This is a genomic window from Moraxella sp. CTOTU48841, from assembly GCF_032061225.1.
Taxonomy (GTDB): Bacteria; Pseudomonadota; Gammaproteobacteria; order Pseudomonadales; family Moraxellaceae; genus Faucicola; species Faucicola cinerea.
Genome location: NZ_DAMBFQ010000004.1, coordinates 115,343 through 230,685, shown reverse-complemented (window position 1 = coordinate 230,685; position 115,343 = coordinate 115,343). Strand labels below are relative to the sequence as shown.

Sequence of the window (115,343 nt, the reverse complement as noted above, 5' to 3'; positions counted from 1 at the left end):
GGCTGATTATCGATAAAAATACCGGCATTTTCCGCAAGTTTAGGCTGATATAACCCTGTGATGAGCTTGGCAAGTGTAGATTTTCCGCTACCATTGGCGCCAATTAAGAACACCACTTCGCCCCGTTTTAACGTAAAGTTGATATGCTTTAAGCCAAAATTTGCGCTATTGTCATAGTGATAATTTATATTTTTAAAAGTAATGACTTGCCAATTTGGGGTGAAAATTTGGGTATCAAAATTTGGGCTATAGTCAGCAAGCTGTAATGATTGTATTTTTTCCAAGGCAACTTTAGCCGTTTGCACGGTGGGAAATGCCCCAATCGCCATCAGTAGAGGCGACTGGATAAATAATACTGTGAGGGCAAACGTAGTGGCGGTGGCAGTATCTACCCAATGATAAATATTTGCTAGGGCATAAATCACCCCAATTACGGCAAACATCATAATATTTGACCAGCTTACAGCTGACAGATGAAAAGTATCGGCTTTGACAATATGGTTGAAATAGTCGCTTGCGTGGCGTTGATAATCATGGGTAAATAGGCGGTTGGCACGTTCACGATTTAAGGCAAGTTCTTTTCGTCCATCAATCACCGCTTGATAATCTTGATACAGTGCATCATTGATTTCTCGTAATGTGGCTAAATGGGCATACACATGACCAACGAGTTTACTGCTGATAAAAATGGTCAGCGTAATACACCCCATGACCACAAGCAGCATTGGCACGGATAAAAACCCCAAATAAACCGCAGTCGCTGTGCAGATAATCACCCCTTGCACCAGCTCAGGCAAGCGTACAAACGCTACAGTAATCGACTGCACATCGGTAGTTAAGCTGGCTAACAGTTTGGCACTACCGATTTTTTCAACTTGGGCGATTGAAGTATCTAAGATACGTTTTATCAGTTGCGAACGTAATTCAAACACAAAGCGATGCCCTAACTTGGTCAAGGCAAGCTGTGAAGTAAACGTTGTCGCTAATAAACCCATAATCGCTAGCAAAAATACCGCTAATATCTGCCAACTGCCTAAGAGGGGATTATCAGCGCCGACTGCTGCGATTAAAAAACGGTTAATAAAGGCGATAATAGCGACATTCACCAAGGCATTAAGCAGATTAAGCAAGATGACTTTGATAAAGGCAATACGGTGCTGTTGCCAGATGAGGGTCATAAGGGGCATGGTAGTAGGGAACATGTATTTCCTGTTTAGCTTTTATTTTTTAGGCAGTCTCAAATAAAAATCGGACAAAGCAAGCTTCATCCGATGGCAAACGTTAACAATGTGTCAAATTAAAAATCAAAGGTCGCTGACAGCTTCAATGTGCGTGGCTCACCTAAGGTAAGATAGCCTGCACCGTTGTCACCTGCGGTATTTTCATAACCGCCCACCGATGACCAGTAGTCTTTATCGGTGACGTTAGCAATCACCCCTTTGAGCGTGACTGCTTTACCCGCAAGTTGGGTTTTATATCTTGCGCCCAAATCCACAGTGGTATAGCCATCGACTGTTAGGGTGTTGGCATCATTGGCGTAACGTTTGCCGGTATGGATGACATCGCCCGTTAGGGTTAAGCCGTCTAGTTGTGGTAAGTCATATTCTAGCCCTAGGTTCAACAGGTGTTTTGCTGCACCGATAACTTGCTTCCCTTCAGTGGCATCGCTACCGGTGTCTTTTTGTTGGGTATCAAGGAAGGTCACGCCGCCTAGCACTCGCATATTGGTGGTGGGTTGTCCATATACATTGAGCTCAATGCCTTTATGTTGGTTTTTGCCGTGCGCTTCAAAGGTAGTATCAACGGTAGTATAACGCGGCTTGTTGGTTTGAAAAGCGGTGAGACCTGCGCCGATAACGCCGCGGTCGTATTTCACGCCGATTTCGCTTTGTTTGGTGACGTACGGTGACATGGCTTGACCTGCATTGGTCAGCTCAGTTGCTACGCCATCGATGGTGGTGGTGAGAGGGGCAGTTTCGCCTTTGCTGAGGCTTTGCATATAGTTAGCAAAGACTGACCATTCATTGCTAGGGCGATATAATAGGGCAAACGCAGGCGTGGTTTTACTTTCTTTATATTTGCCATTACTGGCTTGGGTGGTGGGGTCAAAACTTTCATCTTCAATGGTTTGGTGTCTTGCCCCCAAGGTCACTTGAAGTTTATCATCCATGAAGGCTAGGGTGTCTGCCAATGCCACACTGGTGAGCGTGGTTTCGCCTGTCTTGGTAGGATGGTCGATATCGCCGCCTGCCAACGCCGCCGCTGACCAGCTGGGTTTGGCGTACGAGGTTGGGTGATATAAATTGGTCGTCAGCGTGTTTTGCCAATCAAATTGATAAGGTGCTTTTATCTGTGCTTTATAGATATTGCCAGACACTACCCAGTTATGGTTGATTTTGCCTGAGGTCAGTTTGCCACGGATACCGATTTCGCCTGTGTTGATGTCGTCTTCACGGGCATTGTCAAAGCGGTAGGTGGTGCCATCGCCATTTAAATTGGTGACCGTCAAGTTAGCGAGCGAGTTCTCTTCTTCGCTATGACGGAAGCCATACGCGCCATACGCAGTCAAATTTGGGCTAAGGTCATATTCAGCCCGTAATGTGCCAAACACATCTTTTTCATTTGAATAACTCCACGGTTGCGACCAGTTGCTTTTGGCATCAGCGGCCTTGGGTACACGGGTCAAACCTGACAAGGTGACATTGGTGCGCGTTTTTTGCAGTTCGTTATTTTGATAGCCCAAATCTGCCGATAACCGCATGTTATCTTGGCGATAATCTAAGCCCAAACCGACCAAACCCAATTTGGCTTTTTCATCATCGACTGCTGTACCGCCGTCTTGATAGGCGACATTGGCACGCACACCGTACGCTTGATTTGCGCCAAACCGTTGTCCCACGTCTAGGGCAATTTTACCGTTTTCGGCATTTTCGCTGCTGATAGTGACTTTACGAATCGGCGTTTGAGTGGCACGCTTTGGCAGCAAATTGACTGTGCCTCCTTTATTACTACCCCCGGGTGCCATGCCATTTAGGAAGGTGCTAGCGCCACGTTGTACTTCGACCCGCTCAAATAGCTCACTTGCGATAAATTGACGAGGCATAATGCCGTATAAGCCGTTCATCATGGTATCGTCAGAGTTGGTGACAAATCCGCGAATCAGATAAGCTTCTTGAAAATTACCAAAGCCACGAGCCACACGCACTGTTGAATCTTTTTTTAGGATATCCCCAACAGAATCTGCTTGTTTATTTAAAATAAAGTCATTGGTATAGGCCGTGGTCGAAAAAGGCGTTTCCATGGTCGACTTATTACCCAAAATACCGATACGGCTACCTGTAGCGACTTGCCCACCTTGATAGGCTGGCGACAAACCAGTTTTTGACGCATCCGCACTGGCAGTCACCACGATTTCATCGAGTAAGGTTTCTGTGGCAGCATCCGTGGTATTTGCTTCTTCTGCCATCGCCGCGGTCGATAATAAGCCAATCGTACTCGCTGCCAAAGACGAACGCACGGCTAAAGATAATAGGGATAAACGCATATTCAATCACTCAAAAGACAATAGATAAAACATTTTGCGAATGATAACAATTATTATTTTTATTTACAATAAGTAATGATAGAGTAACCAAAGAAGTTATGTTTTTAATTTTTCATACCTTTCATCAACCATAAAAAATATAAACCGCCTACGATGGAAGCAATTGTGCCCGCAGGTATTTCATAGGGAAAAATTGCATAACGTCCCACCCAATCAGCAATCAACATCAATCCTGCGCCCAGTAGCGCTGATAAGGCTAATTGGTGAGGTAACTGCACTGCCCCGAGTGTCTTGGCTAAATGCGGCGTCATCAATCCAATAAAACTTAGCGGTCCAACTGCCAGTGTCGAAACAGTGCTTAACACCGCTACAAGGCTAAAAATCAGTATTTCGCTACGTTTTACTGATACGCCCAAACTGCGAGCGATAGTTTCATCTAGGCTAATCACCCTAAGTGGCTTTAGTACCAAAAAACTGAGTAAAAATAACCCTGTACCAATGACCATTAATGCCCACGCCGTCACAGGATAAGCATGATATGTGGTACCCGATAGCCAATTGAGCATCGCTTGTAAGCGAGGGTCACCTGACAGTTTGATTAAAGTTAACATACCACCCATCAATGCAGAAATCGCCACACCCACGAGTAACAAATAGCTTGAGGATAGCCGACGAGCAAGCCACAAAACTAACAGTAACACCAAACCCGCACCTAACAGCCCACCCAATAAAGGCAATCCCAATGCCCAAACAGAATCGGTTGCCAGTCCCAGTGTGCCTAGTATCACTGGACTGAGCACGAACACCAATACCACCCCCAATGCCGCACCTGAACTGATGCCCATGACTTCAGGACTTGCCATCGGATTTCGAGTCAAGTTTTGTAATAGTACCCCTGCGGTAGCCAGCATTAGACCTGTTGCCATTGCCGATAAGGTACGCGGCAGACGAAAATTCTCGATAAAACTTGCCTCGGTATGCCACCCAAAACTGCCCATCGCATCTGGGGAAATATGTAATACACCTACCGTCACAAGCAGCAACAACCCGACCGCAACCGCCCAAAAACCGCCACCAAAATATCGGCGTTTGCCGACCAACAGGCTAGGGCTTTGTTCGGCAATCATGGGCTGTTTAATTTGTCGAATGACCAACCAAATAATCAACCCGGCACCTAATATCCCTGTGACCGACCCCACAGGCAGCGTTATGTTAAGTAATGGTTTGAACCAGGGTGACAGCAGCATCACAATGTTATTAGTGAGCCATAACAACATCGCCCCAAAGGCAAATCCTGCCATTAAGCGTTGCCCAATCGGACGAATCGTTACTACATTAACGACACTTGCCGCAGCCAAGCCCACAAAACTTAAAACGCCCACGCGGCTTACCACGCTTGCCGTGACTACTGCAACAAGGGTTACTACCACCATACGCACAGCAACCACAGGCACGCCCAAGGCTTTGGCTTGGCGTTCATCAAGGCTCATGATGGTTAAAGGTTTGACCAAAAACAACAAGATAATGGGCAAGATTAAGCTTATTAGCACAAAAAACTGGCTATTTTGCCAACTGGTTTGGGTTAAGTTGCCGCTTTCCCATGCCATAACGCCCATAACCCTTTCTGAGAAAAAAATCATCAACAGTGAGGAAATAGCAGAAAACAAAATATTGACCACCAAACCACCCAAAATGAGCACCACAGGATTCATACGACTGTTGGCAGCAATCGCAAACACCAAGCCCATACTCAGCAATGCCCCAACAAATGCCACCCAAAAGCTACCATACAAGCCAAAACTGGGAAAAAACAGCGTCACAATTAATAAAGCCAATTGTGCCCCTGTTCCTACCGCAAGGGTACTATCTGAAGCAAGGGTATTTTTGACCAATTGTTGTAGCAAGACACTGACTACGCCCAGTAATCCCCCGGCAAATATCGCCACTAGCATAGTCGGCAAAATTTGTAACTGCGCCACCATTTGCGCTAAGGTTAGCGACTGTGAACGGGCAAATAATAACCCTAAGGCATCATGCCAAGTGGTTTTAACAACCAAAGCCGTGGTCATTAAAACCAGCGACAATAAGCCACTAAAAAGCCAAAGGGCAGGGGCATTAAAGGGTTTGGTAATTCGCTGATTATCTCGCTGGTTATGTTGTAGCCTAGTTTTATTACCCATGCGCCTTACCCCCTAACCAATGAGCCTGATTTAATCGCTCGCCAAATACCACCATAGAAGACACACCGCCATACAGCCAAATCGGCGGTAAGACTGCCATGCAGCGACTATTGTTAGCCCTTGCGCCATAGCCTAGCCGCTGCCACAGCAAATTCTTGGCTAATTCTTGACGTAGCATAGGACTAAACGGCTCAACCACTACCAAACAGGTATCATCATCAAGTTTTGCCAAATCACTCAATGCCAGCGAATTAAATCCCCAAAGATTGCCTTTACCCATCTGATCTTCAAGGGTAATCAAATTTAACCCCATCACCTCAAATGTCGGTCGAAACAAGCTATTGTTGGTATAAATCCGCAAATTATTGCTATCGGCAAACTGCACTACCGCAATTTTTTTGATGTGGGGATACTTTTGGCGAAATGTCGCACCAAGCTCGCCAAGCTGTTTTTTTGACTGGGTTAAAAATTGCTGGGCGCGCTGCGGCTGATGAATAATTTCACCTAGATGAAGTGTCGGTTCAGCATAGTCCTGCCAAGTCGCTACCGCGTTTTTTGACATAAAACTCACCGACTTATGGGGTGTGTTGCCGTAAGCAGGTCTTAGATGGGCATAAAAATCATTATCAATAATCACGATATTGTTAGAAAGTGAGGTGAGTTGGGCAAGCCGTTCAAAGTTTGGGGTGAATCGTTCCCCAATATCGATAATATCGCTTGGCAGCGAGGGCGTGCCCACCCATTCACGATAGCTTTTGGTATCGCCTGTGGCAATCGGTGGATAGCCTAGGGCGGTGAGTGTCGAAGCCACCGCCCAATCAGGGGTGATGACTTTGACGCTGTGAGCATCTGCGGGCGGTGCTTCAAGCTTTAAATCCCGCTGAGGCTGGCACGCTGTCAAAAAAAACAAAACAATCAACAAGCAACAAGCCCTCATCACACCACCGCCACTTTATTACCGGTGACTGGGTGACTTAATAAATGCAAATTGATACCAAAAATCTGGTCAAGCACTTGCGGTTGCATGGTACTGGCGATATCACCCACATGACAAAGCTTGCCGTTTTTTAACGCAATAAACTCATCACAAAACTGTGCCGCAAGATTAATATCGTGAATAATAATCACAATCGCCTTGTTTTTCTGCCGTGCCAAATCACGAATGAGACGCAGTATTTCAACTTGATAGACGATATCGAGCGGGGCAAGTGGTTCATCAAGTAGCAAATAAGGCGTATCTTGGGCGATACACATGGCAAGCCACGCCCTAGCGCGCTCCCCTCCGGATAGCGTTGCCACTGATTGCTCGGCAAACGGCGTGACTTGGGTGACCGCCATTGCTTCACGCACCCTAGTATGGTCTTGTGGCGTAGGCTTTTGTAGCCATTTTTGATAAGGGTATCGCCCTAACATCACCAGTTCGGCAACGGTAAATTGACTGGCATCAGGCAATTTTTGCGGTAAATAGGCGACTTGTTGGGCGAGGGTTTTTGGCGGTAAATCAAAGATTGATTTGTCAGTAAAATCCGGTAATAAAATCTGTCCGCTAGTGGGGGTGGTTTCCCCTGCCAAAGCTTTAATCAATGTCGATTTGCCCGAACCGTTATGCCCAATTAAGGCATAGATTTTTCCCTTCTCAATGGTGACATTGATGTTGTGTAAAAGGGTTTTTTGTTGGCGCATGACGGTAAGCGATTGGGTGGTTAGCATGAGTTGACCCGGGTCAAAGTTTTAAAATAGCAAATCATAGCATTGATGATAATAATTATCATTAATTTTTATAAATAAGAATTAATATCATTTAAGATATTGATAACGATTATCATTCACACTATAATACAGCGATTTTAAGACTTTTCCTAAACATACAGCGCTATAACTATGTCTATCCAACGTCACGCTAACTTTAGTCAAGCCCATTTCTCAAACGATATTAGCGCCATAGTCGATAAAAAGTCGGGCACGTTGGCACTGATTGGCGTATTGAGCTTACATGGTATCGTAGCGATTAGCTTGGCAAATATGGCAACGCCTGATATCAAACCGCCCAAAGTCACGCCACCGTTAGAAATTAGCTTTATCGCGCCACCACCTGCGCTAACCAAGCCTGAAGAGATGACGGTAACAGCCGAGCAACAACCGATAAAACAACTACCTAAGCCCGTCGAAAAGCCAACAGAAAAGTCCATAGAAAAAATAGCAGAAAAACCAGAAGAAAAGCCGATAGAAAAACCCATCAGCAAGCCTATTGAGAAAACAGTCGAAAAACCGATTGCTAAGAAACCTGTAGAACAACCGATTAAACCGTTACCCGAACCGTCGAAACCAGCAGAAAGACCGATCGTCAAGCCGCCACAAGTTGACCAAGACATTGTCATGGCAAGGCAACTAGCCCTCGCCAATGAGCGAGCCGAACAAGCGCAAAAACAACAACTTGAACACCAGCAAGCACTCGCCAGACAGCAAGACTTAAAACAACAACAAGAATTGGAGCGGCAACAAGAATTGGAACGGCAACAAGCGCTTGCACGGCAAAAAGCGTTGGACAACCAATTAATTGAACAACAAGAGCGTGAGCGCAAACAAGCAGAAATGGATCGTCAAAAAGCGTTAGCTGATGCCAAAGCCAGACAAGCAGATGAAGCTAGGGCGAAAGCCGAAAAGGCAAAACAACAACAAGCCGACAAGGATAAAGAAGCCCAACAAGCGCAAAATAATTCACCTGTGAGCTTTTCGGCAGGGCAAGCAAGTTGGCGGCGGCAACCTAGTTTTAGCTGTCATAGTGAAGACCTGGAAAACGGCGCATTAACAGCGATTATTCGCTATACGGTGGACAAGCAAGGCAATCCAACCAGCGTCACTTTAGCCAAATCGACCGGCAATGTCAGAGTCGATAGACAACTGTCTATGCAGGCTAAGAGCGGCAAATTTAACCCCTTTACCAAAAATGGCATACCGGTGGTAGGTATTGTCAATCTACCGGTTCGCTGTCAATAAAGATGATTGTTAAAAAAATCCGTACTTCATAAAACCTATCTCGTACAAATCGCTTTAACCAACATCACTTGCCCAGTGTAGATATAAAAAACCCTCTAAATAAGCTATTTAGCGGGTTTTTCTTAGAGGTTTTTGATAGCTGACGAATTAATTGTATTCAATCACAAAATCTTCAGTGGCTACGCGTACTTTTGCCATAGGCGCAATCCAATCACGTGCTGGATCTGAAACACCCACGTACATGATTACGATACTTTTTAGCCCCAATTTCTCTAAACCTAATACCTCGTCGATCAGCTTAGGATCAAAGCCTTCGGCAGGGCAACTATCTACTTTAAGCTCTGCTGCTTGAGCCAACGCAAGTCCTAAGCCAATGTAAGCTTGGCGAGCGATATGTTCAAAATTTTCGTCTGCGGTTTTTTTGGCCACACTTGCTTTGAGCATGGAAGTATAGCTATCAAAACGCCCTCTAGGTAAGCCACGCTCATCTGTGGTCATGTCATACACGGTATCAATTTTTTCGGCGCTATAATCCTGCCAACCTGCAAAAACAAGCACGTGAGAACATTCTTTCATGCAGTCAGGATTGAGCGCACCGGCTACTAGCTGCGCCTTGATGGCTTGGTTTTTTACCACGATAACTTTAAAGGGCTGCAATCCCGATGAGGTGGGCGCCAGTCGGGCGGCTTCGATGATTTTGTCGATATTTTCTTGACTCACGCTTTGGTTTGGATCAAAGGCTTTGACGGCATGGCGCCATTGTAAATTTTCAATCAGTGACATGAAATATTCCTAATCTAGTGATAAAACTATAACGATAATAGTAGAGCGATAAAAGTTATTGTCCGAGCATTTAAACAAAGCTAAAGAAAGCTCGTTGTTACCAATTTTGTCATTGGCTGTTAGAACGCTTGAAAGGCTTTCAACTTGCTCAACAAAACGGTGAATGTGCCCAAATTGGTCTTTGACAGTTGAGCACGCTGCTTGCAATGGAAATTATGTTAAATTGATTATGCCACTACTTGGGTATGCAGGCGTACGTCAACATTGCCACGCACAGCATTGGAATACGGGCAGACCTTATCCGTCGTTTCAACCAAGGCTTGGGCTTGCTCTTCGCTGACGCCGCTAAGTTCAATATACAAATCGATGTCAAGCGCGTAACCGCCTTGGGTATTCATGCCAAGTCCAACTACTGCTGAAGTTTTTGAGCTGACGCCTTCTAGCTTCATACGCTGTGCCACATGAGTCAACGCATTGTCAAAACACGCGGCATAGCCCATGGCAAATAATTTTTCTGGGTTGACGCCTGTGCTATTTTGCTCAGGGGATTGTAAATCAAAGCCCAGTGAACCATCTTCTAGTGCAACGTGACCTGAGCGGCCACCGGTTGAGATCGCAGTTGGGGTTTTATAAAAAATTTTCATAAGAGTACCTTATTTTGAATTGTTAAATTGCGTGAATGAATGAAAAAAAATCGGCGATAGGCGTTACAACATTCGCCCCAGTATTTAGGTTTTGATATTTAAGTTTTAAAAAATTATATTTTACACAATATAATTTTCAGTGCCTAGACAAGGTAATAAAATTCTCACACGCTGCATACAAACTAATAACAAATGACTAAAAATGCTAAATTTAACGATACCATGAAAAGACGCATGATAATAGATAAGACGTAGGCAGATAGCGCTTAATGCTAAAAATTTGTTTAAGGATTTTTGGGTGATAGAGTGTGGGTACACACCTCTGTATGAGTCTGGCAGAGTTTCTGCGCCACTTGTTGTAGCAGCTCTATTGCTTCGTCATCTAACTGCATGGCAGCTAACATCGCATTAGGAATGGTAGCGGCTTGGATTTTTAGCGCATCCCCTTTGGCAGTGAGCGATATTTGTACCACCCGTTCGTCTTGCGTGGCACGCTCACGGTGCACAAAGCCTTTGGCTTCAAGTCTTTTAAGTAAAGGGGTCAGGGTGCCGGTATCAAGGTCTAAAAAATCGCCCAATGTGCCGACAGTTTGTGGACTTTTTTCCCATAGCACCAGCATGACAAGGTACTGTGGATAGGTCAAATCCAAGGCTTTTAGCAGGGGACGATAGTGGTTAGTGATACTTTTTGACAGTGAATAAATGGGAAAACATAACTGGTTACTCAGTTTGAGGGCATCAAGGCTCATCGTATTTTTTGGGACTCTAGAGATGAAAGGGTCATTGACCACTATAGGAAAAAACGCATCTTTGTGCAATCATTAACCACAATTAGCGGTCTGTGCGGTCAAGCAGTTGATAGCCGATAGTGCATAATATGACAGAGATGGTGGGTTAAATGACGGCATTTGTTTTTAAATTCATAATCTTGCATAATGGGTTTGGTATACTAAAAATCAAGGTGGGGATATGCTAATTGAGCCTTGGCACTGGCTAATTTTAGGGTTAGTGCTGATTATTCTTGAACTATTCTTAACCAGTTTTGTGAGTTTATCGATTGGTGTGGCAGCGATTGTGGTGGCAGCTTTGTCATGGTTATTACCGTTTAGCTGGTTTTTTTGGCTGATGGTATGGCTGATGCTGTCGGTGATTTTTACTATCATTGGTTTTAAATTTATCAAGCCGTATATGCAAAATCGTACCACAGCAGGATTGGGTTCGGGGGTTATCATTGGGGAAACAGGCATGATTGTTCAAAGTCCGCAAGCAGATAAATTGGGCAAGATTCGTTTTAGTGTGCCAATTTTTGGGGCGGATGAATGGGTGTGTCGTAGCTACCAAAGCGCACCGCTGGCAGTTGGCGATAGAGCCATTGTGGTGGATGTCATTGGAAATGAGTTGCTTGTAGAATCCACCAAGCATCAATAAGCATCAATAAGCATCAATAAGCATCAATAAGCATCAATAAGCATTAATAAAGGAATTGTCATGGAAGCGTTGAGCGGTATTGGTATTTTTTTGGTCGCCTTTGTGCTATTTACCCTTTATAAAGGGGTGAAAATCGTACCACAAGGGTTTAAATGGATTGTACAGCGTTTGGGTAAGTACCATCAGACCTTAGAGCCTGGGTTGAATTTTATCATTCCTTATGTTGATAACGTGGCATATAAAGTGACTACCAAAGACATAGTGCTAGATATTCCCTCGCAAGAGGTAATCACCCGTGATAACGTCGTGATTATCGCCAATGCGGTGGCGTATATCAATATCGTGCATCCAGAGCGCGCCGTATATGGTATTGAGAATTATGAGCAAGGTATTCGTAATTTGGTACAAACCTCACTGCGTTCTATCATTGGTGACATGGATTTTGACAGTGCGTTATCATCGCGTGACCAAATCAAAGCCGCGCTAAAAATGTCAATTTCTGATGATATTGCCGATTGGGGAATTACCCTAAAAACCGTGGAAATCCAAGATATTAGCCCATCAACCACCATGCAAATGGCGATGGAAGAACAGGCGGCTGCGGAGCGTCAACGCCGTGCTACAGTGACCAAAGCGGATGGGCAACGCCAAGCGGCGATTGCAGAAGCTGATGGACGTCTTGAGGCGTCACGGCGTGATGCCGAAGCGCAAGTGGTGCTGGCGCGAGGCAGTGAGCAATCAATTCGCTTGATTAGTGAAGCGGTGGGCGAGCGCGAAATTCCGCTGCTATATCTACTAGGTGAGCAGTACATCAAAGCCATGACTGATATGTCAAAATCACCCAATGCCAAAACCGTGGTACTGCCTGCCGATATCTTAAATACCGTGCGCGGTATGATGGGGGAAGTGGGCGATAAAATCCACCGTCCTTAACATTTGGCGTGACTCACTTGCTGATTAAAACGCTGACTGAAACCGCATCACCTTGCGGTTTTTTATTCGCCAAAATTGGGTAATCATGACATTTTAGGATGTACAGTATGCGTGAAATGAAAAATTTACTATTGGTATTACATACTCCATCAGATAATACGCAGCGATTAGCAGAAGTTGCAAAATCCGCCACACAGCTAGCGGATATTGATAACGTCACTGTGATTGTTAAAACACCGTTACAAACGCAAGTGGAAGATGTGTTAAAAGCGGATGCCATTATCATTGGCACAACCGAAAATTTTGGTTATATGGCGGGGCTGACCAAGGATTTTTTTGAGCGAATTTATTACCCGGTGCTTGAGCAAAAACAAGGACTGCCTGTGGCATGTTATATCCGTGCGGGGCTCGACGGTACAGGTAGCAAACGTGCGGTAGAGAGTATCATTACGGGGTTGCGTTGGCGCTGGATACAACCGCCTTTAGTATTAAAAGGTGAATGGTCAAGCACATTTGATGAGCAAGTCGCTGAGCTGACCATGGCAGTCTGTGCGGGTTTATCGTTGAATATTTTATAACCGCTTTAGCATGATTTCCGAGTAAATTACTCAAGTTTTTTTCCGCGTGATTATCAAATTTGTTATAATATCAACAATTTCACATTGTATGACACGCTGTAAGGATAGTTATGACCCGTAAGCCTGAACTTTTATGCCCTGCTGGCACTTTTCGTAATATGCAATATGCGTTTGCCTATGGCGCAGATGCCGTATATGCGGGACAAGCACGCTATAGCTTGCGGGTGCGCAATAATGATTTTGATGAGGAAAATCTTGCCAAAGGGATTGCCTACGCCCATTCACTGGGCAAGCAATTTTATGTCGTGGTCAATATCCAAGCGCATAATGCCAAGCTTAAAACCTTTATCGAAGACATCCGCCCTGTGATTGAGATGAAACCCGATGCGCTGATTATGTCAGATGCTGGGATGATTATGATGGTGCGTGAAGCCTTTCCAGAGCAGGTAATTCACCTATCGGTGCAGGCGAACGCGGTGAACTGGGCAACGGTAAAGTTTTGGAAGCAAATGGGCGTCAGCCGCGTGATTTTGAGTCGCGAGTTGTCACTCAAAGAAATCGAACAAATCATCGCTGAAGTGCCCGATATGGAAATTGAGGTATTTGTGCATGGGGCACTTTGTATGGCGTATTCGGGTCGTTGCTTGCTCTCTGGCTATATCAATAAACGCGATGCCAACCAAGGCACTTGTACCAATGCCTGTCGCTGGTCATACAACACCTATAAAGCAGAAGAAAACGAAACGGGCGATATCGTGCCTACACAATCTACTACCCAACCTATCAATACCCCCGAAGTTTTTGTTCCTACTCAAGCCACGCAAGAAGATGCCATTCAAACTATCAATCTAAATGGTGATGTGGTGATGGGCGATGACTATGTACAGCAGCCATCGGATGAAGTAGTACTGATTGAAGAACAAGGTCGCCCAGGCGAATTGATGGCGATGTTTGAAGATGAACATGGCACTTATATTATGAATTCTAAAGACTTACGTGCCGTTGAGCTAGTGCCTGAGCTAACCCATATGGGCGTACACTCACTCAAAATCGAAGGCCGTACCAAGTCGCATTATTATGTGGCGCGCACCGCACAAGTGTACCGTCAAGCGATTGATGATGCCGCCGCTGGTAAGCCATTTGATACAGGCTTAATCACCGCGCTCGATGGGCTCGCCAATCGCGGCTATACCGAAGGCTTTTTACGTCGCCACGTGCATAGTGATTACCAAAACTATGAATATGGGTCATCAAAAACCGACCATCAGCAGTTTGTTGCCGAGATTAGCGACATTACTCCAACGCGCTTAACCTTGGTAATTAAGAATAAATTGATGGTGGGTGATACCATCGAAATCATGACGCCACAGGGTAATTTGAGCTACCCACTTAAAGAAATGTGGAATAAACAAGGTGAGCCGATTGATGGCGCTTTAGGCTCTGGCTGGGTGTGTCAAATCGCCAATCCGTTTAAAGAGATGCAAGATGACGTATTGCAATTTGCATTAATCATGAAAAGCGTCAGTGAGCCAATTTTTACCTAAGGTAGCGTTGTCGCAGTATCAGGCGGGATTTTAAAGCCATTGAGACGACTTTGGCGGGAATTTAGCGGACAATTTTCGGTTTGTTAACGGAAAAGCAATCCACACTCGCGACAGCTGGCATGAGATTTTACACGGCTTATGGCAATCTCGAGACTGGCAGTCTCAACCGCTATTGCCTGACCGTGTTCGCTATCACTTTTTCTCACTCACCGAATGTATGATCACTTTGTATTATAAGCATGAAGCGACGGCAAATGTTATGCAGGAGTTGTGGATGCAAGATGACAGTATATGGTATATGAGGTATGGCGCCTAAGTGCGGTGTTAATCGTTAATCGCTAAAGGTGTTAATTGCTAAAGGTAAAAACAGACTACAAGACATGGCACTAAAAATCACTTCCGACTGTATCAATTGCGACATTTGTGAGCCTGAATGCCCAAATGAAGCCATTAGCTATGACAATAAAGTACAAAAAACTTACGTCATCAATCCTGACTTGTGCACCGAATGCATCGGGTTCTATGATGAGCCAACCTGCGACAAAGTCTGTCCGATTGACTGCATCATCAAAGACGATGAGCGCCCTGAATCGCCCGAACAGCTGCTTGCAAAATATAAGCAAATTTGGCAAAAATAATACTAACAAAAAGTTGCGGTAAATGTTGCCAAAACATTTTACTATAAGTTAATCAATTTTTTTTGAAGTGATTACTGGCATTTTTTATCAAAAAACAACAATCTAAGTGACATTCATGTTTAAAAAAAATAACAAAGCGACTGACCAAAAAGCACAACAATCGAAGCGCTCACCACAGCCTCGCAAACAAAAAAACAAAGCTAAAAAGCGTCACGTTGTCGCGAAACTCATTGGCGTCGGTGTGACAGCCACAGCAGCAACGGGCGTAACTGCTGTCCTAGGCAGTTATGGTGCATGGCAATATGCTAAGCAGCAATATAAAGCGCGCCGTTTATATACCCCTGCCTTTAGTGGGGTTGTCACCAATCAGCATTTTAAAGGTAAGGTGCACAAGGTCGGTGAGTATTTAACCTTTGTCACCGATGGCGCTACCTATGCGCTCAATGACCCATTACTGCGTATCCAATCACTGTATCAGTCCAACAAAACGCCTACTGACAATCAAGCCAGTCATCAAACCAAGCTTATGGATCGGGTACATTGTGATGACGTCACTATTGTTGCAGAACTCAGTGAAAAAGGACATTATGGCTATTTAGGGCATTTGGACTATCAGTTAACTGTGGTCGACACCGCGGACGACGTAATGAATTTTTAATGGCGTTGTTTAATAGAGTATAGTATAGCATTCGTGACATACGAATGATCGTAACCCCCAAGTTGAACCATCATCAAAGGAGCTGAAGATGACAACAAAATTTATCCCAAAACCTTATCGTATCGAGCGCAATGACTGCCAAGCCATGCTGATTGATATACAAGAAAAACTTGCGCCCCATATTGCCGAACATCGAAAATTACTCAAGAAAACAGCGATTTTGATTCAAGGTCTACAAGCGCTCAATATTCCCATTATGGTTAATGAGCAATATCCCAAAGGATTGGGGTCTACCTTGCCAGAGTTGACGCAGTTACTATCTGAAAAAAATACGCCAGTGTTTGAAAAAACAACCTTTAGCGCATGTGATACGCCAACTTCTTGGCATCATATCGCCCAGCAAAATCGCAACAATGTGATTTTATTTGGCACAGAAACTCATGTTTGTGTCATGCAGACGGCGTTAGATTTACTCGATAACGGTATGCAGCCCATCATTATCACCGATGCCGTAGGCTCGCGAGACCTGTACGACCGTAAAATTGCGATTCGTCGTATGCGCCGTGCCGGTGCGGTCGTCACTACCACCGAAGCGATTTTATTTGAGCTGTGTCGTAGCTCAGAAGATCCCGCGTTTAAAACGATTTCAGCGCTAGTCAAGTGAACACGACTCAGACCATCCATGATTAAGAGGTATTTGATGCAACCGCTTATTGATTATCTGTTGGCATTGGATGCCTTAAAATCAGTCAACCGCCGCAACTATACCACCCAACTGTCTAAAGACACGCCACGACGTCTTGAAAATTCAGCTGAGCATTCATGGCATTTGGCGATGGCGTGTTGGGCAGTCGCGCAGCATTTCAACCTAGAGGTCAATCATGAAAAACTGCTCAAACTGGCACTGGTTCATGATTTGGGCGAAATTGAGGCGGGTGACACATTCTTATACGCTGATAAACGCTCGCAGGCGCATGTTGATGAGCGCATTGGTGTAGAAAAACTGGCAGCGATGATGGGCAACCCCGTTTCAGAATTGTTAACGCTGTGGGATGAGCAAGAAACAGGTCATAGTGCTGAAAGCAAACTGCTTAAAGCAGTGGATAGGCTATTGCCCTTTATGCTCAATATGGTGACAGACGGTGGGGCATGGACAGACCATCAAGTCAAACACTCCCAAGTCCAAGCCGCCCAAGCATTTATCAGACAGGATTTTCCCATCATTCACGACTGGATAACCGAGCAAATTGCCATTGCGGTACAACAGGGTTGGTTGATTGAAGATTAAATGCTACAGGTGGTCATATGATTAAAAAATTAGCGATTGCTTTAGGATTGGTTTTAGGTCTTATGGGTATTACCCATGCAGAAGTTTACAAGCTAGACCCAAAATCAACCCAATGCTATCTTTTTAGCCACGATAAATTACAGCAAAAACTCGCTTGCAATATGACAGCCACCGCTGCGACGGGCAAAGTTTGGTGGACAAAGCGAAATTTTAAGCTAGCCAATGGCAAAACTATCAAAACATTTGCCAAAGACACCCAGCGTAAATACCTATCAAAAATGGATAAAATTTTGATGCCTTTTACTTCAGAGCTAGACAGGGGTGATGACCAAATTAGCATTGCCACCATTAACAATCAACCTGCAATTCGTCAAAACCGCTGGCTAAAAAATTACCGTGTGATGAGTTCGGAAGAATTTTGGGGCAATCATACTGAATTATTGCCTAATCAAATGACAGACAGGTTGGCGTGTTTACAATTAGAGAATAAGTCCTTCGAGATTTGCACGCCTTACAACCACAATGATTTTCGTACCGACTAATCCAAATAAAAAACTAAGCCAAATAAAAAACGTGCGACATAGGCACGTTTTTTAACTCAAGCATTATCAAACAATCTCTGGCGATTGGTTATTATCAATCACTGCCTCATTGACTGTGACGGTTTTACCGGGTGTCATCGAAGGCAGTTCATACATGGTATCGAGCAAAGCGTTTTCAACAATGGAGCGTAGACCGCGCGCGCCGGTACGACGCTTTAGCGCTTGTTTGGCAATCGCCACTAGTGCATCATCGGTGAACGATAACTTCGCATTTTCCATCTCAAACAAGTATTCGTATTGTTTGACTAGCGCATTTTTTGGCTCGGTTAAGATTTGTACCAATGCTTCTTCATCCAGTTCTTCCAGTGTCGCGACCACAGGCAGACGACCAATTAACTCTGGAATCAGACCAAATTTAATCAAATCTTCTGGCTCGACTTGCTTGAACAATTCACCGGTTTTTTTGCCGCTGTCTTTGGCTTTTACCTCAGCGTTAAAGCCGATACCGGTTTTTTCGGTACGCTGTTGAATGACATTGTCTAGACCGGCAAACGCACCGCCACAAATCACCAAGATATTACTGGTATCGACCTGAATCATCTCTTGGTTTGGGTGCTTACGACCACCTTGCGGTGGAATATTAGCAACTGTACCTTCAATCAGTTTCAACAGCGCTTGCTGTACGCCTTCACCCGACACATCACGGGTAATTGAAGGGTTTTCGCTTTTACGGCTGATTTTATCAATTTCATCGATATAGATAATGCCTTTTTGCGCTCTCTCGACATCGAATTCTGCCGCTTGTAACAGTTTTTGTACGATGTTTTCCACGTCTTCACCGACATAACCTGCTTCGGTCAAGGTAGTGGCATCGGCGAGCGCAAATGGGACATCAAGGAGGCGGGCCAGGGTCTGCGCCAATAAGGTTTTACCAGAGCCCGTTGGACCAATTAGCAAAATATTGCTTTTTGATAGCTCAACCATGGCATCATCGGCGCCAAGTGTCGTCAACGCTTTATCTTTACTCAGCTTTTCACTCACCTTTAAGCGTTTATAGTGGTTATAAACCGCTACTGCCAAAGTTTTTTTGGCTTTATCTTGACCGATGACATACTCATCTAAGTGGCTGCGGATTTCTTTGGGCGTTGGCAATTTGCGCGCTGCCCAGTTTTCACGCTCATTGGTATCGCTACCGTCGCTGCCTGATGACTTTGATTCGGCGATTAAATCATCGCACAGTTCAATACACTCATTACAGATATTGGCGTCTTGACCTGCAATTAGCTTTTTGACTTCGTGTTTGGCTTTACCACAAAACGAGCAGTGTGGCTCAATGTCATTTTTTGACATAAAAAAACGCTCCTAAAATTATGCTTGTCTTAATTACTTCGTGATTGTTTAACCTATTAAGCAATGCTTGGACGTTTTTCTAATACTTCATCAATTAGACCGTATTCTTTGGCTTCTTGGGCATCTAGCCAATAGTCACGTTCGACATCACGGGCGATTTTCTCAAGTGGCTGTCCGGTACGTTCTGCCAAGATTTTATTTAAGCGTTCACGGATTTTGAGGATTTCACGCGCATTGATTTCAATATCGGTCGCTTGACCTTGTGCACCGCCTGACGGTTGGTGAATCATCACACGGGCATTGGCTAAGGCGTAGCGTTTACCTTTTTCACCCGCTGCCAGTAGGAATGAACCCATGCTATAAGCACCGCCCATACAAATCGTTGACACTTGTGGCTGGATAAAGTTCATGGTGTCAAACACCGCAAGACCTGCACTCACAGAGCCACCTGGTGAATTGATGTACAAGTTAATGTCTTTTTCTGGATTTTCCGCTTCTAGGAACAACAACTGGGCGACAATTAAATTCGCCATGTGGTCTTCAACTTGACCGGCTAAGAACACCACACGCTCACGCAATAGGCGTGAATAGATGTCAAATGAGCGCTCACCGCGAGCCGATTGCTCGACCACCATAGGTACTAAAGCACTTTGTGGTGACAACACGTCACGGGTTACGGTATTTTGGATTTGACTCGTCGCGAAAGGCGAGTCCAAGAATTTTTCTAACATGTTATTGTCCTTTTTAAATATGCAAAAGCCCTTATCGTTTATAAGGGCAATTGGCATAAAAACAAGTTACTAAGCTGACTAAAAATACATTCTTAAATGCTTAAGCTTAAATGCCTAAGAATGGATTAAGCCAATTATTACATCATCGCTTGTTGTTGGCTAGCTAGTAAGTCTTGGTAAGATACTTCAGTATCAGTCACTTTACCTTGAGACAAGATATGATCGACCACTTGATCTTCTAACACCACCGCTTCGATGTTGGCACGTTCTTGCGCATTGTTGGTGTAATAGTCAATAACTTCGTTTGGATCTTCGTAGTTTTCTGCCATTTCGTTGATGTATGTGGTCACACGTTCTTGGTCAACTTCAAGTTTATTTGACTCAATGAGGCTCGAAACGATGATGCCAAGACGGGCAGCGCGCAGGGCTTGCTCTTCAAATAATTCGTTTGGTAGCATATCTTTGTTAAAAGTTTTAGGATCTGCGCCAAATTGTTGGGCAAAACGGTTTAACATCATGCTGCGTTGGCGATCGATTTCTTGCTCAAGCATCGATGCAGGTACGTCGATTTCATTTTTTTCAAGTAGGGCGTTAAATGCCGCTTCTTTTACTTGGTTACGGGCAGCGCTTTTTACTTCGCGCTCCATGTTTTTACGCACGTCTGCTTTAAGTTTGTCTAAGCCGCCTTCTGTTACCCCAAATGCTTCAAGGAACTCATCGTTTAATTCTGGTAATTGTGATTGCTCAACTGATTTGACGTTGATTTTAAACTGTGCTTGTTTGCCTTGTAGGTTTTCAGCTTGGTAATCTTCTGGGAATGTCACGTCGATGGTTTTTTCTTCGCCTGCTTTCATGCCTTTGATACCATCTTCAAAGCCTGGAATCATACGACCACTGCCTAATACTAGGCTAAAGTCTTGCGCGCTACCACCTTCAAATTTTTCACCATCGATTGAACCTTCAAAGTCAAACTTGACTTGGTCTCCTTCGGCTGCGGCATCATCTTTGGCAACGTAAGTTTGGCGTTGTTTTTGTAGGTTTTCAATCATAGTGTCAACATCTGCATCGCCCACGTTGGCAACTTGACGCTCAACTTCAATGTCTGATAACCCTTGAACTTCTACTTCTGGGAATACTTCAACCGTTGCTTGATAAACCAAAAAGTCGTTTTCAAGTTTCACGTCATCAATGTTTGGCATACCCACAGCGCGGATGTTTTCTTGACGAATCGCATCAAATACGGTATCGCGAATCACATCATTGATCACTTCCTGTTGGATACCTGCGCCATATTGGGCGCGAATGTGTGATACAGGCACTTTACCTTTACGAAAACCATCGATTTTAGCGGTTTTTGCCACTTGGTTGATGCGTTTTTCCACACGACCTTGAATGGTTGACACAGGTACTTTAACCGTGAGTTGGGTTTCAAGGTTTGATTTTTTGTTGGTAGTTACTTCTAAGTTAGTAACTGTTGACTCTGACACATTTGAATTTGACATAACAAAACCTTCCATAAAATATCAAAAAAGAGCAGCGTGGGTGCCACTCATAAGGGTAAATAGCGATAAGTTATCAGGCTTTTAAGGGGATTGAAAAAAGCCTATAAAATACGCAATCCAAAATCTGTTGGTTAACGCATGCTAAAAGGCAAAAATTAACCGAAAGTGGTATAGTATAAATTAATCATCTAGTAAAGTAAAAAAATTGTTGCTGTAAAATCTCTGTATCGAATACCTTAGCAGTCACACCTTGTCTATTTGCTTGCAAGTGATAGGCATGAGTTGAAAACCTTACTTCATCAATTGCGCTTTTACTTCATCAATTGCATTAGCAGTTGCTGCATCGCTTGCCCACGATGACTGATGCGGTTTTTATCGGTCTTTTGCATCTCGGCAGCGCTTTTTTGTACGCTTGGCACCCAAAATAGCGGGTCATAACCAAAACCAAGTTCACCTTGCGGGGCGGGCAAGATTTCACCTTGCCAAATCCCTTGTGCAATGATGGGTAGCTGGTCATCGGCATGGCGCACGAGTGCCAACACGCAAACAAACTGCCCGATAATCGGCTCATTTGTATGTCTGTGGGGTTCAAGCAGTCGTAATAATTTTTGGTTGTTGGCTAAGTCTTTATGCTCGCTAAAGCTGGCTTCATCTTGGGCAAAACGCGCAGAATAAATTCCGGGTTGACCGCCTAGTATGGGTACACATAAACCCGAATCATCAGCAATCGCAGGCAGTCCGCTAATACGGCTGGCATGACGGGCTTTAATGAGCGCGTTTTCAATAAAACTAAGTCCATCTTCAATCGCATCCTCGATGCCCAATTGCCCTTGTGGAATGACTGTTATCTCAAGATTGGCTTGTTCAAATAATTGCTTGAATTCCGCGAGTTTACCTTGGTTATTACTGGCGAGGACTAATTGGCTGGTAGGAAATATTTGATTAGGGATAGAAACTGACATATAGACCCACTGTGTGTATTTTGCATAAAAAACTTGACCTTATCATAGCATAGTTAACAGTGGCTCGCGCTGCAAATACTCACGTTGCAAAAGCCTTATACCAAACCACTACAGTTTTTTTTGAGTAATTTGCTATCATCAAATAGCAAGTAACGGGTTAAAAATCAGCTTATTAGCATGCACTCATTGATTTTTACCCCACAAGATAATAAATCCCTACTATAGAAACGGTTAAATTCTGCCAATTTTTATGGCAAAATAACCCATGTGTTATGAGGATATTATCAAGGCTAATGATAGGAAGGTTAATAAACAAAGCTAACGATAGTAAAGCTAGTGAGCGTTTTTAACCCTTGATAAAGCTTGATGAAGCATAGATAAATAACATAAACTAAATAACATAAACCCAGCCAACTTGCCATTTTGGATATGGTTTTGATATTTGCGCTTTTAATACAAAGCTTTTATCACACAAATGGCATGTGGTTACTTTTATCATAAAGTCATCACAACAATAGCAAAGGAAAAAGGAAAATAAGATGTCACACATTACATTACCAGATTTACCATACGCCAAAAACGCGCTTGAGCCACATATCAGTGCAGAAACCCTAGAATTTCACCATGACAAACACCATGCAGCGTATGTGAACAAACTAAATGAGCTACTACCAGGTTCAGGGCTTGAAGGTAAAGAGCTAGATGAAATCATCAAAGCCACAGCAGGTGATAACAGCAAAGCCACCATCTTTAACCAAGCGGCACAAGTTTGGAACCATACTTTCTACTGGAACTGCCTAACTGCCAATGGTGGCGGTGAACCAACGGGCGATCTAAAAGCCAAAATCGAAGAAGCGTTTGGTTCGTATGCAAAATTCCGTGAAGAATTCAAAAACGCGGCCGTAAGCCAATTTGGTTCAGGTTGGGCATGGTTAGTGGCTGATAGCGTTGGTGGTAAATTATCAATCACCAAAACTGCAAACGCAGATACCCCATTAGCGCATAACCAAGTTGCGGTATTGACATGTGACGTGTGGGAACATGCCTACTACATCGACTATCGTAATCGTCGTCCAGACTACGTTGACACTTTCCTTGACAAACTGGTTAACTGGGATTACGCAAACGCCAAATACAAAGGTCAAGAAGCTGGCGTAGAAAAATAATCGCCTATTTTTTCTTCTTTAACCCCTTTAATTTTTTAAAAAAGCCGAATCAACTTCGGCTTTTTTTTATTAACAGACACTAAAAGTAAAATGTTATTAATACTATAGCAAGACTTCCATTATCTGCCACATTGGTGCTATCTGACCTATCGCAAACAAACTATAAACGTGCAATTTACGGTTGACCAGCCCATTCATTTACGCATCAGCCAAACACATTGTTTAAATAAAAAATATAGACAAAAAAAGGCGAGTATTCAATGACTCGCCTAATTTATTTGCACATTTGTGGTGACGATAAAGCTGTGTTAAGAGACTTGCACAGGAATCACGTTGGCAGTGTCTTTAACAATATTACCTTCATCAAGGTAAACCAAGCGTGGATGATGGTTGTCGGCTTCTTTCTCATCCATTTGCGCATAAGCAGCGATAATCACCACATCGCCCAAATCCGCCATGTGAGCGGCTGCTCCGTTGAGCGAAATCATTTTTGAGCCTGCTTCTGCACGAATCGCATAGGTGCGAAAGCGTTTACCATTGTTGACATTGTAAATGTCGATTGATTCGTTCTCACGGATGCCCGCCAAGTCGAGTAACTCGCTATCAATGCCACATGAGCCTTCGTAGTGAAGCTCACAATGGGTCACACGCGCGCGGTGAAGTTTGGCTTTTAATAGGGTTAATAACATGATCGTTCCTTACCTTGTCAGGTTAACGCGATGCGCGTCATTGTGGTAAAAGTGAGCAGGCTAGTCATGAGAGGCTATTAACCAACTCGATAAAATTTAAACATGATTGAAATATCAGGTGAGAAATTCATCCATATTGCAATCAATATATGGAAGGAAAATAAAAGTTCAAGGATAGACCCTAAGATTTATCAATCTTGTCCTTTGGTTAACGTTAGGTATTGGGTAATTTAAAACTATTGATGGCTTGCTGGGCTTTGGCTAAGTCACCTGTTACCAAATCGGGCAGGGTACGCATGGCAGCATCTAGCATACTGTCAAATGCGATTTGCTCATCAGCGGTCGGTTTGCCAAGCACATAACCCGATACTTTGGACTTATGTCCTGGATGACCAATACCCAAACGTAAACGGTGAAAATCTGCACCGATATGCGGCACGATATCACGCAGTCCATTATGACCGCCATGACCACCGCCTGTTTTTAAGCGCATACGACCCACATCAAGGTCAAGCTCATCATGAACAATCAGCAGTTCGTCATAGTGGATGCCATAAAAATTCACCATCGGCACCACCGCTTCCCCTGATTTATTCATAAAAGTATGCGGTAACAATAAGCGTATATCCATGCCATACACTACGCCACGTCCAACCAAACCATGAAATTTTTTATCCAACGTCATGGTGATGTTAAACGTCTCGCTTATACGCTCCACAAACCAAAAGCCAGCATTATGCCGTGTTTGGGCATACTGCTGACCTGGGTTGCCAAGTCCGACAATCAGTTTCAGTTTTGACACGCTGATTATTCCAACTTAAGCGGCAAATGACAAATGATTATTCATCATCAGATTTTGGAGCATCATGGGTGTCATCTTGTGCTTGAAGCTTGCGTGCTTCTTCGTCACCTTCAGGATCACGAGTACCGGCAGCTTCTTCATTTGCTTCTGGCTCGACTGGCTCTTCAACTTCCACCGTTGGCGCTTGCATAGTAGCCACAGTACGGTTAAACGGTTCAGTCACTTCAAGCTCACGAATGACCACGCCTTCAGGTAACTGGATATCTAATAAGTGAATCGAATCACCGACGTTCATGCCAGATACATCTACTGTCAAGTATTCTGGGATTTTTGAAGGAATGGCAGTGATTTCAAGTTCAGTGGCATTTGATACAAAGATACCGCCTGCTTTATGACCTGGTGCATCTTCAGCGCCTACATAGTGTACAGGAACAGTGATGTGCATCGCTTGACCACGGACGATACGTTGGAAGTCAGCGTGCATTGGGGTGTTTTTAGCTGGATGACGTTGTAGTGCTTTAATCACCACTTCTTCCGTACCTTGACCTTCTACGTTGATGGTCAAAATGTGAGAGAAGAAACTTTCTGTTTCAAGTGATTTAATCAATTCATTGTAACGAATAGCAATAGAGGCTGGCTCTTTGTCTGCACCGTATACGATTGCTGGTACTAGGTTTTGTTTACGAAGGCGGCGGCTCGCACCTTTACCTTGTAACTCGTCGCCACGTACGACAGCGTTTAATTCAAAAGTTGGGTTACTCATGGGAGTTTCCTTGGGTTAGGCTAGTCATGGGTGCCTTGTCAGTATAACTTGGCTGTTTGAATTTACTTACAAAGCTCTACTTACAAAGCCTTACTTAAAAAGATTGGTAAGTGACTAGCGAGTGAAAAAAAGCATAAATTTGCGACCAATTTATGCGTTATGCGCCACTTTTTTAAAAAATGGCAAAACTTATATAATATCAAACATCGCACTCAATGATTCTTCATTGTTGATACGACGTAGCGCTTCAGCCAGCATAGGCGCAATGGTCACTTGGCGAATTTTGCCCGTGTTTTTTGCGGCATCTGACAGTGGGATAGTATCGGTTACGACAAGTTCATCAAGCACTGACGCTGCAATTGTTTGGATTGCTTTACCTGACAATACGGGGTGAGTGATATAACCCACCACACGGCGCGCACCACGTTCTTTTAATGCGGCAGCGGCTTTACACAGGGTACCTGCGGTATCCACCATATCATCAATAATCACGCAATCGCGGTCTTTAACATCACCGATAATATGCATTACTTCTGATTCGTTGGCTTTGGCGCGGCGTTTATCGATAATTGCCATGTCGGCATCGCCCAACTGTTTTGCCATCGCACGGGCACGCACCACACCGCCCACGTCAGGGGATACCACCATCAAGTTATCGTATTTTTGCTCACGTAAATCTTTAAATAAAACCGGCGTACCGTAAATATTGTCTACAGGGATATCAAAAAAACCTTGAATCTGGTCTGAGTGCAAGTCCACGGTAACGACACGGTCAATGCTCACGATATTGAGCATATCAGCGACCACTTTTGCTGAGATAGGGACACGCGCTGAGCGAGGACGACGGTCTTGACGCGCATAACCAAAATAGGGCATCACTGCCGTAATACGACCTGCACTGGCACGGCGCAAGGCATCTGCCATTACCATGATTTCCATCAAATTGTCATTGGTCGGTGAGCAAGTTGATTGTAGGATAAAGACGTCTTTACCACGTACATTCTCTTGGATTTCAACCGCGACTTCACCATCCGAAAAGCGCGTCACATCGGCACGTCCTAACGGAATATGTAAGTGATTGGTGACATTTTTTGCCAATTCTGGATGGGCATTTCCGGTAAAAATCGCCAAATAAGGCATATGCGAGTCCTATTTTTCTAGACCAACGACGGTTTCATCAAACAAAAAAAACTCATCAACTAACTTTTACAATTAGGATGAGAAAAACGTCATTACGTCAACTACTAAAAATGGGTTAGTAAAGAAAATGGCAGGGGTAGCTGGACTCGAACCAACGAATGCCAGGATCAAAACCTGGTGCCTTACCAACTTGGCGATACCCCTATATTGGAAGCGATATTTTAACCAAAAAACATAAAATTGCAAGCTTTTTTTGGGCATAAACATCAAAATTTTTGCAATTGTTGATTTTCCAAAATTTTGTTACAGCGTATGCACCCAATAAGCGTGAAAAGGTGAGGATTGTAGCCAGTGTTTGATGCTATTTTTATCAAAATCGCTAGGTACTGGCAAAAACACACAGCTCCCTGAGCCCGTCATGCGCGGTGTGGTGTGGGTGTTGGCGGCAAGCGTCATTAAAACATTCATCGCGGTGTTGACGTCTGCGGATAAGGCACATACCACAGGTTCAAAAACATTGGTAAAGGCATCGGTTAGCTCATTGGTAAAGGCATGACAATGGCTTTGCAAATAGCCATGAGAAAGGCTTGCGCAATCCCGTTTTAGCAGCGGATGGGCGAAAAGTTCAGCCGTGCTGATATGGGCATCGGGTTTTAACAATAAAAATTGCTGCGCAGGCAAGTCAATCGGTGTTAAAATCTCACCAATGCCTTCAGCAATGGCGTCTTTGCCAAAAATAAATATCGGTACATCCGCGCCCAGTTTTGCGCCAATGAGGCGTAGCTGCTCATTGCTCAATCCTATTTTCCATAAGGTATTGAGCGTCATTAGGGCTGTCGCACAATTAGACGAACCTCCGCCCAAACCCGCCCCCATCGGAATGTGTTTATCGAGGTGAATGTCAACAATCGGTAATTGGGCGATTTGCGAGTCACTCAAAATTTGATGTTTTTTGGCAAAGGCTAATAAGGCAATGGCAGCTTTAACAATCAGATTGTCGGCAGGGTTGTCGGTGACGTGCTCGGCATTGGTCAGGGTGACGGGCAAGTTGTCACCAATGGCTTTATCCGTATGACTAAAAGTGAGCGTATCGTACAAATCTATCAGCCGAAATACGGTTTGTAGATTGTGATAGCCGTCGGGGCGTTTACCGGTAATATGTAAAAATAAATTGATTTTGGCAGGGGATTGTTGGCTAAGGGTCGGCATAAATTTTAGTCAAAATAGTAATGAACATTAGGCAGATGGCTTTGAATAACATTTAAAATATTGTTTTGGATAAATGCTTCATCCATCCCATTATGGAAAATCTCAACATAGTCACTATGCTCGATTCTATCAAATTGAAACAAATAAGAAATTGCTACGTTGCTTTTTTCGTTCACTTTCTTCATTCGGGCGTCGTATAAACTGCCATTGTTGTGGGTCAAAGTCGATATAACTGGCATAAAAGTTTTCAAATTCACATTGGGCAATCTTTTTAAAATCAGTTGCCTGTATCAATAGTGTCATTGCTTTCTCTCAAATTTTAATATGATATTTTGCGATTGTTGCCGTTGCCCAGAAATTCGATGATATGTTTGTCTCTTAAGATTTGTAATTGTTGGCGAATTTTAGCATGAATATGTTGATTGCTTGGGAATTGTTTGGCAAGTATTGACGCGTAGGCATAAATATCTTTGAGTGTAAAATTGGGATTAGGCAGCTTTTCAACACATTGCATAATTGCTAACAGCCAACCCTTTTGCTTGGCAGTGGTTTGACGTAAAAATAAATGTTGTTGCCATTGCTCAATGACTGTGTCTTTGGCAACGATATTGCCATTGGTCACTAAAAAAATCTTACCACTTGTAGGCAGTTGGCTGATATCCATTGAGCACATGATGTAGTTGGGTCGAGCCGGCAAGCCTTTGGCACGTGGCATAATAATGTTTGGTGTAAAAAAATGCTTAGGGATAACGATGAGATGCTGTACCGCCAAATCCGTTTTACGATAGCACAAGAAGAAAAAACTGGGATTGTTCTTAGCAGCAATTCGCTCAAGCATTGTATGATATGCGCCATCAGCGACTTTATTGCCTATACTTGTGCCTTGTTTGCTTTTTAATTCGTATTCTTCATGGCATTGTGAGCAGAAGAAATCGGCAACAAGTTGATTATTTTGAAATGATTCAATAGCTTCATTGCCGCAAGATTTTTATCCAAGAATAGGTGCATAATTTATTTAAAAAACTTTTAATTTAATTTTAGGAAGTGCTATGCAAACTTTTTATATTGAAGTCAAAGAGACGTTAAGTCAATTGGTAGAAGTGACCGCAAATAGCGAAGATGAGGCATTGTTGAGTGTCAAACAACGTTATCAAGACGAAGAAATCATCTTAGATGCTGACAGCCATATCGCAACTGATTTTAGCGTATGGCATCACTCATAGCATTAAGTATTGGCTTTCATCATTTTTGGCTCTTGAATCGGCAGATTGAGCACAGCAGCCAAGGCAGCCAAAGCCATATCGGCATACCACATATACTGATAATTACCAAATTTATCGACCACAATTCCCCCCAAGTAGGCGCCCAAAAACCCACCAACTTGGTGACTAAATAACACCAATCCAAACAAGGTCGCCAAATATTTGATCCCATACAACTTGCCGACGGTTGCCGCAGTCGGGGGTACGGTGGCAAGCCAAGTTAGACCTAAGCTAACCGCAAATATAAAAAAAGTCGTTGCCGTCTTAGGTGCCATCAAGAAAATCGCAATCAAGATAGTACGGCTCAAATACATCCAAAACAAAATATATTTGCTGCGAAAATGCCCCACACACCAGCCGACAAACAAACTGCCCACCACATTTGATAAGCCAATCAATGCGAGCGACCAAGAGGCAACATTGCTACCAAGACCCGCCAACGTCACTTCCATCGGCAAATGAGTGACCAAAAACGCAATATGAAAACCACAGGTAAAAAAGCCGATATGCAGCAGCCAGTAGTTACGATCGCTAAGCGCGCGTCGAATGCATTGTGATAGCGTTTCGTGGGCTTGGTTATTGGCAACCGCCGACGAAGCGGCAGGCGCATGTTTACCTACATTGTTACCCTGCGTGAGATAATAGGCCAACGGCAAACACAGCAAACTTGTCCCTGCCATAAAATACATTGCCCCTGTCCAACCTACCACTGGCAGGGCAATTAACCCTTGTAAAATCGGCGCAAATAAAAATTGCCCAAACGAGCTACCTGCATTAATAATACCCGATGCAGTGCCGCGCATATGGGGTGGGGTCTGATTCGCTACTTGCCCCATCAGCACTGAAAAACTACCCGCACCTGTCCCAAATGCGACCAAAATCCCAAGCGTGACCACCAAACCACCGGCACTGACAAAATAGGGTACACTAAAACAGCCAATCGCCAGTAGCAAGGTGCCGAACAATAGTACCCGCCATGCGCCAAACTTATCCGCTAGCGCCCCTGTCACAGGCTGTGACACGCCCCACATCAGCTGTGTCACCGCTAAGGCAAAACTGATTGGCACAATGCCAATATGCGCGCTAGCATCAATCGGTTTGATAAATAACCCAAGTGATAGCCGAATCCCAGACGTAATCAATAAAATAACCGCAGCGGCGGCAACTAACAGCCAAAGCTGATTTTTTGACGGTAGGGCAGGGTTTGGCATAGGGCATATCCAAAAAAAGGTAGCAAAAACTGGGGTGGCAACTACTTGGCTAACGCGCTAGTATCTGACGCATAAAACTGTTCAAAAAAATCCATGAATGCGCGATTTCATACAATCAATGTGCGCCGAGCAATCTTGATTAATTTAACCCATAAAAACAAAAAACCCTAGTAAATACTAGGGTCTCAGGGATTTTAATGGTTAGGTTAACACTTAACCAAACATTCGTTGTATTAAATTTACTTGCTTTGGAACCAAGAATCCGCACGGCTACGTGCAGTGGCAATATCTTGTGATGACAAGTTTAATGCCAATTGACCGATTTTGCTTTGCGCGCGGGTGCGTACTTGGTCTGATAGCATGCCGTCACGAGCGGCTAGGTCATACCATTTGTAGGCATCGACCAATTTCTTTTCTTTTTCATCCAGCATGGCTAGGGTATAGCTGGCACGGTTATCACCCAGTTTTGCCGCTTTTTCTAACCAATAACGCGCTTGCCCAGCATTAGGCTGCACGCCTTCGCCACGGATATACATCATGGCAAGATTTAATTGTGCAGGTGCAATGTCTTGTTTGGCGGCGGTGGTGTACCACTGGATGGCTTGTTGGAAGTTTTGCTGAATGCCGAGACCTTTTTGGTAGCGTTTGGCTAGGAAGAATTGGGCTTGTTGGTTGCCAGATTTAGCTTGGCTTAGTAATGCCATCGGTTCCATGCTGTCATAGCGTGAGCCATTGAGTGGAATATTGGCAACCAATTCAGCGCTTGCAACGCCAGATAAGCCTAAAAATGCAGTTAACACGGTGACTTTCAATAATTTCATAATCAACTCCGAGTATCAAGCTGCAGCCATCGCAAGCTTGCCTAGGTTTAGATAAAATAAACTTAATAAATAGGTAAACGAATTAACAGAAAATCTTAAATTTTACAATGATTTAGCCATTCGTTATGTTTTAATAGGATAACGCAATCTTTTGATTGTTTTAGGTTAACACTGTTTGCTTTGCGTTTCAAATATTTAAGGGAAAATGTAAACAGTTGTTACAATATTTCACAGAGGAAACAAAGACTTGCGACAATTAGTGTCGTGTAGGGCTTTACTTTTGTGAAATATTGTCATACTTGAAGGTAATTTATCCGCTTACCAAATTTTCATAGGCATAGAATCAGCGATAAAACAGCTTAGTTTTTGGAAACACGATAATTAATTTTTGGTAACCCGATAGATTGCCACATCGGCAAGTAAGTTTGGGTTTTTACGGATAATTTGTGCAAGTAGCCAAGGGTAGGGCTTTTCACTTTCTTGTACCGCAAAACGATTGATGATACGGATGTCATTGTCATCACACAGCTTTTCAAAGTCTTTAAAGGTACACAAGTGAATATTGGGCGTGTTGTACCAAGCAAACGGCAGGGCTTCAGACATTGGCATCATACCTTTGATACCCAAGTGAATACGGTTTTGCCAATGCGCAAAATTAGGGAAAGTGACAATCACTTCTTTGCCAACACGTACCATGTCGAGGAGGAGTTGGTCGGGCTCTTTGACCGCTTGTAGGGCGCGCGCCATCACCACCGTGTCAAAGCTTGCGTCGGCAAACCGCGCTAACCCATCATTTAAGTCTTGCTCAATGACGTTAACGCCTTTGGTAACACAGTCATTGATTTTAGTTTGGTCGATTTCGATACCATAGCCAAACACGCCCAATTTGTTTTGCAAATGCGCGAGTAAATCACCGTTACCACAGCCTAAATCCAAGACTTTGGCATTGGGTTTGATCCAGCGTTCAGCAAGTTGATGGTCGATTTTCATTCAATTCTCGTTAAATCTAAAGTTAAATCCAAAATTAAATCTAAATTAAGCGGTTAAAAAATTAAATACCGATTGACGATAGGTCGGGATATCAAACAAAAACGAATCATGCCCATAGGCGGCATCTATATTGATATAGCTTACGGGTTTACCATTGGCAATTAGCGCATCGACAATTTCTTGCGAGCGCTCTGGGCTAAACCGCCAATCGGTGGTAAAGGATATAATTAAAAACTTACATTGGGTGTTTGCCAATGCCAACCGTAGCGCATCGGTATCACTCAAGCTATCATTGATACTGTCATCCTCAATCGCGCCGCGCGCCGGGTCAAAATAATCCAAGGCTTTGGTCATCAGCAAATAAGTATTGGCATCAAAACGTTCACTAAACTGCTCACCTTGATAGCGTAAATAACTTTCCACTTGAAACTCTACATCGTAGTTGAACATCAGCTTGCCGGCTTTCAAATCGCGTCCAAATTTTACCCGCATCGCTTCATCGGTGAGATAAGTGATATGACCGACCATACGCGCCAAAATCAAGCCGCGTTTGGGGATTTTGCCTTGCTCGATATAGCGTCCTTCACAAAAATCAGGATCGGATAAAATCGATTGGCGTGCCACCTCGTTAAAGGCAATATTTTGCGCAGATAGCTTGGGCGTGCTGGCAATAATCACGCATTTTTTCAGCCGACTCGGATAGTCAATTGACCACTGCATGGCTTGCATGCCGCCCATTGAGCCACCAACAATCGCATGCCAGATGTCAATGCCCAGATAGTCAGAGAGCATGACTTGGGTTTTTACCCAGTCTTTGATGGTGACCAAGGGAAAATCTGGACCATAGGGCTTGCCCGTTTCTGGGTTGGTACTGGTTGGACCCGTCGAGCCGTAGCAGCTGCCAATGTTGTTAAGACACACCACAAAAAAACGCGTGGTATCAATCGCTTTGCCAGGGCCGATAAAAGTATCCCACCAGCCTGCCTTTTTATCATCGCTACTATGATAGCCAGCCGCATGATGACTGCCCGATAGCGCATGACAAATCAATATCGCATTGGATTTATCGGCGTTGAGCTCGCCATAAGTTTCCACCATTAAATCAAAAAATGGCAGCGTACGATTGCATTCTAACGTCAGTGGGGTATCAAAATGAATTTTTTGCGGTGTGACGATACCCACAGATTTGCCACCAGATTTGGCAAAACTAATAGGATGATCGTCGTCAAAATTTTTGGGGACAGTCAATTCAGCTTCAGGTAAAATCTTGGTATGTGGTTTGTGTTGCTGTGTACTCACCCGCTTTCTCACTAATTTTTGATTGATAACGCATTAAAAGTATAGCTATTGTAAGGGTTTATATGGGTTATCACAACTTGGAATTCAAATGCCAAATTTAGCATCATCACCCCACCATACACTCCTATCGCTTACGGGATTGGCGCTCACGGGATTTTTGGCATTGACGTATTTGGCGTTTCATCAGCCAACATCGGTTTCGGCTGCCAATGCTAGTATAGTTACAAGCGACACGATGGTGAGCCATCATCAAAGCCATCACCTCGTCAGCCATCCAAACAGCTACCAAAGCCAACAGCCCAAACAGCATAACCACCAAGCAGACGGTGAATCAGCTAGCAGCCCCTCACAAAACGCAATCTTTAAAAGTAAAAGTCCTGCTAAAAGCCCCGTATCATCTGAACAAAATTCTCGCCTAGTGGATGCCCTACTGGTGATGGGTGGGATAGGTTGTCATTGATTCAAATATAGCTTAAAAAATGCAATAATTGAGCAATTTCAGGTGATTATCCAGTACGCGTACCCTAGTAAATATGCTAATCTTAACCACACTTTTTTTATGATTTTTTGGATTAAAGACAAATTATGAAGCCAAGCAATCCACCTGAAATTGCCGTTGTCCTTGTGAATTTGGGAACACCCGATGCACCAACTGAAGCAGCGGTGCGTCGCTATCTCAAACAATTTTTGTCCGATCCGCGCGTGATTGAAATTCCGCAGTTTATCTGGCAAATCATCTTAAACTTGTTTGTGCTACGCAGTCGCCCCAAACGGGTTGCCCACGCCTATGCTAGCGTGTGGGACGGTGATTCCCCACTGCGTAAAATCACGCTTGCCCAAGTGGACTTGTTGCAGCAGCGATTTGACCAACATCAACTGCCTTGCAAAGTGAGCGTCCATGCTGCCATGACCTATGGCAAACCTGCGTTAACGGATGTGTTATCGGCATTAACTGCCAAAAAAGTAGAGCAAATCGTGATATTGCCAGCTTATCCGCAGTTTTCCGGTTCCACCACTGGCGCGGTGTTTGATGTCGTCGCCAAATGGGGTCTTAAGCAGCGTAATTTACCCAGCATTAGCTTTGTTAAAGATTATTTTGCCCATCCGCAATACATCCAAGCCTTGGCTGAAAGCGTCAAACGCTTTCAAGCTGAACATGGCAAACCTGAAAAATTGCTATTGAGTTTTCACGGGATTCCAGAGCCATATGAGCAAAAAGGCGATCCGTATGCCAGGCGTTGTCGCTGTACGGCAGCGCATTTGGCGCAAGTGCTGGGGCTTGAGCGTCATGAGTGGGAATGTAGTTTTCAATCACGTTTTGGCAAGCAAGAATGGGTCAAACCTTATACGGATGTCACCCTAACCGAGTGGGGTAAGCAGGGTGTCAAGTCAGTGCAAGTGCTGAGTCCAGCATTTTCGGCAGATTGCTTAGAGACGCTAGAAGAGTTGGCAGTCGAAAATCGACAGACATTCCAGTCCAATGGCGGTGGGGACTATCATTATATCCCTGCCCTCAATGTGGATGCTGCGCATATTGATTTATTTGAATCATTGGCATTGCCACATGTGCAAGCGTGGCAACAAAATCTGCAAGGATGGTATTAATACTTATTGTTAAAGCTTGGGCTTAAAACGGATTATTAAGCGCATTAATAGCGAGCCTTATTAATTGCAAGCCAATAAAAAAGGTTGGTAACTTACCAACCTTTTTGGCGTTTCTTTTTGACATTTAAATACAAAAAATTTCAGTACAGAAAATCAGTCTTTATAACTTTCATCTGCGGCATCAGGGTCAGCGATATCACCAATAGTCGGATAGTCGTCTTCGCTAAAGCTATCTTCAACCAGTAATTCATCAATCCGCTGCTCATCAATATTTTGGCGATGAATCGCGGTCAAACCACTTTCACCCGCTTCAATATGGCTTGATGACAAGGATTCATCATCCAATTGCACAGTAAAACTATCCGCATCAATATCGCTCAAATTGCTAGATGTTGGCTTGGTTTTCATTTTTGTTCCTTCATTTTCATTTATTGTTTATTATCAGTGTTATGTCGCTATCATAGCCAGTAATCAGCATGACATCTATGTTGCCAATGTGATATTTGTGTTATGTTATCGAAAACAGTTTTTCGCACAGACAGCGTTTTTAACAATTTTTATGGATAAAACAGGAAGTGACTATGTTCAAAAATCTTGCCTCAGATGCATTGGGTTTGAGTGACATCGGTAAAATCATTCCACCGAGTCAGTTTAACCAAACTGATATTGATGACTATATTTTTCATGAAGATAACGAGCGGATTTATTTTGTGATTAAGTCAAAAATGGACGAATGTTGCTTTACCAATGTCGCCTTTATCCACCTTGATGGGCAGTCGGCGACCAGTAAAAAACGCCTGCTAAAACGCTATCCATACCGCAATTTTCAGCCCGCCAATATCATGATTGAGACGGCAGGCACGATGGATATGGATGCTGAGCTAAAATTTAGCTTGGGCGGTATGGCGTTTTCGATTGATATCGACAAAAATCAAATTGAGCAAATCCGTGATATCTATAAGGCGCTGACTGCGATTAGCGAGGAGTGCAAACGCATTGCCCATGAAGAAACGGTGCTAGAAAAATCCTTTAATACCGTCACCAATATGTTTAGCTTACGCGAACTGTCAGAAAACGTGGTACTTAACTTGCCGGATGTCATCAACCAAACTGTGGCACAAGTAGAAAATGCCTATGGCGAGCGTTTAAAGACCATTCGTAATTATGACTTTGGCGCGATTTTTGAGCATTATCTGCGTCAATAATTGCTAAAACTTATGCAAACTGTACTTACCGCCTACGCTGAGCAAGGTATCAAACTTGCGATTGAAAGCAAACGGGTCAAACATATCAACTTTCGTATCAAATCGATTGATGAAGCACCGTTTACCAGCTTGCTCAGCGTGTCTTATCCCATGCGTATGCCACAACACCTGCTGATGCAATCGCTTGAACATCGCCTTGCATGGGCAATCGACTGTCAACAAAAACAACGAAAACTTAAACAACTTAAACCCAAAAAACCTGCTTATATCAATGATGTCAAAGACTTGGCAAATTTGACCCTTAAAAGCAATATTTACTTTGAAGGGCAAAAAATGACAGTGCTAGCTTTATTTGAACGCCACTTTGACAACTCGGATTTTTCAAAAATGGATATTCCACGCACCTTAACGAGTCTTTATAAAGCTTGGCTTGGTCAATTTATCCAAAATCGCCAAGCGTTTTGGCAAGACAAAGTAGGCAAATCCGCCAGCAGAATCACGCCCTACACCATGAAAACCCGCTGGGGCAGTTGTAGCACCCAAGCCAAAACCATTCGCTTGTCCGTTTGGCTGGCGCAATTCCCGCCAGACTGCGCGGATTATGTGTTGGTGCATGAGCTTTGTCATCTGATTGAGCCCAATCATTCGGCACGATTTTGGGCGCAGGTGGCACGAGTCATGCCAGATTATCAACTGTGGCATCAGCAATTAAAATTTGGCGAGCTGTAATTATCAAAGTCACAAAAAAAGCCATCTCGCTATGAGATAGCTTTTTGGTAGCCGTAAAAGTTGCAAATTCCTAAAATCAATCTGCTAAAATGTAACCCTGTTTCAATGTTTAAATATAATCACTAAAAAAGCTGATAAAAAATGTCCCAAATTCATTACCAATTCGATTTTAAAAAATTTCGTGAACACCTTGTCGATGTCACATTGACCTTTACCGCCGACAATGACGACCCAATCGTTTGGCTACCTGCTTGGATTGCGGGCAGTTACATGATTCGAGAATTTAGCAAACACATTACGGCAGTCACCGCCACCATTCATGATTCAGATGCCAATAACAATCAACGCCTTAAAAAACTTGATAAAAACCACTGGCAAATCCACGCCAAACAAGGCGACCGCATTAGCGTCACTTATGAAGTCTATGCTTATGACTTATCCGTGCGTGGGGCATATGTCGATGAAACTCGCCTATACGGCAACTTCACCTCCCTAGCATTAGCGGTACAAGGGCAAGAAAACCAAGCGATTAAAGCCGAACTCATTTGCCCGCAAGACTTTTATGAGGTAAACGGTGTGGAAGTCAGCCTAGCCACCGCCTTACCGGAAAAAATGCACCAACAAGCCAAACAAACCATCTATCAGCTAACTGCCAACAACTACGAGCAACTCACTGACAGCCCGTTTGAAATTGCTGAGCAAGACGAATTTTGGTTCGATGTAAAAAGTGGTGAAAACACCATTGCACACCGATTTGTGATTTCTGGAGTACAGCAAAGCGACCTTGAACGGCTAGAAACTGACCTTAGCAAAATTTGTCAAAGCTATGTTGATTGGCTGGGTGACACGCCGTTTGATGATTATTTGTTTATGACCATGGCAACTTCAAGCGACTATGGCGGGCTTGAGCACCTTGCCAGTACCAGCTTGATTACCCCACGAGATGACCTACCAACATTTTTTGAACAAGCTGGGCCAAGCGAGAGTTATCAACGCTTTTTGGGCTTGTGTAGCCATGAATATTTCCATGCCTGGTGGGTTAAAACCGTGCGTCCCGAAGTATTTTTAACCGCTAACTTTAACCAAGAGACGTACACCACCTTGCTATGGGTGTTTGAAGGCTTTACCAGTTATGTGGATGATTTTATGCTACAAAAAAGCGGGGTTATTTCGCAACATAGCTATCTTAAACTGCTTGCTGAACAAATCAATCGCTACTATCAAACCCACGGACGCGCCTTGCAAAGCGTGGCAGAATCAAGCTTTGATGCGTGGATAAAGCTATATCGTAGCGATGAGAACACCGCCAATGCCGGGATTAGTTACTACAACAAAGGCGCGCTGGTGGCGCTATGTTTAGACTTGACTTTGATAAACCATGGCAAACGTATTTTTGATGTGATAAAAGTTTTTTATGACAAAGCCAAAGCCCAAGATAATCGCCGTTTTGGTATGACGGACGCCAATCTAGATGACGTCATGAATGAATGTTTACCCAAAGACGTTTGGCAAGATTTTAGAGCCAATTATATCGACGGCACGACAGAATTACCGCTATTTGAACTGTTGTCAGAACAGGGTGTGAGTATTGAACAAAAAGACGATGATATTACTTGGGGCATGAAATATATGAGCGAGCCTACTGGGTTAAAAGTGCAACGTGTTGTGCGAAATAGCCAAGCCGCCGCTGCAGGGATTTCTGCTAATGACGTCATCGTGGCAATTGATGGGTTAAAGGCGAGCGAAAAATGGCTCAAAGCCACTGCTAAAACCCAAACAATTAGTGAAGACCCTGCCGTGTGTCATGTATTTCGCCGTGATGAGTTGCTCGTGCTTGAAGTGCCACCCGTGAGCGACGCGCATGTTAAACAACCGCAAATATGGACGCTGTTAGCGGGTAAAAATACAAGGTTCACAAAATGGCTGCAGTGGAAATAACTTGCAAAAATAAAGCAAATCTAGTAAAATTCGGCTTCCAATTTTATCAATCCATCCTGTGTTGGCTTTAATCGGTTGGGTGTTTGGGTGAATTTTTAGCAAAATAAACATTCACGCCACGCATACTAACTGCAGACCAAAGGGCAGGATAATGACTAGAGACCTAACCATGCGCGCAGATATCCATCCAGCTTATCAAGAAGTTTTATTCCACGACACCAACGCTGACGTTTACTTTTTAACTCGCTCGACTATCAAATCAAAAGTAACTCGCGAATACGAAGGTAAAGAATACCCATACGTCGCACTCGATATTTCAAGTGCCTCACACCCATTCTATACCGGCGAACAACGTAAAACCCAAAACGAAGGTCGTGTGGCAAGCTTCAACAAACGTTTCGGCGCATTTGCAGGTCGTAACAAAAAATAAGTTTAATCGCTTATTGTCAAAAACCCTTTGCGATTGCGAAGGGTTTTTTATTGGCTGGAATGGGGCAGTACTGGATAATCCCTAACAATACGCCAAAAAAAGCTCACCGAAGTGAGCTTTTTTTGGGTTTATTTGTTTAGGTTTAATAGGAATGAATTTTTACGTTTTTGGGTAGTAACAATTCTTTTTTGAGTGGCAACTGCGGTGATAACTCAAACAAGGCGCGGCGATATACATTACGTTTAAATGCCACCACCTGGTTAAGTGGATACCAGTAACTGACCCATTCCCAGCGGTCAAATTCAGGTTTTGCCGTATCAAAACGGATATGTTCTACATTGTTCTCATCTAGCTGGAGCAAAAACCATTTTTGTTTTTGTCCAATACACAAAGGATATTGTCCTTGTCGTACAAAACGTTTTGGCAACCGATAACGAAGCCAATTTTGGGTTTGTGACAACACTTTGACATGCTGAGGATACAGTCCGACTTCTTCCCACAATTCCCGATACATCGCATCAAGCGGCGTCTCACCAAAATCAATGCCGCCTTGTGGAAACTGCCAAGCATCGTGACCCACGCGTTTTGCCCACAGTACTTGTCCGTGTGTATTTGCCAAGATGATACCTACGTTGGCTCGAAAGCCGTCTGCATCAATCATGACGATTACCTTCAATTTAATGGTTAAAATCGGCAGGCAATCACATTATCAAGTTTTTTGGGTCGCAAGGTTTACACACATCCTTGCAGACCATTATTAAAGTTTTGGTCAATCAAATCATCGGGCATAAACCCATCTCTACCAACAGACGCTTATTTTATTATTATTGCTAAAAAACATGGACAATGTAATCACTGCCTTTATTACCCACTATTAAACCAGTTTTTATGTCAAAAGTGTAATGTTTATTTGCTATAAATTGTTTCACGGACATAAAAAGCGCATAATATTGCTTGATTTTATACAAAACATTTTTTTGAAAATTATAAGCATCTGGGGATAGTATGAAAGCAACAGTAAATTGGTTAAAAAACGAAGACATTAATTTTGAAGCCGTGACTGAAAATGGCAATAAAATTATCATGGATTCAACGGAAAAATTGGGTGCCAAACCCATGGAAATGGTTTTGATGGGGCTTGGCGGCTGTGCCAGTTATGATGTGGTCAGTATCCTGCAAAAAGCCCGTCAGGCGGTGAGCGATGTTGAGTGTCAGCTATCGGCTAAGCGTGCCAACACGATTCCTGCGGTATTTACTGATATTCATTTGCATTTTGTGGTCAAAGGTAGCGCCATCAAAGAAGCGCAGGTTAAAAAAGCTATCGAATTATCGGCAGAAAAATACTGCTCAGCCAGTCGTATGCTAGAAAATGGCGGTGTCAAAATCACCCATGACTATGAAATCATTGATGATACCTCTAGTGAAATGACTGATAAAACGGTTAAAGGGTAGGGAATAACGGCATGTTTTCCTATTTAACTGCTGTCCCTGCCACCAATAGTAGCGTGGTATTGGCAATGATGGTTGCCAGTTTATTGCCCTTGGTGTTTGCGATATTGGCAAAGGTCTTTGGGGGATTTAAAAGCAAAGACAATGCCAATCCGCGCGAGTTTTTGGGTAAACAAACGGGCGCGGCAGCGCGTGCCAATGCCGCCCAGCAAAATAGCTATGAAACCTTGCCGGTATTCTTGGCAGCGGTGATTGTGGCGTTGCTATTTTTTGTACCGCTGTCAGTGGTGACCCAGTTGGCGTGGTTGTATGTGATATTACGGATTATTTATGGGTTGGCATATATTGCCAATTGGGCAACCTTTCGCTCAATTATTTGGTCGCTTAGTCTCGCCTGTCCGCTGATGTTGTTTTATTTAGCGATACGGTTGAGCTAATTTGCTATGAGTAATCACCAGCTTGGGATTGTGCTTGCAACATCGCAACAATGGTCTCAAGCTGTTTTTGTCTCTTTACGTTTTGCCAAAGCTCGCTGGCCTCTTCATAGCCTTGGGTCAACATGCCAAGCCATTGTTTGTAACGTCCCACCAGCATATTGTCGCTACGGGTATGTCCTTGCAAAAACGCAAGTTGTAGCTTAAGTAGCGCGTGCCAAGCCATATTTTCTGCCCTGTCACCTTTATCCCTCGCTTTGATTTGATTGACCAAATCAGGTCGAGTGACCGCACCACGTCCGAGCATGATATGTGGGGTGTTCGCTTGTTTGCGGCAACGCATGGCTTGTTCAGTCTGCCAAATTTCGCCATTGGCAATAATCGGTAAGCTTAACCGCTGTGTTAGGGGCGCGATTAACTCCCAATAAGCAGGGGGTTTATAGCCTTGGGTTTTGGTACGGGCATGGATAGTCAGCCAACTGGCATTGGCTGATTGCACCGCATCGCCGATTTCTTCGGTTAGTGAGGTATCTTCATAGCCGAGTCGGATTTTTGCTGATACAGGCGTATCCGATGGCACGGCTTGGCGTACTGCATGGATGATTTGATACAAGGTTTCAGGTTCGGTGAGCAACACCGAGCCACCGCGGTGACTATTGACAGTTTTAGCAGGGCAACCAAAGTTAATATCAATGGCTAACGCACCAAGCTCGACCGCTTTGACGGCATTACCTGCCATCAAGTCGGGCTCACTGCCCAGTAACTGCACATGTACTGGCGTGCCGTGAATAGTTTTGCCTTTTAAATTATCCTCATGCAAAAGTTCGGGTACAAATTTATAAAACACATGCGCGGGTAGGACGTGCTGGGTGACGCGAATAAACTCACTCACCGTCCAGTCGTAATGCCCGATACTGGTTAAAATATCCCGCATCAATGGGTCGGTCAGTCCTTCCATCGGCGCAAGGACAATTTGCGGCTTATCAAAATTTGGGTAATATAACATATAATATTTCAATTAAATAAATCAGGTATTATAAAGCATTAATAAATAAAATAATGGTAGTTATTTTGGGCGAGGTTTAAGTGAATTTTGGATTTCTTATAGATAAGTCAGAAGTGAAATGTCAAAGTTTTAGTATTATACCTAATGAAAATTTTGACGAATATATTTCATGGTTCTACCATAATATGGAAGTTAGTAATGGCTGGATTTATCCACCGTTTAAAGCTTTAAAGCACAATGATGAAGAATTTAAAAAATTTAAAAAATCTGCTCCCTTAGTAAGAAGTAGTTTTTATACTTTACCTTCCACCCATATTCTACAAACTCAGAACTTTACTGATGAACACAAACGTTTTCTTGTTCTCGGATACGGTCTATTGCAAGGACTTTATTTAAACCCACAAAACTATATGTACCTTGGCAAGACTCCCTATACTCCTTCAACTTTAAATGGTCTTGTGTTAGGAAGAGATGATAGAGTAAAAGGCTTGGAAGCTATTAATAAATTTTATATTAATGCAAATAATGTTCAAGAAATAAATCAAATGCAAGCCTGTATTCATTGGTTTTTAATTGCTCAAACTTTAGATTTTGAATGGGAAATATTTGATGCTCATTATAAGGTTTTAGATGGGTTATATAGATTATTGGTACATAAAATTGGTAAAGATAAAGTGGAAAATCTTAACAATGATAAGTATGTGAAACATGCTCAAAGATTTATAGTTTTAGCAAAATACTTTAATCTGGAAATTCCAAACTGGGCAGATAATACAAAAACTGGCAATGATAATATTGCTTTTATTCGAAATGAACTTGTGCATGAAGCAAAATATGCAGGTCAGCCTATTGGCTATAACTATCCTAATGAAAACTTTAAACTACAGTTCAAGGCATTCAACCTTAAATTAATTTGCGCTTTTTTAGGAATTAATACCCCATATTTACAAGCACCTGCAAACAATAGAATGTTATGGCGTTGGAATATTCAATAATATTTATTACCCATAAATCACCTTTTTATCTTTGAGTCCGTGAATCAAATCTTGAATATTAAAAATATCCAAATTTACCTTGGCGCGAGTACAGGCGACATACAGCAGTCGCAACTCTTCGGGGGAGATTTTTACCGCTTGAGAAGTCACATCATAATAAAAATCATTGTCAATCTGCACCCGTGACCATTCCAACCCTTTGGCTTTATGCGCGGTAGAGATGATGTAGTCGGCCTTATCCAGTGTGGTCAAACTATTGATTGCCTGGTTTAGCGTTTCGGTGCCATGTTCATCGACCAGTTTGACGAGGGTTTTTAAATCGCTGCCTTCGCTCGTCTCGCTATAATCCTGCACGTCGCGCCAATTATTAAAGTAGGCAAGCTCAGGCACACCATACGCCGCTTGTCCTTTTTTTAGCCGTTCGGCAGATTGGCTAAATTTGAGCAAACGCTCTGTATCGGCTTGTAGCGCAACTTTATGTCCCATTTTAAGCCCAGATAACAGATTGACCATCGCACTGGCATTGGTACGGCAAAGAATGGCATCTTTTTGACCATGCACCATACTTTTGCCTAAGGTAGACGCCATCGCAGGATTGCCGCGCAGTGGTACCTCTTCTTGTAGCGCTTTTAAAAACCCATTCGCCACATCAGCAATTTGGTCGCCAAATCGAAACGATTGGGTGAGCAAGGTTTGTGGTAGCGGCAGGCGCTTCATGGCATTGACAGCGCCGCGCCATTCATAAATTTGCTGATGCGCGTCACCCACATAGATAACTTGGTTGGGCTGATTGGACAAAATCCCCATCATCAAGGGGTCGGCATCTTGCGCTTCATCAAATAAGATAAAATCCGCAGGAATTACCGGTTTGGATAGCGCCCAAAGTTTAAGGTAAATATCATGCCCAATCCCCGCAGGGTGGCGCGGGTCAATCGACTGTTGCCAGCGGCGCTCTACATACGGGTATAAGGTGTCGCGCAGCTGCTCAGCTTCACTGGCAACCAACCAGTCAGGAAACTGCAAATGGCGCGGCGCAGGGTAACTGGCATGGGTACTACAAAACGTGCTCACCGCATCGGACACAAATCGCGCTTGTCGCTCTGGCGTTAAGGTCACAAACTGGCTTTTGCCTTCAATTTGGCGTTTGACTTGTACAGGGGTCAACCCCAAATCTGAGGCAAGGCGACTGGGAGAAAAACGCGGTAGTTGCAGCTTTGCAGTGATATCGCGAGCGGTATGACGAAATGCCAATGAGTGAAAAGTGCGACAGTCGACATGGTGGGGGAATTTACGTTGGGCTTCTGAAGCAATTGCTTTGTTAAATGCCAAATAAATCCCGCGACCACGTAGCTGATTGCCAATCAGGTTAAGCGTGGTGGTTTTGCCAGCGCCGGCATACGCTACCACCTTAAACGACTGGCGCGTGAGTGCCATATCGACAGCCTGCTGCTGCTCACCCGTTGGGCGTTGGGTCGGGCTGTTGACAAGGGGTTGGGTGGGGATAACGCTGGGGTTTGACATAAGGCCATTGCTAACAGAAAAGTGAGCTATTTTAGCAAAATTTGGCAAGTTTTGCTCAGTTTCCTTTATTTACTCAACCTATATTTACTAGCCTTTATTTACTAAGTGGGGATGAATGAGAGGTTGACTAGGCTTTAGCGTTATCCAGCCAGATTAGCTGTTGTTCTGTAATAACGCTTTCTCTTTAACCAGTACCCGCGCCATAACTAGACCGAGTTCAAACAATAACCACATCGGGATAGCCAGCATCACCATCGATAAGCCATCTGGCGGTGTCACCAATGCCGCAATAGCAAAACAACCCACGATGATGTAACGGCGTTTTTGCGCCAAGCTATCCACCGTCACCACCCCAGCCAACACCAGTAGCAGCGTCAACACAGGAATCTCAAAGGTTGCCCCAAACACCAAAAACAGCTTGAGTACAAAATTTAGATAGCTTTCGATATCGGTCATCGGTAGCACATTGTCGGGGGAGAATTTGATAAAAAAAGCCAGCACGCTTTTGAGCACGACATAATAGGCAAACGCAATCCCCAAATAAAACAATATCACCGATGACAACAGCACGGGTAGGGCGATACGTTTTTCATGCTTATACAGCCCTGGTGCGATAAACGACCAAATCTGGTACAAAATATACGGCATCGCCAAGATAACAGCCAGATACAGCGTCAATTTAATCGGTGCCAAAAATGATGAGGTGATATCCGTTGCAATCATAGAAGAATTGACTGGCAACAATGCTGTTAACGGCGCTGAAAAAATATCGTAGATTTCTCGCGAAAAGCCCGCCAATGCCAAAAAAATCACCAACACCGCCGCAAAACCGTGAATCAAATGACGGCGCAGTTCAATCAAATGCTCAGTGATGGGCATATCTACCAAAGTATCGTTTTGCGATGGTTTATCATCTTTAGCTTGTTCAATAGCTAATTGTTCAGGCGTTTTTTTGGTTTTGATAAGTTTGATCACTGGGCAACTCCACCCAAACTTGGCAATTGGTGCAGTAGCGGATCGGCTTGATAATTGGGTAAAAACGGTGGATTGGGAAGACGTCTGACACGGTCATAATCACTGAGCAAAAACCAACGATAATACATTGGCTCAGTGGCAGCGAATAGGGCTTCATGTAAGTCTTTAGCCACTGCATCGGCTTCGACATCAGCCTCTAGACTCAGCAAATAATCGTCTGCTTTGGTTTCTGTCAGATAAGATTCGTCAGATGGTTTGTCTAGTGAATTATCTAGTGGCTTGTTTGGTAACAGCGCGGTGCTATCCGTTGTTGGCTCAGCTAAATGATTGGGTGCTTCACGACTGGGTGGTTCATGGCTGAGTGGCTCAGTGGGTAGGCTAACTGCGTTAGTATCATGACCAAGATTAGGGGTTGTATCAGCCGACTGGGTATTGTGAGCTTGCATCGAAGGCACTTTGCCATGTTGCTGTAGTTCGCTCACACTGCTGCGAAGGGCTTCCATCTCACGCTTCATATCTACTTCAGCTTGGCGGATTTTTTCCAGCTCAAGCTGCATTTGCTTGCGCGTTTCGGCAAGGTCAAGCTCAGCTTCAATTTCTGACTGCAGCGTTGCAACCGTACGGCGGAATTTGGCATACCACTGACCTGCAGTACGCGCCGCTTGGGGGAGTTTTTCAGGGCCCAGCACAATCAGTGCAATCGCCCCAAATAACAGTAGTTCGGAGAAACCTATATCAAACATAACAACCGTGGCAGTTAGGGATTAAAAAACCAAAGAAAAAGTAACGACTAGGGTTTAAACGTTATGTTTATCTTGTTGGGTCTGCGTGGTATGGAGTTCAGCTTTTTCGTGTTCAAGGACACGGTTTTTGTTCAGATGCTGTTCGTTTTCATCTTTGACCGCATCTTTAAAGCCTTTAACGGCACCACCCAAATCTTTACCGGCATTTTTCAGTTTTGAAGTGCCAAAAATGACCACAACAACAACCAGTAAAATTAACCAATGTGTGATTGAGAAACTACCCATGAGAATATCCTTTGATTAACCTTGACAATAGGGGTGAGGACAATATGAATTTGCAGTGTAACACATAACCATTGCGTTGGCATAACAGTGCAAAAAACGGTGTGAAACACGGCGAATTTTTTGCACTGTTAGCGAGCAATACTCAGGACTTATCGACTGTTTAGTGGCGTTTACTTAGTAGCGCTCACTTAAGGGCTATTACTTAAGAGATTTGACGTGCGGCTTTTTCGTCGATACCCGATAAGCCAAAACGTCTTGCCAATTCATTGGTGACAGCCCAAGACGGTATATTAAACCATGCCAATGTGACCATTGTATGAAACCAAACATCAGCAATTTCATACACCAAATCTTTCACCGCGGTATCATCGGCGACGGCTTCATAGGGAGTATCGTTGGCAATGTTGATATCTTTGGCAGCGATAATGGCTTCAGTGGCTTCTTCACCGACTTTTTCTAAGATTTTGTTGATACCTTTATGGTACAAGCTTGCCACGTATGAGCTATCAGGATTGGCATCTTTACGCCCAATCAATACTTCATCTAACGCGGTTAAAATATCCGCTGACGTCGTAGGCGTTTGTGTCGCATTGCTTGTTTGGGTTGGATTGCTTGTTTGTGTCGAATTGCTTGCAAGCGGCGAGCGTTCATGAGTCGGTTTGGCGTTGTCACCATAAATCGCATCAGGGTCTTTGATAACCGCATCAGTAGTTTGCCATTGTAGCTGTCCGCGGTCATCGGCAAGCAGACGATAAAAACAGGACTGCCGACCCGTGTGGCAAGCAATCCCCCCCACTTGGGTGACTGACAACACAATCACATCAGCATCGCAGTCTAGGCGGATTTCATGGACTTGCTGAAAATGCCCAGAGCTTTCGCCTTTGTGCCATAATTTACCGCGAGAGCGTGACCAATACACTGCTTGCATTTTTTCAGCAGTCAGGCGTAATGACTCGCGATTCATCCATGCCATCATCAAAATGCGCCCTGTATGAAAATCTTGAGCGATTGCAGGCATGAGCCCATTGTCATCAAATTTTAGTGTATCTAACCAATCCATATTCACGCCCTGTATCATACTATGCAAGCCCTAACCAAAAAAAGCACCCATCAAGCGATGCGGGCATTTATCATAATTCATCAAGCCCTAAATCTCAAAGGGTTTCACATCTAAGGCTTCTTTGATGGTAGCTGATAACGGGATTTCTTGGCTTTGACGATAGTCATACGCCACAAAGCCCATTTTGGCATACGCCACCAAGGAGTCATCAAACATCCGCGAGACTTTAAACACAAAATCCCCACCCAAATCGGTTAAATGCTGCACGCCGACTTCAAATAACAGTTCTTCACGCGCTCGTACCCGATCAAGTATTTGGGTCTCGATATGATTAATGACCAAGCCTTGGTACTCAGTATTAACCTCTTTAATGCCTTTTGAATATAAAAAACGAAAACGGGCTTCGGTAAGCAATGCCACCAAATTTTCAACCGTTAAATGTTGTGCTAATCCAATTTCGGTATTGCGCACGCGCATGACGGTCTCAAACACGAAATGGGCAACTTCAATATTTGTGCTTAACGTTGACAAGAATTCTAACCTCATGATGTTGATGTTGATGTTGATAAGAGAGTATTACACATTAAACTTTTCAGAAGCTTAAGAGCCCGATAAATACCTTAAGGTCAAACAAACTAACGTAAACTGTGTCCAAAATAGGGCTCACTTATCACTTTTAGCCAATTTAACCGCAGTTTTCATAAACTCAGTTGTTAACTTAATTAATGTAATTCCGTGATAGATTTACCAAGTCTTTATGTTAAGTAATTGATATCATTGATTTTTTAAAAATTCTACAAACAGCCCTTAATAATAATTTATCTATTATAGTAGAGAAATATTAATGTAACATCAATAAAATGGATGTCAAAGAAAAATTAGTGATAACAATAGCGTGCATTCACGAATGATTTTTGATAAAATATCGCCTCCCACCTCAAGGCAAAAAATCCAGTGTGATGAGGATTTTTTGACAAACAGGTTAACTTCACTTGATAAAGATGTTTAATCTTTGTCAAAAACGAACAAGAGGCTATCATGAAATTAAAAACTCGCCGTGGTGCTGCCAAGCGTTTTAAAAAAACTGGTAACGGTATCAAACGCAAACAAGCATTCAAACGCCACATTTTGACCAAAAAATCTCCTAAGCGTATCCGTCAATTACGTGGATGCAAATTGGTACACGTGTCTGATGAGAAACGTGTTTACCGTATGTGTCCTTACCTATAATTTATAGGTATTCAATCAACTGATATTACAAAACTTTAGGAGTAAATTATGGCTCGTGTAAAACGTGGTGTACAGGCAAATCGCCGTCATAAAAAAGTATTGGCTCGTGCAAAAGGTTATTACGGTGCGCGTTCTCGTGTTTTCCGTGTTGCTGTACAAGCAGTTACCAAAGCAGGTCAATATGCGTATCGTGACCGTCGTAACAAAAAACGTTCATTCCGTCGTTTATGGATTGCACGTATCAACGCGGGTGCGCGCTTAAATGGCTTAAGCTACAGCCGTATGATCAACGGTCTGAAAAAAGCCAGCATCGAAATCGACCGCCGTGTATTAGCAGACATCGCTATGCATGATGCGCAAGGTTTTACGGCGTTGGCAGAAAAAGCAAAACAAGCACTGGCTGCTTAATTTGTTTTAAAGCGATTTTTCAAAAAGCCATTAAGTGCAAGCTTAATGGCTTTTTTTATCGCCATATTTTAGTTAAAATGCCTATCACTATTGATAACCAAGATTGCAACGCTCATGACAGAAATAACGACTGACAAACTTATCCAATATTCTGAAAATTTAACCGATATCACCCAAGACCAATTCACCCAATTTGTTCAAGATGCCAAAGCCTTAATCAGCACCGCACAAAACCCCCAAGACCTACAAAACATCCGCGTGACTTTAACCGGCAAAAAAAGCCATTTGACTACCTGGTCAAAACAGCTGGGCGGACTTGATGCCGACGGCAAAAAGACCATCGGCGGTATGCTGCATCAAGTACGTACCCAAATCAATGACAGCCTACAACAAGCGCAAAGCGATTTAGAAGCCAAAGCCTTGGCTGCCAAGCTTGCCAGTGAATCCATTGACATCACCCTGCCAGCACGTGGACAACAAGCGGGTAATTTGCACCCTGTCACCATGACCGCTGAGCGTATGCAAGGGTTTTTCCGTCAAGCAGGCTTTGAAGTCGCAACAGGCCCTGAAGTTGAGAGCGACTACTACAATTTCGAGGCGCTAAATATTCCAAGCCATCACCCAGCGCGCGCCATGCACGATACCTTTTATTTTAATGCCAATTATGTGCTACGTACCCATACCAGTTCGGTGCAAATTCGCACGATGGAAAAAGGCAACCTGCCGATTCGTATCATCTGTCCAGGACGTGTGTATCGCAACGACAGCGACCAAACCCACTCACCGATGTTTCATCAGCTTGAAGGTTTGTATGTTAGCGAATCGACCAATTTTGCTGAGTTAAAAGGCTTGATTCATGAGTTTTTGCAGGCGTTTTTTGGTCGCAAACTTACGGTGCGTTTTCGCCCGTCGTATTTTCCATTTACTGAGCCGTCTGCAGAAGTGGATATCCTTGCCGATACTTATGCAGGTGGGGGCAAATGGCTAGAAGTGATGGGCTGTGGTATGGTGCATCCAAAAGTGTTGTCCGATAGCGGTATTGACCCGACCAAGTACCAAGGTTTTGCATTTGGGATGGGGATTGAGCGCTTTGCCATGTTGTATTATGGGGTGAATGATTTGCGCTTGTTCTATCAAAATGATGTGCGTTTTTTAAAACAATTTGCATAACATAGCATGAGTTTTTCAATAGAAACATTTACTGAAGCTTACCATGCTATTGATATTGGCATGCTCAATGACTCTGCTAATCGTTTTTTTCGACGGCTGTTAAATTTAGATAATGACATAGATTTAAAGTTGAAATTTAGAAAAGGTTATCAAGAACAAGCTTTTGAAACACTCATACCCAATGAAGACCTATTTTTTATAGAGTCAGAATTTCTAGATGTTTATTTAATGCTTCATTTTGAGCAAGATAGTGGCTATGAGTTAATGGGCTTTGATAAAACAAATTATATTTTTCACATTACTGGATTAAAAGTAGATATCGAGCGGATTGAAATTGTATTAGCTTTAAGCATTCTATTCGCTGTTGCAAGTTATTTTGGGAACGATTTTATTAATGCTGATAATATTTTCCCAAATGTGATGAAATTGGATACAGCGGGTAATGTTATTTATTACATTAATGATATTTTGCACAGTGTTAAAGAAAATAATTTAAAACCCTTTAGTCAGCAGTCAATATTGGAATTCAATCGAAAGGCATTTCAAACTTTGTAAAAAGTTAAAACGAATATAATTGATAGTTTGTTAAATTTTAGAGAAATTTTAAGATGAAAATTAGCGAAAACTGGTTACGCCAATGGGCAAACCCAAACTTAAGCGCAGAGCAAATTGGCGAACAACTGACGATGGCAGGCTTAGAGCTTGATAGCTTGGATAAAGTCGCCAAAGACTTTAGTGGGGTAGTTGTCGGTGAAGTGATTGACGTCACCCAACACCCCGATGCTGATAAACTGCGCGTTGCCAAAGTGAATGTCGGTGAGCATAGCGAAGCACCGCTACAAATCGTTTGCGGTGCACCCAATGTGGCCGCTGGCGTGCGTGTACCTGTGGCACTGGTGGGCGCCAAACTGCCACCTGCACAAGGGGATGAACCCTTTAACATTAAAAAAGGCAAACTGCGCGGCGTAGAATCGCATGGTATGCTGTGTGGTGGTAGTGAGATTGACTGTGATGATGGTGTTGATGGCTTGTTAATTTTGCCAAATGATGCGCCCATTGGCATGGATATTCGAGCGTATCTTGGCTTAGACAATCATGTGCTAGATATTTCAATCACCCCAAACCGTGGCGACTGTTTTAGTGTGCGCGGTATCGCCCGTGAGCTTGCCGTGCTCAATGATTTAACATTTCAGCTACCCTTTGACCATATCACCGCAGCTGTGACCGACAACGATAGCCAAGCGGTTAGCGTAGAAACCACCGACTGCCCACGTTATTACGCGCAACTGGTCAGTGGACTGACAGGCACCACGCCATCACCTGATTGGATGAAACAAGCCCTGAATGCCTCAGGCGTCAAGCCACGTAATTTACTGGTGGATGTCACCAATTATGTACTACTTGAGCTCGGTCAGCCGCTGCATGCGTTTGATGCCGATAAGTTGGTGGGCGCAATTATTGTGCGCCATGCCCAACAAGGCGAAACCCTTGAGCTATTAAATGAGCAAACCATTACCTTACAAGGTGATGAGCTGGTGATTGCCGATGAACAAGGTGTCATTGCGTTAGCGGGAATCATGGGTGGACTTCGCACCGCAGTGACCGATAGCACGACCCGAGTGGTAATCGAGAGCGCATTTTTCAAACAGTTAGCGATTGCAGGTAAAGCACGCCGTTTCGGTTTGCATACCGATGCGTCACAGCGTTTTGAGCGGGGTGTCGATTTTGAATTGCCAAAATTGGCACTCGACCGCGCGGTCAATCTATTGGCGACATTTGGCAATGGCTCAAGTGAGGTTAGGGTCGGTCAAATCACGCTAGTTGAAAACACCGATGAACTGCCAAAACGTACGCCAGTGACGCTACCGATTGTCAGTATCAATAAATTGTTAGGCGCGGATATCGCCACCGACAAAGCCATAGAGATTTTAAATAGTTTACAAATCAGCACCGAGTTACAAGGCGAAAATCTGGTTGCCACGCCGCCGAGCCATCGTTTTGATATCGCCTTACCCGAAGATTTGATTGAAGAAATCGCCCGCATTTATGGCTATAACAATATTGCCAACAAACTGCCGGCGTTTACCAGTAACTTGTTTGACAATAAACGCCAAAATGATTTGCATAACTTAAAAATGAGCTTGGTCAATCAAGGTTATTTTGAAGCGGTGAGTTTTAGTTTTAGTGATGCCAAAGTCGAAGCTTTGTTTGATGGGGCGCATTTTGCTGCACCACTCGCGCTTGCCAATCCAATCTCAAGTGACTTAGCGGTCATGCGTCGTACCCTGCTGTCTAGTTTGTTGCCTTGTGTGCAATATAACTTAAACCGTCAACAAAACCGCGTGCGTCTGTTTGAGACGGGTCTACGTTTTGATGGCAGTGATATCGCAAGCTTAAACCAAGTGGACACCTTGGCGATGGTGGCAGTCGGCAGTACCCATCCAGAGCAGCATCATGACAGCCGTGTGATGGATTTTTACGACCTAAAAAATGACGTCGAATCGGTTTTTCCACGGTTTGCCCAGTCCGCTATCAGTTATCAACGTAGCGAGCAGCCGTTTTTACACCCCGGTCAAAGTGCCGATGTACACTATCAAGGCAAAGTGGTTGGCTGGTTAGGTCAGTTGCACCCACAGATTGCCAAAGCCTTGGATTTGCCGACCACTTGGGTGGCGCAGCTGAATTTACAGATGGTCATTGACATGCATCAACAAGCATTGACCATCATGACGCCAAGTAAATTCCCACAAGTACGCCGCGATATCGCCGTGGTGGTAGACCAGTCGATTGCTATGCAATCAATGAAGGATACTATCAAACAAGTCGGGGGCGAGCTATTAAAAGATGTGTGGTTGTTTGATGTATATGCTGGCAACAACTTGCCTGAAAATCAACAATCGCTTGCTTTTGCACTGGTATGGCAAGACCTCGATGCCACGCTTTCTGACGAGCGTATCAATGCACAAATGGAAGCTGTCATCGCTGCGCTACATGAGCAGTATCACGCAACGCTACGTATGTAATCTTGTACTAGCAAATTATGCCAGTCGATACAATGTTTTTCTTTGATTTTAAAGTAAAAATAACTATCGACTGCCTTTGCTAGAATCGCTAGAATAGGAACATTTAGTAGGGTGGGTATGATAATGAATATGCAAGTTGAAGGAAAAACCTTAACCAAATTAGAAATGATCAATCATTTGATGGAAAATTTGGGCATGACGCGCCAAGACAGCCGCGCATTTGTGGAGAATTTTTTTTCAGAGTTGTCAGAGACGTTGACCAAAGGTCACCAAGTCAAGCTATCGGGTTTTGGTAACTTTGAAATCAAGGATAAAAGCCAACGTCCAGGTCGCAACCCAAAGACTGGCGAGATGGTTCATGTCACAGCGCGCCGCGTTGTTACCTTTAAAGCGGGGCAAAAAATGCGTCGCAGTATTGAAGATAAACTGTTCACAGAATAACGCGCTTTATTATTTTTAGATTATTTCCAGTTAATTGAGGCGTTTTAAAATCACTTAACAAGTTTTGACCGTAAAACATTCTGTCCATAAAATTTAATCATAAAAAAAAGAAGCTGAAAGCTTCTTTTTTTTATGCCAATTATGCCATTATTTGGCAGTAGAGGCAGTAGCACTGGCAGCGGCTGGTGTCGCAGGGTTTTCACCCCAGATAGCTGGGTATTTATAACCTGGGAAAGTTTTGTGGGCGTATTGTTTAAATTCTTCTGAATTATACGCATTGGTCACGTCTTTTACCCATTGTGTGTCTTTGTCTTTGGTGCGAATCGCTGACCAGTTGACATACGCATAGCTGGGTTCTTGGAACAGCGCTTCAGTCAATTTGATACCTGAGCTGGTCGCATAGTTACCATTGATGACTGCAAAGTCAACATCTGAACGCGCACGTGGTAATTGTGCAGCTTCTAGCTCTACCAATTTGATATTTTTTGGGTTTTCTGCGATATCATTTTTTGATGCAGTGAGTGGGTCGATATTGGCTTTAAGTTTTACCCAGCCCAGTTCGTTGAGCATTACTAGCGCACGCGCAAAGTTGCTTGGATCGTTCGGTGCAGCCACGGTGGTACCGTCTTTGACTTGTTTTAGGTCATTTAATTTACCTGGATAGATGCCAAGCGGTGCGGTAGGCACTTGGAAGGCTTCAACGATATCTAGGTTGTTGTCTTTTTTGAAGGTATCGAGATAAGGTTTGTGTTGGAACACGTTGATATCAATATCGCCATCGGCTAAGGCTTTATTTGGGCGCACATAGTCAGAGAATTCAACCAATCTGACTTTATAGCCTTGTTTTTCTAACTGCGGTTTGACAGAGTTTTTGACCATGTCACCAAAGTCGCCCACAGTAGTACCAATCACAATTTCAGATTTGTTCGGGTCGATACCTGTGCTTGCCGCTGCTGTGGTCGTGGTTGAGCTTGCGGTAGTCGTGGTTGTAGTTGTGGTGGTGCTGGCTTGTGCTGTGGTTTCGGTTTTGCTTTCTGGTTTGCTACAACCGACTAGGGCAATCCCTGCCACCCCTACAGTTGCTAGCAGCTGCGCGATGTGGCTTGATAAATGCGTTAATTTCATACCTTCCTCCAAAAATGAAAAAATAAACGGACAAAACAATCAGCTTACCTTAACATATTCATAAAAAAAATGTTATTGAGAGTTAACCTATGGATATGAAATTTTTTCATAATTCCTAGAAAAACCATCAATAACAATTTTTTAAACAGCCATCAGCTAAAATTAACGTTTATCCAGACGGTGCGCCAAAATATTACCAACCGATTGGATGATAATCACCATCACCACCAATAAAATCACCATAAAAATCATCACATCATTTTGGTAGCGGTTATAACCATAACGAATCGCCAAATCACCGAGACCGCCACCCCCAATCATACCCGCTGCCGCACTGTAAGAGAGTAAACTAATCATCAAGGTAGTAATACTCAAAATCAAACTTGAGCGTGACTCGACCAATAACACGTTGCGAATAATCGTCCCTGTACTTGCACCCATTGATAACGCCGCTTCGATGATACCTTTTGGCACATCACGCAGATTTTGCTCAACGAGCCTAGCAAAGTAGAAAATACCGGCGACACTCAAAGCAAGCGATGCCGCGATTGGACCAATGGTGGTACCGACAATGAGGCGAGTGACAGGAATAATCACAATCATCAAAATCACAAACGGAAAAGCACGCATAATGTTGGTAAAGTTGCCAAGTCCTGCATACAGCGATTTGTTGTCGGCGAGCTGATTTTTACTGGTCAAAAATAGCGCAACGCCGAGCAATGTACCAAAGATGACTGACGCAACCGTTGAGATACCCACCATAATCAGCGTTTCCCAAAACGCTTGCCAAATTTCTGCCTTCATCCCCAAGAGATTATCAACCGCGCTTTGCCAAGTTAATGTATTTGCCATGAAATTACCCAACGATTCAATTTAAAACTTAAAAGATTATCCAGCCATCGACGATGTTTGTGCGCCGTTAATCATCACTAATCAGCAGTTGCCCAATCGGCGTGTTGGCATGAATTTGCCCCGAATGTACGTCAGCGACTTCCAGCAATCTGCCCTTATCAAGCAGGGCGACGCGGTTACACAGCTTGCGAATCACGGACATTTCATGGGTCACAATCACGATAGTGACGTTAAACTTGTCATTAATATCTTTGAGACAGGCTAACACCGATTTGGTGGTCGCAGGGTCGAGCGCAGAGGTGGGCTCATCGGCGAGCATTACATGAGGCTTGGGTGCTAACGCCCGTGCGATACCTGCCCGCTGTTTTTGACCGCCAGAGAGCTGGGCGGGATAGTGGTTGGCGCGATTGACCAAATCGACAATTTCAAGACATTCCATCACCCGCGGCTTGATGGCCGTTTTTTCCCAACCGGCAATCTCTAGGGCAAAGGCAATGTTTTGTGCCACCGTGCGATTTGCCATCAGATTAAACTGCTGAAAAATCATCCCGATATTTTGACGGGCATGGCGCAAATCGTGGGTGGACAGCGAGGTCAGCTCCTTGCCATCGATGGTGACAGTGCCGCTATCTGGGCGTTCAAGTAAATTAATCAAGCGTAGCAAAGTAGATTTGCCTGCGCCCGAATAACCCATCAAGCCAAAAATCTCGCCTTGTTGGATTGAGAGCGATGTCGGTTCTACCGCGGTAAACCAGTTGCCATCTTGGGTTTGGAAGCGTTTGGTAACGTTATCAATGGTAATCATGATAATAAAAAATTTTGCAGTGGTTAAAAGAAGGTAATTTTAGCACAGCTCGTCGTCAGCGTTTAGTCGCTTTAACGAATAAATAAATGCCGAATGGTATGTTTAATTAAATAATAGAGGAGAAAACCGAAAAAAATTTGTGACAAAACTATAGGCAGAGATAAAATCGGTTACGATTGGGTAATAGGTAATGTGACCAAAAAGCGGGTATGACCATGCACTGTGTCGGTGATAATACTACCGCCATGGGCTTTGACAATCTGCGCGACCAAAGATAGCCCGAGCCCTGAGCCTTTTTTCTCTTGTTGTAGCCGTACAAATGGACTGAAAATATCGGTGCGTTTGTCTTCAGGAATGCCTGTACCTTGGTCGATAACCGCAATACGCACCTGATGAAATTCTGGTAAGTGCACAATGTCAGATTTTTTACGTGAAAAAATAGACGATTTATTTTTTGGTTTGTTAGCCAGTTTGCTCGAAGTTGCCTCGCTATCTGCTGTGACCGTTGCTGTGTTGGTTGCGGCAGGTCTAGTTGTCGCTGACATCGTAGTATCAAAGGTGATGTCATCGCCGTTTGTAGGGTCACTGGTGTTATCTTTTATAGAGGCGGACAAAGCCACCTTATCTCTTTCAGCATCGGTATGTTTTTGAGTATCGGTATCTTTTGTACTCTCTTGGATGGTAGGTAGGGCATCAATTGCCAGTTGATTACCCACATCATCAATGGCATACAGCTGTACGCTCACAGGTGGGACGCCATGAAGATGGGCATTGTCGAGCAAATTACGCACAAGGTGAGTGAGAAGTTTGGCTTGCCCTTGGATGATAACGTGACCACCCGCAAATGTAGCTTGTGGGTAGTGCTGAATCTCGTTTTTAATTAACTCATATAAATCGACGTCTTCTACTTTTTCTATCGCATGACCGGCATCCATACGACTGACGAGTAAAATACTTTCCACCAAATCATTAAGACCCGTCAAATCACGGTTGATGGCATCGGCACGTTTTTGTACTTTATCTTGTATGGTTTTGTCAAACTGACTTGCCAGCATCGTCATCATTTCAACTTGTAGACGAATACGGGTAATCGGTGTGCGAATCTCATGTGAGGCATGCGCTAACAGCAATTTATTGGCATTCATCAAGGTTTCGATGCGTTCGGCGGTTTGGTTAAAACCACGTGCCAAAATAGTAATTTCATCGTTGCCTACAGGCGTGACACGGGCAGAGAAATCGCCATCACCCAATTGGGTAATTTGCCGACTTAGCTGATTGATACGCCATGTCATGGTGCGCGCAATCATCCATAACATGCCCGACATAATGAGCAGCAGTAGCAAAGTGCCTGTCAGTAAATTAATCGCTGGTGAAATCGCACGGCGGTTACTAAGTTTTGATTGGTATAACAGCACATAACCTGATTGGCTATTGACTTGAATTTCGGTCGGATGCTTTGGATCATCTCTAGGAAACAAGGATAAAAAAAATGGCGGGTTTGGCGGTAAGGTGGCAGGCAGCCCACGCATTATCATAATCGCTTCGCCACTTTTGCCATCGTATAGACCAAATTTGGCGTTCAGTGAATCGCTATAGATATTAAAACTACGACGTACTAGGGCAAGTAAATAACGGGTTTCGAGGTTCTTTTTTTGGTCTTGAGCGGTACGCAGCTCAACTAGTAGCGGGTCTAGCTGCTGGGTGACTTGGCTGGCAATAACTTGGTGGCGAGTATTGGCAGAGGTATCATGCACCAAATGGCTTAAAACTACCATTGCCCCAGCAAAAATGACCAATGCCAGCATAACGCTGGCAAATAACTTGCTAAATACACTATTAAATTTTATGCCGCTCAATCGCACACAGAATCCAGAAATCGTGGGTCATCACAGGCTATTATAATAGCTTTGCTAGCATAAATAACCAAGGATAATGACCTTTTGCGTGTTAAATTTGTCAAGCAATCTTACACTCTTACACTTGGTCAGTGGCAAACTGATAGCCGACACCACGCACTGTGATGATGCGTTTTGGCTGGCGAGGATTGTCTTCAATCAGCGCGCGCAGACGTGAAATATGCACATCAATGGCACGGTCGATGTTATCACTACTGTCATCGTTTGGCATCGCATGCCACAGCTGTTCACGGCTCAGTACTTTACCTGAGTGGGTAGCAAAGTAATGCAATAACTGAAACTGATGAGTAGTCAAACGCACCGGCTCATCATCAATCGTCACTTCATGGCTGTCTGGATAAACCTTTAAGCGACCAAATACTAAGTTATCTTCTTTTTGCTGGTGAAGCGGCAGGTCGTGACGGCGCATGACTGCACGGATACGCGCCAATAGTTCACGCGGTTCAAATGGTTTTGAGACATAATCATCCGCGCCCATCTCAAGACCCAACACACGGTCAGTGGTGTCACCCTTAGCAGTGAGCATGATAATCGCCGTTTGCGCCAGACGGCTATCTTTGTGCTGACGAATACGTTGACACACTTGCATGCCATCCATATCCGGCAACATCAAATCTAAAATCACCAAATCAATGGATTTGGCAGGGTTAAATAGCGTCTCTAACCCTTCTGTTGCGGTTGGGGCATGCTGAACCTCATAATAGTTCATGCCCAAATATTCGCTAATCAACTCGGCTAAATCTGGATCATCCTCAATCAATAGTACGGTTTTAGTACCACTATTATTATCTTCCATCACCAACTCCAAAAATTCTCTAAAATAAATCAGTTATTATTATTGCTTTTGCTCATCAAAGCCAGACTTCTATCATCAATCAAGAGATTATTATCATAAGCAAGAGATTATTATCATAAAGCAAGATACTATCAATATGATAGTGTCTTACACAGATTTATAAAACTTCTTAGCTGCCAATCATACAGCTATCAATCACACAGCTTAATTAATCCAATTAATGCATAGCCCAATTTAAAATTGTACTGGGCTACTCATTCTTAAGTTTCTTTACACTGTATAAAATTGTAATGAATTATTGCTTAAAGTGAGTCTTGGCGCTCTATTGCAAGGGTTTTCGCTTTCTTTTTAGCAAAAAAGCTAAAAAACCGCTGTTTGCCATCATCTAAATAGGTATAAATCACAGGCACCACAATCAAGGTCAATAAGGTTGAAGTAATCACCCCGCCAATAATGGCGTGTGCCATCGGTGCTTGCTGCTCCGACCCTTCACCAATGCCAAGTGCCAGCGGTATCATCCCCATCACCATGGCAGCGGTAGTCATCAAAATGGGGCGCAGGCGCGTTTGCCCTGCCAGCATAATAGCTTCATTACGGCTCAAACCGTTTGATAAAGATTCTTTAATAAAATCAATGAGCAAAATTGCATTTTTACACACCAATCCCATCAGCATGATAATGCCGATGATAGAAAATATATTAAGACTAGAGCCAAATAAAAATAACGCAAAGAACACCCCAATTAGCGATAACGGCAGCGATGCCATAATCGCCACAGGGTATAAAAAGCTATTAAACTGTGACCCTAACAACATATAAATAAACACGATTGCCAGTCCAAGTGCGGTTGTTGCGTAGCCAATGGATTCGGCCATGTCTTTATTAGAGCCTTGTACCGCAAAGCTGTAACCGGGTGGCAGTTTCATTTCGTTTTGGATTTTTGTGATATCCGCGCCGATATCACCTGCTGGTCTGCCGTCTGTGTTGGCTTGGACTACCACCTCACGAAACAGCGAACGGCGGTTGATTTGCGGTGCACCCAAGGTTTCACTAAAATTCGCCACTTGCGATAGCGGCACTAGTATCGGCTGACCATTTTGATCCATACGGCTTGATGACAAGTACATAGATTGTAGTTGCGAGATAGTCTGGCGGTTGTCGTCATTTAAGCGCACGTTGACATCGATATTGTTGCCGTTGTCATCTTTAAAGGTGCTCACATTATCACCGGCCAGCAGCGGTCGTAATGCTTGTCCGATTTGACCAATCGAAAGACCGGCATCATTTGCTGCTTCTCGGTTAATGGTGACATTGACCATTGATTTGGGCTGTTTAAGGGTGCTTTCCAAATCTACCAAGCCATTGACGTTTGAGAGTTTTTGCATAAACTCATTGGATAAGCGTTGCAGCTCATTTAAATCATTGCCTTTGATGGATATCATAATTGGCTTAAGACCACCGCTGACCGCCATGGCAGCGGCTGCCACTGAGGTAACTTTAATACCGCCTACCTGCTGCAATTGCTCACGCATGGCACGGTTTAAGGCATCTAATCCGCGCGTGCGCTCATCTTTAGGTACTAATGATACATTCACTTGTACCCGATTGTTACCGCTATAGGACATGGCATTAACCGTGGCATAAGTATTGGTAACTTCAGGAAAACTTTGTAATACCGCGTTGACTTGTGCTGCTTTTTGCTGGGTATAGTCAATATTGGCATTGACAGGCGTTTCAAATTTGACTTTGATTTCATTCATATCCGCTTGCGGAACAAACTCTTTGCCCACCAACCCCACGGCAAAAAACGCGGCAACCAGTGAGCCAATTGCAATCAGCACTGTTATCAAACGATGGCGTAGACTCCATGCAAGAATATGGCTGTATAGATTGGTCAACCGATCTAACAGGCGCTGAAAACCCGCTAATAGCCAAGCAATCGGTCGCTTGCGAAACGATACACGCTCATTGTGTCGGTCATGTTGGTGCGCGGCATCTGGGTCTGGCCAAATCGAAGACAACATCGGGTCAAGCGTGAAACTAACAAATAACGACAGCAACACAGCGGTGGAAACGGTCACACCAAACTGATAAAAAAAGCGTCCAATAATCCCGCCCATAAAAGCCACGGGTAAAAATACCGCCACAATCACCAGCGTCGTCGCTAGCACGGCAAGCCCGATTTCTTGGGTGCCATCAAGCGCCGCTTGGCGGTGATGTTTGCCCATACCCACATGGCGCACGATATTTTCCCGCACCACAATCGCATCATCAATCAATAGTCCGATACATAATGCCAGCGCCAGTAGGGTCATCATGTTGATGGAAAAACCAAACGTCCAAATCGCCGCTAAAGTACCGAGCAGTGAAATGGGCAGCGTCAATCCTGTAATAATGGTCGAGCGCCACGACCCTAAGAACAACCAAACAATAAACACCGCCAATATCGCCCCTTCAATCAAGGTGCGTACCACATTATTTAACGAGCCACGAATACTTTTTGAGCTATCAGCGACCACCGTCATGGTGACACCTGGGGGTAGGGTCGCTTGGATTTCTGCCAGACGCTGTTGGGTTTTATCAACCACATCAATCACATTGGCATCCGACATTTTTATAATGTCCATTGCCACCGCAGGTTGACCATTTTGTAGCGACGCTGACTCAGCCTCGGCTTGTCCATCAACGACTTGGGCAACTTGCGATAGGTACACAGGCACGATAGCACCCGTGCTTGAACGATTTTGGGCGACAATGATTTGGTTAAACTCATTGGGTGTTTTGACCAACCCGTTGACTTGAATCACCATTTCTTGGTTTTGATTATTGATAGTACCGACAGGTAATTCGACGTTCTCTGAGCGTAGCGCATTGCTAATTTGATTGACTGAGACTTTATAAGCATTCATTTGGGTGGGATTGAGTAGCACACGGATTTGACGCTGACGCCCCCCCAAAATATCGACCCGACCCACCCCTGTAACCGTTTGCAGCTGTTTTTTGACCGTGTTGTCTAAGTAAGTGGATAGTTCCCGAAGCGACATTTTTTCAGAGCGAAACGTGACGGACACCACAGGCGCATCGGCAGGATTGTACTGCGCAACGATAGGCGTGGTAACTTCATCCCGAAAGGTGGGGGTCACCAGTGCCAATTTATCACGCACGTTTTGCGCGGCAACATCGGACGAGATATTTAAATCAAACTGCACGATGACTTGTGACAAGCCTTGTTGGGTGACGGAGGTCACTTCTTTGACACCGGCGATGGTATTGACTTGGTCTTCAATTTTTTTGGTAATGTCGGTCTCGATGACTTCAGGCGAAGCACCACTATAAACGGTATTGACCACCACAAAAGGGAATTCAATATTAGGAAATTCCTCAACTTTCATGCGAAATGTTGCTAGTAGTCCAATGACCATCAGCGCGAGCATGATCATGGCGGCAAACACAGGATTGTTGATACTGACGCGGGTGAGCCACATAGCAAATTCCTAATACCAAAATTTTTAACAGTGAAATTTTTAACAATATAAAATGATTGAATGAAACACTATCAGTAAGCTATTTGAGCACGACTTTTTTACCCACATCATTGGCATTGAGATTTGCCACAATCACCGTGGTGTTAGCCTCGATGCCAGCAATCAAGTACTGACTGGTATCGTCAAGGTGTTTGAGTACCTTAATAGGCTGTTTGGTAATCACATTGTCTTTACTGACCACTAAAATCGTGCCTGTTTCTAAGGTTGGACTTGTGGCAGATGGGTCACTGGATTTATTGGCTGCGCCTTTTGATCCAGATTCGAGGGCTGTAGATTCTGGAGCTTTAGACTCCAGCATTACTGCTGACATCGGCACCAATACCCCAACTTGTGCAACCCCATAATTAAGCTTGCCTGTGGCATACATACCCGGTCGAAGTCCACGATTACGCTGAGAAGGCTTAACCGCGATATAAATCGTCAGCTGGCGAGTGGCGGCATCGACTTGGGGCGAAATGCGGCTAATTTGTCCGATGTACTGATTGGTTTGATTACTAATAGTAAAAGGCACTTGTTGACCAAGTTGTAGCTGTGTTTGTGCTTCGCTAGGGACATTGGCGGCAAACTCAAGTTTATTGGGGTCAATGATTTCCATCAAGGCTTGGTTTTGCGTGACTACCTGTCCGACATTGACGCTGCGGCTGCTGACAATCCCAGTGGTAGGCGCATAAATCGTGGTATCACCAAACATTTTTTGTGCACTACTTAATTGGGCTTGTTTGGCTTTGATGGATTCACGCTGCGCAATGCTGTCTGCCACACTACGCTCATACTCTATTTGTGAGACAAAGCCTTGCTCGAGCAAAATTTTGTTGCGCTCAGCAAGTTTATTGGCGACGATGGCTTGTGCTTGGGCAGCGGCAACATCGGCTTGCGCTTGAGCGAGTTGGTTTTTACTATCACTGATATCAAGTCGCACCAGTGGCTCACCTTTTGCTACCGTTTTACCCACATCGGCCAGTACTTGCTGCACTTGTGCATTCACGGTTGATTGTACCACTGTGTGGTCTGAAGGCTGCAGTGTCCCTGTCACGGTGACGCTCGGTTCAAATCGGTCTGCTTTGGCGGTGATGACATCGGCGGCTAATAGCTGAATCTCGTTATTGGCGATTTGCGTGGTGGCTGACGCGGTGGTAACTTGAGTGTTTTGGGTTGACAGCGGGCTTTTGCTATCGTTTTGCTGTTTTTGGCAACCGCTCAAACTAATAACAGCGCTAGCCACGGCTAGGCTTAATGGTAGAACTTTGGTGATAAACTTCGATGTTATCATGAATGAGACGTCCTCAGCGCAAACAATCAACTTAAAAAAATATAAAACGATGTAGAAATAGCCAGTGCAATAAACTTTTCTAAGCTTATCTCAAGATGTGTCACTATCTCATGGAATCCGTGTATATTAACATGGGTGTATGGGCAATCTACAAAACAGTCAATAGATCGAACCTGAATCATCATAGGATGTTAAAAATGAACGGTAAGTGCATCGATTTAAGCATACTTTGCAGCAAAAAAGTATGGTAGTATTTTAAAAATATCACCATATAGTTTGTTTGTAACTATACTGTATGAAATATTTGTTATATCTTATAAAAAATTATTTAGAATAGCTTTGTTTAATTGTCAAAAATTGTACCAGTTGCTTTTGAGGGTTGAGGCATCATTTGATAGTTGCCCCAACGCCTATAACTTAAAGTTTTGAGCAATCGCTATAGGACAATGGGTAGCAAAATCATAGCGAAACAACCATTAGGAAAATATTATGGATGCAAATTTTGAAGGCCTAAAAGTCATGATTATTGACGATTCAAAAACCATTCGTCGTACCGCAGAGACGTTACTTGCCAAAGCAGGCTGTGAAGTGACTACTGCCGTTGATGGCTTTGATGCGTTGGCAAAAATTGCGGATACCAACCCAGATTTGATTTTTGTCGATATCATGATGCCACGCCTCGACGGTTATCAGACTTGTTCACTAATCAAAAACAACGCAGATTTTGCTGCCACGCCCGTGATTATGCTGTCATCAAAAGATGGCTTGTTTGATAAAGCGCGGGGTCGTATCGTCGGCTCAGATGAGTACTTGACCAAACCATTTAGTAAAGAAGAGCTATTTGACGCCATTGAACGTCATCGTCCTGCGTCTTAATGCGCTGTGCTTCTTCATGCGCTAGGTTGAAGCTAAACAACATGCCATTGCTTGCAACTGTTGTTAACCCCTAAAGTCTGCAATCACTCGATATGACTGAAATATAAGCCCAGATTGCAACCTAGCTAGACGTAGATTTGGGATGCGTGTTTAGTTTAACCGTTGTGCTGTTGGGTTTTTATTCCCACCGAATACAAAACAGTAAAATATTAATGCAATCAATAATTAGGTAAAAGGGTAAGTGTATGGCCAAAATCTTAGTAGTTGATGATTCACCATCAGAAATGGCAAAATTTCGAGATATTTTGACTCGTCATCAGCACGAAGTCATTGAAGCGCATACAGGCGAGGATGGAATTCAAAAAGCCAATGAGTTTTTCCCAGATGTGATTTTGATGGATGTGGTCATGCCAGAGATGAACGGCTTCCAAGCAACCCGCAAACTTACCCGTGACCCAAAAACCAGTCATATCCCTGTCATCATCATCAGTACTAAAAATCAAGAAGCTGACCGCGTCTGGGGCAAGCGCCAAGGCGCACGGGATTATCTCAGTAAGCCGATTACAGAAGAAGCCTTAATCACTGTAATCTGCGCCGTGATGGAGTAGTTTTCGTGTCCTCAAACGGCTTTATCGAGCTTTTACGACTCGCTAACCGCGGTATCAAACGACAAAAAGGTACCCACTTTGACCAAAGAAATCAGTGGCTAGGGGTCGCGTTTTCGTTAGGTGGCCACCACTTGGTAGCCCCACTCGGTGATGTGGCTGAGGTACTATCTTTGCCTGCCTATACCTCAGTGCCTTTGTCAAAACCTTGGCTGCTAGGGATTGCCAATGTTCGGGGACGGTTATTACCGATTACCAATTTGTCGAACTTCTTAGGTTTACATCCATCAGGCTCAAATTACCAATCAGGCAATCAAAAGATTTTGGTGATTGATCAACCCAAGCTGTTTAGTGGCTTACAAGTTGATGAGGTATTGGGTATCCAAACCTTTAGTCGTGGGCAATATCAGCCTATCGAGATGCCGAACGATTCGCCGCTCGCGCAGTATACGCATGGTCGTTTTAGACAAAACGAGCAGATTTGGTATGTGTTTATGCCAAGCTTATTGGCGCAAGACACGCGTTATTTAGAAGCAGCGTTATAACCTAATTTTCTAACTCATTAAAACAATTGAGGGTTTACCATATCATGGATACTAAAACTTCGACCCTAAGTACCAATACCAACTCCCCTGTCGCGGTCGGGCCTGGCAAGAGTAATTATCGTTTGAATAGAGGGGACTCAATCAACTGGATTATTTGGGCAAGTATTTGTGGTGGTGTGGCTAGTTTGGCATTTATTTATCGACTCTACCAATTGATGATTTTGGTACGTCAACAGAATAGTGTTGCCCATAATTTTTTGACGATTTGGTTGCCCTCTATTTTGATTGTATTAGGCGTCATTGGGGCAATTTACTTTTTGACCCGCCAGATTAATGCTAAAACCTCTCGAGAGAAGGCAGAAGGTGAGCGTGAAACGCTGCGTCAGCGTCATGAGATGGAGGTTGAATCTGAACGTGCCCGCAGAATCCAAGAAGAAAACGAACGTAACCAAATGGCGATTTTGCGTTTGCTTGATGAGTTAGGTGACTTGGCGGAAGGTGACTTGACCGTGAACGCAACGGTATCAGAAGACTTTACAGGTGCGATTGCAGACTCGGTCAACTTTGCGATTGACCAATTGCGTCAACTGGTTTCTGCGATTAATGTCACCGCAGAGCGAGTCGCTCGCGCCTCTGACCAAACCCAGGCAACGGCAGTTGAACTAGCCCAAGCCTCTGAAAGCCAAGCGCAAGAGATTGCGGGAGCCTCTGCAGCGATTAATGAGATGGCGGTGTCTATTGACCAAGTATCTTCAAATGCCGCCGAATCTGCTGCGGTTGCGGACCGTTCGGTTGCGATTGCCTATAACGGGGCAGAAGTGGTACAACGTACCATCGATGGTATGAATACCATTCGTGACCAGATTCAAGAAACCTCAAAACGTATTAAGCGCCTCGGTGAATCATCGCAAGAGATTGGCGATATCGTTGGACTGATTAATGATATTGCCGACCAAACCAACATCCTGGCGTTGAATGCAGCGATTCAGGCATCGATGGCGGGTGAAGCAGGTCGTGGTTTTGCGGTTGTTGCTGACGAGGTACAGCGCCTAGCAGAACGTTCAGCCACAGCGACCAAACAGATTGAAACACTGGTTAAAACCATTCAGGCAGATACGAACGAAGCCGTGATGTCGATGGAATCAACCACGGCAGAAGTTGTACGCGGTGCGAAACTTGCAAAAGATGCGGGTGAGGCGCTTGAAGAAGTACAAACTGTATCGAACAACTTGGCATCATTGATTCAGAATATCTCAAATGCGGCGCGTCTGCAGGCAGCCTCAGCGGGTCATATTTCAAATACCATGAACATCATTCAAGATATTACCTCGCAAACCACATCAGGTACCATGGCAACCGCTCGTTCAATCGGTCAGCTTAATGAAATGGCGGTAGCGCTGCAAGAATCAGTATCGGGCTTTAAATTGCCAGATGATGCTTTAGCAAGCGCTTAATGGCTAATGTTTAATAGCCAATTAGGCTTAGTAATCAACATTTAGCTAAAAGTAAAGGGTGGTTTTAACCACCTTTCTTTTTATGCGTGTTAGCTCTTATGTGTGTTAGATCAGGCGTTGCACGCTGTGGTTTTAATCACTACCTTAAAGACGTTGGCAGGGATAAATTTTCGCTAATACCAACAATAAAATCGCAATGGCAGTTTTTTAGCAAAAATTTGGTAGATGCGCAGCAACCGATGCCTTTAGAGGCAGGTCAATACCAACTGGTTGCCCGCAACAATGTGTTAATTGATTTTCGGCAATTTGAGTAGCGCGATATCGTGCGTTATTTGATTGCAAAACGGTTGTCCTAGATTGGCTCAAAGCAGTGGCAAATATCGCAGCGCGTATGGGTGAACATTATAACTTATAAAAGGTATCAACCTGAGTTGACGCCAGACAGCGGGTAAGTTATTTTAAGTGATATAAGAAATTAATAAACGACTGCGTTACAGCTACCTTAAAATCGATAAAAATCGTCATCGTTTTTGACAGTCGTTGTCCTAGGAATATGGTATGAGTAAACAACGTAATTTGATCGCCTTAGACTGGTTGATGCCTGTTTTAAAAGACGTATTTGGTGAGCTTAACCAGTTGCTACAACGACATGACGCGCAGCCAGCGTGGCAGTTAATCGGTCAACATTTGCACCAAATCACCGGTGCGCTCGCGCTTGCCAACCAGCCCGCCTTATCAAAACTGGCGAAAACGCTTGATAAAACCACTATCGCCATTCAGCAAGAAACTTTATCCCCGCAGTATTTTAGTCAAATTAGCCATGCGGTGAGATTACTGCAATTTGACATTGAACAAGTACAAGCTAAACAGCAGATTCATACCGATTGGGTCAATGACCGAATCGCTTATTTTGAGCAGCTGCTTGGCATAGCATCAACTTATGAGCCCATCCAAGATGCTGCAAACAATACTTTATTATTTTTAAGCCAATTACCTACGCCAGACATCAAACACCCATGGGACAGTGCCCAAGCCGAAGAGTTACTCAAAGTCTGGCGTTATACCAGTTTGCAACTACTACAAAACGAGACCAACGATAGCAAACATTTAGATGCGCTGAGCAAAGTTGCTGGCTATTTATCCCAGGCTTCCATCAATCCTGCTTGGCGTCAATTTTGGCAGTTGGTAGCGGTGTGGTGCAATAACTTAACCATCAATGAGCAGCCTGCGCCAACCGCTTATGCTTCGCTGTTAAACAGTCTGTCATTGCTGCTGACGCATGATTTGACTCTCACCCCTGATATTACCGTGTCGCGTCTGGCAGTTGATGTGTTGTTAGCGCTCAATGCGTTAACCCATAAATCACATGACGCTAAAGCCCTGCTATCAAGCTTGGATATCAATAGTAGTGACACGCTTGATAATCTATTTAGTCAAGTATTAGAAAAACTTGAAAAAATTATTTATCAAGTGCATGAGCCGCTCACCATTTTGCCGATGCTTGAATCGGTCAAAAACAGTTTGGCAAATCGCGGTTGGGTATTTTATGAAAACCAAATGGCGCAAATTATCGATGACGTGCGCTTGATGACGCAAGATACTTTTATGGCGTCATCACTCAGTTGGCAGGTAGAACGCCAGCTGCAAGATGTTCATAGCCAGTTGTTGTCAACGGTTGAAATCCTTGATAGCCAAATTGGCTTAAAGCATTTTGCCTATGCCAGCAATCCGCAAAATGAAGCGGTGCGCCAAACGCGCGTGCATGTTGAACATATCAAACAGTCGTTTAATCAATATATCCAAACCCGTGATTTAAATAAATTAACTGTCAATGACGAATTGATTGCCACTATTCAAGTTTTTGGGGCATTAGGATTAACACGTCCCAAAGAATTGGTCGAGCAAATTCGCTTATTATTTAGCCGTATGCATAAAAATTCGGTACAGGTATTAAGCGCGGAAGCCAGTGATGCCATCGCCGACATGCTTGCCCGCTTTGAGCTATTTTTGGATTATTTATCCAATCAGTCTGTTAATGAAGAATTTTTGGATCAAACCCAAACTCAGCTCAACCGCGCTAATTTATTGCTTAATCGCTTAATCGAAACACCACTAACCGCCGCTGAAGTGGTAGCACCCACCAAGCACTTTAGCAAAGATACGGTGATTTACGATGATGAAGGCGAACGTATTGCCAGTGATATTGAATCACTATCACAAGGGGTAGCTACTGCTGGAGAAGCGTCTATCACACAAATGGCTGTCACGCAAACGCCTATGACGCAAACGACTGGCGTGCAAGAATCGCAAGCGCTGGCGGCTGCGAGGCAAGCCCTCAAAGCTGATGATTACAGTATGGATGAAGATATCCGAGATATTTTCATTGAAGAGGCGCAAGAAGTCCTTGCTGAGTTGGGTGAGCAAATTCCCGTATGGGAAGTGGACACTCGTGAATTAGTCGCGCTCAAAGATATCCGCCGAGGTTTTCATACTTTAAAAGGCTCAGGTCGTATGGTGGGCGCTCATCAAATTGGTGAGATGTGCTGGGCAGTAGAAAACATGCTCAACCGTGTGCTAGATGGTACTTTAGCGGTTAGTGATGCATTAGTGGGCTTTATCAAAGATACCCATCGCAAACTGCCGATATTGGTTGAAGATTTTCAGCAGCAGCGGGCGCCAAGTATCGACCCTGCGGTTACCGTGTTGCAAGCGACTAATCTATTACAGCAGCAGCCGATTAACACAGGTCTGCCAGAAACCAATGGCTTAGATAGCCTTGTACCAGTCAGTACTAATCTAGCTGAAGACAGTGATAATATTAATATGGCTCAAGGCAATGAAGTTGCCAGCGACACTGCGCCACCAACCACAGGGGATATTCATGCCTTACCTGAGGTGGTGGCTCGCGAATATGAGCAGCTAACGACGGTCACAGATGCGGTCAGCGATGCCGATATTCAAGAAATTTATATCGAAGAAGCTAATGAAGTGATTGAGACGATTGCCCCGCTTAACGCAGCTTGGCAAGCCAAGCCCGATGATTTTGATACCTTAAAAGAAATCCGCCGAGGGTTTCATACCTTAAAAGGCTCAGGTCGCATGGTTGGCGCCAATCAGCTAGGGGAGCTTGCTTGGTCGATTGAAAACATGCTCAATCGCGTGCTTGATCATACCATAGCGGTTGATGAGGGGGTTTCACACCTAGTTGCTGATGTCATTGACGCATTTGCTGGACTCATCACGATTTTTGCCCAAAATCGTACAGACTATCCCGCAGTGATTCAATTGTGGCAAGCTGTCGCTAATAGCTATGCCAAAAAACATGGCGACAGCTTTAGCTACCCTCAAGTCTTGTCCGCCTTTATGGGGCAGGGGGCCGCCTCGCCGAGTGCGTCACACACAGATGCGGCACTCTCGTCTGGTCACGCCACCGCACAAACGCAAGCGCTACAGGATGTCAGTGGCATTAGTGACATCAGTAGTGAAATGGATGTCGCTGATGACGTATTTATTGAAGAAGCAGACGAGTTATTGGTCAATATTGATAACTTTATCACCCACCATTTGGGTGAGCCTGCAACGCATGTGCCTGATGCCATATTACGCGCATTCCATACCTTGCGTGGTGGGGCAGCCCTGATTGAACTTAACAATGTCTATCACTTAAGCGCAGCGGTAGAAAAAGTATTGGGCGACTTATTACATAATGAAATGCCGCTCACGGCTAGCCAGTTATTGACCCTGCAAGAGGCCAAAGATCTGCTACAAACCTACATTGATGACCATAAAATCCATCATGATTTGACGGTGGTAGAAGATAACACTGACATTGTTGCTGACTTGATTGAGCGTCTAACAGATGCCAATGCCGAATCTTATGAAAGCACAAAACTGACTGTCAAAGACTTGATAGCGCTTGGGATTGATGACTTACTCGATGCTGATCAGCAAGCACAGGCTAGGTTTGCTGGTGAGAGCGAACAAGTTATTGCCTATGCCGAGCAGCTTGAACAGCAAGCGTCAAGGCTTGCGCAAGCGACTGAAGGTTTGAGCTATTTTATCATTCCAAGTACCTTACAGTTTGCCTATAAAAAACTCGCTGATTATCCGCAATTTGCCAAAAACGAAGACATTTATGATGGCTTAATGGGCTTACACAATCAGCTCATCAATATGTTTGACGCCATTGCAGCAGGACTGCGCGTCAATATCAATGAAGAGGCGATTGAAACTTTAAGAAAATTATTGGCAAAAAGTCAGTACCAAGCCGAGATGGATGCTATCGAGTACCAGACAGTTGCTACAGACGATGAACTGTTGCAGATTTTCTTAGATGAAGTGCAAACCATTCAGCCCGATGTGCAAAATTACTACAACCAATGGCTCAATAACCTTAGCAATTTAGAGGTGGTCAAAGAACTAGCTAATTATATGCACATCTTAAAAGGGGGTGCAGAGCTAATCGGGGTATCGAGTATCGTCGAGATGGCGCTACGTGGTGAGCAAGTGTATGACGCCATTGACAAAGGTATTTTACCTAGTGATACCGATACTGCTTCATTGCTACAAAAACTGCATGAAACCATTGCCTCACAGCTCAAGCAAGTTCGACAATTTAGTCGCTCTTTTGAAGCCACAGACTTTGCCCAGCAAATTGATGAGGTCATCGCCGGCACAGTACAAAGTCGAGACTTGGTATTTGCGGTGCCACTGATTGTTGAAGCCAATCCTGAAGAGTCGATAGAGCAAAAACAACCTGCCAAAGAGGGTGATAGCGCACTTGCGAAAAATGACCCACTCTACATCGAAGAAATTATTAATAACTTTGAAGAGCGTCGTTTAGAGACTTGGAAAGGTCAAGAGCCTGATGAAGATATCTTAAAAGTGTATCTTGAAGAAGCCAAAGAGCTGATTGATAGCAGCAGCCAGCATTTACAAGAGTTCCGTAGTAATAACAGTGATCTTGCAGCATTACAAGCCTTGCAACGTGAATTGCACACCATCAAAGGTGGCGCAAGAATGGTCGGTGCAGAAGGGATTGCTACATTAGCGCACGAAATGGAAACCATCTACGAAGAGCTAGGCAGCCGCCGCAAACCTGCGACTCGGATGATTGGTAACCTATTGGCGGTGTGTCATGACTGGTTAGCAAGTGCGATTTATGTCTTAGAAAATAAATTTAACCCACAAACGCCGGCAGCGTTGGTTGCAGCACTGCAACAATTCTCGCGAAAACCTGATAGCTTAAAAGAAATCCCCAATGCTAACCTCGCCAGCCAAATTGAACAGATTGATATCTATCGCAGTAGTCTGGGGCAAGACACGTTAGAAGTCAAACAGCGCGACCTAAGCGTCATGCCGCTGATGACGGGTAACTTTGAATCTGAGCAAGATCAATCGAACCTTCATGCTGAGATGCTTAGGATTTCTGCAAGTACCATGGAGCGCATGATCAACCTATCGGGTGAGTCCGCGATCAACCGCTCACGAATCGAGATGGGTATATCGAGTCTATCGAACAATATCGAAGAGATGGGTGCAACCGTCCAGCGTCTAGCAGATCAGCTACGCCGTATGGAAACCGAGCTTGAGATTCAAATCTTGTCACAAATTGGTGATGAACATGCGTTAGAAAGTGACTTTGACCCGTTAGAGATGGACCAATATTCAGCGCTCAACCAACTGTCAAAATCGCTCTCGGAGTCGGCATCGGACTTGTTAGACATCAAAACTACCATGCTCGATAAAACCCGTGAAACCGAAAACTTGCTACTGCAATTATCACGTACTCAGACTGATTTGCAAGAAGGGTTGATGGACTCACGTACTGTGCCATTCTCGCGTATCACGCCACGTCTGCAACGGGTCGTCCGCCAAACAGCCACTGAGCTTGGCAAATCTGTTGAACTACGAATTCTAAATGATGAAGGTGAAATTGACCGTAATATCCTTGAGCGTATTACCTCACCGCTTGAGCATATGCTACGTAACGCCGTTGACCATGGTATCGAAAAATCGCAAGAACGTATTGAAAGTGGTAAATCAAGAACAGGCTTAATCACGCTTGAAGTGCTGCTTGAAGGTGGTGAAATCGTTATCAACTTAATCGATGATGGGCGCGGTATTAATGTGAATGCGGTACGCCAAAAAGCGATTGAGCAAGGCTTGATTTCTGCCAAAGATACCAGTCTAAAAACACTTGATATCATGCAATATATCTTTACTGCGGGTCTGTCCACCGCCAAATCCGTATCACAAATTTCAGGCCGTGGTGTCGGTATGGATGTGGTACAAAGTGAGGTCAAACAGCTGGGTGGTGTAGTCACCGTCGATTCTGAAAGTGGCAGAGGCTCACGCTTTACCATGCGTTTACCATTGACGGTTGCGGTGTCTGATGCCTTGATGGTTAGGGCAGGCGATAAATACTTTGCTGTACCATTGGTGCAAATTGAACGTGTGATGCGGGTCAATATCGATGCAATTGCTAATTTTTATACCAGGAATGCTGATAGTATCAATATCGATGGACAAGCCTATCGTCTGCGCTATCTCAATCAGATTTTGTACGGCAGCGACCCAGTGGATGCACTAGCGCACCAGTCAAGCAGTGTGCCGGTGATTATTATTCGTACTGACTTAGGTCAGCGTATGGCGCTGCAAGTGGATATGATTGCAGGCTCTCGTATCGAAGTGGTCGTTAAACCGCTTGGTCGTCAGCTCTCGCATATTGATGGCATTTCGGCTGCTACCATCATGGGTGATGGTTCGGTCATGCTGATTCTTGACTTGGTGGCATTGATGCGTAATGTCAGCAACATTACCAAAGTCGAGCTGCAAAAAGCCAATAAAGCGGCCAAACGAGCGCACAAACCGCTGGTATTAATTGTGGATGACTCAGTAACCGTGCGCAAAGTCACCTCGCGCTTACTAGAACGTCACGGCTATGATGCCCAAGTGGCAACAGATGGTATTGATGCACTAGAAAAACTGCAAGAAATGCTACCTGAAGTCATTGTATTGGATATTGAGATGCCACGTATGGACGGCTTTGAAGTCGCCAACCATATTCGCCATAATTCACGGCTCCAGCATATTCCTATTGTCATGATTACATCGCGTACCGGTGAAAAACACCGTGAACGCGCGTTTGATATCGGGGTGAATGAATACATGGGTAAACCATTCCAAGAACAAATGCTGTTAGACACGTTAGCGCGCTTTACCCAACAAGCAAAAACTGACTAAGCCGACTGGCCAGGTAAAGGATACAATCATTCATGCTGTCAAAGTACCCACCGCTGCGATTTTTTATCGTTGCTGAGGAAAATCAGCAACGGCTCGCCTTTAGCGATACCATTCGTTCTTGGGGATTTGAAATCGTGGAATGCTTGGCAGCGTCACAGTTGTTCGAAAAACATTTTCAGCAAAAAGTTGATGTGTGGCTAATCGATACCCCAGACGATTACGCAGTCATTCAAAATGTTGAAAAACAACAGAATGTCAATTTGACTAAGATTGTGCTACTGGGCTTTGTCACTGCGCCTTATATCAATGAAAGTCTGTTATATGCCAAATGGCAACGCCAACTCAAGCGAAAAATTGCCAACATGCTAGAACGTAGCGATTTGTTAGAGCCCTATGATGCTGCCAAGAGCGAAATCAAACCGTGGAAATATGTGGTGTTGCTCGCAGCCTCGATGGGCGGACCACTGGCGATTAAGGAATTTTTAGATAATTTGCCCGAAGATTTGCCAGTGGCGCTGTTACTAGCGCAGCACTTTAACCAAAATACGCTAAACACCTTGCCAAGAATTTTAAATCGTCACAATGAGTGGCGCTGTGACATAGTGACCAATACCCAGCAATTATTGACAGGACGTTGTTTGATTTTACCGATTGAACACAGCGTGGTGTGTGATTCCAATGGACGGGTGATTTTGCAGCGTAAACCTTGGCAAGGCAGTTACAAACCGCCAATCAGTGACGTCATGCGTAACTGCAGTGAAGCGTTTGGCAATAATTTAATCACTATTGTGTTCTCTGGTATGGGCAATGATGGCAGTGATGTGGCAGCGACGGTCAAAAAAAATGGCAGCATTATTTGGGCGCAATCCCCTGACAGTAGCACCTGCGCGAGCCAGCCACAAAGCATGATTGAAAGCAACCAAGTCACTTTTGTTGGCACCCCTAAGCAGTTAGCTCAGCAGCTAATCGCCTTGTGTGGTTAATACGGCAGGCTAGCAGCGACCCCTAAATTTCTTATTAATCAGTAAATGAGCAGGCTATGGCAAACGATTTAAACCGTTATTTTAAGCAAGATGAGGATGTAGGCGTCCTAAGTATCACCACAGGTCAATTAACCATTGCTCGAATTCCTTCTAGCAGTTCGCCTGACTGGATTGTGCCGCAAGCTTTGATTTTGAGCATTGATAACTATGATGAGCGCATTTGGAATTATATTTGGCGCGGTCAAGAAGTGTCAGTGTATCACTTGTTGGCAAAAGATGATAAGCCCACCCACTTAGTGGTGTTAGAAAGCGTCACCGATATCCATCGGATTGCCTTGCAGATTCATGGCGAAGTGACTTTTCATTCTGTGCGTATTGCCGATCTCAAAGACGCTGATGACGCCACTTACCAAGCTGGATTAGCGACTCACTACCCTGACTTATTAGCCGCCTTAAACGCGCCAAATGATGAGGTCGTCGAGCGCTCGCGCGCACCGAATTTGGCAGACTACAGCTTACAGCAGGACTATATTTTTCAGCCAGTCATGTTGGCAGGTGAGCTATGTGTGGTGCCAGATTTGGACAAGCTCTCGCATTTCTTGGTGGATTTAGATAGTTAGACACATTCCGCCTTTGTGCTATTTTGCCAACAGTCTGTTACTTTTATTTTGCCCAAAGATTGCTAGAATAACCCAAAACAAATCATGATAAGGTAAAATTCATTATGGCATTATTTCCTGCAAATGAAGCGCCACAGCCGATTGCCCCACACGGTATCAATAAATGGTCGCTATCGTCACGTATTTTCCATTGGATTAGTGTGGTATTGTTGATTGCGACTTGGGCAATGATTGAGCTTAATGAAGATGCAACTGACTTTACCTATTTTGATTTGCATAAAGCGTTTGGACTCAGTGTGTTATTTTGGACAGTAGGTCGTATTATCAACCGTTTTGTCACCAAAGCCCCCGCCGATGTGCCGATGCCAAAATGGCAAAATAAACTATCGCATTTAACCCATTTGGCACTGTACTTGATTTTGCTTGCCATGCCTTTGGCGGGCTGGTTTTCTGTTATGTTTGATGGGGAAGGGGTGAGTATGTTTGGGCTATTTGATATCCCAGCCTTTGTCAGTGAAAACAGTGATTGGTCAGGCACGTTAGAAAAAATTCATAAAAATCTGTTGTGGACCTTGTTGCTGGTGTTCACAGCCTTGCATATCATCGGCGCGCTGTATCACCAATTTATCCAAAAAGACCATTTAATTCGCCGTATGCGCTAAGTTAGCCCATAGTATAAAAAAGCCCATGTCATCATGGGCTTTTTAGTCAAAATTTTTTAAATGCAACCTAGATTACTTAAATTAAAAGTAATTTAAATTAAACGTAACCTAGATTAAGCGCAACATGAATTATTGGCGTGTACTATCAGGCAAGCTGATATTCATCTCCAACACTTCCATATTCGCTTCATTGTGATGCTGAATATTGACGTCATCAATGTTAACACCTGACACGTAGGTATTGACCACTGCCAAAATCTCACGTTTCATTTTTTCGATACGCTCTGGGGTTAACCGATTGTGCAAGCGGTTTTCGCTAGCAACGATGACCTTTAGGCGCTCTGCGGCAGTATTGGCACTGTTTGACTTTTGCTCACCGCCAAATAAATTACTCCAAAATCCCATAGCCTAACCTCCAAACCAGCGTTGTAGGAAGCTTTTCTTCTTCACCTCGATATGGCGATAGGGACGTTCTTCCCCCAAGAAACGAGCGACCATGTCATCATAAGTTTGACCGGCTTTTGAAGTTTGATCTAGCACCACAGGCACACCTTGGTTTGATGCCTCAAGTACGCTATTGCTTTCAGGAATCACGCCAAGTAGCGGCACTTTTAGGATATCATTAGAGATGCTGTTGATATCCATCATCTCGCCGCGCTCTGCACGTTCAGCGTTGTAACGGTTGATGACCAGGTGCTCACGTACGACGCCTGTACCTTCTTCAACTTTTTTAGTACGGCTTTGCAAAATACCGATGATACGGTCTGAGTCACGCACCGATGAGATTTCTGGGTTGGTCACGATGATGGCTTCATCGGCATGGTACATAGCTAGCTGGGCACCGCGCTCGATACCAGCGGGCGAGTCACACACGATGTAGTCAAATTGTTTGGCTAACTCATTAATGACTTCGGCGACTCCTTCATCTGTCAAGGCGTCTTTGTCGCGGGTTTGGCTGGCAGGTAAGATAAACAAATTATTGAGCTGTTTGTCTTTTACCAAAGCTTGTGACAGGCGCGCGTTCCCTGAGATAACATCAACAAAGTCATACACGATGCGGTTTTCGCAGCCCATAATGAGGTCAAGATTTCTAAGACCCACGTCAAAGTCAATCACCACAGTTTTAAAGCCGCGAAGGGCTAGACCTGTAGCGAAAGAGGCGCTAGTGGTGGTTTTGCCTACCCCGCCTTTTCCTGAAGTTACAACAACGATTTTTGCCACTTTGGCATACTCCTATTCATAGCACGGTGTCAGTGAGGCTGTATTGGTTAATCATCAAGCCATACACACATTCACGCTAAACTGGTTTGAAAAATATGGATATAAATTAACGTAAATCGTTAAAAGTTAAGGCTTAAATTTTAGTTAGCCCAAATTTGGTTAATTGGACTAGTTTAGCATAAAAAACTTTTCGAAGTTAATCGAGAGATTGGCGATTTTTGCATAGATTATGGTATAGGGTTGTTTGGGTGATTATCATTCCATCAATTCAAACACCAAGCCTTGTCCATCCAAGTAGCTGACTTGTACCGCTTTATCCAAATACTCAATGGGAATATTTTCTTTTAGGCAATAAGTGCCCGCAACTGACACCAGTGACGGGTTAAAACGTAAACAGAATATTTTGGCGTTGGTGTCGCCCGTCGCCCCTGCGACCAATCGCCCTTCGGCTTTGCCATACACGTGTAAGCTATAATCGGTAATCGCTTCCGCGCCTGCATTGATGCCTTTGGTCAAAATCACGTCACCGCCTACATGGTTGATACTTTGACCGGAGCGCAGCATTTGAGTATGCACCAAATCGCCTTCAGGCTGCGATTGGTGATGCGGTGAGGCGACAAATTTTTCAGGTGCAGCTGCGGTCTCATTGGCTGCGATATCATTAGCGGTTTGATTTTGTCGTTTGGTCGCTTGACTGTCGGATGCGGGTGATTGGGTAGGGGGCTGCGCCACGTGTTGAGACGATGGGGTATTGACTGTGCTGTTTGATTTTCGCTCACCACCCATCGCCAAATTTTTTGGCGATTTGCCGTCAATGCGCTGCCCATCTGCTGGAAAAATGGCAATGCGAAGCTCATTGGCTTGGGCGTCATTGGCGCCTGTGACCAACCCAATCGGCTGTAACCCTAGTGCCCATAAGCCGCCCCAAAGCTGCGCTAAATTTAACGGGTGATGACAGCTGACAATCACCGGTAAGTTGGACTGGCGTTGACGACCTAGCTTTTGTGCAATCTTTGTCAAAATTACTTTGATATCATTGCCTTCAATATTTAGGCGGGTAAAGTTGAGGAGTCTGCCCGTAAGTTTCACGCTAGTGGCTACAGGGTCGGTGGGTAATGGGTTGGCTAGCTGCTGACTTTGCGGTGCATCCTGCTCGGATACGTTAAGGCTTTGTAAGTTTTGTGATGAACTATCTTGGGTCAAGTCAAGGGCAGCGGGCTGTGTCATGAAAAACCTTTTTATAATAACTTTTTATACATCAAAATCGATTCATACCGCATATTAGCAAGTATTATTTAAAACAACAACCATTCACCGCGCTATTTATTGTTTGGCAACCAAAGCCGTAATAGGGCGATAAAAAAAGGATTGCACAGCCGTTAGCTGCCAGCCAAATTGGTGGATTGAATCAGCGTATTTGGTGCTTCCATTGTTGAATGCGAACTTGGTTAGCAAGTGACGTCAAACTATCATCAATAATTTCGCTAACTAATTTTTCTAGCGCAGGGCTAGTGACGTCAATTTGTACCAAGCTTTTGGCGATTTCTTCATACATCAGCGTGAGCGTTTGCGGTTTGGTAAGGTTGGTAGTCAAGCTTAATGTCAGATTTTCCCCAATGTGTTGCCCGATGCTGTGCATTTGGTTTTCTATCAGACTACCGGCAATCGGTATCAATCGTAAGATGCGATGCAGCTCGGGCGTATCGGTCAGCGCTTGCTGAATGGCGATGCCTACTTGTTCTGCCAAAGGTTTGGCAAAGATGGCAGGGTGGGCGGGCGTGGATTGTAATAACGGTGTGACTTCTTGCTGCAGCACTTCGACAATGACCTTTTGTATGTCATCCCGATGCTTGTCGATGATGTTTTTGACCAAATGCCCATCGGTGTTGCTTATTTCGGTGCGGATATTGTCAATCGCGGTTAAAATCACCCGATCAGAAATCTCTTCCATAATCATTTGGTAATAAAATTTGATTGTCGCAAGCCAACTGGCGGGCAAAACTTTGTAGCCCAGTTCATGCAGACGATAACCAATCACGCCAACGCGCAGCAGTCGTAATGCGCGCAGCTGCGGTGCACAGCCCAACACCTCATACCAATGCACGAATGGAAAGAAAAACCAGCGGTAATAGCGTTTTTGGGCGATGGCAATCAACCAGCGAACCAAAAGCTCGGCTATCAAAAAGATGGTAAATAGACCCCCTGTCACTTTGAGCGGCTCGTGCCATCCTTGCTGATAACTGATGATACTGTCAAAAAACCCTAGCCAATTTGCTATTTTTACCATAAAGCTACTTAGCATCAAAGCGTCAAACCCCATCAGCAGCAAGTCCAACACGATGGCAACCATCATGATGGTATCGTAGGCTAACTGCCAACGACTGGGTTTGGCAGGGTGGGCAGCGAGCGGTTGGCTAATATTCGAGCTTGGCATTGGATTGGGCTTTGGGTCTAAATTAGCAGTTGGCATAAAAAAGTGCTCAAAATGGGGTCAATACCGCAAAAAATGTGAATTAGGACAAATTAGGTAAGTCATACCTTGCATGACTCGCCTTAGATTTTAATTAGCAATATAACTAGTGAGATCGCTAGGGATGACGGATAAAATCATCGAGCATGGCTTGGATACGTTGGTCTTTTTGCTGCCACAAACCATCAAGCCAACGGTACATATCTATTTTGGTTTGTTCATCCTGCTGGTATTTGCCATCCATGAGGCGCTGTAGCAAATCATCTGGTAATGCAATTTTTTGAATATCCACCCCGATGCGTTTGATATTACCTTTCCATAAATCCTGATAGGTAGGAACACCGTCAGGATACACAATCGTCATGTCGAGCACCGCGTCTAGATCATCACCCAACGCACCCAATGCAAGTGCAATGCCGCCCGCTTTGGGTTTTAGCAAATGTTGATACGGCGATTGTTGAAAGTCATGTTTTTTTTGGGTAAACCGCGTGCCTTCGATAAAGTTAAGTAGGGTAAAAGGTTTGTCGAGTAAGTTTTGACAAGCGCGTTTGGCTTCGATGATATCGCGGTCTTCTAGCGCTGGATTTTTAGCAATCGCTGTTTTCGAGTAGCGTTTCATCATCGGAAAGTCTAAAAAATAAAAGGCTTGTCCCACAATGGGGATATACAGTAGCTCGTATTTGGCAAAAAACCGCGTTAATGGCAGTCGGTTTTCACTGATATATTGAATGACAGTGGTGTCGACCCACGATTGGTGATTGCTCAGCAAAATATATTTGCCATTGACCGACAAGTCATCAGGCAGGTTGACGCGAAAATCAATATCGGGCAGGATATTTTCAATCAAGCGATTGTTGGTATTGATCCAGTGATTGGCTATTTTTAACACGGATTTATCGGCCAATGTATGACCCGTCAATGTTTTTACCGCGCCCATCGCCCAAAGCGGTAGACTAAACAGCACTGAATTGCCGGTAATAGTGCCTGCCGCCACCGCTAAGCTGGCGTTTTGCGCCAAGGGTGGTGACTTTTTACGCAGTTTGTTTAAGGTATTTTTGAGCAATGAGGGTCTATGATTATTTGTCATATCTGGCTTCCACAACGCTTGTTTGGATGAAATATAAGAAAAAAATACTTAGCTTCATTCACTTAGTTTCATTCACTTAGCTTCATTAATTGTAAAAATAAGTGTTAGTTTAGCAAACGTCAAAAATGTTCACTAATAAATTTTTTATACCTTAGCACGCACAAATCTTGTGGGGTTTTTGATTGTATGCCACCCAGCCTGCGAAGTTGACTGACAAAAATTTTTGTTAAAAATTAATGGGTTATTTAATAAACTTTGAGTCAAAGATTAGTTATCTATCATGGGTTTGAAAAATCACAGGCTATTTAATATATAAAAATAAATAATATAAATAATGGAATAGTTGAAAATACTTTGTAACAAATTATGCCATCCTACAACATCCTTAAGACAAATCATTACATATAAAGAAAAAGTTTATTGCATAATGAGCTCAATCACAAAGCAACTGAGTGTTGTCAGGTTTATCTGGCAAATGAGATAAAAACAACAAGTTGGTGCGTGACAATTATAACTAAGTAATTATAACTAAGTAATTATAACTAGAGGAATTCAAAGGAGATTACTCATGCGTACTAAATTATTAGCAGCTACTTTAGCATCAGGTGTTATCTTAACAGGTTGTGCAACAACGCCAACTGGTACGACAACAACAGGCATTACCGACAATAAAGCGCTTATTGGTGGTCTATTAGGGGCAGCCGCAGGTGCGGGTGTCTCAAAGGCAACGGGCGGTGAAAGAACCGGTCGTGATGCGGCAATCGGTGGCGTACTAGGTGCGGGCGTGGGTTACTACATGCAGCAACAAGAAGCTAAACTTCGTGCAGAAACCGCAGGTTCTGGCGTGACGGTAACGCGTGACCCAGTGACTAATAACATTAACTTGTCTATCCCAGAAGCGATAACTTTCCGCGTTGGTGATTCTACTATTCTACCTAACTTCTATAATACGTTAGACAAAGTAGCTACCACACTACGTGACTATAACCAAACTAACATTCAAGTAAATGGTTATGCCTCAGTGGAAGGTGATGCAAATAGAAACCAAGCGTTATCACAACGCCGTGCATCAGCAGTCGCTAATTACTTAGTCAATCGTGGCATCTCTGGTAACCGTATCAGCGCTATTGGTCGCGGTGCGACAACACAATTTGGCTCAAGCTATGAACCAAACCGCCGTGTAGAGATGACTATTCTTGCACCCCAGTCAGTTAACTAATCAGTCGGTTAACTAATTAAGTCAAGCTAGATGATATGTTCATCAGTGAATTGATAAAAAAAGCACCTTTTATAAGGTGCTTTTTTGGTTCAAAAAATGAAAAAAGGACTATATCGACGTTATAAAATACTCACCACAATATTATTGCCATGGTCTAAGGCGTCATTATAAAACGCCAATAACTCATTATATGAAGCCAGCAATTCTTTATCCAAGTGTTCCTTTTTGTCTTGCCAAATATTGGGTGGAAAAATAGCCTGCTCACGTAGTGACTTCATCGAGACTTTTTCTAAGCGTTTTTTAAAGTTAATTTGTTCTAGTGCATCGACGATTTCGACAATATGTGCCCACGGGGTAAAAGCAATGAAATCGGCGTCTTCACTGTCACTAAAGGTTTCCACACCCACCACAAACTCACTAACAGGCTCATCAGGTACAGGTTGGGTGGCACTGTGTTTAGTTAACACAAAATGGATAATGTCCCACAGTTTGCCCAAATCTACCAATTGCGCTTGAGGCTGCTCACTCATACTTTCAAGTAACGCCGTTCGCGCTGTATCAGTGGCATTTTGCAGTTGCTCGAGCAGGGCGTTATCGACCATCAAATATTGTGCGATCATACAATTTCCTAGTTATAAAGTAGCGAGATATTAGCGTAGTGGGATATGACAGTCCTATCACTTTATGTTAAAACGAGGATAGTATACCTCATACAGCAAGCGATTTTGACGATGTATTCACTTGAATTGACCGACTCATTTAGCTGACTTATTGGACTGATTTATTTAGCAGACTTATTTAACCGATTAGACCCGCTGACATATTGATTAATGAGGCTAAAATTGCGGTATTAAAGAAAAATGATAACACACAATGGATGGTACCGATGATCCGACTTTGCTGGGTGTTGAAGGCGACATCCGCTGTTTGACCAGATGTACCAATGATGTAGGAAAAATATAAAAAATCCCAGTAGGCAGGGTCATCATCGTTAGGAAAATCTAGCATTTCTGCGTTTTTTTCTTCTTTAAGCAAGAAATACTCGTGGGTGTAATGAATAGCAAACATGGTATGAATAAACAGCCAGGCCGTCAAAATCGTCATGGCGGTGAGCGCGATATGAAACAGCATCAAAGCGCCTTTGGCGTCCTTGCTCGCGCCCAACTCTACGACAATCGCTAGCATACTGACAATGGCTGTGACAAAAACCAAAATCAGCATTAACATCGTGCCTTCGTCTTCAGCATGGGCTTTATCCAAAATTGCATTTTGATCGGCTTTATACATCATCCGAAAAATAGCCAGTAAATACACCCAAAGTCCGATATTCCAAGCCAGCAAAAATTGCGTCACAAACTTCAATTTATCATAGGCTACCGCCAACGTCCAATCTTTGGGCAATAGGCCAACCAGCGTCGATAACCCAAAATACACCACCACCATGGTGGCAAACCCTAACAGTAGACGAGGGCGGCTTTGAAAAAAACGATAGATGTAACCGATCATGGCTGTTTTCTCATAGCGGTTTCCTTACGGTTGTCTGCTCACGGCTGTTCACTCAGGGCTGTCTGTGTCGGCTTGTTGGGTGCTTTGATTGTGGCGATTTAGGCGTTAACAGGCGAGGTTTTTTGCGCGATTGTGGCTTTGTGGTTGCTGCGGATAAAGGTTGGACACCCAGTCGCTTTAAATCGGCAGGTGATAAATGTATTTGTGTGGATGCGCCAACCTCTAAATTTCCCAAACTAAAGCCACTTGATGCCATGCGAATCAGCCGAAGACAAGGCAGTCCCACATGGGCCGCCATGCGACGTACTTGACGATTTTTACCTTCAAAAATAGTAATGGCGAGCCACGTGGTGACTTTGCGTTTGGCAATCTTGTCCGGCGCTTGCCAAATATGCTCGGCAATTTGTGTTTCGCTTAGCCGTACAACTTCGGCAGGTAAGGTGATACCGTCTTTGAGTGGCACCCCTGTTTGTAGTTGTTGTAACTGGGCATCGCTTGCATCGCCTTCCACCTGTATCCAGTAGGTTTTGCCTTGTTGTTTGCCTGCATTGGCTTTGGGTGGATGGGTCAAGGCTTTATTGACTTGTCCATCAGCGGTTAGCAGTAGCAATCCTTCGGAAGTGGCATCTAATCGCCCCGCCACGCGTAGGCTTTTGTCGCTAAAATAATCGCTGAGCGTCGCAAAGTTGTTATTATCATCGCTGCGAAATTGGCTGAGTACGCCATAAGGTTTGTTAAATAAAATCAGTGTCGGCATGGTAGAGGGTGACAAGTGAGTGAAAAAAAGCTTAAACCGCATCAAGCAGTTGGCTGCTAAGTTGTTCAGTGTAAACGCTAATCTTGGCTATTGCAATTTGGTTATTGCAACAAAGTCACCGTTATAAACCACACCGCCCAACGCCATACATATTTTGCAAAATTGTGTCAAATTGTGCAAAAGGATAAGCCCGTATTTTTGGCTAAAAACAAGGTATAATAATCCGTTCATACAACTACAATAATACTAACATATGTCCTATCACTATCAATTTACCACTAAGTTTGACTGGCACTTACAGACACAGTGGCAGACGCCTGATACGCCCTTTATGCACTTTGATTTTTGGCAAGCGCTGATAGATGCAAAGCTGATTGGTGAGCGCAGCGATTGGTGGGTGCAGTATGTGCAGATTGTAGATGACAGTGCTCAACTGATTGCTGTGATGCCTGTGTTTATCAAAAAGCATCATCAAGGTGAATATGTGTTTGATTTTAGCTGGGCAGAAGCCTTTGAGCGCTATGGTAGAAATTATTATCCAAGATTGGTGACAAGCGTGCCTTTTACACCCGTCACCGGCGAGCGAATTTGGGTGGCACAAGGTAAGTCATTAACCGCGCCACTGTATCAGACCTTACTACAAGCGATTGATGAATTGGCGAGCCGCTATCAAGCATCCACTTGGCACGGGCTTTTTGTCTCCCCAAAAGATGTCCAAGCGTTGCAAAATGTGCCCAATCTTTGCGAGCGGCTAAGCTGTCAGTTTTTATGGCAAAATCGCAATCTACAGGATAAAAAATGCGCCAATTTTGATGAGTTTTTGGCAACATTAACTGCCAAAAAACGCAAGTCAATTAAGGTGGAACGCCAAAAGGTACTCAAACAAAATCTAAGTTGTCAGGTTAAACTCGGTGACGATATCACCGAGGCGGATTGGGCAGTTTTTTATCAATGCTATGCCATGACCTATCTGGTCAGAGGGCGGCAGCCGTATTTAAATTTAGCATTTTTTAAGCAGCTTGGGCAGACTATGGCAGACAAGCTGATGCTCGCTCAAGCGTATAACGCGCACGGTGATATCGTGGCTTGTAGTTTGTTTTTTTTCGATGACGATGCCGCTACCAGCACGTTATATGGTCGCTATTGGGGCTGCCTAGAAGACTATGATTGTTTACATTTTGAACTGTGTTATTACCAAGGCATTGAATTTGCTATCAAGCAAGGCTTACGTTACTTTGACCCTGGTACCCAAGGGGAGCACAAGTTGATTCGCGGCTTTTATCCAGTGTTGACCCATTCGCTACACCGTGTCTACGACAAGGTGTTTGCCCCTGCCATTGCCCAGTTTTGCCAAGACGAACAGCACGCTATATTGACGTACCAAGCCGATGCGATGACTGCATTACCTTTTAATGACACCTATAAAAGCCAATTTTTTGGCGACGTTGCCGCGCAAGGCACAATACCCGATAATGAGTTTTTGAAAAAATAATGATAAATGTTGGTCTAAACCTAAACCTGGCTGGCGCGTATTTGAGCGCAGCACACAAACAGCAGATACCGCCGAAACTTATCCCTTGGCTGACGTCAACAGGGTCGCTCACCGCCAAATTTGAAGCCTTATCTCAGCATAAACTCATCGTACAGCCAACGTTTGAAGGGCGGCAAACCTTGTCCTTGAGCGAAAAGCGCCAACTGCAGTTACCGCTTGGGGTGAGCCAATCGGCGTGGGTGCGCGAAGCCTTATTATTTGGCAAGCCTAATCAAGATGCGTGGGTGGCGGCGCGGTCCGTATTTCCGTTTGCTAGCCTCATTGGTAATGCGCGAAAACTGGCGAATCTGGGCACAACACCGATTGGCTATATACTGTTTCGTCGGCATGGCGCCACGATGACCAACCGCTGGATTGATGTGACAGCGCAAGGCTGGCGACGCACCACCCTTTACCGATGGCAAGGCAGGCATTTTTTGATTAGTGAGACCTTTTTGCCTGCGTTTGAAAATAGCCTTATGGGTGAAGAAGAAAACGGCATGATTCATGTCAGCACTGACAAAGGGGAAGGATAAGTACAAAAACCACTGGTTGCTGTGCGCTAGTATTTAAATAGTTAGCCAAAAAAAGACAGTTAGGGTAACTGTCTTTTTTTATGAAAATTTTTTGGATGGCGCGTTGTATTAATGAGTTTTTCAAACCAATATCAGTCAGGTCAGTAGCCGAAGACAAGTAATAGGACAAATTCAGTCAAATGGCTGGATTATTCACTAAAAAAAACCAAACCATGCTAAACTAAGCCATATTTTCGGTTTTATCCGCCCATTTTTTGACTCACTTAAAAGGAAATTGCCATGTTTAAAAATGTCACTATTCACCAGTTTGACGCTGAACTTGCCCAAGCGATGGACAATGAAGCCAAACGTCAAGAAGACCATATTGAACTGATTGCTTCAGAAAACTACTGTTCACCAGCGGTGATGGAAGCGCAAGGTAGCCAATTGACCAATAAATATGCCGAAGGTTATCCAGGCAAACGTTATTACGGTGGCTGTGAGTATGTTGACGTGGTTGAGCAATTAGCGATTGACCGTGCCAAAGAATTGTTTGGCGCAGACTATGCCAACGTTCAGCCACACGCGGGTAGCCAAGCCAACAGCGCGGTATTTTTAGCCTTATTAAAAGCGGGTGACACGGTACTTGGCATGAGCCTTGCCGATGGCGGTCACTTGACGCATGGCGCGCATGTGAACTTTTCTGGTATCAACTATAAAGCCGTACAATATGGCTTAAACAAAGAAACGGGCATCATCGACTATGATGAAGTCGAACGCCTAGCCAAAGAGCACCAACCCAAAATGATTATCGCGGGTTTTTCTGCTTATAGCCAAGTGGTTGATTGGCAAAAATTCCGTGACATCGCAGACAGCGTTGGCGCATACTTGATGGTCGATATGGCACACGTAGCCGGCCTGGTTGCCGCAGGTGTTTATCCAAGCCCTGTGCAAATCGCTGACGTTACTACTACCACTACCCACAAAACCCTACGCGGTCCACGTTCAGGCTTAATCCTGGCAAAAGCCAACCCAGAGATTGAGAAAAAACTCAACTCTGCTGTGTTCCCTGGCAACCAAGGTGGTCCATTAATGCACGCGATTGCGGGTAAAGCTGTGTGTTTTAAAGAAGCGTTAAGTGATGATTTCAAAACTTACCAACAACAAGTGGTTAAAAACGCTAAAGCCATGGCGGACGTCATCATGTCACGTGGTTATGACATCGTCTCGGGTGGCACGGAAAACCACTTAATGCTGATTAGCTTAATCAAACAAGAAATCACCGGTAAAGAAGCGGATAAATGGTTGGGCGATGCCCACATCACTGTCAACAAAAACGCGGTACCAAATGACCCTAAATCACCGTTTGTGACGTCAGGGGTGCGTATTGGTACGCCCGCAGTCACTACCCGTGGATTTGGTGAAGCGGAAGTAAGAGAATTGGCTGGCTGGATTTGTGATGTGCTCGATAGCCGCGGTGATGAAAAAGTTATCGGCGAAGTGCGTGAAAAAGTCCAAGCAATTTGCGCCAAACACCCAGTGTACGAGCAAACAGCTTAATCATCGGCTACTAAAAATCGCTCAAAAAACCGCCTAAGTAGTGACTCTAGGCGGTTTTTTTATGGCTAACATTCATTGATTGAGACGGCTCAAATGCGACGCTTTGAACCTGTTATCTTAGGCACTAGATTTTAAGCTAGGCAAAGCGTGATTTACCAATACCAAAGCGTGATAAGAATTTTTTGACTTTATTACCAAAACTACGCGTTTCAACTTCAGTGACGACATCAACGACATGTCGCGCTTGTAATTTTGGTTGATTGACTAACGTTTGGTGATAATCATAAGCGCGCTGAATACTAATTTCTAATAATGATAAATTACTGGGACGCGGCAGGTAGCGATAGACTTGCCCTTTATTGATCAAGTCGATTAAGGTGTGGCTATCGTTGAGTGAGGTGAGTACCAATACCGCTAAGTCTGGAAAGCTTTGTTTTAACGCGTAGATTACGGGTGAAATGTTCTCGCCACCCAACGACACATCGGTGATTGCCACACCAAAACGGTCATTTTCTAGTAGCTCAATCGCTTTTTCTAATGAATTTGCCCAGTGCGTTTCAAACTGGGTGAATTTTTGCTGCATCTGTAAATATACCATCTCGCTGTCATCGATCACCAACACTTTGCGTTTGGCGATGGTTGGCTGAGCGACCTGCAGATTTTCTTTGAACACATCTTTGGTTTGCAGCGCGATTTGGGTGGCTTGATTGACGATACTTTTAAGTTCATCCGTCTGCCAAGGTTTGGTGATATAGCGAAAAATCTCCCCTTCGTTGATGGAATCAATTACCGCAGTTAAGTCTGCATAGCCGGTCAACAAGATGCGGATAGTATGGGGTGATACGTCTTTGACCTCTTTTAGTACTTCGACACCCAGTTTTTTTGGCATGCGTTGGTCGCTAATCACCACTTGAACCTCGTTATTTTGTACATAGCTTAGTAGCTCATCGGACTCGGTGGTGGTAAACACTTCATGGGTGGCGCGAAAATGCATTTTTAGGCTGCGTAGGATGCGGTCTTCATCATCGATAAAGGCGATTTTGGGTTTGGTTACGGTCGTTATCATGGTCATGTCACTTAGGTAGGTTAAATTAACTATAATTAAGATTGACTACAATCAAGCGTGGCTCGTGTATGGCTGAGCAGATTACCTGTCAGCCATCCGTCATCGGTTATCTAACATTAACATTAGCTTTCTTCTGCGATTAAAAGCTTGGGTGATTGTTGGCTGCTAATCGCTGTTTTGGGCAATCTAATGGTAAATGTCGTTCCTTCGCCAAGTTTTGATTGCACATGAATATCGCCGTTATGCTGCTGCATGATTTGGGTCGAAATGGCAAGACCCAATCCCGTACCTTCGCCTGCCGCTTTGGTGGTAAAGAAAGGTTCAAAAATCTTGGCTTGGGTTTCAGCGCTCATCCCAGTACCGTTGTCCGCCACGCTGATATACACATTGGCGCCGTCTTCTGTGCTAGTAATGTGTAATGTAGGGTGCTGAGTTTGCCCCATCGCTTGTGCTGCGTTATTAAATAGGTTTAGCAGCACTTGGTTAATCTGGGATGGGTTACAACTAACCGGTTCGATAGCATTTAACTCAGTTATCACCTCTAACTGCTTGATATTGTTACGGGCAATGACTAGGGAGTTTTTGATACAGTCGTTGATATCGACGGCTTTGATTTTGGCTTGGTCGATACGAGAAAAATCACGTAAATTGACGACCAATTCTGAGATTTGGCTAACCCCAAATTTGGCATCATCCACCAATCCATGCAAATCGTCACTCACCGCATCAGCGACCAATTCATCACTGCAAGCAATGGTTTGTTCAATCGTTTGATTGATGGTTGCTGTATCAGCCGGCGAATCTTGCATCAGTTGTTTAAGCTGCTGAGCATGGTCAATCAATTCGTCATAACGTACGATATTTTCATCAATCAACTCTAAGTTACTACCCACATAGCCCAATGGCGTGTTCACTTCATGGGCAACACCTGCGACCATTTGACCGATGGTTGCCATTTTCTCTGATTGTACTAACTGCACTTGAGAGGCTTTTAAATCTTTTAATGCTTGGTGTAAGTTTTCGGTACGCTCTGCCACTTGCTGCTCTAAGCGTTCATTGACTTTTGCTAATGCGCCTTCGTTCTCGACCACCCGATCAACCAGCTGGTTCATCGAGTCAGTAATCACGCCAATTTCTTGAATGTTTGCCGGTGGCAGTTTGTGCTCACGCAGTGACAGATATTTTTTTTGTGCAATCAACTGACCGATTTCACGGACGTTACGAGCGACTTGGTGCAGTGGTACCGCCAAAATACGGTGGAAAACATAACCACTTAATAGCAGTACCGGTAAGAAACCCAATAGCATATACCATTGCAGCTGTTTACCTAGCTGATTGGCAAATAACATCAGCTCTTGATTGGGTTTGACGATGACCATTTTCCAATTGGTCATCGGCATGGCAAAAATAAACGCTGTGGAAGGGGTTTTGAGTAATAAATCGTTGTCTAAGCTGACTTTTTCGACAAAATGGGTAGCGTTGAGATTTTCATTTTGCGCGTTTTGGGTCATTAGCATGGCTGAAATGATGCGTGCCTCTGAGGGAGAGATTTTTTGTAGGTTGGTACTACTTACTAGCGTATTGGCGGTAAAATCAAATTTACCACCGTCTATTTTTTGCGCTTGTTTGATGATGCTGTCATTGATGTTGTCTAAGCTTTTGGCAATGGGGGCAAAATCAGGGTTTTTCTTGGCAAAACTATTGACATCAATCATCTCGCCTTGCGGATTAGTAGCAGTCACTTGTTTGACTTGTGCTTCATTGGGGAAGGTCAAAAAGTTGTTGTTCATATCGACCAAAAACACATAACCCCCTGTTTTGCGCTGCCATTCTTTGACCATCGACTGCATACGCCCGAGCAGCACATCAAAACTCACCACACCTTCAAAGCCATTGGTTTGGGCATTAAAAATCGCCTTGGCACAGGTCATGACGGGCTGTTTGGTGGTCGGGTGAATATAAGCACGGCTCCACACACAGTGGTCATGATTGGCATACACAGCAGGCACATACCACCAGTCACGGTAATAGGGCATGGCAAGCTGTGGTTGGGTTTTTTGGTCGGCTACCCGATTTGCGGTAAGTTTGGCTGGTGCTTGATAGCCAGGATTGATGGTTTGATATTGGCTGGCAGACTGCATGACACCTTGCATATCGCGTTGCCAAACAAACGCGGCTTCATCGACGTTAGGTTTGTACATCAAAGGGTCGTACCATACACCACCACCGACAATGCCTTTATCCATATTTGCCATTAAATTGCCAACACTGGTGTTGATGATATCGGCATTCTTGGGCAAACTGCCGGTCATACGGCTCGCTGTCACTGCCATGCCATCAATTTGACTCACACGCGACAAAATACCATTCACCGCCTCATTGCCAGTTTCAATGATAGTCTGAGAGGTCAGTTTGGCGACGTTAGGCTTGGCTTGTTGGTCAATAATCCAATACACCATCGCCAAAAACACCAAAAAAACGAGCAATAATACGCATAGCAAACGTGTGGTAAGGTTGGAAAAATTCATCATTGTCACTTATCTGTTGGCAAATTGATTGGCTAATTAAATGACCTATTGCACCGCTTAGCCCCAAGTAAAAAAGCTTACAAACTCTAACAGCAGCCGTTAACGCAAAATAAAAACGATGGTTAATCTCAATTTCCCAAATTGCGTCATCCTATTGAGAAAATCGATAAACCATCGTCCGTCGGTGACGGTAGTGTAGTCAGGTTATATGACAAAATGATGAATTATACCGATGAAAGGTAATGGGGCAATCCATAGCAATTTTTAAATCAAATTTTGCTAAATTATTAAACTTAAGTTGTATAAAAAGTCGGATGAAATGCAGAAAATGTTACGAATTCATTGTGTGATAGGATGGTGTGATAGGATGGACATGAAAAAAGCCCTGAATGCTGTTGAGCGCTTTTCCATGGCTAATAGTTAATGGTGAATGGTTACCGTGTAAACTAACGCTACATTAATGAGATGCTTTATCGTGCTCTGTCAAACGATTAGCTGCTTTATTCATAGCCACTTATGGTATGGATTAATTCGTGCAATCCTTTATTAGATAGCACAATAAATGGCTCACTGGGCTTAATACGGCTGTCCATTTGAAACAACTAATTATTCATATTTGTATCCAAATATTTACTAGCGTAACGGTTTTAAAAATGCCCATCGCTTTGCGATAACATCGGCCAAATAAAGCTAAAGCGTTCCTGCCCAGGTGTGCCATATAGCCAATATTAATGCCGCCCTCTAGCGCCAATTCACCGACTGACTAGATTTGGCAAGAGGGTTAGGGGCATTCGGGTATCACTGATGGTAACAGCTAAAAATTGCGTAGACTGGGCAACACCAGATGATGGATTGCCAACTCGAGCAGGCGCATTAAAGACTAAGCGCTAGTGTTAAGGTATTGTCTGTAGCTGATTGATAAGCGTCAACGGCATCAGCGGTGAGTTTAGCGGCAGCGGATGGCATATTGTCGACAGGCATACCAGACAAGAACGGCAATTGTGAAAACAACCACTCGCTCAATGGCGCTAAATCTTTGATGGGTAACACCAATAAATCTTGCGATAAATAGCCGTTTTCCGTCTCACTACGAGCGGTATAAATAGTGGCTGTATTGGGTTTGCTACTAATTAACTTTTGAACACTTTCAGCATGACGCAAATCATGATTGACCATGAATAAATCAATTTGCTGATTGTTCGCTGATACCCATTCAAGGTCTGCTTCGAGTCTAAGCAAGAGGCGTAGATAGCCTTTTAGCATCACTTGGTCGCCAGGCTTGATGCCAACCAAAGCAATCCGCATCACTTTTTTTAGACGATCTGAGGCAGATGTGACATTCATTGAGTAAACTCTCCAACAGCTAGCGAATTAATCTTTTACACGACTAAAACGCCATCAAGCATCCCTGCAATAAATTATCGTAACCCTGGGTTAGGGATACGTTAACTGGCTATGATGATTACAATTTTTGATGATGTAGCAAATACATGTCGTCTAAAACTAGCGGACTATCTAGCGGGCTATAAAGTTGAGATTTTAGCAACATTCCTATGATTAAGGTAGGTTACATATCTATTATTTATGCCTTTCATACCAATTCTGACAGGACAAAAAAACAATACACAACTCAAAATCGTTTTTATCCTTAGATTAATGTTATTTAGGCGCAAAAAATCGGTTTAACGACAATTTTTAGCAGGCGCGGTGACTTTCACAGTGACTTGTACATTTGCCAGTGCAAATAGCGATTGCACTTGCTTTTGGGCATTATCATTGGCAGTTTGTAAAATGCCCGAGCGGCAAGCGGATGTCAGCACTTGGTTTTTGCCAGCCACTTGCGCTTGGTTAAATATTTGCGGGTCGGCTTGTACCATGCCAAATACCCCTGTTTGAATATCATACACTTCAATGTTATCTAAATAACTATCCAAAATCTGCGCAGCGGGCAAGGTGATACTGACATGGCTACCATCTGGGGTCACTTGTACATCAGTGGGTTTTAGTTGATTTAAGTCAATGCCCGCGGTCACCCGCCCATGAGCGACAAAAAGCCCCTTTTGTTGATCTTGCCACAAGGCGTACCAATTGCCTTGTTTTTGGCTGGTGATAACGGTATCGACATTATAGGCCACGGTTTGTAATCGATTGAGACTTTGAATCTTAGTGACCACGCCTTCACGGGTTAATACCTCAACTTTTTTAGGGGTATTTGCTTGTTGCCATTGCAAAAATAACCAACCCGCCACCGCAATCACCGCCAGTAAAAATAAACTCACCCAAAAAGAAACGGGTTTTTTGTTGCCCGATGTGGGCGGGTTTGGCAAGTTTGTAGTCGGTTTTGCCTCAGGTGATGGCGTGGAAGATGAAGGGGGTAGCTGGGTCATGTATCCATTCCTAATCGTTTATTTAATAGTGGATACTATTTTGTATGGTTATGACTTGCCATAATTTCAATGTGGCGGGTTTAAATAGCCAATGGGTATGAACAAATTGTCATAATTATTGTCATAGTTTCCAAAAATGCTAAAATTAAAAAAGCTAAGTCCAAAAATACGGCATCGACTTGGCAAAAATTAAAAAAACTATTGCACCACCCAGTGGCATAAAATAAGATAATCGGTTTACCAAATAGTCTATCCATTCTCGTTTTTCTTATTTCAAGCCGTACAAACAAGGTGTGCCATGCGAGCCAGTCAATTTACTTTTGCAACGTTAAAAGAAACCCCAAGTGATGCCGATATCATCTCCAGCCAATTAATGCTCCGTGCAGGGATGATTCGTAAATCTGCGTCGGGTCTCTACACGTGGCTACCGATGGGTCTAAAAACCTTACAAAAAGTCAAAAAAATCATCCGTGAAGAGATGGATGCCATCAACTGCCAAGAGCTGCTAATGCCTGTGGTGCAATCTGCCGAGCTTTGGCAAGAATCAGGTCGCTGGGAAGCCTATGGTCCTGAGCTGCTGCGGTTTAAAGACCGTCACCAACGTGACTTTGTGTTAGGCCCAACGCATGAAGAAGTGATAACCGATATCGCGCGTAACTTGCTAAAAAGCTATAAACAGCTCCCTGTGAGCTACTACCAAGTACAAACCAAATTTCGTGATGAAATTCGCCCACGCTTTGGGGTCATGCGTTCACGTGAATTTATCATGAAAGATGCCTATTCGTTTCATATCGACCAGCCCTCACTACAGCGCACCTATGATGATATGTACCGCGCTTATCATAATATCTTTACCCGTCTTGGGTTAGATTTTCGTGCGGTGCAAGCCGATACCGGCTCGATTGGTGGATTTGCCTCACATGAGTTTCAAGTCCTCGCGGGCAGCGGTGAAGATGATATCGTATTTTCAGACAGATCAGCTTATGCTGCCAATATCGAGCTTGCTGAAGCGGTGGCGGTCGGTGAACGTGCTGCCCCAACGCAGGACAAAGCCGATGTCAGTACGCCGAATATGCCAACCTGTGAGCAAGTGGCTGAGCATTTAGGTTTGCCATTGTCACAGACGGTCAAAACTTTAATCGTCGAAGGTGAAGCTACCGAAGAAGGTAAAGCCACCTTAGTCGCGTTAGTGTTACGGGGCGATCATACCCTAAATGAAATCAAAGCCGAAAAATTGGCGCAAGTCAAAGCCCCACTCACCATGGCGAGCGAAGAGGCGATGCAAGCGGCGGGCCTGCACAAAGGGTTTATCGGGGTATTTGATTTGAACATGCCAGTGATTGTAGATCGTGCTGCTGCGGTGTTATCAGATTTTGTTAGCGGTGCTAACAAGCCAGATTTCCATACTACGGGCGTCAACTGGGAGCGTGATGCGACCATCACCGAAATCGCCGATATCCGCAATGTGGTAGAAGGCGACCCGAGCCCAGATGGACAAGGCACTTTACAAATCCGCCGCGGTATCGAAGTTGGTCATATCTTCCAATTAGGTGACAAGTACGCCAAAGCGTTAAACTGTGCGGTGATGGGCGAGCAAGGCAAACCTGTCATTACCATGATGGGTTGTTATGGTATCGGCGTGACCCGTATCGTCGCCGCCGCAATTGAACAAAACCACGATGACAATGGTATCATTTGGAAAACCAGTAGCACAGGTGAGAGCCTTGCGCCATTCACTGTGGCGATTGTGCCGATGATTAAAGGCAAAATGAAAGATGCCGCGACAGACAAAGCAATGCAACTTGCCGAAGCGCTTTACACTGAGCTAAAAGCCCAAGGTGTTGATGTGCTACTTGATGACCGAGACGAGCGCGCGGGGGTAAAATTCGCCGATTTAGAGCTCATTGGCATTCCCCATCGTATCGTTATCTCAGAGAAAAATATCAGTGAAACAGGCGAGGTGAAATACGAATATGTCAATCGCCAAGACGGTGAAAAACAATTGCTCACTGCTGCGCAATTAAACCAACTGTTTAAAGACAATCAATTGATTGGCTAACACAACAACTTACCGCTACAAACGGTGAGGTTTGCTAGATGATTTGAGTCGAACATTTACACGTTTTGTATGGTGTGGAAAAACTGACAGTGCTAAGATGGGCTGTCAGTTTTTTCTGTTTATCGCTTCATTAAATAGAGTAAGGAAAGTCATGCAATACAAACAACTTACCGCCAGTGTATTTGCCCTGTTGATGGGTGGGGCGATACTGGGACAAAGTTACCAAACCGCCATTGCAGCATCGACGAGTGTCGGACAGATCAATAACGAGCAGCGGCAAGTGACTCGGCAAGTCGCAGCGTTGTTGGATCGTAGTCATTATCTAGATAAAAAAATGGATGCTGCAACGGGCAAGCAAATTTTAGGCGACTATTTTGATGCGCTTGACCCCAATCATAGCGTGTTTTTGCAGTCAGATATTGATGAATTTACCCAAAAATATGGCAATAGTTTTGCCGATTATCTCAAGCGCGGTGATTTAAAAGCGGGTTTTGAAATCTATCAGCGTTTCATTGAGCGCTCAAAAGCGTATTACAGCTTTGCCGATAGCTTGTTAAAATCCCCCGTGAACTTACAGAGCAATGAAACGGTCATTATGAACCGTGAAAAATTGCCACGCTTTAAAACCGTTGCCGAGCAACGCGATTTTTGGCGCAAACAGCTGACCTACCAGTTGATTGGCATGACCATCAATCAAGATGAAGACAAAAACAAAGACAAGTTTTTGCAAGAAAATGCCGATAAATACAACGCCAGTGATTTAGTCAAAAACGAAACGCGCTCACCAAGCCAAGTACTAGACCAGCGTTTAAAGCGCCAATATGCCCAGCTACAGCGTATCGATAGCGACCAAATCGTTGAAACCCTGTTAAATGCAGCGATGGCAGCCTATGACCCGCACAGTAATTATTTTGCCCCCGTGCAAGCCAATGAGATGCAAATCCAATCGACCCTTGAATTGGTCGGTATCGGCGTCTCGATTCAGCCCGATCGCAAGAATCCTGACTACACCCGTATCATCAGCCTAGTTGATGGCGGGCCTGCCGCTCGTTCGGGGCAAATCAAACCCAATGACTTAATCATCGGCGTATCGACTGAAGATAAAGGCATGGTCGATACCGTCGGTTATTCGACACGTGAAGTGGTGAACCTCATTCGCGGTAAAAAAGGTTCATCCGTTACCGTGCGCGTCAAAGCACCTAATACCCCAGACAGTAGCGCGCGTAATGTCACCCTCATACGTGATGTGATTCAGCAAGAAGAATCGGGCGTCACCCATCGGGTAATTAGTGTCAAAGATAAAAACGGACAAGCCAAAAAAATCGGTGTGCTAGAAATCCCAAGCTTTTATCTCAACTATAAAGCCCGTCGTGCGGGAGAAGACTATCGTAGTGTCAGCATTGATACGGAAAACGCGTTAAAAGCCTTGAACCAGCAAAATATCGATGGCTTAGTGGTGGACCTGCGTGATGATCCAGGTGGCTCACTCGATGAAGTCGCCAAAATGATTGGCTTGTTTGTCAAGTCAGGTCCGCTGGTACAGATTCGTGATAATCGCGGCAATATCCAAGTGTATGAAGACGAAGACAAAGGTAAGCAGCTGTATACAGGCCCGATGACTGTACTCATTAACCAAGGCTCAGCGTCAGCCAGCGAGATTTTTGCGGCAGCGATTCAAGATTATGGTCGCGGTCTGATTGTCGGTAGCACAACCACAGGTAAAGGCTCAGCGCAAATTCAGCTTGATAACCTTGCATTAGGGTCAGCAACCTTAACCCAGCGTAAGTTCTACCGTATCACTGGCGGCAGTACCCAAAATAAAGGCGTGGTGCCCGATGTGCGCTTAGTTAATATCTATGAAGGTATGGAGTTTGGTGAACGTAGCATGAAAAACCCACTGGCATGGGATACCATTCGTGCCGCGCCGTACCAACCTGCGGGCAACTATTCTCGTGAGACCTTGCAATCGCTCAATGCCTTGTCACAGCAGCGTCAAGCAGCCAATGCCCAGTTTGCTTATTTAAGCCAACTTAACAGAATCCGTAATGAGGAAGATGATAAGAAACCTGTCAAATTAGACATTAATGACCGCCGTACTTTCCGCAAAAACATTGAGGCGAAAACCTTGGCAGCAGAAAATGCAAGACGTCAAGCCAATGGGGAAAGCCCTTATAGCACGTGGACAGCGTACCAAGCTGCGCAAGATGCAGAGTTAGAAGCCCGTAGCCATATGAAACAAGCCGAACGTCCAAAGCTGCCCGAAAGTGAAGCTTTTGTCATTGAAGCGGCTAATGTGATGCTTGATGCACAGACAGCTAACACCCAGCGCCCTTAATGCCAAAAATGCGTGTAAGCAAAAGCTTACATGCATTGACGTTTGTACCACTGTTACCGAATGGTAAATTTTGTAATAATACCTTCAACGGCACAGGGATGGTTCTCAAGGATTGAGATAGGGACAGAATTGCCAATAAAGGAATGGTTTATCGTAGTATTAAGGAATGATGCTTGATAAACAGGTGGAGTGAGACTTAGGATGAGTCAAGAAATTCACTACCAGTTAGTAAGGATCTTAAGGATGAGGTCAGTAATGCTAGGATAGCAGGTAAAAAAGCCATATCAGAGGATATGGCTTTTTTACTTTGGAGGATGAGTTAATCTATTCTAGAAACGATAGTTGTTACGGGTTGACCAGTCGTCGATTTCTTTTTCTACTACATCTTCGGCGCGGCCATAACGCTCTTGAATTTTACCTGATAGCTTTTGGCGATTACCTTCCAATTGGGTGATTTCATCATCAGTTAAGTCACCCCAAGTTTCTTTTACAGCGCCTTTAACTTGTTCCCATTGACCTTTAATTGTATTCTCGTTCATGAGTAGTATCCTTTTTTGTAATTAGTTTAATGTTATATAACTAAAAATATATACCCAATCATGCGTCTTTATTATTGCTTGGGTTGTTCGTTGGGTATACAGCTAGTATGCCAAAATCTAGCGCACAGTATGTGGTAGAAACTATAGTAAAGCATCAAAAAACGTAACTAAATCAATGATTTTGTAAATAACCTCAAGCGTTTCTTACACCCCGTAAAATTATTTCATAGGGTAAAATTTTGCACAAAAAAAGAAGGCTATAATCATAGCCTTCGATTTAATTTTCGCTAATGACTTAGTGGTGATGACCGCCTGCACCGTGTACATGGCCATGTTGCAACTCTTCATCTGATGCGTCACGAATGCTTGCTACTTCCACATCAAAATGAAGTTTTTTGCCCGCTAAAGGATGGTTAGCATCAACAATCACTTTGTCATCTTGTACATCTTTCACAGTGACTAACATCACATGACCGTCTTCAGTTTGCGATTGGAACTGCATACCTGGTTGGATATCTTCGACACCTTGGAAGTTTTCGCGTGGGACTTCTTGTACTGCCGCATCATCAAATTCGCCATAAGCGTCTGCAGGTTCAATGCTTGCAGTGAATTTATCACCCACTGATTTACCCGCTAATTGTGACTCAAGACCTGGAATAATGTTTTGGTAGCCATGTAAATACGCTAAAGGTTGACCTTCTGGTGATTGGTCAATGACGTTACCTTCGTCGTCTTTTAAGGTGTAATGAAAATGTACAACGTTGTTATTATTGATAGTAGACATCGCTAAAATTCCTTATGAATCAATGAATGGATTGGCAAATCGCTTTTTTGGAACAATCGATTAAAAATTGCTAGAAATTAAAATTGCTAGGATTTTTCACTACAATATCCGTGAAAATCTTTCAATTTTTGGTTAAACCTCAAAATACGCCAAAAAATATTAATGTAAATTGTAACATCAATCATTAAAATTTTGGCAGTTGATAGACTTTAAAACACATTTTTAATCATTCAACCATATAACACTGTAACAATAAAGCCGTGTTCTGTTATTAATGGCGATAAGATTTAAAAATTCAATTTATTGGGTAAATTATTTGTTAATGAGTTCTGTGGCGAGTAGAGGATTTTATATAACCCAGCCTCTATCTGCCAAAATGCGTTTGATTTGGGCATAAATCACTGGCGCACTGATCAGTCCCGCCAACCCAAAAGTGGCTTCAAGGACCAAAATAAATAACAACAACTCCCAAGCAGAGGCTCGGATTTTGTGACCAATGATTTGCGCATTTAAAAAGTATTCAAGTTTATGAATGCTCACCAACCACACCAGCGATAAAATGCTGATGCCAAGCCCGTGAGTCAGGCTAAGCAAGACGATAACAATGTTTGAGACCAAATTACCAACGACAGGGAATAGCCCTGCGCAAAAGGTGATAAGCACAACGGTCCAAGCCATCGGTAGCGGATGACCGAGTAGCGGTAATATGCCTAGCAAAAACACCGAAGTTAAGATGGTATTGATACTAGAGATTTTGACTTGCGCAAAAAATACATCATTAAACCCCATGATAAGTTCATCAAATTTTTGGCGCAAATGCTGGGTAAATGGGGTTTTATGCGCTGCGCTATTCACAGGTACCTGCAGGGCCACAATACAACCAATCACGACACCGGCTAGCACATAACCAAGCCCGCGTAACGTATGGATACCCACTAACTGTAGTTGCGGCGCATGACTTTTGATAGTGCTCATGAGCATAGCTTGAAATGAACTAACTGAAATGGGTAGATGCTGAGAGATACTTGCGGGTAGTAGGGTATGAAGCTGGTCAAATATGTCCAATATCTGTCGAATAAGCTTGTTGAAGACCTCAACACTGGTTTTATCAGCAATCCAATCGCCAAATACATACACAGTAAGTGAAATCATGGTCGCCAAAACAGCAATAGCAAACCATTCTGCAACTTTACCCATACGCTGCTGACGCGAGGCGCTATGCATATAGGCAATGACATGCCGATGAATCCAGCCGGCAATACCGCGAATCAGCGCATAAGTAATTAAGGTAGCAAAAAGCACTAAAGTAAGGTGGAGCAATAGCACAGGCAGCCAGACAACAATCACACTGCTAATCGCTAACAAAAAACTTTTCATATCTGACCACTGTAGTCGATCGTTGGTCAAAAAAGAATCGCCTCCATGAGGAATGGTCGAAACGTTTTTTTTATTTTCAAGTGCTGGTTCAGGATTGTTGCCAAGTGGTTCAGCGGTCATAAATAACATCTTAACAAGATAAAAAAAAGATAAGCTAAAATTAACACAATTTTAGTGATTAAAGTATTAGATTTATGCCAAAATTTTGTCAAAATCACGGGCACTATGCACAATAATAACCCGTGAAAATCGCAATCAAACGTAAAATCGGCTACAATACGCCATCTTTTTTATTCTTTCTTTTATCGGTTATCAAGCCTCGCTACTTTTAAGTCAAACACTATGTCACTACATTCTGAAATCGCCAAACGCCGCACTTTTGCTATTATCTCGCACCCCGATGCGGGTAAAACTACCATGACCGAAAAATTACTGCTGTGGGGGCAAGCGATTCAGCGCGCAGGTGAAGTCAAATCACGCAAAACCGACAAACACGCGACATCTGACTGGATGAGCATGGAGCAAGAGCGTGGTATCTCGATTACCACCTCGGTGATGCAGTTTCCCTATGCTGACAACATGGTCAATCTGCTAGACACCCCAGGTCACGCTGACTTTTCAGAAGATACCTATCGTACCTTAACCGCGGTGGATAGCGCACTGATGGTGATTGATGGGGCAAAAGGGGTTGAAGAGCGAACCATCAAGCTGATGGAAGTATGTCGGATGCGTGACACGCCGATTATCTCGTTTGTCAACAAGCTTGACCGCGAAATCCGTGACCCGTTATCACTGCTTGATGAAATTGAAAACGTCCTCAAAATCCAATGTGTGCCGATGACGTGGCCGATTGGTACGGGTCAGCATTTTGTTGGGGTGTATAACATCAGCGAAGATAAAACCTATTTTTACCAAAAAGGTCATGGTACTGAGATTGTCGAGATTGAGAGCCGTGACGGCTATGATTATCCAGATGTCCGCGAGAAAATCGGTGAAATTGCCTTCCGTGAATTTGAAGAAAGCCTAGAGCTTGCAAAAATGGCACATGAAGATTGGGATGTCGATGAATTTTTGACCGGTAAACAAACGCCTGTGCTATTTGGTACGGCGTTGGGTAACTTTGGGATTAATATGGTGCTTGATGTACTGACCCAATACGCCCCAGCGCCTAAAGACCATGACACAGTCGAACGCACCGTCAAAGCCGATGAAGAAAAATTCTCGGGCTTTGTCTTTAAAATCCAAGCCAACATGGACCCAAAACACCGTGACCGTATTGCCTTTATGCGGGTGTGTTCAGGCAAGTACGAAAAAGGCATGAAAATGAAACATGTGCGCTTGGGTAAAGAAGTACGCATTTCAGATGCCTTGACGTTTTTGGCAGGTGACCGCGAAGCGCTGGAAGAAGCGTATTCGGGCGATATTATCGGCTTACATAATCACGGCACCATCCAAATTGGCGATAGCTTTACCGAAGGTGAAACTTTAAATTTCACAGGCATTCCTCACTTTGCACCAGAATTGTTTCGCCGTGTGGTACTCAAAGACCCACTTAAGTCAAAACAACTGCAAAAAGGTTTACAGCAGCTATCAGAAGAAGGCGCCACCCAAGTATTTATGCCGCAAATCAACAATGATTTGATTTTGGGCGCTGTAGGGGTGCTACAGTTTGAAGTGGTGGCGCATCGCCTGCTTGAAGAATATAAAGTGCAATGTACCTTTGAGCCTGTGTCGATTGCGACGGTGCGCTGGGTGCATTGTGATGACAAAGTGGCGTTTGAGAAGTTTAAGAAAAAAGCCCACGACCAGTTATCTGTCGATGGCGGTGGGTATTTGACCTATCTTGCCCCAAGCCGGGTCAATCTTAAATTGATGGAAGAACGTTATCCAGAAATTACCTTTAGCGCTACCCGTGAGCATTGATCCATTGATACAGTCATCAAGATAACTAAAAAAAGCTGACAAACCCTGTCAGCTTTTTTTAACCTTAAAAGGATTTTACCCAATTTACCAAACGATAACCCAATGAGGGCAAACAATAAATATTGGTAACCTAATTACTTTAGTAAAACGCTTAAATTTTGGCTACAATAAACCCATTAGCGATAACTACTAATTTAAATAATTTAAAATTTTAACAACTACAACAAAAGTGAGGATACTATGCAATTCCCAAATGGTGTAAACAAATCAAACCTTATTAAACTTGGCGTACTTGGCGCCGCTTACTATATGTTAAAAGGTCGTAACAAAACCCAGCCAACCATTGAAAACAAGGCCGGAAACCAAGCAAATAATCCGGCATCGGTTGATAATGAGCCTGCTGACAATGCTGCGGCAAATTCAAATGCCACGAAACCTGCCAAAACTACCGCATTTACCATGGGTAAAGAGTTGGCTGCTAAAGTTTTGGGTAAAAAATTCTAATAGTTATCGAAAACTTATCAAATTACGTTATTATATAACAGCTATATCCATAACCGCATTTGAAAACAGCCCATTAGTCCACCATTAAACGGGTATCGACTGATGGGTTTTTTTATGGCAATACTGTTAAAAGCTAAGGTTTAAAAACCAAGGTAAGGCGAGGTATGAGAATATCGAGGGTAATTAAACTAGGGGTTGCTGCCATAGCTTTATTGTTGATACCTAGACGCAGTAGTCGACAGGCTGATAAAGTAGCCGATTGCCGTAAAAGTCTATCCGCTACAAATAAATTTGAGCAGCCTATCAATAAAAATACTGAGCAGGATAACCATAACTAAAACAATGGCTAAAAATTTTATGTAAAGCTATGGGCAGATAACAAATAAAGGATAAATAGATGACGTGCGTGGGGTGCCCCGCAATTGACCGTGCCATACAGTGAGCTAAACGGCATTGTCAAACCACAGTATTTGAAATGATATGACTATGATAAATGACACGGCTTGCTCGTTTGATTTGCCATTAATTGATACGCATACCCATTTTGATGTAGATAGCTTCGATCATGACCGCGAAATCCAATCCCAATTGGCATGGGATAACGGGGTTCGTCATTTAGTTTTGATAGGGTTTCTAGCAAAGTATTTTGCACAAATGGTGGCGTGCCAACAGCAAATGCAAGGCTATGGGCAACAAGGCAAAGTCACACCTTTGGCGCATTTAGCCGTTGGGTTGCATCCTTTTTATATTACTGACCATAAAGACAGCGATTTGCAGCGGCTAGAGCAGTTTATTCAGCAATATTCACCCATTGCGATTGGTGAAATCGGGCTTGATACTTTTACTGCGCCGATGAAAACTGCAGAGAACTATACTCGCCAGCAAGATTTTTTTGGTCAGCAACTTGAATTGGCAAAACACTACCAACTGCCTGCGCTGCTACATATTCGCCGCGCGCATGGCGATGTGATTAAGATGTTAAAAGCACAAAAATTCACCCAGGGGGGTATTGCCCATAGTTTTAGTGGCGGCATCCAAGAAGCCAAAGCGCTGGTCAATCTGGGCTTTAAAATCGGCATCACCGGGCAAGTGACCAATCCGAATGCCAAAAAACTGCGCCACACTCTTACAGAGCTTGTCAAAACTGTCGGGCTTGATGCTATTGTGATTGAGACGGACTGCCCAGACTTTACGCCGCTGCCCTGTCATGGGACGCACGGTAGGCGCAATGTACCTGCCAATCTGCCGTACGTGTTGACAGCGTTATCAGACTTATTAAAAAAAGATCAATCCCGGCTCGCCGAACAGTTGTGGCAAAATAGCTGCGCTGCACTACAAGTCACTTGGGATTATCCTATCCCAAACAAATTGAACATAAACCTTGACCAAGATTAAGATAAACCATGACAATGACAGCCGAGATGACGCCTGATATGACACTAACTGATGCGCAATACGAACGCCGTTTTGCGGGCACCCAAAAACTGTATGGCGCCGCGCAATTTAGTAAGTTTGAGAATCTGCATGCGTATGTGGTGGGCGTGGGCGGGGTGGGCTCGTGGGCCGCTGAGGGACTGGCTCGTACAGGTGTGGGCGAGATGACATTAATTGACATGGATGTGCTAGTAGCCTCCAATGTCAATCGACAATTACCCGCTACTGATAGCAATTTTGGTAAAAGCAAAATTGAAGCCATGGCAGCACGTATCAAAGAAATCAATCCCCATATCAAATTACATTTGATTGACGATTTTTTGAGCAAAGATAACGTACAATTGTTAATACCTGATCGTGCTTTGCAATCACAGATTAAACAGTCAGGTAAACAGCTTGTGGTGTTAGACTGTGTCGATGATATGAATGCCAAGCTTGCGCTTGCCCTGCATTGCCGATTTAATAAATTAAAGTTAATTATGGCGGGCGGGGCAGGTGGCAAGACGGATCCGACCCAAATTCAGGTGGCAGATCTTAAGGATACTTACCAAGATCCGCTACTGGCTAAAGTCAGACAGCGACTTCGTCAAGATTATGGCATCAATCGTGCGATGAAAGAAAAATTCGGTATTCGTTGTGTTTTTTCATCACAGCCGCCGATTGTTGATAAGTCTTGTCAAGCAGGTGGTTTGCATTGTGGCGGCTATGGATCGGCCGTTGCAGTGACCTCAGTGGTGGGGATGATGTTGGTTGCTGAAGCGTTAAAATAACCTCAGCGTTTAATTTTTATCACGTAGTAGGACGGTGTTAATGAGATGATATCATATCCTATAGCAAACAATGAAAAACAGCGTCTAGCGGTATTGGATGAGTACCGTATCATCCAAACAAACAAAGAATGCGAATTTGAGCGTATTAGCGCATTGGCTAAGGCATTTTTTGGTACTAAGATTGTCGCTATTACTTTTTTGGATGCTGATATACAATTTTTTAAATCAAGAATTGGTCTAAAAGAACCTTCAACCAGCCGTGATGTTGCTTTTTGCAATTACACCATTACACAAAATGACACCTTTGTCACGCTCGATACTCACCAAGATACGCGATTTAAAAACAATCCTTTGGTCACCGGTTACCCTTATATTCGGTTTTATGCTGGCGCACCCATCGTGGTTCACGACAGTCAAGGTAGGGAATTTGCTTTGGGCGCGCTGTGTGTAATTGACGACCAGCCGCATCAAGATTTCGATGCCAATCAACAACGCGTGTTAGCAGATTTGGCGGCGATGGTCAGTGATACCTTAAAATTACGTCAGCAGCGTTACCAAGCTGAGCGCGCTGATGAGGTAAAGACCGCATTTTTGGCCAATATGAGCCATGAAATTCGCACGCCGATGAATGGTATCATGGGCATACTTGAATTACTTGAGCAGACACCGCTTGATACGCAGCAGCAACACTATATCAAATCGATTAAATCGTCCAATGAGCATCTGCTTACCATCGTCAACGATATTTTAGATTTATCCAAAGTAGAATCAGGTAAGATACGTTTTGAGAGTATCCCCGTTGATTTAGCACAGCTATGCCAAGACGTGTATCAATGCTTTTTAGCCACTGCAAAAGACAATAGCGTGGAGTTAGTCTTCGATTACTCTGACAACTTGCCCAAATATGTCAACGCCGATCCTGTGCGGGTGCGACAGATTTTAATGAATCTAGTCAATAACGCCATCAAATTTACCCCAAAACAAGGTAAAGTGACCATTCAAGCCATGAATGGCGGTGATAAGCACCAAATTAAATTCAATGTGATTGATACGGGAGTTGGTATTAAGCCTGAATCATTGGCAGTGATTTTTGATGCGTATAATCAAGCTGATAAGTTTACCCATCGGTTATATGGTGGTACAGGGCTAGGGCTATCTGTGTGCAAAGCGTTGGCAGAAGGGATGGGCGGCACGATTAAGGTAACCAGTGAAAAAAATAAAGGCGCAACCTTTACCCTATCTCTACCAATGATAGCAACTGATGAAATCAGCTATCAGCAGTGGCACCAAAGTCATGATGAAACCACAATACAACCGCGAGAACATCTACCTGCCCATGTTCTGCTAGCAGAAGACAATGAGCTAAATGCCATGGTCGCGGTCAAAAGCCTAAAAAAATATGGCTATGAAGTCACCCGAGCCAAAGATGGGTTAGAGGCCGTCAATTTTTATAAGGCTGACCCTAGCAAATATCACATCATTTTGATGGATCATCAAATGCCCATCATGGATGGGGTGGAAGCCACCAAAATACTCAAACAGTCGTTCAATCAGTTGCCGCCCATCATTGCAGTGACGGCACACGCCATGCATGGGGATAAAGAAGTATATCTTAATGCGGGCATGCAAGATTACTGTACCAAGCCCTATAAGCCTGAAGCGCTTGATGTGATGATTCAGCGCTGGCTGCATCATGTCGCCAACAAAATTTAAGAGATATTAATCACAAAATTTGCTTGCATTTGCGTAAACAATTGCTTACGGTAAAACCCTACCACAGTGTGTGGTAGGGTTTTATTTTTGTTGAAGTATTTTTGCTTTGTCACGGCTAAAAATGGCTTTGGTGACAGTGTTTTATAGAATTAAGAGCTAAAAAAACGCCTATGGGAAATTTTATTTTTTTACAAATTTTGGCAGCCGTCTGTGCCTTGTCCATCATTACCACGCTATTTAACAAGCGGATTTTGGACTTCCCACAAGCCATTGGGGTGCCCATTGTGTCGGCGGTACTGGTTTTCATTTTGCAGTGGAGTGCAAGCCTGCTCAATGGCAACGAGTTTATTACCATCAATATCACCAGTATCCAAAATGCGGTGCGTGATATCGATTTTTACGATTTTTTAATCAATGGGGTGATTTGTTTTATTTTGACGGCATCGGCGCTGACGTTTAAGGTGTCCGATCTCAAAAACTATTGGAAACCGATTGGGATTTTGGCAAGTATCGCATTGGCACTGTGTGCGCTGTTTTTTGCAAGCCTTATGTTTGGCTTTCAGTGGCTTATAGGGGCAAGTATTCCGTTCGCGGTATTGTTGTTACTGGGTGCGGCACTGGGCGCAACTGACCCGATTGGCATCAAAGGCGTGCTTAGTTCTATCAAAGCGCCGCGCCATTTGATGATTAAGTTAGAAGGTGAGTCGCTGTTCAATGATGCAGTGTGTATTGCGCTATTTATGACTATTTTGCATGGTCTGCAAGGTGATGGTTTTAGCATCGTTAAGACAGTAGAAGTGTTGTTGTATGAAATCGTGGTCGCAGGGATTATTGGTTGGTTTTTTGGGCAGATGACGCTGCGTATTTTAAGCGGTAAACACGAGATGGAATCACTGATTTTGACCACAGCATTTTTGGCGTGTGGGTCGTATTTAGTGGCATTGTATGCGCATGCTTCCGCGCCCATTGCTTGTGTGGTCGGTGGCTTGATTGTCGGTAACCGTTGGCACCAGATTTTAGACGAAGGTGAAATCACCTATGTGAATCACTTTTGGCACGCCATTGAGGGGATTATCAATTCATTTTTATTCACCCTTATCGGTCTGGAGCTATTTATTTTAGAGCTGAATACCTCGTTGATTTTGGGCGGTGTGGTGGCATTTATTTGTCTGCATTTATCCCGCTTTTTGGCAAATTTTGCGTCATTTAGCCTGCTATCTGATGTCCGAAAGACCAGTTATAACGGCAGTTTGACGATTTTATCGTGGGGCGGGGTACGCGGGGCGATTTCTTTGGCGTTGATTTTATCGGTTTCTAATGTGCCTGAATTGCAGCCCTATAGCAGCTTTTTGGTGGGTTATACCTTTATCGTGGTATTGATGTCGGGCGTGGTATGTGGTCTTGGGCTACCTGCGGTGATGAATGCGTTTTATCATAACCCCAACGAACCCAAAACTGGTTTTGCAGGGTGGTATCAAAGGCTAGTTAAACGCTTTAATCGCAAAGGCTACCAGTATGTGCTCAGCGAGGATGAGCAGGGCAATGAAGTCATTACCCGTTATCAGCCGCCACCTGTGGTGATTCAAGAGACGCCTAGTAGTGTCGGTATGGCGTTGCCACTGCCAAAAGTAATTGATAAAGATGGGCATGATGAATTGGCCCATCCCAATGGTTTTTAACTGTTGCTACCACAAAAAAAGACCTAGCAAATGGCTAGGTCTTTTTTTATACCACTAGATGATTAGAGGGCTGCGCGCAAAATCCGCTCAGACACTGCCAAATCATTGCTACGATGTTCACCAAGTTTGACCATATTATGTGCTTCTAATTGGCTTAAAATTGGCGCAATTGCAGACGCATCAAGGTCGGCATCTGACAATCTCACCGGTAAGCCAAGCTCACGGAAAAAGTTTTCGGTGTTGACAATCGCTTGTTCGATTTTATCCTCATCGCTACCTTCAGTGATATGCCAAACGTTTTTGGCATACTGTAGCAGCTTGTCTTTTTTGCTATCTTTGAGCTCACGCATCACCCCAGGCAACACAATGGTCAAGGTGCGGGCGTGGTCAATGCCGTGTAGGGACGTGAGTTCATGGCCAATCATATGAGTGGTCCAGTCTTGTGGCACGCCAGTGCCGATGAGACCATTGAGTGCCATTGTCGCTGTCCACATGATGTTTTTACGCGTTTCCATGTCGTTAGGGTTGGCTTTGACGGCACGGCCTTCTTCAATCAAGATTTTGAGCAGGCTTTCAGAGAAACTATCTTGGACTTTGGCGTTGACTGGGTAAGTCAGATACTGCTCCATCACATGCACAAACGCATCGCCCACACCATTCATCACTTGACGCTCAGGTAGTGTTAAGGTTTTGGCAGGGTCAAGAATCGAAAACTGCGGGAATACTAGCGGATTACCAAAAGGCAATTTGGCATGACGCTCACTATGATTGATAACGCCGCCTGAATTCATCTCTGAACCTGTTGCAGGAATAGTCAATACAGTACCGAGCGGTAGCGCATTTTGAATATCACGGGTATATCCTTTTAATGCTTCCCACGCTTTTTCATGGTCTTTGTCGTCATCTAAGGTGGCAGTCAATGCAACAAATTTGGTGCCATCAAGTACTGAGCCACCACCGACAGCGAGCAAAAAGTCAATGTTGTTGGCATGTACCAAATCGACGGCTTTCATCAAGGTATTAAATTCTGGATTTGGCTCAATGCCGCCAAATTCAAAGATTTCACGCTGTTTACCTTGTAGCGCGGTTTTCACCTCATCGAGTGTGCCGGTTTTTTTGGCAGAGCTACCGCCATAGGTGATAAGTACGCGGGCATTATCAGGGACAAGATTGGCGAGTTCTTTGATTTGACCTTCGCCAAATACGATACGCACGGGGTTGTAATATTGGAAATTATTCATGCCGATCCTTAAGAATTTGTTATTGTTAATACATTGCCACTTGTAAAAATGCACCATGGCACTTATTAAGTAAACGTTACGCTCAAACACAGAGCTATCATAGAATAAAATAGTGAAAGCAATTGCAATAATTTGTCTAAAACTCGCAACAGCTTTTTAAAAACAAATGCTTTTTAAAAACAGATGCTTGCTAAAACGTAGTCTTTGCTCAAGCTTCTAACAGCAGATTAACCTGTGAAAATTACGCTGTGACGAAGTTTGATAGCAACGTATATAAGTCTAAAATCCTTATAAACAAGGATGCTGCAACAATTTTTTTATCAAGTTGGTTATGACTTGAAACTAGCAGCGTCCAATAACTTAACGAAAGATGAATCAACAATCCCGAGGAATGTATGTCTTACTCCGCTCTTTTATCACCGATTAACGTGGGCGCGATGCGCTTGCCAAACCGCGTCTTTATGGCGCCATTGACCCGTCTGCGTAGTGCTGATTTGCCAGATGGAACAAAAAATATTGGTGGCTTGCCAACGCCACTCATGGCAACCTATTATACCCAGCGCGCTAGCAGTGGTTTGATTATCACAGAAGCCACGGATATCGCAGCCGATGCCAAAGGCTACGCAGGTGCGCCCGGTGTTTTTAGTGACGCACAAATTGCAGGCTGGAAAATGATTGCTGATAGCGTACACCAAGCAGGCGGTCATATCGCTATGCAGCTATGGCACACAGGGGTGGTATCGCATTATAGCTTGCGCCCACAAGGTCAGCCGCCTGTATCAGCATCAACCGTGGATTTGGGTGATGCGGTACGTACCTCGTTAAGAGATGACGAAGGCAAAGTATACCGTGTGACTGCCACGCCAGCGCGTGAGATGACCACCGCAGAAATCAAACAAACCGTCGATGATTTTGCCAATGCCGCGCGTAATGCGATTGAAGCGGGCATGGATGTTATTGAAATCCACGGTGCACACGGCTATTTGATTCATCAATTCTTGTATGAGAGCGTCAACCAACGCAGCGATGAATACGGTGGTAGCTTAGAGAACCGTATGCGCTTTTTGAAAGAAATTTTAACCGCAGTCACTAACGCCATTGGCAGTGACAAAGTGGGTATCCGTATTTCTCCACTGGGTCAATTCAATGGTGTGGATGCCGGTAGCGAAGACGATGCATTAGCAATTATCAAACTGATTGATAGCTTTAACCTAGCCTATTTACATATCTCTGAGCCAGACTGGGCAGGTGGAAAACCCTTTACCGCAGAATTCCGTCGCCAAATTCGTGATGCTTATCACGGCGTGCTTATCGGTGCTGGTGGCTATACCGCAGAAAAAGCAGACGCGCTGATTCGTGATGGCTTAATTGATGCCGTCGCGTTTGGTCGCAGTTATATCGCAAATCCAGATTTGGTTGAGCGTTTTGACCAAAATGCGCCGCTTAATAAAGCGAACTCAGCCACTTTTTATGGTGGCGATCAAGAAGGCTATACCGATTATCCTGCGTTAGCCCAATAATTGTACTAGCAAAAATAATCGTATTAGCGAATATGAAAACCCCGATTGTGTGACGACATGAGCGGGGTTTTTTATTGTATTGATAAAATAAACAAATGTTTTTTACTAAACTTATCATGAAAGTGAATAGAAAATCTGCTAATAATAATCAAGCGGCAATAGGAAATTGTCATATTAAACAATAGTCAAACAAAGACAAGGAGAACGAAATGAAAAGACGTTTTACAGCCCCCTTATTTGGTGCAGCTATAGCCATGCTATCGGTAGCGGCAACCATCCAAACTGCCACTGCCGCGGCAGCTACCAAAATTATTTTTCCAAAGGGTAGTTACTGCGCCAGTTATTCAGGCGATTTTAGCAAAACTAAAACTTATAGCCTGTATCTGCTAAAAAATCAAGATTTTGAAGTGAAAGCCGCCAATATGGAAGACGGTATCCAGATTAGAGATGCACGGGGTGTGCTGCGAGGTCAATGGATTGACGACAATACCTATCGAATTCACACGCGCACGAAAGGTCTGCATTATGTGACAGTACGCAGTCCGTATGGCGACCAACAAGTTGAGTTTTGCGCGTATTAATTTAATAAGGATTGTGTGATTAGCCAAAACTTGAAAATACCACCATTAACACCGGTGAGATGATATTGACCAAAAATCCAAAGCTCATGGCAAGCGGTACCACTTCATTTCCCCCTGAGCTTTGGATGACCGGCAAAGTAAAATCCATGGTGGTCACCCCACCCAAACCCACCGCTGTGGTTGGGTATTTGCGAATCAGCATAGGGATAAACAGTAGCGCTGTGAACTCACGTAACAAATCATTGAGCAATGCCACACTTCCCCAAACGGCGCCATACGCATCAGTCATGATAATCCCCGACAACGAATACCAGCCATAGCCAGAAGATAGCGCTAAGCCTTGGGTAAAGGTCACATTAGGCATTATCAGTGCGTACACTAAACCACCGACTGCCACACTGAGACAAAAAATCACACAGGCTTGTACGCCGCGTTTGTTGACCAATACCTGCCGCAACGTCATTCCCGAATGCGACAACTGAAAACCCACCAATAAAATCAGCAAAATCAACAAACCCTTGATGATGCCATCAATCGGCAAATCCGTTATTGGCAATAATTTGCCCAGTATAAAACCCAACACCACACAGCACAACTGAACCAGGCTTCCTGTGATGCTAAAACCTGCTTGGCTATGCTCATGGGGAAGGGCACGTTGCCAAGGATGCAGCCTGTCAAATATCAGCAAACTGATAAAACCTGCGCCTAGGGTACAAATCGCCAATACCGCCACATTGGTACCAATAAACCCAATCTGCGCGCCTAAGTCAGCAATCTGCGACAACGAAAGACCAATAAAGGTTAAAATCACAAACACCAAGTTGGTCAGTAGTTTGTCTACCAGCGGCATAAATCGTTGCGGTAATGGCAGTAAAAACCCGACCACCAAGGGGGTAAGAATCAGAATAAGGGTGATAAAGTTTTCTAACATACCGCGACGCTTCCAGACAGGGTTTAAACACAGGCTAATCGCAATATTTTGCAGTTAGCGCTTGGTTTAAAAAATTAAAAGTGGCTATTGTACCCATAAATGCATCAAGTTGGCGAATATTTGCCATAATGCGTGATTTAAGCATGCAATCAATTGCTTGGTAACACATTTGTAGTATGATTGACCAAATAGTTGTGTAAGATAGTCACATCCAATCATCTTATGTGTTAGATGACTCTATTAGCCGTTAATTTTTTTTAATTTGTAGGATTGTTATGAGACATTTTTATTTCGATATTGTCTTTACCACGATTGCATTGGCAATTGCAGCGTGGTGGGGTTTTTCGCATGGCGGTGTCAGTGCCATGCTCTCGGCGTTATTTATCACCTTGATTCTGGCAGTGATGGAAATCTCGCTGTCGTTTGATAATGCCGTGGTTAATGCCTCGGTACTCAAAACGTGGGATAAGTTTTGGAAAATGATTTTCTTGACTGTGGGTATACTC

Annotated in this window: 106 protein-coding genes, 1 tRNA gene and 2 pseudogenes (2 of these 109 running past the window's edge); 51 read left to right on the top strand and 58 right to left on the bottom strand. The window is 43.9% G+C overall.

Translation table 11 applies throughout. The features are described from left to right. The 5 genes from RT034_RS06680 to RT034_RS06660 all read right to left on the bottom strand — a co-directional run. A protein-coding gene (locus RT034_RS06680) for a multidrug ABC transporter permease/ATP-binding protein (protein WP_313015279.1) crosses the window boundary here: on the bottom strand, positions 1-1,202 show its 5' portion. Its footprint begins 493 nt before the window's first position; only the first 1,202 of its 1,695 coding nucleotides appear in the window; its start codon is at positions 1,200-1,202; the stop codon falls past the left edge of the window. Between the two features lie 95 nt (positions 1,203-1,297). Beyond that, positions 1,298-3,544 (bottom strand): TonB-dependent receptor, encoded by a 2,247-nt coding sequence (locus RT034_RS06675; RefSeq protein ID WP_313015276.1) that lies wholly within the window; start codon positions 3,542-3,544, stop codon positions 1,298-1,300. A 104-nt stretch (positions 3,545-3,648) separates the two neighbouring features. Then, the gene (fhuB, locus tag RT034_RS06670) at positions 3,649-5,724 is read right to left on the bottom strand and encodes a Fe(3+)-hydroxamate ABC transporter permease FhuB (protein WP_313015273.1); all 2,076 of its coding nucleotides are present in this window, start codon (positions 5,722-5,724) and stop codon (positions 3,649-3,651) included. Further along, positions 5,717-6,646 (bottom strand): ABC transporter substrate-binding protein, encoded by a 930-nt coding sequence (locus tag RT034_RS06665; protein WP_313015270.1) that lies wholly within the window; start codon positions 6,644-6,646, stop codon positions 5,717-5,719. Before RT034_RS06665 ends, fhuB begins: the two co-directional genes overlap by 8 nt. A gap of 14 nt (positions 6,647-6,660) precedes the next feature. Then, positions 6,661-7,434 carry an ABC transporter ATP-binding protein gene (locus tag RT034_RS06660; protein ID WP_313015265.1) on the bottom strand — a complete coding sequence of 258 codons (774 nt, stop codon included), beginning with the start codon at positions 7,432-7,434 and terminating at the stop codon, positions 6,661-6,663. A 171-nt stretch (positions 7,435-7,605) separates the two neighbouring features. On the opposite strand from RT034_RS06660, the gene RT034_RS06655 reads away from it, so the two are divergent. Beyond that, complete coding sequence (locus tag RT034_RS06655) at positions 7,606-8,721, top strand: hypothetical protein (RefSeq protein WP_313015263.1); 1,116 nt, start codon at positions 7,606-7,608, stop codon at positions 8,719-8,721. Positions 8,722-8,868: 147 nt separating this feature from the next. Here RT034_RS06655 and RT034_RS06650 read toward each other — a convergent pair whose 3' ends face one another. The 3 genes from RT034_RS06650 to RT034_RS06640 form a co-directional block, all read right to left on the bottom strand. After that, entirely contained in the window at positions 8,869-9,504 is a 636-nt protein-coding gene (locus RT034_RS06650) for an NAD(P)H-dependent oxidoreductase (RefSeq protein ID WP_313015261.1), read from the bottom strand. Positions 9,505-9,731: 227 nt separating this feature from the next. Beyond that, positions 9,732-10,148 (bottom strand): Ohr family peroxiredoxin, encoded by a 417-nt coding sequence (locus RT034_RS06645; protein WP_313015258.1) that lies wholly within the window; start codon positions 10,146-10,148, stop codon positions 9,732-9,734. 284 nt (positions 10,149-10,432) lie between these two features. After that, on the bottom strand, positions 10,433-10,897 hold the full coding sequence (locus RT034_RS06640) for a MarR family winged helix-turn-helix transcriptional regulator (RefSeq protein ID WP_313015256.1): 465 nt from the start codon (positions 10,895-10,897) through the stop codon (positions 10,433-10,435). A 220-nt stretch (positions 10,898-11,117) separates the two neighbouring features. Between RT034_RS06640 and RT034_RS06635 the strand changes: the two genes are divergently transcribed. The 9 genes from RT034_RS06635 to RT034_RS06595 all read left to right on the top strand — a co-directional run bounded on the left by RT034_RS06635 (position 11,118) and on the right by RT034_RS06595 (position 17,757). Continuing rightward, on the top strand, positions 11,118-11,576 hold the full coding sequence (locus RT034_RS06635) for an NfeD family protein (RefSeq protein WP_096488386.1): 459 nt from the start codon (positions 11,118-11,120) through the stop codon (positions 11,574-11,576). Positions 11,577-11,636: 60 nt separating this feature from the next. Further along, complete coding sequence (locus RT034_RS06630; protein WP_076774999.1) at positions 11,637-12,509, top strand: SPFH domain-containing protein; 873 nt, start codon at positions 11,637-11,639, stop codon at positions 12,507-12,509. Positions 12,510-12,616: 107 nt separating this feature from the next. Then, positions 12,617-13,087 (top strand): flavodoxin family protein, encoded by a 471-nt coding sequence (locus RT034_RS06625; RefSeq protein ID WP_096488388.1) that lies wholly within the window; start codon positions 12,617-12,619, stop codon positions 13,085-13,087. A gap of 110 nt (positions 13,088-13,197) precedes the next feature. Further along, positions 13,198-14,631 carry a prephenate-dependent tRNA uridine(34) hydroxylase TrhP gene (trhP, locus tag RT034_RS06620; protein WP_313015250.1) on the top strand — a complete coding sequence of 478 codons (1,434 nt, stop codon included), beginning with the start codon at positions 13,198-13,200 and terminating at the stop codon, positions 14,629-14,631. A 380-nt stretch (positions 14,632-15,011) separates the two neighbouring features. Beyond that, positions 15,012-15,269 (top strand): YfhL family 4Fe-4S dicluster ferredoxin, encoded by a 258-nt coding sequence (locus RT034_RS06615; protein WP_007117256.1) that lies wholly within the window; start codon positions 15,012-15,014, stop codon positions 15,267-15,269. Positions 15,270-15,384: 115 nt separating this feature from the next. After that, entirely contained in the window at positions 15,385-15,927 is a 543-nt protein-coding gene (locus tag RT034_RS06610) for a hypothetical protein (protein ID WP_313015245.1), read from the top strand. A gap of 88 nt (positions 15,928-16,015) precedes the next feature. Next, positions 16,016-16,591: a hydrolase gene (locus RT034_RS06605; RefSeq protein ID WP_160002596.1), complete on the top strand. Its 576-nt coding sequence runs from the start codon at positions 16,016-16,018 to the stop codon at positions 16,589-16,591. Positions 16,592-16,627: 36 nt separating this feature from the next. After that, the gene (locus RT034_RS06600) at positions 16,628-17,215 is read left to right on the top strand and encodes an HD domain-containing protein (protein WP_313015241.1); all 588 of its coding nucleotides are present in this window, start codon (positions 16,628-16,630) and stop codon (positions 17,213-17,215) included. Positions 17,216-17,232: 17 nt separating this feature from the next. Continuing rightward, on the top strand, positions 17,233-17,757 hold the full coding sequence (locus tag RT034_RS06595) for a hypothetical protein (protein WP_313015239.1): 525 nt from the start codon (positions 17,233-17,235) through the stop codon (positions 17,755-17,757). A gap of 66 nt (positions 17,758-17,823) precedes the next feature. On the opposite strand, the gene clpX is transcribed toward RT034_RS06595, so the two are convergent. From clpX to rdgB, 4 genes are all read right to left on the bottom strand, one after another. Continuing rightward, positions 17,824-19,107 carry an ATP-dependent protease ATP-binding subunit ClpX gene (clpX, locus tag RT034_RS06590; protein WP_313015235.1) on the bottom strand — a complete coding sequence of 428 codons (1,284 nt, stop codon included), beginning with the start codon at positions 19,105-19,107 and terminating at the stop codon, positions 17,824-17,826. A gap of 56 nt (positions 19,108-19,163) precedes the next feature. Further along, positions 19,164-19,838: an ATP-dependent Clp endopeptidase proteolytic subunit ClpP gene (gene clpP / locus RT034_RS06585; RefSeq protein ID WP_257620036.1), complete on the bottom strand. Its 675-nt coding sequence runs from the start codon at positions 19,836-19,838 to the stop codon at positions 19,164-19,166. A gap of 137 nt (positions 19,839-19,975) precedes the next feature. Continuing rightward, positions 19,976-21,340 carry a trigger factor gene (gene tig / locus RT034_RS06580; RefSeq protein ID WP_313015228.1) on the bottom strand — a complete coding sequence of 455 codons (1,365 nt, stop codon included), beginning with the start codon at positions 21,338-21,340 and terminating at the stop codon, positions 19,976-19,978. 311 nt (positions 21,341-21,651) lie between these two features. Continuing rightward, entirely contained in the window at positions 21,652-22,302 is a 651-nt protein-coding gene (gene rdgB / locus RT034_RS06575; RefSeq protein ID WP_313015222.1) for an RdgB/HAM1 family non-canonical purine NTP pyrophosphatase, read from the bottom strand. Positions 22,303-22,841: 539 nt separating this feature from the next. On the opposite strand from rdgB, the gene RT034_RS06570 reads away from it, so the two are divergent. Further along, entirely contained in the window at positions 22,842-23,468 is a 627-nt protein-coding gene (locus tag RT034_RS06570; protein ID WP_313015218.1) for a superoxide dismutase, read from the top strand. A gap of 308 nt (positions 23,469-23,776) precedes the next feature. On the opposite strand, the gene panD is transcribed toward RT034_RS06570, so the two are convergent. From panD to RT034_RS06525, 9 genes and pseudogenes are all read right to left on the bottom strand, one after another. Further along, entirely contained in the window at positions 23,777-24,157 is a 381-nt protein-coding gene (panD, locus tag RT034_RS06565; protein ID WP_036589204.1) for an aspartate 1-decarboxylase, read from the bottom strand. A 214-nt stretch (positions 24,158-24,371) separates the two neighbouring features. Continuing rightward, a complete protein-coding gene (gene pth, locus RT034_RS06560; protein ID WP_313015215.1) occupies positions 24,372-24,959 on the bottom strand; it encodes an aminoacyl-tRNA hydrolase in 588 nt (195 codons plus the stop codon). A gap of 37 nt (positions 24,960-24,996) precedes the next feature. Continuing rightward, the gene (locus tag RT034_RS06555) at positions 24,997-25,722 is read right to left on the bottom strand and encodes a 50S ribosomal protein L25/general stress protein Ctc (protein WP_313015211.1); all 726 of its coding nucleotides are present in this window, start codon (positions 25,720-25,722) and stop codon (positions 24,997-24,999) included. Positions 25,723-25,911: 189 nt separating this feature from the next. Then, on the bottom strand, positions 25,912-26,862 hold the full coding sequence (locus RT034_RS06550) for a ribose-phosphate pyrophosphokinase (RefSeq protein WP_095356733.1): 951 nt from the start codon (positions 26,860-26,862) through the stop codon (positions 25,912-25,914). Positions 26,863-26,990: 128 nt separating this feature from the next. Then, positions 26,991-27,066 (bottom strand) — tRNA-Gln (locus tag RT034_RS06545). Between the two features lie 99 nt (positions 27,067-27,165). Further along, on the bottom strand, positions 27,166-28,071 hold the full coding sequence (ispE, locus tag RT034_RS06540; RefSeq protein WP_313015207.1) for a 4-(cytidine 5'-diphospho)-2-C-methyl-D-erythritol kinase: 906 nt from the start codon (positions 28,069-28,071) through the stop codon (positions 27,166-27,168). Positions 28,072-28,076: 5 nt separating this feature from the next. Beyond that, complete coding sequence (locus tag RT034_RS06535; RefSeq protein WP_313015204.1) at positions 28,077-28,310, bottom strand: hypothetical protein; 234 nt, start codon at positions 28,308-28,310, stop codon at positions 28,077-28,079. Positions 28,311-28,390: 80 nt separating this feature from the next. Beyond that, positions 28,391-28,597: a hypothetical protein gene (locus RT034_RS06530; RefSeq protein WP_313015322.1), complete on the bottom strand. Its 207-nt coding sequence runs from the start codon at positions 28,595-28,597 to the stop codon at positions 28,391-28,393. Positions 28,598-28,633: 36 nt separating this feature from the next. Then, positions 28,634-29,044: pseudogene (locus RT034_RS06525) on the bottom strand (DpnI domain-containing protein); the annotation flags it as partial. Between the two features lie 76 nt (positions 29,045-29,120). Here RT034_RS06525 and RT034_RS06520 point away from each other — a divergent pair. Next, on the top strand, positions 29,121-29,294 hold the full coding sequence (locus RT034_RS06520; protein ID WP_313015201.1) for a DpnD/PcfM family protein: 174 nt from the start codon (positions 29,121-29,123) through the stop codon (positions 29,292-29,294). A 2-nt stretch (positions 29,295-29,296) separates the two neighbouring features. Here the strand turns inward: RT034_RS06520 and RT034_RS06515 are convergent, their stop codons facing one another. The 4 genes from RT034_RS06515 to metX all read right to left on the bottom strand — a co-directional run bounded on the left by RT034_RS06515 (position 29,297) and on the right by metX (position 33,567). Then, the gene (locus RT034_RS06515) at positions 29,297-30,544 is read right to left on the bottom strand and encodes an MFS transporter (RefSeq protein ID WP_313015198.1); all 1,248 of its coding nucleotides are present in this window, start codon (positions 30,542-30,544) and stop codon (positions 29,297-29,299) included. A 239-nt stretch (positions 30,545-30,783) separates the two neighbouring features. Further along, entirely contained in the window at positions 30,784-31,365 is a 582-nt protein-coding gene (locus tag RT034_RS06510) for a tetratricopeptide repeat protein (RefSeq protein ID WP_007117233.1), read from the bottom strand. Positions 31,366-31,746: 381 nt separating this feature from the next. After that, on the bottom strand, positions 31,747-32,355 hold the full coding sequence (metW, locus tag RT034_RS06505) for a methionine biosynthesis protein MetW (RefSeq protein ID WP_007117232.1): 609 nt from the start codon (positions 32,353-32,355) through the stop codon (positions 31,747-31,749). A gap of 45 nt (positions 32,356-32,400) precedes the next feature. After that, positions 32,401-33,567, bottom strand: coding sequence for a homoserine O-succinyltransferase MetX (gene metX, locus RT034_RS06500; RefSeq protein ID WP_144918385.1), 1,167 nt, complete (start codon positions 33,565-33,567; stop codon positions 32,401-32,403). A 175-nt stretch (positions 33,568-33,742) separates the two neighbouring features. On the opposite strand from metX, the gene RT034_RS06495 reads away from it, so the two are divergent. Further along, positions 33,743-34,114: a hypothetical protein gene (locus RT034_RS06495; RefSeq protein ID WP_313015194.1), complete on the top strand. Its 372-nt coding sequence runs from the start codon at positions 33,743-33,745 to the stop codon at positions 34,112-34,114. Positions 34,115-34,239: 125 nt separating this feature from the next. Further along, positions 34,240-35,259 (top strand): ferrochelatase, encoded by a 1,020-nt coding sequence (gene hemH, locus RT034_RS06490; RefSeq protein ID WP_313015192.1) that lies wholly within the window; start codon positions 34,240-34,242, stop codon positions 35,257-35,259. Between the two features lie 153 nt (positions 35,260-35,412). Here hemH and RT034_RS06485 read toward each other — a convergent pair whose 3' ends face one another. Then, the gene (locus tag RT034_RS06485) at positions 35,413-35,667 is read right to left on the bottom strand and encodes a hypothetical protein (RefSeq protein ID WP_313015189.1); all 255 of its coding nucleotides are present in this window, start codon (positions 35,665-35,667) and stop codon (positions 35,413-35,415) included. A gap of 173 nt (positions 35,668-35,840) precedes the next feature. Between RT034_RS06485 and RT034_RS06480 the strand changes: the two genes are divergently transcribed. From RT034_RS06480 to RT034_RS06465, 4 genes are all read left to right on the top strand, one after another. Then, positions 35,841-36,464: a PH domain-containing protein gene (locus tag RT034_RS06480; RefSeq protein ID WP_313015187.1), complete on the top strand. Its 624-nt coding sequence runs from the start codon at positions 35,841-35,843 to the stop codon at positions 36,462-36,464. A 12-nt stretch (positions 36,465-36,476) separates the two neighbouring features. Continuing rightward, entirely contained in the window at positions 36,477-37,193 is a 717-nt protein-coding gene (locus RT034_RS06475) for a M48 family metallopeptidase (protein WP_313015186.1), read from the top strand. Between the two features lie 141 nt (positions 37,194-37,334). Beyond that, a complete protein-coding gene (locus tag RT034_RS06470; RefSeq protein ID WP_313015185.1) occupies positions 37,335-39,131 on the top strand; it encodes a M61 family metallopeptidase in 1,797 nt (598 codons plus the stop codon). 169 nt (positions 39,132-39,300) lie between these two features. Beyond that, positions 39,301-39,561 (top strand): type B 50S ribosomal protein L31, encoded by a 261-nt coding sequence (locus RT034_RS06465; RefSeq protein ID WP_007117222.1) that lies wholly within the window; start codon positions 39,301-39,303, stop codon positions 39,559-39,561. Between the two features lie 142 nt (positions 39,562-39,703). Here the strand turns inward: RT034_RS06465 and RT034_RS06460 are convergent, their stop codons facing one another. Then, the gene (locus RT034_RS06460) at positions 39,704-40,222 is read right to left on the bottom strand and encodes an RNA pyrophosphohydrolase (protein ID WP_036596083.1); all 519 of its coding nucleotides are present in this window, start codon (positions 40,220-40,222) and stop codon (positions 39,704-39,706) included. Between the two features lie 344 nt (positions 40,223-40,566). On the opposite strand from RT034_RS06460, the gene RT034_RS06455 reads away from it, so the two are divergent. Both RT034_RS06455 and RT034_RS06450 read left to right on the top strand, forming a co-directional pair. Beyond that, a complete protein-coding gene (locus RT034_RS06455; protein WP_313015183.1) occupies positions 40,567-41,013 on the top strand; it encodes an OsmC family protein in 447 nt (148 codons plus the stop codon). Positions 41,014-41,024: 11 nt separating this feature from the next. Continuing rightward, a complete protein-coding gene (locus RT034_RS06450; protein ID WP_313015182.1) occupies positions 41,025-41,447 on the top strand; it encodes an MAPEG family protein in 423 nt (140 codons plus the stop codon). 4 nt (positions 41,448-41,451) lie between these two features. Here the strand turns inward: RT034_RS06450 and RT034_RS06445 are convergent, their stop codons facing one another. After that, the gene (locus RT034_RS06445) at positions 41,452-42,450 is read right to left on the bottom strand and encodes a tRNA dihydrouridine synthase (RefSeq protein WP_313015179.1); all 999 of its coding nucleotides are present in this window, start codon (positions 42,448-42,450) and stop codon (positions 41,452-41,454) included. An 80-nt stretch (positions 42,451-42,530) separates the two neighbouring features. Between RT034_RS06445 and RT034_RS06440 the strand changes: the two genes are divergently transcribed. Further along, positions 42,531-43,445, top strand: coding sequence for a hypothetical protein (locus RT034_RS06440; RefSeq protein WP_313015176.1), 915 nt, complete (start codon positions 42,531-42,533; stop codon positions 43,443-43,445). A 6-nt stretch (positions 43,446-43,451) separates the two neighbouring features. Here RT034_RS06440 and RT034_RS06435 read toward each other — a convergent pair whose 3' ends face one another. From RT034_RS06435 to RT034_RS06410, 6 genes are all read right to left on the bottom strand, one after another. Then, positions 43,452-44,966, bottom strand: coding sequence for a UvrD-helicase domain-containing protein (locus tag RT034_RS06435; RefSeq protein ID WP_065254114.1), 1,515 nt, complete (start codon positions 44,964-44,966; stop codon positions 43,452-43,454). Between the two features lie 153 nt (positions 44,967-45,119). Then, positions 45,120-45,845, bottom strand: a complete 726-nt coding sequence (tatC, locus tag RT034_RS06430; RefSeq protein WP_312536390.1) for a twin-arginine translocase subunit TatC — start codon at positions 45,843-45,845, stop codon at positions 45,120-45,122. 92 nt (positions 45,846-45,937) lie between these two features. Then, on the bottom strand, positions 45,938-46,684 hold the full coding sequence (tatB, locus tag RT034_RS06425; protein ID WP_313015173.1) for a Sec-independent protein translocase protein TatB: 747 nt from the start codon (positions 46,682-46,684) through the stop codon (positions 45,938-45,940). A 54-nt stretch (positions 46,685-46,738) separates the two neighbouring features. Beyond that, positions 46,739-46,969, bottom strand: a complete 231-nt coding sequence (gene tatA / locus RT034_RS06420) for a Sec-independent protein translocase subunit TatA (protein ID WP_313015171.1) — start codon at positions 46,967-46,969, stop codon at positions 46,739-46,741. A gap of 202 nt (positions 46,970-47,171) precedes the next feature. After that, positions 47,172-48,029, bottom strand: a complete 858-nt coding sequence (hisIE, locus tag RT034_RS06415) for a bifunctional phosphoribosyl-AMP cyclohydrolase/phosphoribosyl-ATP diphosphatase HisIE (RefSeq protein WP_313015168.1) — start codon at positions 48,027-48,029, stop codon at positions 47,172-47,174. Between the two features lie 87 nt (positions 48,030-48,116). Further along, positions 48,117-48,560, bottom strand: coding sequence for an acyl-CoA thioesterase (locus RT034_RS06410; RefSeq protein ID WP_313015166.1), 444 nt, complete (start codon positions 48,558-48,560; stop codon positions 48,117-48,119). Positions 48,561-49,064: 504 nt separating this feature from the next. Here RT034_RS06410 and rpmI point away from each other — a divergent pair. The 6 genes from rpmI (at position 49,065) to RT034_RS06380 (ending at position 54,301) form a co-directional block, all read left to right on the top strand. Continuing rightward, positions 49,065-49,259 (top strand): 50S ribosomal protein L35, encoded by a 195-nt coding sequence (gene rpmI, locus RT034_RS06405; RefSeq protein WP_036604595.1) that lies wholly within the window; start codon positions 49,065-49,067, stop codon positions 49,257-49,259. Positions 49,260-49,307: 48 nt separating this feature from the next. Continuing rightward, a complete protein-coding gene (rplT, locus tag RT034_RS06400) occupies positions 49,308-49,667 on the top strand; it encodes a 50S ribosomal protein L20 (protein ID WP_007117209.1) in 360 nt (119 codons plus the stop codon). Between the two features lie 114 nt (positions 49,668-49,781). After that, the gene (gene pheS, locus RT034_RS06395; protein WP_065254118.1) at positions 49,782-50,837 is read left to right on the top strand and encodes a phenylalanine--tRNA ligase subunit alpha; all 1,056 of its coding nucleotides are present in this window, start codon (positions 49,782-49,784) and stop codon (positions 50,835-50,837) included. Between the two features lie 6 nt (positions 50,838-50,843). Next, positions 50,844-51,392: a hypothetical protein gene (locus tag RT034_RS06390; RefSeq protein ID WP_313015158.1), complete on the top strand. Its 549-nt coding sequence runs from the start codon at positions 50,844-50,846 to the stop codon at positions 51,390-51,392. Positions 51,393-51,445: 53 nt separating this feature from the next. Further along, on the top strand, positions 51,446-53,860 hold the full coding sequence (gene pheT / locus RT034_RS06385; RefSeq protein ID WP_313015152.1) for a phenylalanine--tRNA ligase subunit beta: 2,415 nt from the start codon (positions 51,446-51,448) through the stop codon (positions 53,858-53,860). Positions 53,861-53,983: 123 nt separating this feature from the next. Beyond that, positions 53,984-54,301: an integration host factor subunit alpha gene (locus RT034_RS06380; RefSeq protein WP_007117206.1), complete on the top strand. Its 318-nt coding sequence runs from the start codon at positions 53,984-53,986 to the stop codon at positions 54,299-54,301. A 147-nt stretch (positions 54,302-54,448) separates the two neighbouring features. Here RT034_RS06380 and RT034_RS06375 read toward each other — a convergent pair whose 3' ends face one another. From RT034_RS06375 to RT034_RS06345, 7 genes are all read right to left on the bottom strand, one after another. After that, positions 54,449-55,426 carry a MetQ/NlpA family ABC transporter substrate-binding protein gene (locus tag RT034_RS06375; protein WP_313015148.1) on the bottom strand — a complete coding sequence of 326 codons (978 nt, stop codon included), beginning with the start codon at positions 55,424-55,426 and terminating at the stop codon, positions 54,449-54,451. Positions 55,427-55,588: 162 nt separating this feature from the next. Continuing rightward, a complete protein-coding gene (locus RT034_RS06370; protein ID WP_007115396.1) occupies positions 55,589-56,278 on the bottom strand; it encodes a methionine ABC transporter permease in 690 nt (229 codons plus the stop codon). Between the two features lie 67 nt (positions 56,279-56,345). Then, positions 56,346-57,083, bottom strand: coding sequence for a methionine ABC transporter ATP-binding protein (locus tag RT034_RS06365; RefSeq protein WP_313015142.1), 738 nt, complete (start codon positions 57,081-57,083; stop codon positions 56,346-56,348). Positions 57,084-57,253: 170 nt separating this feature from the next. After that, a complete protein-coding gene (locus RT034_RS06360; protein WP_313015138.1) occupies positions 57,254-58,888 on the bottom strand; it encodes a sensor histidine kinase in 1,635 nt (544 codons plus the stop codon). Between the two features lie 169 nt (positions 58,889-59,057). Further along, entirely contained in the window at positions 59,058-59,795 is a 738-nt protein-coding gene (locus RT034_RS06355; RefSeq protein WP_007115400.1) for a response regulator transcription factor, read from the bottom strand. Positions 59,796-60,097: 302 nt separating this feature from the next. Beyond that, positions 60,098-63,280, bottom strand: a complete 3,183-nt coding sequence (locus tag RT034_RS06350; RefSeq protein ID WP_313015134.1) for an efflux RND transporter permease subunit — start codon at positions 63,278-63,280, stop codon at positions 60,098-60,100. A 79-nt stretch (positions 63,281-63,359) separates the two neighbouring features. Beyond that, positions 63,360-64,610 carry an efflux RND transporter periplasmic adaptor subunit gene (locus tag RT034_RS06345; protein WP_313015131.1) on the bottom strand — a complete coding sequence of 417 codons (1,251 nt, stop codon included), beginning with the start codon at positions 64,608-64,610 and terminating at the stop codon, positions 63,360-63,362. Between the two features lie 489 nt (positions 64,611-65,099). Between RT034_RS06345 and pilG the strand changes: the two genes are divergently transcribed. The 9 genes and pseudogenes from pilG (at position 65,100) to RT034_RS06300 (ending at position 77,600) form a co-directional block, all read left to right on the top strand. Next, positions 65,100-65,486 (top strand): twitching motility response regulator PilG, encoded by a 387-nt coding sequence (gene pilG, locus RT034_RS06340; RefSeq protein WP_188875712.1) that lies wholly within the window; start codon positions 65,100-65,102, stop codon positions 65,484-65,486. Positions 65,487-65,731: 245 nt separating this feature from the next. Further along, complete coding sequence (locus tag RT034_RS06335) at positions 65,732-66,094, top strand: response regulator (RefSeq protein WP_050324979.1); 363 nt, start codon at positions 65,732-65,734, stop codon at positions 66,092-66,094. 5 nt (positions 66,095-66,099) lie between these two features. Beyond that, on the top strand, positions 66,100-66,636 hold the full coding sequence (locus RT034_RS06330; RefSeq protein WP_007115405.1) for a chemotaxis protein CheW: 537 nt from the start codon (positions 66,100-66,102) through the stop codon (positions 66,634-66,636). Between the two features lie 419 nt (positions 66,637-67,055). Next, positions 67,056-68,090, top strand: a pseudogene (locus tag RT034_RS06325) (methyl-accepting chemotaxis protein); the annotation flags it as partial. 98 nt (positions 68,091-68,188) lie between these two features. Further along, positions 68,189-68,404 carry a hypothetical protein gene (locus RT034_RS06320; protein ID WP_313015117.1) on the top strand — a complete coding sequence of 72 codons (216 nt, stop codon included), beginning with the start codon at positions 68,189-68,191 and terminating at the stop codon, positions 68,402-68,404. Between the two features lie 244 nt (positions 68,405-68,648). Further along, a complete protein-coding gene (locus RT034_RS06315; RefSeq protein WP_313015115.1) occupies positions 68,649-75,335 on the top strand; it encodes an Hpt domain-containing protein in 6,687 nt (2,228 codons plus the stop codon). Positions 75,336-75,367: 32 nt separating this feature from the next. After that, positions 75,368-76,318: a chemotaxis protein CheB gene (locus RT034_RS06310; protein ID WP_313015113.1), complete on the top strand. Its 951-nt coding sequence runs from the start codon at positions 75,368-75,370 to the stop codon at positions 76,316-76,318. A gap of 56 nt (positions 76,319-76,374) precedes the next feature. Beyond that, positions 76,375-76,938, top strand: coding sequence for a hypothetical protein (locus RT034_RS06305; protein ID WP_313015111.1), 564 nt, complete (start codon positions 76,375-76,377; stop codon positions 76,936-76,938). Positions 76,939-77,042: 104 nt separating this feature from the next. Next, on the top strand, positions 77,043-77,600 hold the full coding sequence (locus RT034_RS06300; RefSeq protein ID WP_313015108.1) for a cytochrome b: 558 nt from the start codon (positions 77,043-77,045) through the stop codon (positions 77,598-77,600). 129 nt (positions 77,601-77,729) lie between these two features. Here the strand turns inward: RT034_RS06300 and minE are convergent, their stop codons facing one another. The 5 genes from minE to RT034_RS06275 all read right to left on the bottom strand — a co-directional run bounded on the left by minE (position 77,730) and on the right by RT034_RS06275 (position 82,378). Then, complete coding sequence (minE, locus tag RT034_RS06295) at positions 77,730-78,005, bottom strand: cell division topological specificity factor MinE (RefSeq protein WP_007115412.1); 276 nt, start codon at positions 78,003-78,005, stop codon at positions 77,730-77,732. 3 nt (positions 78,006-78,008) lie between these two features. Continuing rightward, the gene (gene minD / locus RT034_RS06290; RefSeq protein ID WP_313015102.1) at positions 78,009-78,821 is read right to left on the bottom strand and encodes a septum site-determining protein MinD; all 813 of its coding nucleotides are present in this window, start codon (positions 78,819-78,821) and stop codon (positions 78,009-78,011) included. Positions 78,822-79,076: 255 nt separating this feature from the next. Next, positions 79,077-80,048 (bottom strand): septum site-determining protein MinC, encoded by a 972-nt coding sequence (gene minC / locus RT034_RS06285; RefSeq protein ID WP_313015099.1) that lies wholly within the window; start codon positions 80,046-80,048, stop codon positions 79,077-79,079. Positions 80,049-80,229: 181 nt separating this feature from the next. Next, entirely contained in the window at positions 80,230-81,291 is a 1,062-nt protein-coding gene (locus RT034_RS06280; RefSeq protein ID WP_313015098.1) for a hypothetical protein, read from the bottom strand. A 118-nt stretch (positions 81,292-81,409) separates the two neighbouring features. Continuing rightward, positions 81,410-82,378, bottom strand: coding sequence for an acyltransferase (locus tag RT034_RS06275; protein ID WP_313015096.1), 969 nt, complete (start codon positions 82,376-82,378; stop codon positions 81,410-81,412). A gap of 568 nt (positions 82,379-82,946) precedes the next feature. Between RT034_RS06275 and RT034_RS06270 the strand changes: the two genes are divergently transcribed. Beyond that, entirely contained in the window at positions 82,947-83,597 is a 651-nt protein-coding gene (locus RT034_RS06270) for an OmpA family protein (RefSeq protein ID WP_065254127.1), read from the top strand. Positions 83,598-83,716: 119 nt separating this feature from the next. On the opposite strand, the gene RT034_RS06265 is transcribed toward RT034_RS06270, so the two are convergent. The 3 genes from RT034_RS06265 to RT034_RS06255 form a co-directional block, all read right to left on the bottom strand. After that, positions 83,717-84,217, bottom strand: coding sequence for a YfbM family protein (locus RT034_RS06265; protein ID WP_096488434.1), 501 nt, complete (start codon positions 84,215-84,217; stop codon positions 83,717-83,719). 178 nt (positions 84,218-84,395) lie between these two features. Further along, positions 84,396-85,103 carry a DUF1345 domain-containing protein gene (locus RT034_RS06260; RefSeq protein ID WP_313015090.1) on the bottom strand — a complete coding sequence of 236 codons (708 nt, stop codon included), beginning with the start codon at positions 85,101-85,103 and terminating at the stop codon, positions 84,396-84,398. A gap of 52 nt (positions 85,104-85,155) precedes the next feature. Then, positions 85,156-85,902 (bottom strand): pseudouridine synthase, encoded by a 747-nt coding sequence (locus RT034_RS06255; protein WP_312522373.1) that lies wholly within the window; start codon positions 85,900-85,902, stop codon positions 85,156-85,158. A 211-nt stretch (positions 85,903-86,113) separates the two neighbouring features. Between RT034_RS06255 and RT034_RS06250 the strand changes: the two genes are divergently transcribed. The 3 genes from RT034_RS06250 (at position 86,114) to glyA (ending at position 89,466) form a co-directional block, all read left to right on the top strand. Then, positions 86,114-87,352 (top strand): GNAT family N-acetyltransferase, encoded by a 1,239-nt coding sequence (locus RT034_RS06250; protein ID WP_313015086.1) that lies wholly within the window; start codon positions 86,114-86,116, stop codon positions 87,350-87,352. Further along, positions 87,352-87,927, top strand: a complete 576-nt coding sequence (locus tag RT034_RS06245) for a chorismate--pyruvate lyase family protein (protein WP_313015083.1) — start codon at positions 87,352-87,354, stop codon at positions 87,925-87,927. Before RT034_RS06250 ends, RT034_RS06245 begins: the two co-directional genes overlap by 1 nt. A 279-nt stretch (positions 87,928-88,206) precedes the next feature. Then, positions 88,207-89,466 carry a serine hydroxymethyltransferase gene (gene glyA, locus RT034_RS06240; protein WP_312383751.1) on the top strand — a complete coding sequence of 420 codons (1,260 nt, stop codon included), beginning with the start codon at positions 88,207-88,209 and terminating at the stop codon, positions 89,464-89,466. Between the two features lie 136 nt (positions 89,467-89,602). On the opposite strand, the gene RT034_RS06235 is transcribed toward glyA, so the two are convergent. From RT034_RS06235 to RT034_RS06220, 4 genes are all read right to left on the bottom strand, one after another. After that, complete coding sequence (locus RT034_RS06235; protein WP_313015078.1) at positions 89,603-90,532, bottom strand: response regulator; 930 nt, start codon at positions 90,530-90,532, stop codon at positions 89,603-89,605. A gap of 122 nt (positions 90,533-90,654) precedes the next feature. Then, the gene (locus RT034_RS06230; RefSeq protein ID WP_313015073.1) at positions 90,655-93,060 is read right to left on the bottom strand and encodes a sensor histidine kinase; all 2,406 of its coding nucleotides are present in this window, start codon (positions 93,058-93,060) and stop codon (positions 90,655-90,657) included. An 873-nt stretch (positions 93,061-93,933) separates the two neighbouring features. Beyond that, positions 93,934-94,404 (bottom strand): hypothetical protein, encoded by a 471-nt coding sequence (locus tag RT034_RS06225; RefSeq protein ID WP_313015071.1) that lies wholly within the window; start codon positions 94,402-94,404, stop codon positions 93,934-93,936. A gap of 338 nt (positions 94,405-94,742) precedes the next feature. After that, the gene (locus tag RT034_RS06220; RefSeq protein ID WP_313015069.1) at positions 94,743-95,447 is read right to left on the bottom strand and encodes a DUF4230 domain-containing protein; all 705 of its coding nucleotides are present in this window, start codon (positions 95,445-95,447) and stop codon (positions 94,743-94,745) included. A 298-nt stretch (positions 95,448-95,745) separates the two neighbouring features. Here RT034_RS06220 and RT034_RS06215 point away from each other — a divergent pair, with 298 nt between their 5' ends. After that, entirely contained in the window at positions 95,746-97,506 is a 1,761-nt protein-coding gene (locus RT034_RS06215) for a proline--tRNA ligase (RefSeq protein ID WP_313015065.1), read from the top strand. A gap of 151 nt (positions 97,507-97,657) precedes the next feature. Then, on the top strand, positions 97,658-99,841 hold the full coding sequence (locus RT034_RS06210) for a carboxy terminal-processing peptidase (RefSeq protein WP_313015060.1): 2,184 nt from the start codon (positions 97,658-97,660) through the stop codon (positions 99,839-99,841). Between the two features lie 329 nt (positions 99,842-100,170). Here the strand turns inward: RT034_RS06210 and RT034_RS06205 are convergent, their stop codons facing one another. The 3 genes from RT034_RS06205 to RT034_RS06195 all read right to left on the bottom strand — a co-directional run bounded on the left by RT034_RS06205 (position 100,171) and on the right by RT034_RS06195 (position 102,661). Then, positions 100,171-100,380, bottom strand: coding sequence for a CsbD family protein (locus tag RT034_RS06205; RefSeq protein ID WP_188874595.1), 210 nt, complete (start codon positions 100,378-100,380; stop codon positions 100,171-100,173). Between the two features lie 295 nt (positions 100,381-100,675). Then, positions 100,676-101,164 (bottom strand): FKBP-type peptidyl-prolyl cis-trans isomerase, encoded by a 489-nt coding sequence (locus RT034_RS06200; protein WP_065262943.1) that lies wholly within the window; start codon positions 101,162-101,164, stop codon positions 100,676-100,678. A gap of 348 nt (positions 101,165-101,512) precedes the next feature. Next, positions 101,513-102,661 carry an AI-2E family transporter gene (locus RT034_RS06195; protein ID WP_313015054.1) on the bottom strand — a complete coding sequence of 383 codons (1,149 nt, stop codon included), beginning with the start codon at positions 102,659-102,661 and terminating at the stop codon, positions 101,513-101,515. Positions 102,662-102,883: 222 nt separating this feature from the next. Here RT034_RS06195 and RT034_RS06190 point away from each other — a divergent pair, with 222 nt between their 5' ends. The 6 genes from RT034_RS06190 to RT034_RS06165 all read left to right on the top strand — a co-directional run bounded on the left by RT034_RS06190 (position 102,884) and on the right by RT034_RS06165 (position 110,564). Then, positions 102,884-104,464, top strand: coding sequence for a peptide chain release factor 3 (locus tag RT034_RS06190; RefSeq protein ID WP_313015052.1), 1,581 nt, complete (start codon positions 102,884-102,886; stop codon positions 104,462-104,464). Between the two features lie 240 nt (positions 104,465-104,704). Continuing rightward, positions 104,705-104,968 carry a hypothetical protein gene (locus RT034_RS06185; RefSeq protein ID WP_313015050.1) on the top strand — a complete coding sequence of 88 codons (264 nt, stop codon included), beginning with the start codon at positions 104,705-104,707 and terminating at the stop codon, positions 104,966-104,968. 480 nt (positions 104,969-105,448) lie between these two features. Continuing rightward, positions 105,449-106,363 (top strand): TatD family hydrolase, encoded by a 915-nt coding sequence (locus RT034_RS06180; RefSeq protein ID WP_313015048.1) that lies wholly within the window; start codon positions 105,449-105,451, stop codon positions 106,361-106,363. Positions 106,364-106,371: 8 nt separating this feature from the next. Then, positions 106,372-107,172: a tRNA threonylcarbamoyladenosine dehydratase gene (locus tag RT034_RS06175; RefSeq protein WP_472796516.1), complete on the top strand. Its 801-nt coding sequence runs from the start codon at positions 106,372-106,374 to the stop codon at positions 107,170-107,172. 45 nt (positions 107,173-107,217) lie between these two features. Continuing rightward, entirely contained in the window at positions 107,218-108,885 is a 1,668-nt protein-coding gene (locus RT034_RS06170) for a GAF domain-containing hybrid sensor histidine kinase/response regulator (RefSeq protein WP_313015046.1), read from the top strand. 170 nt (positions 108,886-109,055) lie between these two features. After that, on the top strand, positions 109,056-110,564 hold the full coding sequence (locus tag RT034_RS06165; protein WP_313015045.1) for a cation:proton antiporter: 1,509 nt from the start codon (positions 109,056-109,058) through the stop codon (positions 110,562-110,564). A gap of 62 nt (positions 110,565-110,626) precedes the next feature. Here the strand turns inward: RT034_RS06165 and RT034_RS06160 are convergent, their stop codons facing one another. Next, positions 110,627-111,805 (bottom strand): iron-containing alcohol dehydrogenase, encoded by a 1,179-nt coding sequence (locus tag RT034_RS06160; RefSeq protein ID WP_313015043.1) that lies wholly within the window; start codon positions 111,803-111,805, stop codon positions 110,627-110,629. A gap of 395 nt (positions 111,806-112,200) precedes the next feature. Between RT034_RS06160 and nemA the strand changes: the two genes are divergently transcribed. Both nemA and RT034_RS06150 read left to right on the top strand, forming a co-directional pair. Next, positions 112,201-113,325 carry an N-ethylmaleimide reductase gene (nemA, locus tag RT034_RS06155; protein ID WP_313015040.1) on the top strand — a complete coding sequence of 375 codons (1,125 nt, stop codon included), beginning with the start codon at positions 112,201-112,203 and terminating at the stop codon, positions 113,323-113,325. Between the two features lie 209 nt (positions 113,326-113,534). Then, on the top strand, positions 113,535-113,906 hold the full coding sequence (locus tag RT034_RS06150; RefSeq protein ID WP_313015037.1) for a hypothetical protein: 372 nt from the start codon (positions 113,535-113,537) through the stop codon (positions 113,904-113,906). A 19-nt stretch (positions 113,907-113,925) separates the two neighbouring features. Here the strand turns inward: RT034_RS06150 and RT034_RS06145 are convergent, their stop codons facing one another. Continuing rightward, on the bottom strand, positions 113,926-114,837 hold the full coding sequence (locus RT034_RS06145; RefSeq protein ID WP_313015034.1) for a LysO family transporter: 912 nt from the start codon (positions 114,835-114,837) through the stop codon (positions 113,926-113,928). Positions 114,838-115,112: 275 nt separating this feature from the next. Between RT034_RS06145 and RT034_RS06140 the strand changes: the two genes are divergently transcribed. Further along, positions 115,113-115,343 carry the 5' portion of a DUF475 domain-containing protein gene (locus tag RT034_RS06140; RefSeq protein ID WP_313015033.1) on the top strand. The gene runs 843 nt beyond the window's last position, so only the first 231 of its 1,074 coding nucleotides appear in the window; it begins with the start codon at positions 115,113-115,115; its stop codon lies off the right edge, out of view.

Coding starts and splice junctions, on each gene's coding strand:
- RT034_RS06675 (WP_313015276.1), bottom strand. CDS start 3,544: ATGCGTTTATCCCTATTATCTTTAGCCGTGCGTTCGTCTTTGGCAGCG.
- fhuB (WP_313015273.1), bottom strand. CDS start 5,724: ATGGGTAATAAAACTAGGCTACAACATAACCAGCGAGATAATCAGCGA.
- RT034_RS06660 (WP_313015265.1), bottom strand. CDS start 7,434: ATGCTAACCACCCAATCGCTTACCGTCATGCGCCAACAAAAAACCCTT.
- RT034_RS06655 (WP_313015263.1), top strand. CDS start 7,606: ATGTCTATCCAACGTCACGCTAACTTTAGTCAAGCCCATTTCTCAAAC.
- RT034_RS06650 (WP_313015261.1), bottom strand. CDS start 9,504: ATGTCACTGATTGAAAATTTACAATGGCGCCATGCCGTCAAAGCCTTT.
- RT034_RS06645 (WP_313015258.1), bottom strand. CDS start 10,148: ATGAAAATTTTTTATAAAACCCCAACTGCGATCTCAACCGGTGGCCGC.
- RT034_RS06640 (WP_313015256.1), bottom strand. CDS start 10,897: ATGAGCCTTGATGCCCTCAAACTGAGTAACCAGTTATGTTTTCCCATT.
- RT034_RS06635 (WP_096488386.1), top strand. CDS start 11,118: ATGCTAATTGAGCCTTGGCACTGGCTAATTTTAGGGTTAGTGCTGATT.
- RT034_RS06630 (WP_076774999.1), top strand. CDS start 11,637: ATGGAAGCGTTGAGCGGTATTGGTATTTTTTTGGTCGCCTTTGTGCTA.
- RT034_RS06625 (WP_096488388.1), top strand. CDS start 12,617: ATGCGTGAAATGAAAAATTTACTATTGGTATTACATACTCCATCAGAT.
- trhP (WP_313015250.1), top strand. CDS start 13,198: ATGACCCGTAAGCCTGAACTTTTATGCCCTGCTGGCACTTTTCGTAAT.
- RT034_RS06615 (WP_007117256.1), top strand. CDS start 15,012: ATGGCACTAAAAATCACTTCCGACTGTATCAATTGCGACATTTGTGAG.
- RT034_RS06610 (WP_313015245.1), top strand. CDS start 15,385: ATGTTTAAAAAAAATAACAAAGCGACTGACCAAAAAGCACAACAATCG.
- RT034_RS06605 (WP_160002596.1), top strand. CDS start 16,016: ATGACAACAAAATTTATCCCAAAACCTTATCGTATCGAGCGCAATGAC.
- RT034_RS06600 (WP_313015241.1), top strand. CDS start 16,628: ATGCAACCGCTTATTGATTATCTGTTGGCATTGGATGCCTTAAAATCA.
- RT034_RS06595 (WP_313015239.1), top strand. CDS start 17,233: ATGATTAAAAAATTAGCGATTGCTTTAGGATTGGTTTTAGGTCTTATG.
- clpX (WP_313015235.1), bottom strand. CDS start 19,107: ATGTCAAAAAATGACATTGAGCCACACTGCTCGTTTTGTGGTAAAGCC.
- clpP (WP_257620036.1), bottom strand. CDS start 19,838: ATGTTAGAAAAATTCTTGGACTCGCCTTTCGCGACGAGTCAAATCCAA.
- tig (WP_313015228.1), bottom strand. CDS start 21,340: ATGTCAAATTCAAATGTGTCAGAGTCAACAGTTACTAACTTAGAAGTA.
- rdgB (WP_313015222.1), bottom strand. CDS start 22,302: ATGTCAGTTTCTATCCCTAATCAAATATTTCCTACCAGCCAATTAGTC.
- RT034_RS06570 (WP_313015218.1), top strand. CDS start 22,842: ATGTCACACATTACATTACCAGATTTACCATACGCCAAAAACGCGCTT.
- panD (WP_036589204.1), bottom strand. CDS start 24,157: ATGTTATTAACCCTATTAAAAGCCAAACTTCACCGCGCGCGTGTGACC.
- RT034_RS06555 (WP_313015211.1), bottom strand. CDS start 25,722: ATGAGTAACCCAACTTTTGAATTAAACGCTGTCGTACGTGGCGACGAG.
- RT034_RS06550 (WP_095356733.1), bottom strand. CDS start 26,862: ATGCCTTATTTGGCGATTTTTACCGGAAATGCCCATCCAGAATTGGCA.
- ispE (WP_313015207.1), bottom strand. CDS start 28,071: ATGCCGACCCTTAGCCAACAATCCCCTGCCAAAATCAATTTATTTTTA.
- RT034_RS06535 (WP_313015204.1), bottom strand. CDS start 28,310: ATGCCAGTTATATCGACTTTGACCCACAACAATGGCAGTTTATACGAC.
- RT034_RS06520 (WP_313015201.1), top strand. CDS start 29,121: ATGCAAACTTTTTATATTGAAGTCAAAGAGACGTTAAGTCAATTGGTA.
- RT034_RS06515 (WP_313015198.1), bottom strand. CDS start 30,544: ATGCCAAACCCTGCCCTACCGTCAAAAAATCAGCTTTGGCTGTTAGTT.
- RT034_RS06510 (WP_007117233.1), bottom strand. CDS start 31,365: ATGAAATTATTGAAAGTCACCGTGTTAACTGCATTTTTAGGCTTATCT.
- metW (WP_007117232.1), bottom strand. CDS start 32,355: ATGAAAATCGACCATCAACTTGCTGAACGCTGGATCAAACCCAATGCC.
- RT034_RS06495 (WP_313015194.1), top strand. CDS start 33,743: ATGCCAAATTTAGCATCATCACCCCACCATACACTCCTATCGCTTACG.
- hemH (WP_313015192.1), top strand. CDS start 34,240: ATGAAGCCAAGCAATCCACCTGAAATTGCCGTTGTCCTTGTGAATTTG.
- RT034_RS06485 (WP_313015189.1), bottom strand. CDS start 35,667: ATGAAAACCAAGCCAACATCTAGCAATTTGAGCGATATTGATGCGGAT.
- RT034_RS06480 (WP_313015187.1), top strand. CDS start 35,841: ATGTTCAAAAATCTTGCCTCAGATGCATTGGGTTTGAGTGACATCGGT.
- RT034_RS06475 (WP_313015186.1), top strand. CDS start 36,477: ATGCAAACTGTACTTACCGCCTACGCTGAGCAAGGTATCAAACTTGCG.
- RT034_RS06470 (WP_313015185.1), top strand. CDS start 37,335: ATGTCCCAAATTCATTACCAATTCGATTTTAAAAAATTTCGTGAACAC.
- RT034_RS06465 (WP_007117222.1), top strand. CDS start 39,301: ATGCGCGCAGATATCCATCCAGCTTATCAAGAAGTTTTATTCCACGAC.
- RT034_RS06460 (WP_036596083.1), bottom strand. CDS start 40,222: ATGATTGATGCAGACGGCTTTCGAGCCAACGTAGGTATCATCTTGGCA.
- RT034_RS06455 (WP_313015183.1), top strand. CDS start 40,567: ATGAAAGCAACAGTAAATTGGTTAAAAAACGAAGACATTAATTTTGAA.
- RT034_RS06450 (WP_313015182.1), top strand. CDS start 41,025: ATGTTTTCCTATTTAACTGCTGTCCCTGCCACCAATAGTAGCGTGGTA.
- RT034_RS06445 (WP_313015179.1), bottom strand. CDS start 42,450: ATGTTATATTACCCAAATTTTGATAAGCCGCAAATTGTCCTTGCGCCG.
- RT034_RS06435 (WP_065254114.1), bottom strand. CDS start 44,966: ATGTCAAACCCCAGCGTTATCCCCACCCAACCCCTTGTCAACAGCCCG.
- tatC (WP_312536390.1), bottom strand. CDS start 45,845: ATGCCCATCACTGAGCATTTGATTGAACTGCGCCGTCATTTGATTCAC.
- tatB (WP_313015173.1), bottom strand. CDS start 46,684: ATGTTTGATATAGGTTTCTCCGAACTACTGTTATTTGGGGCGATTGCA.
- tatA (WP_313015171.1), bottom strand. CDS start 46,969: ATGGGTAGTTTCTCAATCACACATTGGTTAATTTTACTGGTTGTTGTT.
- hisIE (WP_313015168.1), bottom strand. CDS start 48,029: ATGGATTGGTTAGATACACTAAAATTTGATGACAATGGGCTCATGCCT.
- rplT (WP_007117209.1), top strand. CDS start 49,308: ATGGCTCGTGTAAAACGTGGTGTACAGGCAAATCGCCGTCATAAAAAA.
- pheS (WP_065254118.1), top strand. CDS start 49,782: ATGACAGAAATAACGACTGACAAACTTATCCAATATTCTGAAAATTTA.
- RT034_RS06390 (WP_313015158.1), top strand. CDS start 50,844: ATGAGTTTTTCAATAGAAACATTTACTGAAGCTTACCATGCTATTGAT.
- pheT (WP_313015152.1), top strand. CDS start 51,446: ATGAAAATTAGCGAAAACTGGTTACGCCAATGGGCAAACCCAAACTTA.
- RT034_RS06380 (WP_007117206.1), top strand. CDS start 53,984: ATGAATATGCAAGTTGAAGGAAAAACCTTAACCAAATTAGAAATGATC.
- RT034_RS06375 (WP_313015148.1), bottom strand. CDS start 55,426: ATGAAATTAACGCATTTATCAAGCCACATCGCGCAGCTGCTAGCAACT.
- RT034_RS06370 (WP_007115396.1), bottom strand. CDS start 56,278: ATGGCAAATACATTAACTTGGCAAAGCGCGGTTGATAATCTCTTGGGG.
- RT034_RS06365 (WP_313015142.1), bottom strand. CDS start 57,083: ATGATTACCATTGATAACGTTACCAAACGCTTCCAAACCCAAGATGGC.
- RT034_RS06360 (WP_313015138.1), bottom strand. CDS start 58,888: ATGCTGGCATTGGTCATTTTTGCTGGGGCAATGGTAGTTTTAAGCCAT.
- RT034_RS06355 (WP_007115400.1), bottom strand. CDS start 59,795: ATGGAAGATAATAATAGTGGTACTAAAACCGTACTATTGATTGAGGAT.
- RT034_RS06350 (WP_313015134.1), bottom strand. CDS start 63,280: ATGTGGCTCACCCGCGTCAGTATCAACAATCCTGTGTTTGCCGCCATG.
- RT034_RS06345 (WP_313015131.1), bottom strand. CDS start 64,610: ATGATAACATCGAAGTTTATCACCAAAGTTCTACCATTAAGCCTAGCC.
- pilG (WP_188875712.1), top strand. CDS start 65,100: ATGGATGCAAATTTTGAAGGCCTAAAAGTCATGATTATTGACGATTCA.
- RT034_RS06335 (WP_050324979.1), top strand. CDS start 65,732: ATGGCCAAAATCTTAGTAGTTGATGATTCACCATCAGAAATGGCAAAA.
- RT034_RS06320 (WP_313015117.1), top strand. CDS start 68,189: ATGTGTGTTAGATCAGGCGTTGCACGCTGTGGTTTTAATCACTACCTT.
- RT034_RS06315 (WP_313015115.1), top strand. CDS start 68,649: ATGAGTAAACAACGTAATTTGATCGCCTTAGACTGGTTGATGCCTGTT.
- RT034_RS06310 (WP_313015113.1), top strand. CDS start 75,368: ATGCTGTCAAAGTACCCACCGCTGCGATTTTTTATCGTTGCTGAGGAA.
- RT034_RS06305 (WP_313015111.1), top strand. CDS start 76,375: ATGGCAAACGATTTAAACCGTTATTTTAAGCAAGATGAGGATGTAGGC.
- RT034_RS06300 (WP_313015108.1), top strand. CDS start 77,043: ATGGCATTATTTCCTGCAAATGAAGCGCCACAGCCGATTGCCCCACAC.
- minE (WP_007115412.1), bottom strand. CDS start 78,005: ATGGGATTTTGGAGTAATTTATTTGGCGGTGAGCAAAAGTCAAACAGT.
- minC (WP_313015099.1), bottom strand. CDS start 80,048: ATGACACAGCCCGCTGCCCTTGACTTGACCCAAGATAGTTCATCACAA.
- RT034_RS06280 (WP_313015098.1), bottom strand. CDS start 81,291: ATGCCAACTGCTAATTTAGACCCAAAGCCCAATCCAATGCCAAGCTCG.
- RT034_RS06275 (WP_313015096.1), bottom strand. CDS start 82,378: ATGACAAATAATCATAGACCCTCATTGCTCAAAAATACCTTAAACAAA.
- RT034_RS06270 (WP_065254127.1), top strand. CDS start 82,947: ATGCGTACTAAATTATTAGCAGCTACTTTAGCATCAGGTGTTATCTTA.
- RT034_RS06265 (WP_096488434.1), bottom strand. CDS start 84,217: ATGATCGCACAATATTTGATGGTCGATAACGCCCTGCTCGAGCAACTG.
- RT034_RS06260 (WP_313015090.1), bottom strand. CDS start 85,103: ATGATCGGTTACATCTATCGTTTTTTTCAAAGCCGCCCTCGTCTACTG.
- RT034_RS06255 (WP_312522373.1), bottom strand. CDS start 85,902: ATGCGGTTTAAGCTTTTTTTCACTCACTTGTCACCCTCTACCATGCCG.
- RT034_RS06250 (WP_313015086.1), top strand. CDS start 86,114: ATGTCCTATCACTATCAATTTACCACTAAGTTTGACTGGCACTTACAG.
- RT034_RS06245 (WP_313015083.1), top strand. CDS start 87,352: ATGATAAATGTTGGTCTAAACCTAAACCTGGCTGGCGCGTATTTGAGC.
- glyA (WP_312383751.1), top strand. CDS start 88,207: ATGTTTAAAAATGTCACTATTCACCAGTTTGACGCTGAACTTGCCCAA.
- RT034_RS06235 (WP_313015078.1), bottom strand. CDS start 90,532: ATGATAACGACCGTAACCAAACCCAAAATCGCCTTTATCGATGATGAA.
- RT034_RS06230 (WP_313015073.1), bottom strand. CDS start 93,060: ATGAATTTTTCCAACCTTACCACACGTTTGCTATGCGTATTATTGCTC.
- RT034_RS06225 (WP_313015071.1), bottom strand. CDS start 94,404: ATGAATGTCACATCTGCCTCAGATCGTCTAAAAAAAGTGATGCGGATT.
- RT034_RS06220 (WP_313015069.1), bottom strand. CDS start 95,447: ATGACCCAGCTACCCCCTTCATCTTCCACGCCATCACCTGAGGCAAAA.
- RT034_RS06215 (WP_313015065.1), top strand. CDS start 95,746: ATGCGAGCCAGTCAATTTACTTTTGCAACGTTAAAAGAAACCCCAAGT.
- RT034_RS06210 (WP_313015060.1), top strand. CDS start 97,658: ATGCAATACAAACAACTTACCGCCAGTGTATTTGCCCTGTTGATGGGT.
- RT034_RS06205 (WP_188874595.1), bottom strand. CDS start 100,380: ATGAACGAGAATACAATTAAAGGTCAATGGGAACAAGTTAAAGGCGCT.
- RT034_RS06200 (WP_065262943.1), bottom strand. CDS start 101,164: ATGTCTACTATCAATAATAACAACGTTGTACATTTTCATTACACCTTA.
- RT034_RS06195 (WP_313015054.1), bottom strand. CDS start 102,661: ATGACCGCTGAACCACTTGGCAACAATCCTGAACCAGCACTTGAAAAT.
- RT034_RS06190 (WP_313015052.1), top strand. CDS start 102,884: ATGTCACTACATTCTGAAATCGCCAAACGCCGCACTTTTGCTATTATC.
- RT034_RS06185 (WP_313015050.1), top strand. CDS start 104,705: ATGCAATTCCCAAATGGTGTAAACAAATCAAACCTTATTAAACTTGGC.
- RT034_RS06180 (WP_313015048.1), top strand. CDS start 105,449: ATGACTATGATAAATGACACGGCTTGCTCGTTTGATTTGCCATTAATT.
- RT034_RS06175 (WP_472796516.1), top strand. CDS start 106,372: ATGACAATGACAGCCGAGATGACGCCTGATATGACACTAACTGATGCG.
- RT034_RS06170 (WP_313015046.1), top strand. CDS start 107,218: ATGATATCATATCCTATAGCAAACAATGAAAAACAGCGTCTAGCGGTA.
- RT034_RS06165 (WP_313015045.1), top strand. CDS start 109,056: ATGGGAAATTTTATTTTTTTACAAATTTTGGCAGCCGTCTGTGCCTTG.
- RT034_RS06160 (WP_313015043.1), bottom strand. CDS start 111,805: ATGAATAATTTCCAATATTACAACCCCGTGCGTATCGTATTTGGCGAA.
- nemA (WP_313015040.1), top strand. CDS start 112,201: ATGTCTTACTCCGCTCTTTTATCACCGATTAACGTGGGCGCGATGCGC.
- RT034_RS06150 (WP_313015037.1), top strand. CDS start 113,535: ATGAAAAGACGTTTTACAGCCCCCTTATTTGGTGCAGCTATAGCCATG.
- RT034_RS06145 (WP_313015034.1), bottom strand. CDS start 114,837: ATGTTAGAAAACTTTATCACCCTTATTCTGATTCTTACCCCCTTGGTG.